The following is a 115,343-nucleotide window of genomic DNA, read 5'->3' as shown; positions in this document are numbered from 1 at the left end:
ATTTTTCAATTGAAACTAATTTGAGTATATGGTTCTTAATGACTGATTATGAGAAATAATGAAAACGACATGCGAAGCGTTTATATGTTACAATTCTATAGAAAAGCATGTTAAAATCCATGATTAATCATGATATATATGAAACAATCATGACAAATCCGAAATACACAGGGATCTAAAATGATATCCAATATAGAACGCTGCTACCAATGTGGTCAATGTACATCTGTCTGTCCGATGGGAGAACAGGAACAAACTTACAGGATCCGCAGGTTCCTCCAGATGGAAAAGCTGGGTCTTGAAAGTGAAGAGAGTATGATCACTCCATTCATATTTTACTGTACCACCTGTTATAAATGCCAGGATAACTGCCCGCAGGGTGTGAATCTTGTGGATGCAGTTCTGGCTATCAGAGAAAAGGCCGTTCATAAAGGAAAGATGCTTGAGGCCCATAAAAAAGTAGGTCAGATGCTCATAAACTACGGCCATGCTGTACCAACCAACGCAGATGCCATGGAAAAAAGAGCATTACTAGGTCTTGATGAAAGGCCACCTACAGTACAGGCTTCAATTGAAGGCCTAAGTGAGATCAAGACTCTGATGAGACTTACAGGTTTTGATAATCTCGTTGCAGAATCCAAAGTTGAGACAATCCCTGAAAATACAACAATGGTGCAACAGGCATGCTTCACCCAGCAGCAGGCAGCTGAGGAGAAAGCATGAGCAATCTGTCCCTTTTCCTTGGTTGTGTGGCACCTAACCGCTATCCTGGTATTGAGGCTGCTACAAAAAAGACCTTTTCAAAGCTTGGTATAGAGCTTGACGACCTTGAAGGCGCATCATGTTGTCCGGCTCCTGGAGTGTTCAGGTCTTTTGACAAAACAACCTGGCTGACACTTGCTTCCAGAAACATTGCTCTCTCCGAGGAAATGGACGACGATCTGCTCACAATATGTAACGGATGTTACAGCACACTGAAAGAAGCTGAAACTGAACTGAAAAAAGATTCCGGACTGAAAAAGGAAGTCAATGAAAAGCTCTTTGAAACCGGTCATGAGTTTAGGGGCAAGCACGATGTCCGCCATATAATAGAGTATCTCTATCAGGACATTGGTGTTGACGGTATCAGGGAAATGGTTTCCAATCCACTGGACCTCAGGGTTGCAGTTCACTACGGATGCCATCTTGTACAACCTTTGAAGGAAAACGATTCCGAACTTGTCACCGATCACATCACATTCTTCGATGAACTCGTGGAGGCCACAGGCGCCAGGAGTGTTGAGTACGAAGATAAGATGATGTGTTGCGGAGCCGGTGGGGGAGCAAGGGCTGCAGTTCAGGATGCAACTCTCAGGATAACTGAGAAAAAGCTCCAGAATATGACCGAAGCACAGGTGGACTGCATTGTCAATGCATGTCCGTTCTGCCATCTCCAGTTCGATACAGGACAGCAGGACATCAATAAGAATTCCTGCACAAATTATGAGATCCCGGTACTACACTACACACAGCTTCTGGGACTTGCAATGGGTTTTTCATCTGAAGAACTCGGAATTAACCTTAACAGCACAGACACTGCTGTGTTCATTCAAAGGATAAAGGAAGGCTTTGTCACGGCCTGAATTTATCCTCGATCTTCTTTACTATTACAAAACGACAAAACGGAAAAACGAAACTAAAAGCTGACAACACAAAAACGGAAAAACGTAATTTTTACTTTTATTTTTAAATGGCGATAGTCTACGCCATGAAAAAAGGGTGATGAATTTGGCTCAGAGTGAAATAAATAATGATACTAAAAACACAGATGAAATGGATGAACCAAGAATTGGTGTATTCATCTGTGAATGCGGAGTAAATATAGGAGGTGTCATTGACTGCCAGGCAGTGGCAGATTATGCAGGCACACTTCCTGATGTAATACGCTCTTCGGTTAACAAATACACCTGCAGCGACTCCGGCCAGTCCGAGATCAAGCAGGCAATTAAGGACAATAATCTCAACCGTGTGCTTGTTGCAGCATGTACACCTAAGACCCACGAACCGATATTCAGGGCCTGCGTGGAAGAAGCAGGACTTAATCCTTATCTTTTTGAGTTCGTAAATATCAGGGAACACTGCAGCTGGATACACATGCAGGAAAAGGAAGCTGCAACTGGGAAAGCATGCGAACTTGTACGCATGGGAGTTTCCAGAGCTTCAAAACTTGAACCATTGCAGTCCAATGAGGTTCCGGTAACAAACACAGCACTGGTCATCGGTGCCGGTGTTGCAGGTATGCAGTCTGCCCTTGACATCGCAGAAATGGGTTACAAGGTCTATCTTGTTGAAAAGAATCCATCAATCGGTGGAAAGATGGCACAGCTTGACAAGACCTTCCCGACCAACGACTGCAGTATCTGTATCCTTGGTCCGAAGATGGTAGAGGTTGCAAGAAACAAGAATATCGAGCTTATGACCTACTCCGAAGTAGAAGAAGTGGACGGTTATGTTGGAAACTTCAAGGTAAAGGTCAGACACAAAGCACGCTATGTTGACACTAATACATGTACAGGCTGTGGACTCTGTGTCCAGAAATGTCCTGTCGAAGTTCCGAATATAGAGTTCAACGAAGGAATCGGTACCCGCAAAGCGATCTATATCCCGTTCCCGCAGGCAGTTCCTCTCAGAGCTGTTATTGATAAGTCTGTTTGCATCGACTGTGGCGCCTGTTCCAGAGCATGCAGCAGTAATTCTATTATAATGGAACAGGAAGACACCTTCTCTGAACTTGATATTGGAGTCATAGTTGTCACAGCAGGTTTTGATGTTTATGACCCTGAGCCAACCCATGATTTCGGCTATGGACTTTATGATAATGTAATTACAGGCATGGAACTCGAACGCCTGATAAATGCCAGCGGACCTACAATGGGTAAGGTTGTCAGGCCAAGTGATGTAAAACCACCGAAGAAGGTAGGTTTTATCCAGTGTGTAGGAAGCAGGGACAAGAAACGTAACAGATATTGTTCCAGTTTCTGCTGTATGTATGCCCTCAAGGATGCCCAGCTTATCAGGGAGAAATACCCGGATTCTGAAGTTTATATCATGTACATGGACATGAGAACTCCGTTCAGGAACTACGAGGAATTCTACGACAGGGCAAGAGACATGGGAATCCGCTTCATCAGGGGTAAACCTGGAAAAGTCACAGAGAATGATGATGGTGGTGTGAAAGTCCGTGTTGAGGACACGCTTACCAACGATATCATCAACCTTGATCTTGATTTGCTGGTTCTCAGTGTCGGTGCTGTTTCAAGTGAAAGTACTGAACGCATCAGGCAGATCCTTAAAGTCAGCAGGGCAGCTGATGGTTTTCTGATGGAAGCACATCCAAAGCTCAAGCCTGTTGACACCACACTGGATGGCATTTTCATAGGCGGTGTCAGTCAGGGACCAAAGGACATCCCGTATTCAGTTTCACAGGGAAGTGCATGTGCAGCCCGTGCATCACGTTATCTGGCGCAGGGTAAGGCAATCACTGAAGGAATCACCGTTGAAGTGAATCATGACATCTGTGTTGCTTGTGGTATTTGTGTGCCAATGTGTCCTTTCCAGGCTCTTTCGATCGAGGAGGGAAAACTGAATATTATCAAGGCACTCTGCAAAGGCTGTGGAACATGTGCAGTAGCCTGTCCAACCGGTGCATTGCAGCAGAACCATTTCAGGAATGACCAGCTGCTGGCACAGGTAAAGAATGTATTCACTTTCGAGGAGTAATGAAAATGACAGAGAATAAACAATGGGAACCAAAGATAGTCGCATTCTGCTGTAACTGGTGTAGTTATGGTGGGGCTGACACTGCAGGAATGGGAAGATTTCAGCAGCCTGCCTCACTCCGTATTATTCGTGTCATGTGTTCTGGAAGAATTGACCCGTTACATGTGTTCAATGCATTCCTTGAAGGTGCTGATGCAGTTCTTGTAACAGGATGCCACCTTGGAGATTGTCACTACGTTAATGGAAATTACAAGACTCAGGTCAGGTACGATTTCATGGAAGACATGATAAAGGAACTCGGTCTTGAACCTGAAAGACTCCACCTGAGCTGGATAAGTGCCAGTGAAGGTGAAAAGTTTGCCAACTTTGTCAGGGAAGTAACTGAGCAGGTAAGAAAACTCGGGCCAAGCCCGCTCAAACCAGAAGGGGTGAACTAAAATGATAGAAGTCGGAGACAAAGTTATAGGTTATTCAACCGACCCTGGAGTTCGCAACAAGGGAGCTTCCGGTGGTCTTGTTACGGCAATTCTTGCAGCAGCTCTTGAAAAGGGACTTGTGGAAGAAGTTGTTGTTCTCAAACACATCAACGAGTACGAGGCAATACCAATAATCACCAGTGATGTTGAAGACGTACTTGCATCAGCAGGCAGTATGCACACTGTTCCTGTGAACCTTGCAAAGTATGCTGTTGGCAAGAACGTTGCCATGCCTGGAAAACCCTGTGATATCAGGGGTGTTATTGAGCAGGCAAAGCGTAACGAGGTCAATATTGACAACACATATCTTATTGGCCTGAACTGCGGAGGAACAATGTACCCTGTTCAGACCCAGGAGATGCTCATCAATATGTACGATATCGACCCCGAGGATGTCAAAGGTGAGAATATCGAGAAAGGAAATCTCATATTCAGGACAAAGTCCGGTGAGGAAAAGGGCATTTCCATTGATGAGCTTGAGGAAGCTGGATACGGTAGGCGTGTAAGCTGCCGTTACTGTGATGTCAAGATCCCTGTCAACGCTGATCTTGCATGTGGTAACTGGGGTGTTATCGGTGAGCTTTCTGGAAACGCAACCTTCTGTGAAGTAATGAACGAGAAAGGTGTCCGTCTTCTTGAGAATGCCATTGATGCAGGCTACATAGAGATAGAGCCCGCAAGTGAAAAGGCCATAGCTATCAGAGAAAAAGTGAACAATGTCATGCTTTCCATGGGTGAAAAGTGGTCAGAGAAGATATTCACTGAAATTCCTGACGGGGAACGTACCCAGTATTACATGGAACAATTTGCCGATTGTATTAACTGCGGTGCCTGTAAGGAAGTCTGTCCTGTATGTACCTGCGGTGAGGATTCAAAGTGTACAATGTATCATAATCTTGAGGATAATTACAGGATGAGCATGTTCCACATGGTTCGTCTGATGCATCTGTCTGATAGTTGTATTGGCTGTGGTCAGTGTACTGATGTCTGTCCAGTGGATATACCATTAACAACTATCTTCAGGCGTTTTGCAGACAAGTCGCAGAAAAAGTACAACTACAAGGCCGGAATGACACTTGAGAGGCCCCCATTCCTGGAGGTGATGCCAAGATGAAGGAAACAATATACCAGACTATCTGCCCAGGATGTGGTATAGGATGCGGACTTTACATCAGGAAAAATGCTGATGGTAAATTAAGTATTGATCACATGAAAAGCAGTCCTGTAAATCTGGGAAAACTTTGCAGATTTGGAATGAAGCTTCCACATTACTATGCTAAAGAGAACAATGCTGTAAATCTGGTAAATGGATCAAGTGCTGTGGCTGAAACTGCTATCAAGGCAGCAGTTGAGATATTAAAGGAAGCTGACAGCAGCAGTATTGCTCTGTTATCCGTTGGAAATACTACCAATGAAGAACAGATGGCATTTACAAAGCTGGCTGCTACATTAGAGACTATTGTTCAGACTGGTGTAAGTTCAGAGTGTCTGAATGTTCCTATGGCATCACTTGTTGAGATTGAAAATGCAAAAAGAATCGTGCTTTTCATTGACCCTTACGTCCAGTATCCTCTTATTGTCAGAAGACTACTTGCAGCTAAGAAAAATGGTGCAAGTATAGTGGCTGTTGGAACACAACCATTAAACCTGGCTGATGAAACTCTTGATTTGAAACCAGAGAACCATGATGAACTGAAACTCGACAGCGAGTCATTGATAATTGCAGATATCCATCCAAATTCAGATATAATGCTGGCAAAGAGCCTTCTTGCTCTTGCTCAGAAGACCTATGCAAAGATTCAGTTCATGAGACCTTTCATGAACAGTTTTGGAACTGGACTTTCAGGAGACCAGGAAAGTAAGAAGGTAGGTCTTGCAGAACTGCTTGAGGATATTGAGCTTGGAAATATCAGGACACTTGTAGTTTTGGATAGCGATCCAATCGAACTTATGCCTGATAATGAAGCTGCTGTTGAATCATTGAAGAAGCTCAATAACCTGATCGTTATCAGTTCAAGAAGCAGCCCAATTACTGAATTTGCGAACGTTGTGATTGCCAGTGAACCTGTTTACAGTAAAGCCGGTACTTTCCTTAATACTGAAGGAAAACTTCTGGAGAACAGCGGTGCAGGAAAAGCCGGTGTGGATGCACTTTCATTGCTTAATGCTGGTATCGGTGGAAAAGCTTTCACTTATGATGAGATGAACTATCTTGTGCTCAAAGCAATTGAAGCTCAGAAAGAAAAAAGGTCAGTTGTTACTGAATGTTCAGTTTCTGTAGATGGTGTTTCTTCACCTGAAATTCCAGAAGGCATGTACGAGTTAAAGTATCTCTATAATCCTTTCATGTGGTTTGACCAGCAGGATGACAATGATTTTGTTCTCCTTAACAGGAACACAGTCAGGAAACTCGGCCTGAAGAAAGGTGGATGTGTAAATCTGAAGAGTAACAGAGGCGAGCTTAAGATGAGATTCAGAGTGGAAGCACTTCCGAACGGTCTTGTGCTTACAGCAAAGAAACTTCCTGTAGCTAGAGGAACATCAACTATCGTATCAATGGAGGGATGCTAATGCCAGAACTTGACAGCGAACAGCAGAAACAGTTCATTGAGGAAATGATGACAAAGAACGAACTCAAGGGAGCTTCCAAGAAGAGGCTCATAAGGTTCCTTGCTGAAAAATACCAGTGGGATCAGCAGAGAGTTCAGTTCAAACTTAAAAGGGCAACACTTGCAGAAAGGTATGCTCAATCACATTAAAAAATGACTGAAAATAGATGAAAGCTGAGAAGTCGTTCAATTCTTGCTTTCTTTAATTTCAGTTAGTTTTTGACCAAATGATCCGTGAAAAGTTCAGTTCAACCTCTTTTTAATTTCATTACTGACCTTTTCAGGATCCTCCTTTTCGATCATCATTCGCAGTTTTACATTATCAAGCAATGGCTTTGCCTTTTCTATACGCTCTTTTGCAAGCTTTAGCAGTGAACCATCAACCTGTGGTAGTTCAACTTCAACGTGTTCCTTGTGTGCTTCAGGCTCAACATCAAGGGTTCTGGAAACATCAGGATGTTTTCTCTTTCCGGTAATCATGGAGTCTATTGCATCATTCCACTGTTCTGCCCACGGAGAATCAGTGACAGGTGTGTGATTCACCTTTGTTCTGGAAACTGTCATGACATCTTTGGGACATGCATTGACACATGCACCACAATAAGTACAGTAGTCAGACTTTGCTGCTATCTTTGCTCCTTCTTCCGGTACATACCATAAATGAGAAGGGCAGACATTAAAACACCCATGACAGCCCTGTGGGTCACACTTGTCAACGTTAACTTCAATCAGACTTAGCTCGCCTTCGAATTGCTTTTTAATATCCACAGCGTCATAAGGACAGACAACCTGACACCAGGTGCAGCGTGTACATTTATCGTCATCTACTGTAACGTTCCCTTCGATCTCAGGAGCTTCGCCTCGTTTCTCACCTTTGACCTTGATGGCATCTTCAGGACATAGATCCTGGCAGAGCACACAGTAATCACATTTTTCCTCGTCAACCAGGAGCATATCAAATGGTTGCGGGTCAGTTGGAGTTTTCTCCTTTTCAATAAGAAGGAATGCTTCACAGAGTTCAGCGCAGAGTCCGCAGAAATTACATTTCTCGGTATCGATCTCAATCTCGCCTTCTGCACCGTCCTTAAATGGTGCAATCTCTTCTTTCTTCGGGAAAGTGAATTCTACTTCAATGGCTTCCTCAGGACATGCAGCCTTGCAGAGTGCGCATGGAAGGCATTTCTCGTTCATCCTTACATATGAATCGAATGTAGGGAACTCTTCCTTCTCAGGAAGTTCACCTTCTTCTGTCATTTTGAAAGCATGAACCGGACAGAAATTGGCACACATGGAACAGAATGTGCATTTCTCAAGGTCCATCATCACAGGTGGTGCATCCAGGCCAGTGGATATTTCCTGTATAGGGCCAAGTTCCAGGGCTTTGGTCGGGCAGATATCTACACAAATTCCACAGCCAACACATCTTTTGTAATCAAAATCAAGGAACTTAATGGATTTGCTGCTTATCTGACGGTAGATGAAATGTGAGCCATCCATATCCATGTCTTTCTCAACACAGAGTGAATTCTCCCTGCACTCTTCGGTCATTGTTCAGCCTCCTTAAGTTCAGAACCTATAGGGCCGATCTTCTTCAGGTAATCAACAAAGCCTTCGATGGAATTTGCAAACCTTTCGCCTTCGGAAGCTGATATCCATTCAACACTGAGACGTCCAGGGTCTATTCCGACATCTGCAAGGACTTCTTTTAAAGCTTCCATCCTTTGTTTTGCATTATAATTTGCGAAAATATAGTGGCACTCTCCAAGACGACAGCCTGCGACTAGCACTCCGTCTGCACCATGTTCCAGTGCTTCGAGAACAAAAGAAGGGTCAACACGTCCTGCACACATGACGCGGATTACGCGGATGTTGGTCGGGTACTGTATCCTTGAAGTTCCTGCAAGGTCAGCACATGTGTAACTGCACCAGTTGCAGAGGAAAGCAACTATTAGTGGTGATTCTGATTTGACTTCTGTTGCAGCATGTATTTGGGCCATTATCTGTGCATCGGTGCTGTTACGCATCCATATGGCATCAGCAGGACACGATGCACTGCAAGCTCCGCATCCCATGCATGAGAGTTCGTCAACCACTGCTTTGCGGTCGATCATTGTGATCTTATTGAATTTACAGACATCGACACAAATTCCACATCCAATACATTTGTCAGGATTCACGTGGGCACTGAGTGGGTCCATTTCAAGCTCACCCTTTGAAAGCAACTGCATTGCTTTGGCTGCTGCTCCACTTCCCTGTGCAATGGAAACCTGTATCTCTTTAGGACCGGATGCGCATCCTGCTATGTATATTCCTTTTACGTGTGAATCCACCGGTCTCATTTTCGGGTGAGCGATGGAGAAGAAACGGTCTGTACGTCTTGTAAGATTCAATACCCTTGAAATCTTGTCAGCATCTTTGACGTTCTCCATTCCGGTTGCAAGGACAACAAGGTCTGTTGGTTCTTCGAACAGTTCGCTGCTTAATGTGTCCTCATATCTAAGTTTCAGTTTGCCATCAGAATCCTTAAGAATTTCTCCGACTTTTCCACGGACGAAATTTATTCCCATTTCCTGGCTGCGTATGTAGTATTCCTCGTACATCTCACCGGATGCACGGACATCAATGTAATGGATTGTAATATCAACATCAGGGTATCTTTCCTTGAGCAGCTGGGCATTTTTCATGCTCGACATGCAGCATACCCTTGAACAGTATGGATTTCCAACCTGTTCATCCCTTGAACCTACACACTGGATAAAGGATACTTTTTCAGGAACCGTGAGTGTTGAAGGTGAAAGTACCCTGCCTTTTGTGGGCCCGGCAGCGTTTAGCAGGCGTTCCAGTTCCATATTGGTAATTACATCAGGGTAGATTCCGTAACCATATTCCGGCTTCCTGCTTGCATCGAAATGACTGTAGCCGGTTGAAAGTATGATCGCTCCCACAGTGAATTCGAGTTTTTCCTCTTTCTGGTGGTAGTTAATAGCATCGGCAGGACATGCCAGTTTGCATAGTCCGCATCCTACGCAGTATTCATTGTCAATATAAACTACCTGAGGAACTGCCTGTGGAATTGGCATGTTGATTGCTTTTGTTTTTCCAAGACCTGAATCAAATCGGTTTGGAACTTCTACAGGACATACACGTCCGCATTCATCCACACAGCCTTTGCATTTATCTTCGTCAACATATCTTGGTTTTCTGGTTACCGTTACGTTAAAATTTCCAACAGGGCCGCTTACTTCGGTAACTTCTGCAAGTGTTATGAGATCAATGTTCGGGTGCTGGTTCACATCTGTCATCTTTGGTGCCAGTACACAGATAGAACAGTCATTGGTTGGAAAAACCTCATTGAGCAGTGCCATCTTTCCGCCGATGGTGGGTTCTTTCTCAACCATTATTACATGATGACCGGAATTTGCAAGTGTGAGTGCGGCTTCAATTCCAGCAACGCCTCCACCAATCACCATTACATCTTTTCTGACAGGAACTTTTTTTAGCTGTAACGGGTCAAGTAGTTTGAGCCTGGCAATACCCATTCGGATGAGGTCGAATGCCTTCTGGGTTGCCATCTGCGGATTATCCATGTGGACCCAGGAGCACTGCTCACGGATATTGACCATTTCCAGCATAAATGGATTGAGACCTGCTTTTTCAAGCACTCTCTTAAAAGTCTGCTCATGCAGGTGAGGGGAACAGGCTGCAACAAGTATGTGATTAAGATCAAGGTCGGTTATGTCCTGGACAATGGAGTCCTGTCCCGAATCGGAACACATGAACTGTATGTTCTTGACCACCGCAACATCATTTAGTTCACTGACCTTATCTCTGAGTGATTCTACGTTGATGGTGTGTGCGATATTCAGTCCGCAATGGCAGATATAAACTCCGATTCGCATATTGTTGGCTCCCTATAGAGTGAGATGATGGTCTGGATAAAGATATAGTTTTGCATGATTTTCACTATAGCAATAACATCAGCAATTGATTATTTTTGATAATTAGCTGAAAAATGTCTTGACCATATAAATCAGTTTGAACAATGGCCATAATGGTTATATTATAAACATTCCTGTTATTAACTGTTTTACCTTCCTGTGCATATGTGCGGGAAACAACTGGGAATTGGGGATTAATATTATCCTCTTCCCTCCTAGTTGTCTGTTTTTGCTTTCAACTTAAATTCTGAATGTGCAAGTTACCCGGATTTACATTTATTATAAGCGAATATTAACTGTAAGTTATTGTGAAATTACCGATAGGTTTGGTTATTCAAAATTTTTCAGTTTAAACGATGGCCATAATGGTTTTATTATAATTATGACTTCTTTGAATTGTTTGTACCCAACCAGCACAAACCTGCACGGAAATTGAGGGATGTGCGGAGGACATTTTTATGTCCTCTCACTCTCTCATTCCACCTAACAACTACTACTCCGCAATAAACTTCCTTCTTAAAGTTACTTTTTTTTAGTTTAAACCATGGCTAGAAAAGTTATATAGTACTATTTTTCATCTTTTTGAATAACTAGTGAAAGCTAGTAGGAGTACAAACATGAAAAGAATAGCAATAGCATTTCTAGTATTCTTGCTCTGCGTTTCCGTCGCAAGTGCAAGCTCATCCGAAACAGCAATAGATGCAGTATCATCCGGGTCTGATAGTGGTATTGGCATATTATCCGTAAGCTACACAATTACTCAGGGCCAGACAAATTGGCACTACAAACCAATTACTAGTAGTGTTCAAAGTTTCAATGTTGACTTGAATTGGGGTGATAAGACAGATTCATTGAAACTTTACATATACGATCCAAGTTACAATTTAATTGGTTATTATTATGACTCTGCAGATGGAAAAAGAGATGGACGCATCAATATAGATGTAGTTGATAATTCTGGAATTGAACAGGGAACTTGGACTTGTCGTGTATATGGTTATTCCGTTAGTGGGACAGAAGATTATTCTATTTAAAGTACATAGATTATGTATGTATAAATTATCATACATATTTCTTATTCTTTTTTTGGTTGTAGTTGTACCTTCTGCCGGGGAACCTTATGTTCAACCACATGGTTCAACATTTGATTCACAGAAAGATACAACTGGTTTCCAAGGGACATATCATTTCTGGGATCTTCCATTATATTTTAAAATCATAGCAGTCGGAGCTATCATCCTCGGCCTCGGTTGGAAACTCATCGCTCTTCTTACAGCGTGGGCTAAAAAAGACCCCAATAATGAGAATCGTCAGAAGATACTCCAGTTCATTGAGGATAATCCCGGTAGTACAGTAAATATAATAGAGAGTGATCTTGGCATCAAGCGTGGGACTGTACGGTATCATGTGAGCAATCTCAAGGATGCAGGCAAGATCCTTATGTTCAGGAACGGGAACTATGTGAGCCTGTTCAGGAATGAAAGTGCCCTGTGGAACAAGAACCACAGACGTATCGAACCACATTTGCCAGGTTCAACATGCAAGAAAGTATGCCGCATGATATATGAGCAACCTGGAATTACCAATATGGAGCTTTGCGAAAAACTCGGTCTTTCCAAGGGTGCAGTGAGTTCGCATATCAGGACACTTGAGGATATAGATTGCCTTGAAGTGGAAACAAGTGGTAAGTTTAAGAACTACTTTTTAAGGGAAGGTTATCATCCTGATGAGTTGCCGCTGTTTGAAAGGATACGGTGAAAAACTGGGTTCGCAGGTTGGATATTCTTATTATCTCGTATTTTGCATACGCCTGTTTTATACAAGATAAATTTATAAAGCTCAAGCTCCAACTTCATATGGGTATATGTATGGGAATGAAGAGTGACATCTGGGTCTGGAACGCAATTTTTACTAGTTACAATGTTTTGCCTCACTAGGTTTATGAGAGTATTTCGTATGCAGTATCCAATTGGAAACTGTCCTTCTTATATGCAAGTATCCACAATATACTGGTATCGAAAAGATACCTATATAGGAAGCATGGTGAATAAAATGTTCTGCTATCAATGTGAAGAAACTATGAATGGTACTGGCTGTACAAAGAACGGTGTATGTGGAAAAAAAGGAGAAGTTGCTGACCTTCAGGATAATCTGATTTATGTCCTGAAAAGTATAGCATTCTATAACTCTAAAGCAAGGGCAAACAGCCTCAATGATGCAAAGACCGATGAGTTCATTCTTGACGGATTGTTTGCAACTATAACTAATACTAATTTCAGTGAGGATGACATTAAAAGGCTTATCAACGAAGGCTTTGAGATCAAGGATGGTATCAAAAAGAGGCTACTTGATGAAAAAGTCATTACAGAAAAGTCAGTTTCATCTTTCCCACAGTGGATAAAGGAGAAACTTCTGGGTGCTGCTCCAAATGCTGGTGAGGATCTGCCTGTAATGGCAAAGGTCACTCCTGCTACACTTGCTAATATCAACACTGGAATTCTTGCCACAGAAAATGAGGATATTCGCTCCCTCAGGGAACTTCTGATGTATGGTCTCAAAGGAATGGCTGCTTATGCTCACCATGCAAATGTCCTTGGATACAAGGATGACAACATAATGGCATTTATTGAAAAAGCACTCCTTGCTACAATGGATGACCACCTGGGTGTTGATGAACTCGTTCCAATGGTACTTGAATGTGGTTCAGTTGGTGTTACAACGCTTGCCCTGCTTGACAAGGCAAACACCACAACCTATGGAAACCCAGAACCAACAGCAGTTAACATTGGTGTAGGTAGCAATCCTGGAATTCTTATAAGTGGCCACGATCTGCACGATCTGGAACAACTCCTTGAGCAGACAAAAGGTACAGGTGTTGATGTTTACACTCACGGTGAAATGCTTCCTGCAAACTCCTATCCAGCTTTCAAGAAATATGATAACTTCGTAGGAAATTACGGTGGTTCATGGTGGAGACAAAAGGAAGAGTTCGAAAAGTTCAACGGTCCTATATTTATGACAACCAACTGTATCGTGCCTCCTAAGGACACATATATCGACAGGATATATACCACCGGAATTGTTGGCTTTGACGGTGTCACTCATATTAACGCTGGTGAGGATGGAGGTAAGGATTTCTCTGCTATCATTGAACAGGCAAAGACATGCCAGCCACCGCAGCAGCTTGAAGAAGGTACTATCATGGGCGGCTTTGGTCACGTATCAGCACTTTCTGTTGCCGACAAGATAATTGAGGCTGTAAAAGGTGGACAGATCAAGAAGTTTGTTGTAATGGCAGGTTGTGACGGAAGACACAAGGAGAGAAGCTACTACACAGACTTTGCAGAAGCTCTGCCTGATGACACCGTGATCCTTACAGCAGGATGTGCAAAATACCGCTACAATAAACTTGATCTGGGGGATATCGGTGGAATTCCAAGGGTTATTGATGCAGGTCAGTGTAATGATTCATATTCACTTGTCGTTATTGCACAGGCTCTTGCCAAAGCATTTGGTGTTGAGGATATCAACGATCTGCCGGTAGCATACAATATTGCCTGGTATGAGCAGAAAGCATGCCTTGTTCTGCTTGCACTGCTGAGCCTTGGTGTTAAGAACATCATGCTTGGTCCGAAACTCCCGGCATTTGTCTCACCAAATGTCCTGAATGTGCTTGTTGAGAACTTCAACATCATGCCAAACACCACAGTAGATGAGGATCTCAAGACCCTCATTTAAATATTTCATAGCAGTTCTCAGGAACTTTTACATTAAAACCATATTAAAACCCTTATTTTTATTTATTTAAGGAAGTGTATATATGAAAATAACAAGCTACAATAATGCAGAGAAAAAAGATAATCCTCACGGAGTCACAGTTCACAAGCTCTATGATACCGAACACGCCCAGGTTATGCACATGCAGCTTAAACCAGGTGAAGCTCTTAAAAAGCATTCAACACCTGTAGATGTCTTCTTTTATGTTCTTGAAGGCGAGGGTATTGTTGAGATCGGTGATGAGCAACAGACTATCACAAAGGATATGCTGGTGGACAGCCCTGCAAAGATCCCTCACAGGCTCATGAATGAAAGCGACAGTCTGTTCCGTTTCCTTGTGGTAAAAGTACCACGCCAGACCGAACAGACAAAAATGATGTAAACCGGGAAATTTATGATTTTCCGGGATTCATTTCTTTTTTTGTTTTTATATAACTACTATTTTCAGTTCTTTGTTCTAACTTAATAAGTTAGGATTTGTTTCTTCTAACAGGTAAAACAGTCTATTATTAGATAGCCTGACAAGGTCCATGGAAGGTGGTTGCTTGGAGAACTTTATCAGGCTATAGGAGGCACAGTTAGATATATTCTCTTCCCCCACTGTGCAAAATAAAGTCTATCTTACATTATATTTATACTTTCATTTATAAAAAAGTAGTTTAATAATATAATTTAATTCAGACAACTAAAGGTTGCATTTAGTCGAAGGCGTTAAATAATGATATCCTGAATATACCAATCATACTATAATTCATTCTATCGGAGATTATCTATGACAGACCTTGCACCAATAATGGAAAAGACTCACGAATGGGCAGCAAAATACGCAAAGAAAAAAGGTTTTATTCTCAATCCTGACGAAGAAATGCTTATGATGGTCATTGAAGGTCTTTCCAAAAATAAACACGCACATGGGAAACAGTATTGTCCATGCAGGTTGAGAACAGGGGATGAAGAAGAAGACCGCAAGATCATTTGTCCATGTGTTTACCATGAGGATGAGATAGAGAACGATGGAAACTGTCACTGTTCATTGTTTTTCAAAGTCTGAATCTTCTACAAATAACAAAAATCAACTAAAACTAAACAAAAACGAATCAATTGTAATCAGCTTAGCATAGTCGATGGGTGATAATGATGGCAAATGTAATGGAAATATACCAGCTGCTTCCAAAAACGAATTGTAAGGAATGTGGAAAAAGTACATGCATGGCATTTGCGGTGGATCTGCTGGCACGCAAGGTCAGTGTAGATGATTGTCCTCCTCTTGCAAATGATGCTAAGTACAAGGCAGGTTACGATAAGCTTTCAGAGATGATTGCTCCTGTAAGTGGTGTAACCGATACAGGTCTTATCGTTCATGAGGACAAATGCATAGGATGCGGAAACTGTGTTGTTGCATGTCCTGTGAATGTAGCCAACGACCCGCTGGGAGCTGGCAGTGGAAAAGCACCGACATCTGATAAAGTAATCTTCAAGGTTGAAGATGGTATTGTTAAAGCCCGCAATGTCCAGGAGTGTCGTCGTTTTGGTGAGAACAGGATTCTCTGTGTTGCCTGCATAGATACATGTCCTACTAAGGCCATTGAGTTCGTATGAGCTCTTATTCTTCTTTTTAAATGTGGTGATGATTTGAGTGAATATTATGTTTGTACAGGCTGTGCGCTTCTCTGTGATGACATAGAAGTTGAAACAGAAAATGGCAAAATGAAAACTGTTCATGCTGCATGTCGTAAAGGCGTTGCACGCATGAAAGGTTGCAGTGACCCTCTGGAATGCACTGTGGATGGTGAAAAAGCCGATGTGGATTCTGCAATTGCAAAAGCCGCTGAGATTCTTGGGAAAGCAGAGAATCCTTTGATCTTCGGTCATGGAAACTCAAGTTCAGAAGCTCAGAAACTGTCCATCGGTCTTGCAAAAAAGATCGGTGCATATCTTGATGATACTTCATCTTTTTGCCAGGGCCCGATAATAGAGGCAATACTTCAGGAAAAACTCAAAACATGCACACTGGATGATATCAGACACAAAGCTGATGTAATCATATTCTGGGGTGCAGATCCTTCAAATTCGCATCCTCGTCACCTTTCGCGATATTCATATTTCCCAAGAGGTAAGGAACGCCAGAGGGGATGGGAAGAGGACAGGACCGCTATTTGTGTTGATGTCAGGAAATCCGAGACTGCAGTAATCTGTGGTGATAACCGTTTCTACCAGATACCGATGGGTGGTGATGCAGAGTTTATGGATGCACTTGTAAGTGCTCTATCCAGTAAGGTCCCAAAGACATCTTTCGGATTTGATGCAAAGAGAATACTTGAACTTGCTAATGTGCTGAAAAAGGCAAAGTTTGGTGTGATTTGTGTCGGACTTGGACTCATATATTCACTGGAAGATCTTGAACCTCTTTTCAGATTAATGGATAAACTCAACGAAGTTTCAAATTTCAATCTCATGCCAATGGTTGGTCAGTATAATATGAGAGGTTTTAACCAGAATCTTTACGAGGAGACAGGATTTATCAATCGTACAAAATTCAGTTCAGAAGCAGGTGAAGCAGAACATGGATCAGAGTTTTCCGTTGTTGAAACTCTCAGGAATAAAACCGTTGATGCTGCACTTATCTTAGGCTCAGATCCACTATCAAGTCTTCCATTGTCGGTTTCACGATATCTTGCAGAGATTCCGATGATTGCAATTGATCCATGCAGGAATCTCACATCTTCAAAGGCAAAAGTAACGATTCCTTGTGCTTTTGGAGGTGTACAGTCAGGTGGAACTGCAGTTCGTATGGATGGTGTTGAGGTCGAGCTTAAAAAGATACTTGATACTGAAAATCTCACGGATGCTGAGATTCTCAGGAAAATCACGGAGGCGATCTGATGGGATTCGGACAATTCCTTGCTGCACCAGAAATAAAACTGAAGGTCGTTACGTATAGAGATGTGTTCCAGAATACTGCACAGGAAACATCCCGTTTTGGAGAGGAATACGAGAAGTCTTCAGCTGTTATTAAACTGGATCCTAAGGACATTGCAAAACTTGCTATCAAAGATGGGGATACTGTTATTATTAAGAACAGCTCGGGAAGAGTTGTTGTCACAGCTCTGAAGTCTGATTATGAAGAGTCACACACAGGGATTGCTTACATGGTCAACAGTCCATGGTCAAATTCTCTTGTACCTGATGAAACCGGAGGCACCGGAGTTCCGAAGTTCAAGAATTTTGAAGTTACAGTTCAAGGTGCCAAGGGAGAAAAGGTTACCGGAATCAGTGAGATATTCTGATATCCTTTTTTAGTGCACAACTATCTATTTTCAAAGTGTTGCTGGCTTTATATTCTGTTCAATCACATCAGCCTGTCTATAAAGAGCCAGTATCATTTTTCCTTCTATTGATTTTCTTGTCACTTCTATGTGATAAGGATTCTCTTCGATATCAATGGTCCCGAAAAGGATATTTCTATGAATAGTGAGTGATACGGTGCTGTTCTCATATCCTGCAACTTTTCCTTTGTATGTATGGAACTCCGGTCCGCCAAGTATAAAGATTCCGGATTCGTTAATAATTTTGATCTTTCGTTGTTCTTCAGTGATACTCTGTTCTGCTAAATGCAGTTCAAGTTCATTATCTGGCAGTGATAACTTAATAATTCCTTCATTTGCGGTATCATTGAATTCATCCGGGTCAAGAGTTATGATCATTGTTTTAAATGGCCACACATCTGTGATTCCTGATGTGCTTTTTTCGATGTTGTCTATGTTTATCATTTCTATTTCGGGTTCATAGACATTCTCTGTCATTATGGCTATCATTGAGATTGCAATTGCTATGAAAATGAAAAAAACCAGAATCATTGAATATTTTTTATCCCGCATTTCTTTCCACTATCTATAATAAATGGTATCTATTACTTAAAAAAGTAGAAGGTGTTTTAGTGTAGAACTTAGTTGTTGTATGCATCATAGATCTGCCAGACCCATACAATAAATCAATCCTATGACATAGCCTATACTGAGAAATATAGCAAGGTTTTTAAATCATGTACACTATTAGCGAACATAGGCGACTATTACATGTTTATGACTAAATTTCGTACTTGCTCCTTTTTATTACGTAGGTGATATTGTAATTTATGTATTCTCATTTTATATCATCTAAAAATATATATTTGATTAGCGCCAAAACAGCAAAGGAATAAAGTAGGTAATTAGTGTGAACAATCTATTATTTTCTTTTTATTTTGTCCTTTTTTCCGGAGGTTATCCTCACAATGCATAAGATATGTACTGATATAGTAATTGAAACTCCTATCAATGAGGTCTGGGACCTCCTGACAGATTTTGATAATTTTGAAACATGGAATCCTTTTATCACAAAAATAAAAGGTAAACTTGAGATTGGTTCTAAACTTGATGTTCACCTCCACCCTCCCGGGACAAAAGGAGTTGACATAACTCCTGTTCTTACAAAAATAGAACCTGTAAATGAATTCAGATGGAAAGGAAACCTCTGGGTAAAAGGAATCTTTGACGGAGAACATGCTTTCAGGCTTGAAGAACTTGAAAACGGTCGTACAAGGCTAATTCAATGTGAAAGGTTCAAAGGTATACTTGCTCCTCTCATACTATATGTAGTAGGTGAGAAAACCCGTGCAGGGTTTGAGAAAATGAATGCAAGTCTTAAAAATGAATGTGAAAAAAGAAACAGACAGGGGCTCACACAGTGTGTGCCCTCGGCCTGATAACTCTGTTGTCAGAGTATTGTTCCATGCAGTGCGCTATCCAGCCTGAAACCCTTCCCATTGCAAAGATGGAAGTTGCCAGTTCAGCAGGAATGTCAAGGTATTTGTATACCACTGCGGAATAGAAATCCACATTTGGATAAATTGGTTTTCCTCTTATCTCTATGAATTCGTGGTAGAGGATATGTTCAAGTTCTTCTGCCATGTCAAACCATGAAGTATCGCCATTCTCTTCTGCAAGTCTTTTGGCAACATCCTTGTATATCCTTGCCCTTGGGTCAAGTGTTTTGTATACACGGTGGCCAAATCCCATGATCTTTTCCTTGCGTTCAAGTTTTCCAAGTGCATAATCTCTTGCATTGTCGATGCTACCTATTTCATCAAGCATATCCATTACACCTTTTCTGGCACCGCCATGGAGTGGTCCTTTCAGTGTGCAAAGACCGCATATGACGGCGGAATACATGTCAGATATTGTTGATGCAGCTATTCTTAATGAGAATGTAGAAGGGTTAAGTTCATGCTCTGCACTGAGTATGAGGTCCTTTTCCATTGCTTCAGCTTCAAGTTCTGTAGGAATCTTTCCACTTAGCATGTACAGGAAGTTTGCTCCATGGGATAAGTTGTTCATGGGTTCGATAGGTTTATCGCCAAAACTTGCCCTGTGCAGTGCTGCAACAATTGTCGGGAATTTAGCAACAAGTCTTATGGCTTTATTCCTGTTTGCTTCAGGAGTATGGTGATTGTTCTTTTCATCAAAATGTGCTGTACAGGATATAGCGGTTCGCAGGCCATCCAGTGCTTCTACGCCAAAATCAAAATCCTTAAGCACTTCGATAAGCTTTCCATTTATGTGACGATTCTCTACAAGCATCCGGGAATATTCAGATAATTCTGCTTCATCGGGCATCTTTCCAGTGATGAGCAGATAGGAAACAGCATCATAAGAGAGATCAGCCAGATCTTCTATATTGACACCCCTATACTTCAGGATTCCCTGGATACCATCAATATAGGAAATTTTGGTATCCAAAGCTACTACGCCTTCCAGGCCTTTTTTCATCTCTTTCATTTAAAAAATCCCCGATAGGTCTAATGTACGTTTTGATAGAATATGTTCAATGAGAAAATATGTACTAATACCTTTCAATTGTCCATATATTAAAGTTTGCTTGAATTCAATATGAATTATAATATTCATTTGTAAAATCAAACAAAAAAATCAAAACGAGGTTGGGGAGTGAATTTTCATTCACCCTTTACTCTGTCTCTGAGGAACTTATGCAGAATTCCTCCATTCATATAGTATTCGATCTCAATTTCGGAGTTAAGACGGACATCCACATTGAAGGTCTTTTCTCCACCATCATCGGACTTTGCTATAACAGTAAGTTCTCCGAATGGCTTGAGTGCTTCAATTCCGGTTATGTCATATGTCTCTTTTCCGGTAAGTCCGAGTGTTTCTGCAGATTCTCCACTCTTAAACTGAAGTGGCAATACACCCATACCTACAAGGTTGCTGCGGTGGATCCTCTCAAAGGATTCTGCAATAACAGCTTTAATTCCAAGAAGCTGTGTTCCCTTTGCTGCCCAGTCACGTGAACTTCCGGTACCGTATTCCTTTCCTGCTACAATTACCAGTGGGATCTTCTGGTCAATGTACTTCATTGCAGCGTCATAGATTGGCATTTCCTTGTCTTCAGGGAGGTAAACTGTCCATGAACCTTCCTTACCAGCAAGCTTATTCTTGAGGCGTACATTTCCAAATGTTCCCCTCATCATTACTTCGTGGTTTCCACGCCTTGAACCATATGAGTTGAAGTTCTTCTCATCAACGCCCTTTGCAATAAGGTACTCTCCTGCAGGATAGCTTGAAGGAATTGATCCTGCCGGTGATATGTGGTCGGTAGTGATACTGTCTCCAAGGAGTGCAAGTGCTTTTGCTCCTTTGATGTCGGCAAGGCCGTCCACATCAAGTGGGAAATCCTTGAAGAATGGTGGTTCCTGTATGTAAGTGGAATCCGCATCCCAGTCATAAAGCAGACCTTCAGGAGCATCAAGTTCCCTCCAGAGTTCAGTTCCATTGTAAACATTGGAGTATTGTGCTTTGAACATCTCAGGTGTAACAGCACCACGGATGCATTCATTAAGCTCTTCCTTACCTGGCCAGATGTCCTTCAGGTAAACTGGCTGTCCGTTAGGGTCACAGGCAATTGGCTCCTTTGTGAGGTCAATGTCAACTGTTCCTGCAAGTGCGTATGCTACAACAAGCATTGGGGATGCAAGATAGTTTGCTTTTACCTGTGAGTTGATCCTGCCTTCAAAGTTCCTGTTACCGCTGAGAACTGCTGCAACAGTGAGGTCTTTGTTCTCTATTTCGTTTGAAACAGCTTCTCTTAAGGGGCCGCTGTTGCCGATACATGTGAGACATCCGTACCCTACAAGGTGGAATCCCAGTGCATCGAGGTATGGCATAAGACCTGCTTCCTCAAGGTAGTCAGTAACTACGCGGGAACCTGGTGCAAGGCTTGTCTTGACAAATGGTTTGACCTTAAGTCCCTTTTCAACAGCTTTCTTGGCAAGCAGTCCTGCTCCGATCATGAGTGCAGGGCTGGATGTGTTAGTACATGATGTGATGGATGCAATGACAACTGAGCCGTGTGTTACAGCAACAACGTCATCTGCACATTTTATTTTTGTAATTCCGGTGTGGTGTGGATGTGTGATCTCTGAAACACTGTAACCACCTTCACTGAGCCAGCGTCCGTAGTCTGCATCAGTTTCGCATGCTATTTTTCCACTCTTTGCAGCGAATACTTCCTTCATAGTCTGGTGGAATGCTCTTGACATTTCAGGAATTGGTATGCGGTCCTGTGGTCGCTTTGGTCCTGCAAGGGATGGTTCTACTGTGCTGATGTCAAGTTCCAGTGTTGATGTGAATTCCGGCTCAGGTGCGTCATTTTCAAGGAAAAGGCCCTGCTTTTTACAGTAATTCCTGACAAGGTCGACCTGTTCTGCAGTTCTGCCTGTCATTGTCATGTATTCAAGTGTCACTTCATCTACAGGACAGAATCCCATCGTTGCACCATATTCAGGTGCCATGTTAGCAAGTACGGCCCTCTCGGTGAGTTCAAGAGCTTTGTATCCTGGTCCGTAGAATTCCACAAACTTTCCGACAACGCCATGTTTCCTGAGCATCTGTACTACTGTGAGTACAAGGTCAGTGGATGATACTCCTTCTCTTAATTCTCCTGTGAGTTTGAATCCGACTACTTCAGGAATTGGCATGTAATATGGCTGTCCGAGCATTACAGCTTCAGCCTCAATACCACCAACTCCCCATCCAAGCACACCAAGTCCATTGATCATGGTGGTGTGGGAGTCAGTTCCGACAAGGGTATCAGGGTAGGCAACAAGTTCGCCACATTTTTCTTTCATGTGAACGACAGATGCAAGGTACTCAAGGTTGACCTGGTGGATGATACCACTTGCAGGTGGAACAACCTTCAGGTTGTCAAAAGCGTTCTGTGCCCAGTGAAGCAGCTCGTATCTTTCAGTGTTGCGGTGGAACTCATATTTCTCATTGCAGTTACGTGCATATGATGTTCCATAATAGTCAACCTGAATGGAGTGATCGATAACAAGGTCTGCAGGGATGACAGGGTTAATAGCAGATGGGTCGCCTCCCAGTCTTTCCATGGCAGATCTGATAGCTGCGATGTCTACTACTGCAGGTACACCTGTGAAGTCCTGCATTATTACTCTTGAAGGAATGAATGGGATATCAACTGCAAGTACGCCGTCAGGACTCCAGCTTGCTAGATTCTTGACATCATCTTCTGTGATTACTTTTCCGTCAACATTTCTCAGAACAGCTTCAAGCAGTACTCTTATAGAGTAAGGTAACTTTGAAATATTGGCAATTCCTGCTTCCTCAAGCTTTTTTAAGCTATAGAATGTTACCTCTTTGTTATCTATATTAATAGTTTGTCTGGATCCAAAAGGATCTTTAAGATCAGCACATTTCATAATGTCACCTGTTCAAATGTAATTAAATTAAGCAATTATCTGCAAAGTTGAAACCGGTGTTTATACCGGGATGATATGGATGATATAGTAGTATATTTAGTGGGAGTCCTATTCATCATAGGTCGCTGCATCTGTAAACTTATGATACATGTTTTCAGGATTATCGAACTAGGGTATAAAAACCCGCATTGGAATAAATAACTTTGCCTGCTGCAAAAGTTATATTTAATTTTTTTCAAATAGCAGATGACCTGTAATTTGATTAGTAATTTAAAAAATGGAGGAGAAAAAGAAGGAGGTAGTGTTCTGTCAGAGACAGAACAAATGGTGTAATTAGGAATTACATTCCGACAACCAGGTTGCCGAAAAGGCATACATCATTTTTAGAACCCATGATCGCAGGTCTGAGTACGTTGATACCTGACTCTACAATGTGTGATGCTTCAAATATTTCTGCAAGTTGTGACTTGCCTTCCTCAAAAAGGTCTCCCACGGCTTTCATGCCTTCCACAAATCCGAGTTCTATCAGTTCTACCGGACTAACTCCTGCTTCCAGGGCTTCGTGGGCTATCTTTTCGACGGCAATTTCATCGAGATCCATTACAGCATGCTTTGCCTTGTCAAAGATCTCTTCCTTTGTTGGGTTCATATATCTCACCTGTTTCTTTGGTGTTTTTCGTTTTATTAGGTCATTTTTCTGATTCTTTATTTTTGTTCTTCAAACAATACCCAGGTCAAGTGCCAGTGATAATACAATTGCTATTACCGAGAAGGCAAATATTACCAGGTAATTCATTCTCTCCTTTGAAACGGAAAGACTCCACATTATATATTGCAATCCGCGGTAATCCTCTTCACTCAAAGGAGTTCTACTCTCTATCTTACTGAGCAACTCAAGGTTTCTCAAAACTCCAACCCTGCGTGTTGCAACGTGATACCTGTGTGCGAAGAATACAAGATATCCCAGTACTCCCAGGTAGAACAGAGCTTTTGACAATATCCCGTTGTAATAATCTGCAATTATTATCAATCTCAGGAATACAGCTGATAACAGTCCTAACCAGAAATAGAACTGTATCCTCTTGAGGCTGTAACCCTCTGGGATGTGTATTGTGCTCAAATTTGTAACAGTTTCAGTCATATTTACCTATCTACCTGTTTTATTTTCTTTTGTCTACAAAGCTCCTATTTTATCATGCCCGGTAAACAGATTCCCTTTACCGTCTTCATTCTATTTAAATATTTTGTTTTTTTAGTATAATCTATATTTCCGCATACTATAAATTGAATAATTTTTTAAAGTTCCAAATGTTTAGCTTATCAGCTTCTTATTTAAAACCAATAAAACAAGTATAGTTTATGAAATAAAAGAAAGAAAAGGATTAGACTTCAAGGCAGTCAACAGGCCTTTTGAAGAATGCTTTAATCATTCCATTGTCATCTATATCATCTGAGAAACGGATAAGCTCCCAGCCTTCTATGCCAATCTTGTTCAGGTCTTCCTTAGTGCTGTCCCACTCACCGTAGCGAACAGCCTTGATATCATATTCCCATGGTGCCATATTTTTAACCTCTTTTGAGTAATTTAGTTGATTATATAATTAGGTATTATCGCGTTGTATAAATACCTTATCAAAAAATATTCTTGCCTATAAATCAAGCTGGCTTGATATAATGCCTGGATCTAAATAAGGAAAGAGGTGTTAAAATTATTTTTTATCTGTAAAGTAGATTGTCGTTAAAAAAGATAAAAATGAAGTTAAAAGATAGACTTAAAGACCTGACATCTTCCTTAGTTTGTCAATGTCTTTCTGATCTCTGACGCCTTCAAAGAGTCGGTCTTTATCGATCCACATATCAGATGCACTCTGCAAGCCTGCAGATTTGTGTTGTGTAAATTCAATTTTAAAACCTGGTGTTGAAGGAGTTTCAGCACTAAATTGCTTGTAGAATGTATTCTCAACTAACAGCCTTGAGGAATTCTTTCCTTCCATCTCTTCTGCTAATTCTTTTTCATCTTTCTTGTTCTCAGTCATACTCTAATTAATTGATTTCATGAGTATTAAAGGATTCTGATGAGTAAAAATAATATGCAAATTTATATGCTATCATAATCTGTATTTTTTGTAGAGTTTCCCATATGTTAAATCAACGGTTAATGAACATTTTTGTTCACACAATATCTCAATTTTATAATAACATTGGCAATATCAGAAATGCAAGTTCTGCAATGGAAGCGGAGAATATGGGGATAACCAGGTTATCGTCTATCTTCACAAATGTGGTTTCAACATAGGTTGCAGTAAATGCCATAAGAAGTGAAATAAAAGGATTTTCAAGTAACAGAACAGCTATTGTGAAATCTACTACAAATTCAGCTACGCAACCCTCAAGACTTTTACCATTACTGATTCTTATCCTTCCAAATCTCTTTCCGATAAGTGCGGCACTCATGTCCCCAAATGTTGTCATAAGAATAGCTGCAAAGGCTATATTTTTGCTGAAAACAGAAACTACAATCAATGCACCTATCGTGAAATAGACATATGAACCGATAGCAGCTTTTTCTTTCTGGCGCAAAACAACATGCAAAACAGGGAGTTTGAATCCCCTGTCAAGTCTTAGGTGTTCGATGCTCAGTATCAGCACAAGATATGTTATTAAAAGTACCTGACACGCCTGCTTTCCCATAAATGCATAAACAAGCACTATGAGTATTGACGTAAAGTGAACTCCTTTTCTCATCACTTCATTTGCAAAAGAAATGCCGGTCATTGGCACTACTTTAGTTTATAGGTATATAATAGAGTTCATTAAGTTAAAAATGAATGCATATAATAACTGGACTGTTGATATTATTTTTGTACGGATATTTTAAATACAACTATAACTGTATTTATATATGTAGAGATACCGTTTCGTGGGGAAGCAGGTCTAAGTGTCTTATATTGGTTTGCCGGGTAGTTACAGGTATCATGATCTGTATGTTCAAAAATCAGACCATCTCATCATGAATCCTTTATTAAATATCCAGCTCAGCAGTTTGTATTTTATTTTGTGCATTGAGCCTGTTTTCGCACATAGATAGGGTGATATGTATGGCAAGATACAAAAGAACAACAGGGGTTAAGATTGCAGCAAAGGTCGAAGGTGTAAAAAATTCGCCTGTTCCACTGAAAGCTGTAGTGTTTACAGATGATGGGAATGAAGTAAAGATACTGGCAGAGAAGAAGCTCACAACAGATAAAGTGGATGTGTCGTTAAATCTGGATGCTTCAAAGATGCCCGAAAACTCAAAAATAGCTATTGTTCCTGATGAAATGAAACAGGGAACCCAGATACTAAGGCTTGCATCATCTGAGAACGCATCGGTTGCCAGTATTAGCAAAGAAACTGTTCTCTCTCGCAATGGGATTTTGAAAGAAGATGATATTGTTTTAAAACCAGTAGACCGTGTTCTTGGATTATTGCAGCTTAAACACAAGGTCTGTGGTCGTGTCTTCAAGACTGATCCTACCACAGGTGAGCAATGTCCTGTTCCAGGAGCAACGGTTCATGTATATGATGTTGACCTGAACTTTTTCTGGTGGTATCCTTATCCAGGTCATCCATGGGGATGGATATATCCTTTCTTCCCACACCGCAGGGAAGAGATAGCCACAGTAAAAACCGATGAATGTGGTTACTTCTGTGTGAATATCCCTTATTTTGATATTGATGCGGTTCTCAGGTGGAGATTGCGCTACCGCTGCCTGTGGGAAATTCTGAGACGGCCTTCAGTAATTGAAGCAATTGATCTTGGTGTCAAACCGGATATACGTTATTATCCTGAACTGGAAAAGCTTCCTGAAATGCGGGTCAAGCCCAGACCGGAGCCCTGGCCTCCAAATGAACCTGTGATAAAAGAAACAGAATACAGGAACCTGAAATCTACTAATGAGAATGCCATTGAGACAATTTATGCGGAAATAAAGAAAGAACTCAGTTCCCATATCAATCTCAGTAGCACAAAAAGTGATTTCTTCACCAAATCCAGATTTGAAGCAGTTCGTGAAAACCTGTTCAGGAAGAATTCACTTTTCGAACCTGTAAGCCAAGACAAATCCTCTGTCCTTGACAAACCTGCGTTCCCTGGATCAATCACTCCACCATCGCTTCCGGATGATGACCTTCTGATAGAAATGCTCGGCAAGAACAAAAAAGATGTTGCATCGACCATGGCTCAGATAAGGATTTCAAAGCCAATGGTAAGACTCCTTCGATGCTGGCCGGAAATTGTGCCGGAATGGAACCTTTTCCTGGATGTTCCAGACATAGTATTCAAGGTTGAGCAGGATATCGATGGAGATGGAGTTCTGGAGACAATCTATGATGAAGGCTATTTCGATGTGAACTGGAACCTCAGCGAATCCACAACCGATGTGCAGATAGAAGCATGGCCTAATGCCATTTGTGTTCCATGCGGTCAGTCATATCAGCCATGTACAAAGGCAGGAATTGTGGGTTTCAATGACATTGCCATCGATCCGATGTACTTTGATTCCGAAGGTTATGTGAAGGGAGTTAACAGACCGAAACAGTTCATAGCATTCCCATTGCCTCATATTGTCAGACCGGATGCTGAAACCCCACTCTGTAAGACTATTCGTATCGTAGGATGTCCTGAATATGGAACGGCATCATATTATAAGGTCTTCTACAAGTATGAAGGTGGCACAGAGACGCACTTTACCGAATCATGGTATGTTTACAACATAAGTGCAGGTGCTTCGCATCATGTGAAGCCTGATTCAAACGGATTCTATGAAGTGCTTACTCCGCCAAATGATTATTTCCCATATCATACGCTGATAAACTGGAGAACTCATCGTTATCCTGATGGGAAATATGAGATTCGTATGGAACTCTATGATGCAGCCCACAACCCAATAGCTGCTGCTCTGGATACTGTAAAGGTAGTTATAGATAACAGTAAACCTTCACCTGTGGATTTCCTTAAACTGGAATACAGGGAAGCTGGAGGCGCCTGGGAAGAAGCTCCTCTCCATTGTCCAATCATCAAGAGGACTGCAGGTAGCGATATTGAACTGAAGGTACAGTATAATGTAGCTGCAAGCCATCTGAGAGATATTGGAATCAGTTTCACAGGTTGTTCGGGTTCTGTTGGAAGTGATAGTTACTGGCATCAGGCTGTTGATGACAATAATAAAGTGCTGGACTGGACTGTGACTGTTCCATCTACAGTGGATGAAGGTGGATACCGCTTCTACCTTGAAGGACGTAGCAGGGCATTCAATGCTACAGGAGGACTTGCAAGCAACTGGGAGTTCGACACTCTCAGTATATGGCGCGGTAATTCCTTGCATGTTGTGATACTTGACAAGTAAGGAATAGTAAAATCAGAATCCATATTTCAAAAGCGAAGAATGCTATTTTCTACAAGATGGCATTCTGATTATCTTTTTTTGTAAAATCCTTTCCGCTATAATATAATCAAGAATGAGCTGGTATTCTACTGATGAAAAGATTTAAAATGTATCAGGACTTGAAGCCAATTTCATGGTTACTATATTTGCTGACATAAGATAGGTTATTGTACTACATTTTACATTGTAGTAGGTGATAACTGTGTCAGACAAAACCAAACCGAATGAAGAAAAAAGGCTGTATGATAGCGAGGAAGAAAGAGTCAGGGCATCGGCAGATGGACTTTTTAAAGATTTAATTGCAAGCACAACACCCGAATCCAATGTTAAACTGTACACTCGTTACATTAATTCTTACAAAATATCCGGTTCATCTCCTTATACTATCCGAAACCATGTCACTGCATTACGCACATTCGGTCAGTTCATAATCAAGCCAGTTAATGAGCTTAACTATGAGGACATAGAAGAGATACTCATTTCAATTGAAGGACTTGATTTATCAGCCACGTCTAAAAAGGTCTATAAGGTCCGACTTAAGACGCTTTTGAAGTTTGCAAATATGGATGAGCTTGCAAAAAGCATCAAGACAGGGAATAGACGGTCACAGACAAAGCTACCAGATGATCTTCTTACAAGGGATGAAATTTCAACTTTAATTGATAATGCTCTTAATCCTAGGGATAAAGCCCTTATCTCCTTGTTATATGAGTCAGGTGCTCGATTAAGTGAAATGTTAAGCCTAAAATTAAAACACGTTGAACCACACGAAAAGGGCATGTATATCCAATTTCCACAGGGGAAGACTGGAGCACGCAGGATATTGGTTGTCTTCTCTTCAATGTACCTAAATCAATGGCTAACGACCCACCCAGAGAGGAATAACCGTGAAGCATTCTTATGGTGTCAGCTTCGACCACCACACGCACAGTTAAGCGTTTCATCATTCCGTTCTGTCCTTAAAACAGCAGGGAGGAGGGCAGGAATCAAGAAACCTGTAAATCCTCATGCTTTTAGACATGCACAAGCCACAGAGCTAGCAAGAGACTTTACAGAACAACAAATGAAACAATATCTCGGATGGGTTCCAGATTCCAATATGGCAAGCGTATATGTTCATTTATCAGGTCGTGATATGGAAGCTGCCGTACTTGCAAAGAATGGAATTGAGATAGAGAAGAGAGATACACGTTTGAAGGCTGAAGAGTGCCCCAGATGTCACAAGATGATACCACCAGATGCTATGTTCTGTGGTTTCTGTGGTTTACCATTAACGACAGATACAGTAAGCACAAACGAACAAACCATAGATGCTATACTTGAAAAATTGAAACAACACCCCGAACTGTTATTAAGTGCCTTAAGTGCGACTAAACAAAGCAATGAGTAATTCTTTACTCATTTTTTTTAACAAACAGTCTATTAATTTCTTCCATCTGTTTTTTCTGTTTTTCGGTGTGTGGCCTAAGGGCCTTCTTCCAAATACCCTTTTTGTCGGGTACAATGTGTATTTCCAAGCCATCTGTAACTATCTCATTCCATATGTTTTGTACAGTTTCGGAATCATCAATTATGGTTCCATCATCGGTAAACACATCTGTTTTTTGTAATTCTCCGGTTTCAATCATGTTTATTATAACGGCATGTACTTTTGCAAGAACAAAATCATGATACATTGCCCCCATAAATTCTGTAAAACCATCACTGGCAGCAATGGTGCACAAACAAGAATCAAGATACTTTGTAGGTGATGTGGTAACAGCCACACCAATTGTAAGATCATTATCTGGGTCGGTTATGGAGAGAACGGGAATAATTGCCTTATTTGAAGGGACTATGTTAAAAGCTCTTAATAGGTCGTCAATCTCTGGATGTTTTTCATTTAAAGAATATGTCTTGTCAGAACTTTTATTTATTAACGGGGGTTCCATTTGCCACAGTTTTTTTAGTTCTCGTGTAATTATTATATCGCTGGGGTTGCCCATCGCCTTTTTGAAATCACTAAACCTCATTGGCCCATTGTCATTAAGCAGTTCAATTATTTGCATTCCAACGGTTCTTTTTGTAAAATGATCAATAATCCCCGACATACTAACAAACATGTTGGTAGGTATATTTATAGATGCTGATTGTAATATATGTTTGTATGCCCCTAACAAGAAAGACACGGCCTATTGGTGGTAGTCTGCTTGTTTCAATTCCAAGTCAGTTTGCAGCTTCTCTTGGAATTGTTGCAGGCACCCCACTGTGTATAGAACTTGAAAAAAACAAAATTGTCATGACCCCTGACACCCGGCAAGATGTTCCAGGGGCCAGCCAGACCGAATAAACAAGAGGGTCCAGCATGGAAAACATGACACCATCGAATATAGACCCATCGTTGTATGTGTGGGCTAAGGACTTTTGCAAGGATAGAAAAGAGTCTATTGATTATTTTTTGAATTTTGGGAGTCCGATAGAGAAAGCTCTTGTAAGTAAAGTTATAGAGCTTGCGGAGGTCCAGGCATGAAACCTTTTTTTGATTGTCCCCGGTTCAAAAAGTGCAGTGTGAACAATTGTCCTTTAGACCCAGAGTATCCAGACATTTGCACAGACCCAAGAGACATAGAGGGGAAATGTACTCTCGGGAAAGTGTACAGATTAAGGATTGCAGAACGATATCATGGAGTTTTTAAGCTGGGTGGTATGACACGCCGGGAGTTTGCAGCATTGAAAGCATGGGGGAGCAAGACCCCGGAAGAACAGGCAGAATACAAAGCGAGGTTGAAAAAAATCGGGTTTGCTAGTGGCTCAGAGAATGATAAACAAAAAAGAATAGTAACACCCGGGGGGTGTTCTGAATGATTGGAGAAAATGGAGAAAAAAGTGGGTGTCACAGGGAGGAAATAGAACACCCAGACTTTGACTATAATGTAGTCATTGATGAGTACCCAAACTACATAAATCCAACCTTTGAACAAGTGATAATGCCGGATAGATCACGGCGTTATAAATTATGTGGTAGTATGGGGCCTGCGGGGTACAAAATAACCGAAGATGGAGTACATAGGCGATACGCTTCAAAGACTCGGTTTGGTTGGTATCGTATTACCTCTGCACCTGCTATCCTCTCAGCGATTAGTGAAAAAATGGATTACGACATCCATGAAAATGTACAAATAACATATATAGACGGTCCAGGAAGCGTTTATACTGTGTGGGTTGATACTGCAAGGGCATTTAGTCCACGTATAGCTAGTTTTCTTAGAAAAAGGGGAGCTATATGTACCGATAATGATGGCAGACGGTTAGCTGATTACTTCCGGGAGTGTTACCTACTCAGAATGCAGGAAGCAAGGGGATACAATGAGTAGTATTATAGCAGAAGCTGCAACGACTTACAGCAATGCAGGGATTATTACACACCCCCTTACACCGCCAAACAGCACCGGGACATCTGCCGGAAAGCGTCCAGTGAAGAAGGATTGGTCAAAGTTAAAAGAACCTATGAGTGATGCCGAGGTAACACGCTACATATTGAACCAAAGTTACAACATAGGTGCTGTTTGTGGAAAATTGTCTGATTTAATGGTGATAGATGTTGATTGGTATGTAAAAGGAATGTGGGACGACATACTAAAAGACATTGATACATCCGACTGGGTGAAGCAATTTAGAACTCCTGGTCGTTGGCATTGGATGTTTAAATTCAATCCTGACTTTGAGCTTAAGCATTCAAAGCCATTGGGAATAGATCTACTTGGTGAAGCTGGTAACGTTGTACTATCACCTTCCGTTCATGTATCAGGTGAGGTTTACCATATTGATGGTGATTTGACCAAACGGCCCGATATCCCGCCTGCTGTGATAGGCAGAATTAAAGACCTTCTTTATACATTTGAACAATTGAAAACAACTTTAAATAAGTGCAGAAGGACGTTTAAAGAGTTTTTTAACGCTGTTTTTGTTAAAGAGGACTTAGGGAAGGACAAAGAAGGTAATAAAATTCCTAATCCCTGGTATCATGATTTGACAGTTTTTCACAATATGGATGGCAGGCAGCGCACTTTACATCTATTTGCAGAACTAAAAGTTAATGGTGCTACAGATGCAGAATTATTGTTAATGTGCAAGCTTGCTTTTGGTGATTCATACAGTGAAAGATACTCAATATATGAAATCAGTCAGATAAAAGCCATTCCTGCAAAGACAAGCACTATTAAGGCGGATTCGGTTTTATCTGAGTTTTATTCAGGTGAGGAAGAGCCAGCATATGAGGAATGGGGAGAAGAAAACATAAAAACATACTCACTTGAAGAAATAAAGGAAATGGGTGCAGAGATCAACGATTTAAGATTGATAATTAACGTTGATAATGACCATTTTTTAAATGAGTATGTTAAATGGCTTTCCGGTTTGTCTGATACGTATAAGGACTATATTTTTGTGTCTGGGCTGTGGTTGTTGTCTGCATGTACACAAGGTAAGGTTAGCCTGAAATTGCAGCAAGGAACGATAAACCCTAATTTATGGTTCTTTATCTTAGGCCTGTCTAGTGTGAGCAGAAAATCAACTGCATTAGATAAAACGAAATTAGTCTATGAGTCATGTACTCAAACGAAGCTTTACAACGATGATTATTCACTAGAGGGATACCTTGAATTGCTACAGGATACACCACATTGTAATTTCATAAGAGATGAAGTTGTTGGACTGCTTCAAAAGATGCATAAAAAGTACAATGATGGTATATTTGAATGCGAATGTGCATTGTATGACTGTGCCGATTATAGAAAGACCTTAGCAAAGGAAAAAGGTAACAAAAAACGTGAGGTTGTTATCGAAAATCCTTTTATCACGAAACTATACGGAACAACGCCAGATAATTTTGCAGCAAATATGACTTTAGAAGATGTGAACACGGGGTACGGCCCCAGATTCCTGTTTTGCCACCCAAAATATAAGCGACCTAGAAAACCGTTACAATTGGCAAATGAGGAAGATCGGACAGCATTTGCGAGTATTGTTACGAGAGTTATCACAATGTGGGACCATATGAAAGGGATTGATGAATTAGAATTTGATGTGATCCCTGAAGCATTCGAGTACTATAACAAGGTAACTGAAACTATGGAAGAAACCGTATTAGATTCAGGTGACAATACTCTAAGCATGGGCTGGGCTAGAAATCAGGTTCATATTCTCAAAATTGCTATGCTACTAGAACTCGGCAAAAATGAACCGTCACATTGCATACAGTTACAAACAATGCAAGAATCATGTAGGATAGTTATTGAGTATTTCCTCCCGATGTTTGTTGAAACTGTACACAGGCTTCAGGAAGATGTCAAAAATAACCAGATCGAGAAAGTGAGAAGCGTATTACTCAAGAATGCCGGAACACTAGGGAGAAGTGACCTTTTAAAATACTCAAGACTTAAAAAACGTGAGTTTGATGAAGTCGTTGAAACCATGCTGGAATCTGGAGAAATAAAGTCAGTTGTTCAGAATGGCAGCAAAAAACAATGGTTGGTTTTGAATGACGATAAACGGACTTTTTCACAAAATTCACCAATTTCACACATTTCACATATTCACACGGAGGATAAAAAAACGTGTGAAAAAAGTGAAAACGATATCAATTGCCATGAACACACAAATTATATCTATATGTGCGGGGAGGTTTTTGATTCTTCATGTGAAAGTGTGAAAAACGTGAAAAACGTGAAATCTGTGAAAATTGAAGATTCTGTCCTGTTAAAAATTGCTCGTTTCTGCAAGGATTGGCAAAGAGTCATGAATAAATCAATAACATGTTCCGATGTTGTGCCGATTTCAATGGAATACTGCCATAAGATGAAATATGACAACATAGAAGGTGTTACAAACACAGTTAAACGCATTGCAGGAATACCAACAGAAGAAAAAGAGGCCACAGCTAGATATTGATAGCTTCAAAATAGAGGACATTATCAGTTATCTGGAATCACACGGTTATGTGATCTTAGATAAAGATAAACTTCCTGCGGGTAACGACTGAGCATAAAGGGGAGAAAAATCAATTCTCCTTCTATGTGTTTTCTGAATATTGTAAACAGTTCACAAAAACAAACCAAAAAATACTTTCACCTCGCTTACACTTTTTTTATATAGTATAGTGGTTTAATTTCTTACATGAATAATCTGTAACTTAAAACGTGGGTGTTATAATCGATGGGCTACACACAAAATTTTATTTCAGAAATATTGTTAAACTCAGTATCAGATAATTATAAAGAAGCCATAAAAGAATGGATTTTTTATGGTGAACAAACAATTTTAGAAAAAGATGAGCCACCCGCTACCTGTATTTGTGGACATGTAATAAGGGATATCAGAATAGTCCATAACAAATCCAATGACAAAACATTACAAATTGGCAATTGCTGTATTAGCAAGTTTGGAATTGATAGAAAACATTTTAACAGCTCAAAAGAAGCTTATCTATCTATGGCTTTAAACATGGTCAAATCTCCAGGATATAGAGATTATCTAAAGTATGAAACTTTGCCTCGCATTGAAGCAGGAGAAATGTTTACTTCACGGGACCTTGAGGTATTAGAAAAAGTCACTGGTCAAAAAAGTAAATTTAAGCCATATGAATTATCTGCAAAAGCAAACCCGTGTTATGAAGAATATGACTGTTATATATGATGCCCATTCATACCGAATGTCCGGTTTATATAATCAAAACCAACAACATGAGCTTTAATAACATTCTCGAAAACCCGACACGACAGACACAACTTTTGTTACCTATAATACTATGGGGAATATTTCACAAAATAAGCAGTCGTGTGGTGCAGTTTAAATAATTTTAGTTTTTATGTCAATGTCCGATTAATTCTCTCAAGAAGGAGGACAAAAAATCATCATATTGACAAAGATTAAAAACAAAAGACACAAAATGTATTTACATGCATTAGTATTAAGTCTATTTTACACAACCAGATATTCAACACATCAGTTTTCCAAAACTACTACTAAAAGAACGATAAAATTCATCTACTAATTCTGGATTATCGGATACCCATATTAATGACAATGTTTTCCATAAATAATCATTATCTACGCCTAAATCACAGGAAATCTTGGTAACCCACTCATGATGATCTTGAATCGTCTTTGCAGAGCTAAAACTGTCTTTTACTTTGTCTTCTTCAATTTCTAATTTTTCTGCAATTCGATTGTAATTCTGTTCGGCACATTTGAGAATTAGTATTTCAGGTGGTTCTGATCCTGGTAAGCTTAACAAAGGTATTTCTGAATTATTAAATACCCACATTGATGACACTATTTTCCATAAATTATCCTTATCTACGCCTAAATCACAGGAAATCTTGGTAACCCATTCATGATGATCTTGAATCGTCTTTGCAGAGCTAAAACTGTCTTTTACTTTGTCTTCTTCAATTTCTAATTTTTCTGCAATTCGATTATAATTTTGTTCGGCATATCTTATAATTAGTAATTCAGGTGGTTCTGATCCTGGTACTTTAAACGAGGATATTATTTTGGTAAACGATATATCCCCATCCAGAACACCTATTGTTCTTGAAGATATTATGGTAAGTTTTGTAGTTAAGGTTATATACTTTACAATACTCGATTCCCCACCACAAATTTTAAAAGATAATTGCTTTAACATCTGAGCATTTTTTTTAGAAATAATTGCTTTTACTAAATCCAATGCTTTTTGATCTTCCACCAATACTTCCACAACTTCATTGTCCTCTCCTAGAATATCTTTTGCGACCCATTCAGTACAATTATTAATGCAGTTAACAATTGACTCTGAATTTGTTTTTACAAGAGTGCGGGATTTTTCATCAATATATTCTATAATAGTAGGAGAATGACTCGTTAGTAGAAACTGTATCTCCTTCCTTACTGCAATTTCATATAGTATTTCTATTAACTTTTTTTGGACACCTGGATGAAGATAATTTTCCATTTCTTCTATTAAAACAATGCTGTTACTCGGTAATTTTTCAAATGACCACAAAAGTTGATTTACAAAGAATTCTCCAGATCCCATTGTGTAAGAATCATATGTAGTACCATCATTAAGTTCTATATGATAATATTCAATTTCAGGATTTTCTTCATCAATAATTTTTTGAGCAGATACAATTTGTTTTCCAATTAATTCTCTCATAATTAAAAGATTAGCAGGGTAAATTGCTATTGAGTCATATTGCTCCAGAGTATCCAAATAAATATTCATATCGACTCCAGAACTATTTTTAAAAAAGTTGTGATTTTTGGCATTAAAACTTAAATCTATTAAATGGGGTAAATTAAAGCCCATATGTTCTATTTTTTTGTTTTTTACTACTATTTTTTCATCATTTTGATTTTCAAGAATAATTTGATAATCTTCAATATTTGATAATATTCCAAATTCATCGCGTTCATTTTGAAGATTATATAAAAGTTTTAATGCATTAATTAAAGTTGATTTTCCACTTCCATTTTTTCCTGTAATAACCGTAACAGGGGAATTAAAAATAATAGATGTTTTTTTCCAATTGAATATATTTTCAATGTATACTTCTTTTAATGGATACTTCTTTTTGTTCCATTTTTGGAGGGAGTGTCTTATATTGTCATTAAACTTTGATGTAATCATACTGAACTTCCAAAATCGCCATTATCTAAATATTGCTTGTAAAAAGCATTCAATATCTTATTTCTTCCTTTAAGAGAAGAAGGATCAATCCATCCTTCACTTAATAAATTTTCAAATTCTAGATAATATGGATGTGGCATATAGTTTGCTTCGAGAATATTTTTCTGTTCAAGTCTCCATTCTTCAAAAGCTTTTAAGAAATCAGCCATTTTCATTTCATCTATTGTATGACCTTTTTTCTGTTCTCTTAAAAACCAATAATAGCTCATGAGGGTGGATTTCGTTAATTTATATTTAAAACCATCTAAGATACTTTCAAGAGAATCTAAATTTTCGATAAGATTTGCTTTTACTTCACCGGGCACAACATCTTCAAAATACATCTTTTCTAAAGCTCTTGCATCTGGTTTTGAGTCAAGACTTCCATTCTTTTCTAGAAAATATATTTTATCCAATGCATCTTGATATGCCATTCTAAGATTCGAAAATCCTAACGTTTCTTTAGAAAAAAGAGCTGGGTGATTCTGAAGTATTTCCCTCAAGAAATCTTTGGTTGGTCCATATATACAATTTCTTTTCTCTGAAGTTGAAACAGTAACCCCTAAATTAAGTCTTAAGAATAATTCAGTCGCTTCATCCATTTTAATATCTGAAACTTCTAATATACGAATCCGAGTAAAATCAAACCTAAATTTCATCTCAGTTGGAAATTCGGAGTAGTATTTTTTGTCAATTATCATTAATTCTTCAGACCCTAGAACTAAATTAGAATCGAATTTGAATTCATCCTTCATGAAACTGTATATGGCAGAAAGGCGCTGCTTTCCATCCAATACTTCGAATTTGTTTTTGCCTTCTATTCTTACCAAATGGATGGGTGGGACATGCCATTGTCTCATAATAGAATCTATTAATTTTTGCTGTTTTTGTTTATTCCAAACAATTTCTCTTTGGAAATCAGGTTGTAAATCATAGATTCCTTCTTCAATTCGATCAAAAATCTGTTTTATGTCTTGGTCTGTAGGATCTATTTTCATTTGTCTCTCCAACAGGTACATTTGATATATACTAGATTTTAATTTTTTTTACAGTTAATTATCATATTATATTTATAAGTTTTTTCTATTTTCTTTTCTACAGCCACCGCTTAACCACCAACTTAACTATTATAGTGTTATGAATGGATATAAAGAAAAGCAAGTACGAAATTAAAAATGCATATTTTGGTAATTGATTACTAATAATTTGAATTATTATGCGGCAACTGCTTCATAAACATCCTATAATATGAAAACGGATATAGAGTACTCCAAATAAAGGGAGTATCTAAAATTGTTTGTAGGCATTGGTAGCCCTTATAATTCCTCCTGCGGTATGAGTGCTATATACTCTTCCCCTTTAGCACTAATCCTACGAAGTTTAATATCCTGTCCCTTTTTCCATCCTTCAAGCTCAACGATCTCTTTGGGTATGGTTAAAATATATTGACTGCCATTTTGCTGTAACTTTGGCATGATTATATCACCATGCTAAAATTAATATTTATTTTAATATTAACCTTAGTATTAACAACTATCAACCAGATGGTACAATGGCAACAGATGAAAATACTTTGATAGAGAAACCAGTACAATTTTATAGATTTGCTGACAGGATGGAGAACAGCAAAAAGTCCTTCATCAGGGAGATCTTGAAAGTCACACAGCAGCCGGAGATCATATCGTTCGCCGGAGGACTGCCAAACCCTGCATTATTCCCGGCAGAGGAACTTGCAGCAGCGGCTGCGAAGGTCATGTCAGAGGATGCTGCGAATGTCCTGCAATATAGTACTACAGAGGGCTATTTGCCTTTACGTGAATTCATTGCACAGAGATATCTTGAAAAAAGCGGACTTAAGATAGATCCTTCTGAGATCCTGATAACAAACGGTTCACAGCAGAGTCTGGATCTCATTGGCAAGGTTTTCCTTAACAAAGGGGACAGGGTTGTCATAGAGAGTCCTGGTTATCTCGGTGCTATACAGTCTTTCTCAATATTCGAACCGGAGTTCAGGGAAGTTCCACTTCTGGATGATGGAATAGATATTGATGCTCTTGATAAAACTCTGGAAGAAAGTGATGCAAAGCTTTTCTACACGGTTCCCACATTCCAGAATCCTTCAGGTGTTACCTACTCACAAGAAAAAAGGGAGGCAACTGCCAAAGTTCTTGATAAACACGGGGTTGTCTGTGTTGAGGACAATGCCTACGGTGAACTGAGGTTTGCAGGTGAGGATGTACCTACTATCAGGAATTATCTGGAAAACACAATTCTGATGGGATCCTTTTCAAAAATAATTGCTCCGGGACTGCGGCTTGGGTGGATATGCGCAAAGAATGATATAATGGAAAAACTCCTTGTTGTTAAGCAGGCGGCTGATCTTCATTCTAATTACCTGTCCCAGAGGATTATCTCCCAGTATCTTATGGACAATGACGTTGACGGGCATATCTCAAAGATCAAAACGGCATACGGTTCAAGGCGTGACCATATGGTTGACATGATGTCCAGATATTTCCCGGAAGGCATCAGCTATACAAAACCTGAAGGCGGTATGTTTGTCTGGGTAACATTGCCGGAAGGCGTTTCTTCTATGGACTTGTTTGACCTGGCAATAAAAGAGAATGTTGCCTTTGTTCCGGGTAGTCCGTTCTATACTATTGAAGGAGCAGGTTCTAACACGCTGAGATTGAACTATTCTAATTCTGATCCTGATGACATTGAAGAGGGAATCAAAAGACTTGCAGCTTGTATGGAGAAACTTAGCTGTTAAAAAACAGAGTAAAACAGTAATTCATTTCAGGATAAAAAGAAAAAAGCATCACTCTAATGTGATTGCTTCCACTGGACAGATGTCAACGCAGTCACCACAATCGACACATTCGTTTGGATCAACAACTGCAACATCATCGTTCATTGAAATAGCTTCTACCGGGCAGGAATTTACACACTGCTCGCATCCTGTACATGTATTCTTATCAACTATAGCTGGCATTTTATTTTCACTCCCTTAGTATCATTTGACGATACTTATAATACTACACTTTCAATCTGGAATAATGAAATAAATATCTATCGTGGTAAAGGAAATCATTTATTGTTTCAATGGCAATATATCACGGCTTTATTTTTTAACTACATTAATTCATAAAATAATAATGATTCAGATTTTAAACAAAAAGTAATTATATTTTTTAAATATAATTAATTAACATGCTACGACACAAAGAAAAAACCAAGACAAATCTCTATGGCATAAAAGGAATGCATAATGTTCACTCATGGCAGGGACTTGCTATTCATTTCAAGAACAGTTCCCGCGTGATGAAATGTGATGCATATGACACCTGCCAGTCAGATAAAAGGTCTCGAGCTTGTTTTTATTCTATCAAGAGATCAGATGCCATATATATGCTTCAATCGGAGTTCAATGTCAGTATCACTGTGTCTGAAAAATTACTGGATACTCTTTTAGACATGGGTGTCACTAAGGCATTAAGGTGTCGTAAGGTTGATTCCTCTGGGTTCTGTGATGAAGGCTGCCGTATGCTTGCGTTTGAGGAAGATATCTGAAAGCCAATCAAAACTTTATTAAGCCAACAGAGTAATCCTGCACCCATGTTTACTATTATTACTGGTGCTCAATTTGGCGATGAAGGTAAAGGCAAGATAGTTGACCTTATTTCCGGTGATTATGATCTGGTTGTTCGTTTCCAGGGCGGAAACAATGCTGGACATACCGTTAAAGTAGGTGAGGATGTATACAAACTCCACCTTATCCCCTCTGGTTTTCTTTTAGATTCAAGGGTATTGATTGGTCCAGGTACTGTTGTGAACCCCGAAGTACTGGCAGAAGAACTTGATATGCTTGCAGATGGTGGCATAAAATTAGATGCAACCAGGGTTGGTGTAGATGCCAAAGCCAGTATTATAATGCCATATCATGTTGAACTTGATGGTCTGAGGGAATCCCAAAGGACCGAGAAGATTGGTACTACAAAACGTGGTATTGGTTTTGCCTACATTGATAAGGTTGCCAGGGACGAGGTCCGCATGGGTGACCTTGTTGATAAGGAAAAATTCCTCAAGAGACTTGAAGATCTTGCTGCATCAAAGGAAGCAGCTATTAAAGAGCTTGGTGGCGATCCTTCTATAGTTATGGATCACGAACTTATTGATAAGTATGTAAAACTTGGTGAGCGCTTTGCTTCCTATGTAACTGATGTCTCTTATGAGGTTAACAAGGCACTTGATGAGGGTAAGAATGTACTTGCTGAAGGTGCACAGGGAACTCATCTTGATGTAATTCACGGAACCCAGAAATTCGTAACCTCTTCCTGTACAATTGCAGGTTCTGCATGTGCTAATATTGGTGTTGGTCCTACAAGGGTTGATGAGGTACTGGCCATTGTAAAAGCATATATTACCAGAGTTGGCGAAGGGCCATTACCAACAGAGCTTTTAGATGATATCGGTAAGCAGATTCAGGAAGTAGGTGGCGAGTATGGTACTACCACAGGAAGATCAAGAAGATGTGGATGGTTCGACCTTCCTTTACTTAAAAAAGCAATATATCTTAATGGTTACACATCCATTGCACTTACTAAACTTGATGTTTTATCCAATCTTGATCCTATAAGAGTTTGTGTTGCTTATGAACTGGACGGAAAGACAATTGACTATCCGCCAGAGGATACTTCCGAACTTGCAAGATGCAAACCTGTATATGAAGACCTTCCTGGCTGGGATAATGACCTTACAGGTGTGAAGGAGTTCAGTGATCTTCCAAAGGCAGCTCAGGACTATGTAATTTATCTTGAAGATAAGATGGGTGTAAATATAGATATTGTTTCTGTAGGTCCTGCAAGAGAGCAAACCTTCAGAAAGTAGTCCTGATAGGCAAAACTGCCGAAAAACGTATATACTACTCAATAGTTTAAACATCACAAATCCAGCTGAACTAATCACCTGATGCAATTGAGTCCTGCAGATGGTGGGTATCTTAACAGATATTATAATTCAGGAGAATAATTAATGACAACTGTATATGACGTTCCTGCAGCCGAGTTTATAGCAAAGGTAGCAGAAAAGTTGAAAGAGAATGATAAAGTAAATCCACCTGAGTGGGCAACATATGTAAAAACAGGTGTGCACAAGGAACTTCCACCAATCGACACTGAATGGTGGTACACAAGATGTGCAGCAGTACTTAGAACTGTATACACCCAGGGCCCAATCGGTGTTGAGAGAATGAGATCTGTCTACGGAGGAAAGAAGGACAGAGGCGTTGCTCCTGGCAAAAAGGCAAAGGGCAGCGGTGCAATTGCAAGAACTGCACTTCAGCAGCTTGAGGAAGCAGGTTTTGTACGCTCTCTCAAGAGTGGTCGTGTGGTATCCCCACAGGGACAGTCCATGCTTGACAATGTTGCATACGAGGTAAAACAGGGCCTTCTGGAAACAATTCCAGGTCTTGCTAAATACTGAATGCATCTTCCAGTTCGATAACTCCTATAAGGAAACACTGCTTACATCTTATAAGCAAAGGTGACTTTCATGACGGATGACCTTGAAGAGATAAGAAGAAAAAGACTTGCACAGATCCAGCAGCAACAGGCAGCTCAACAGCAGATGGGCGGTGCCGATATGCAGGCAGCAATGCAGCAGGAGCAGATGCAGGCTGAGATGGAAGCAAAGAAGCAGGCTCTGATGCGTCAGATCCTGACTCCGGAAGCACGTGAGAGGCTGACAAATCTGCGTATGTCCCGCAAGGAACTTGTAGAGCAGCTTGAAAATCAGTTGATCATGCTTGCACAGAGTGGCAGGCTTCAAACTATGATCGACGATGAGAAACTCAAACAGCTTCTGGTTCAGATGCAGCCCAAAAAGAGGGAAACCACTATTAAGCGTATGTGAGCGCCCTTCATGCAAGTATCGGTAATGTTCAGTGGTGGAAAAGACAGTTCTCTGTCTGCAATACTGCTGGAGCCTTTCTTTGAGGTTGAACTTGTAACATGCAGTTTTTCACTGCTTCCTGTTGGGGAAGTAGCTGCTGAAACTGCAGAGAGGCTTGGTTTTCCGCACAGGATCATCAATCCCGATGTTTCAATTCTTGAAAAGGCATACGATATGATAATGGAGGATGGCTTTCCTAAGAACGCTATCAATTTCATTCACAAAAGCTTCATTGAGCATCTAGCGGCCGATTCGAATGTCACATTCATTGCTGACGGGATTCGCCGTGATGACCGTGTTCCAATGCTTGAAATGTCACAGATAAGAAGCATTGAGGATCGGTTTGGTGTTCATTATATGTGTCCTTTGAAAGGATACGGGCGTGCTGCCGTGAACGAACTTGTAAATAAGCATCTGGTCATCGAGGAAGGTCTGAGTGAGGATGTACTAAAAGCTGATTATGAAACTGAGCTCAGGGAAATGATAGCTCGGAATCATGGTCCAGATAAGATTAAAGAGATATTCCCCACTCATGTACAATCACATGTTATCGAACGCAAAAGAGCGTGAAGGAATGAAACAGCGAACGGAACAACATGATTAAAGATTTATACAATAATTATGTTATAAGTTCAAAATTCAATCGATACTTTAATACAAATCATAGCATAGGTGAGACAAGTGAGCCACAATACTAAAGGACAGAAGACAAGGTTGGCAAAAGCACACAGGCAGAACCACAGGGTTCCTACCTGGGTCATCATTAAGACCGAACGTAAGGTCGTAAGCCATCCAAAGAGAAGACACTGGAGAAGAAGCAGTCTCGATGTGAAATAAGTAGGTGATGATAATGGCAGAAGATATAGTAAAAGAGCAGATCTATACGATTCCTCTCCGTGAAATTAAGTCAATTCCACGCTGGAAAAGGGCCAAGAAGACTATGGTAGTTATCAGGGAATACCTTACAAAGCACATGAAGGTAGAACCTGATATGGTCAAGTTAGACAAGACCATCAATGAGAAAGTATGGGAACGCGGCTGTGAGAAGCCACCACTTTCCATCCGTGTAAGAGCTGCAAAGTTCGAGGATGGCGAAGTTCAGGCGGAACTCGCATAAATGTTTCCGGGTATCATTCCAGTTTAACATAAAATGATACGAACTATAACTATACAGGAAAGCCCCATAATAGGGGCTTTTGCAACATGCACCGAAGATGTAGTGCTTGTACCTCTGGGTACTCCTGAGTCTGTCCGTGAAAAGATAGGCCGGTTCTTGCAGGCAAATGTAGTGGAAACCCTTATCAATGGAAGTACTATTGTGGGTTCACTTTGTCGGGGAAATTCCAACGCAGTGCTTGTTCCAATGGATTCCAATGTAAGAGGCAAAGACCAGATTGATGTTCCGGTAGTTGAATTTCCCAGTAAGCTGAATGCTGTGGGTAATGTTGTGCTTGCAAATGATTCTGCAGCACTTGTTCATCCGGAACTTAGTGATAAGTCGTTGGAAACTATTGAGAAAGCTCTCAAGGTAGAAGTTAAAAGAGGCACTATAGGTGGTGCTAAAACCGTAGGGATGGCCGGAGTTGCAACCAATAAAGGTTTGCTTGTAAATCCTCGGGCAACAAGTACTGAACTTGAAGTGCTTGAGGAATTATTTGGTCTTCCTGTGGATATTGGAACATCAAACTATGGAACTCAAATGGTAGGTTCCGGCTTGATAGCCAATTCCAAAGGTTATGTTGCAGGTTCGCAGACCACAGGTCATGAACTGGGAAGAATAGAAGATGCCCTGGGCTTATTAGAATAATGGTTTTTAGGTGATTTAAATGAAGACATTTCAGGTCAAAGGCACATTCAAGGCCGGAATAGCATGGGAAAAGTTCACAAAGGTCATTGAGAGCCAGAACGAGAAGAATGCAGAAGATAAAGTGTATTCTCTCTTTGGCAGTAAACATGGTCTTAAAAGGAACTTAATAAAGATCGAAAGTATAACTGAGGCATGATCCATGGCAGATATGAATGGACAGGATCCAAGGGTTCTTGCAAACCAGCACCGCGAGTTTCAGAAACGTGCGGAAATGGTGCAGCAACAGATGAGCATGGTCCAGATATCACTGGAAGATTGTAACAGAGCAATAAACGCAATTGATGAGCTCAACAATGTTTCAGCTGGTTCTGAAATAATGTTTCCGATAGGTTCCGGTTCATTTGTATATGCCAATATCAGTCACACTGACAAAGCAGTGGTTGATATCGGTGCAGGGTTAACTGTTGAAAGGCCTCTTCCTGAAGCAAAGGAGATTCTCCAGCGCCGCAGGGAAAAACTTACAACAGCTCTCGAAAATATGAATAAGACCCTTGCCCAGTTAGCCCAGCAGATGCAGGCTATTGAATCATTCCTTACAAGACTCCAGCAGTCTCAAGGAAACCCAGGTTCCCAGTGAACCTTTTTTCTATTTTTTTCTATTTTTAACAAACTTGCGAGTTGTATCACGTGTTCAATAAACTCAAGGCAAAACTCAGTGGATTCAAGGATAAGATTGGCAGCAAAATAGATGAAAAAGCTGTTGCAATCGAACCAGTAGAGGAAATTGTGGAGTCTTCAGAAGAATTGGGATCTCCTGTCGTAGTTTCCCCTTCTTCACAGGAAGAATTAAGAGAAAAACCCGAACTTTCCGCTGAAGAAACTAAACCAGTTCCAGAAGAGGAAGGCAAAACTGCTAAGAAATTTGGTTTTGCACAAAAAGCTAAAGCTCTTGTTTTTGAAAGGGAATTTATTCTGGATGAAGATGATCTTGAAGAACCTCTTTGGGATCTGGAAATGGCTCTTCTTGAGAGTGATATCGCACTTTCAGTTTCAGAAGCAATTGTAAGCTCAGTAAAGAGTCAGCTGGTTGGAACCAGAAGACGCATTGGTAGCAACACTGGCAACATTGTTGAAGATGCCCTTAAAAATGCGATCTATGATGTGATGAGTGCCAATGTATTTGACCTTGATGAATATGTGAAGAATGCTAAAAAGCCGGTACACATTGTTTTTATTGGTATAAACGGAACTGGAAAGACCACCTCCATTGCCAAGCTTTCCAAACGTTTTAAGGATCAGGGAATGTCAGTTGTAGTTGCTGCAGGTGACACATTCAGGGCCGGTGCAATTGACCAGCTTGCCATCCATGCCAACAAGATCGGAGTAAAGATAATCAAACATCAGGAGCAGGGCGACCCGGCTGCTGTTATTTATGATGCAATGCAGCATGCTAAGGCACATAATGTGGATGTTGTATTATCTGACACCGCTGGCAGGATGCATACCAATATTAACCTCATGGAGCAGCTTAAGAAAGTCTGCCGTGTAGCCCCACCAGACCTCATAATCTTTGTGGATGAGGCAGTTGCAGGTAACGATGCTGTGGAAAGGGCAGCACAATTTAATGATGCAGTTCCTATAAGCGGTTCAATCCTGACAAAAACAGATGCTGATTCCAAGGGTGGTGCAGCAATTTCCATTGCATACATCACAGGAAAACCAATTTTGTTCCTTGGAATGGGACAGGGATATGACGACCTTCGCAAATTCGATCCGCAGTGGTTCGTGGATCAGCTTTTTGCAGAGTGATCTGCATTCCTCAATTTGTTTTTTAAAAACTGTTTTATTAGAATTTGATTTAAAATCATAAAATTAAAAAGCTGGCAGATAATCATCTGCAGCTTATCTTTAATTCTGATGCAAGTTTCTCCACTCTTTCATTTACATTCTCACCTGAAGCGATTATGCTGACAAAAGCAGAACCTACAATAACCGCATCAGCACCTGCTTTGATAACTTCCGCAGCCTGCTGCCCGTTGGAGATTCCAAAACCAACTGCTTTTGGAACTTCTGTATCAATGCGTGCAAGGATGTTCTTTGTTGATTCTGCTACATCGACTCTTTCTCCGGTGACTCCAAGTCTTGAAACAATATAGACAAAACCGGATGTTTTTTCCAGATTCTTTTCCATTCTCTTTCCTGTAGTTACCGGTGTGATAAGGAATATCAGGTCAACACCATTATTCTTACATGCAACATGTAGTTCATCTGCTTCTTCTGCCGGAAGGTCAGGTACGATAATTCCGGTAATACCTGCTTCAGCACAATCTTTAGCAAATTTCTCATTCCCTCTCTTATATATTAGATTATAATATGTCATGCAGACCAGAGGAACATTTTCCTTGATGGATGCTGCCATCTCAAAATAAATGTCCGGGTTCATGCCAGCTTCAAGTGCCCTGGTTGATGCAGCCTGTATGGTAGGTCCGTCTGCAACCGGATCTGAGAATGGAAGTCCAAGTTCAACAATATCTGCCCCGCCTTTTACAAGTGCATGAACTATCTCTTTTGTAGCTTCGGCTGAAGGATCGCCTGCACAGACATAGGCAATAAGAGCCTTTTCATTCTTTTCTTTAAGTTCTGCAAATTTATCTGCGATTCTCACTGGCAAGCCTCCTTTGCCTTTTCTTCCTTTAATTTAAACACTGTTTCAAGGTCCTTATCTCCTCTTCCGGAAAGGTTAATAACAACAAGATCACCAAGTTTCTCAAGTTCCCCATTCTTTGCCATCTTCATAACATAAGCAACAGCATGTGATGATTCCAGTGCGGGAATAATTCCTTCAAGACGGCTGAGCTCATAGAATGCTTCCAGTGCCTCGTCATCACTGACAGTACACGGATTTATCCTGCCAATATCCGCGAGGTATGCAAGTTCAGGCCCGACTCCTGAATAATCAAGTCCTGCTGATATAGAACTGGATTCAAGTATCTGTCCGTACTTGTCCTGAAGTATGAGTGTGTGTGCACCCTGGAGGATGCCTTCCTCACCAACACAAAGTGATGCAGAATGCAGCGCTTCCTTTTCAGTGGTCTTTAATTCCTTTCCACCTGCTTCAACCGGGAAGAGTTTAACTTCCTTGTCTTCAATGAATGGATAGAAAATACCCATCGCATTACTTCCACCGCCAGCACAGGCAACAATGGAATCCGGGTACCTGCCCTCTTTCTCCATGATCTGCTCTTTGACTTCCTTTCCAATAACACTCTGGAAATCACGCACGATCATAGGATATGGGTGAGGTCCTACAACTGAACCGATAAGGTAGTGAGTATTCTCAACATTGGTAACCCAGTCCCTGAGGGCTTCATTGATTGCATCCTTTAGTGTCTTTGAACCGGATTCAACAGCATTTACTTTGGAACCCATAAGCTCCATTCTGTAAACATTCATGTGCTGGCGGATAACATCTTTTGCACCCATATAAACCTCAGATTCAAATCCCATATTTGCAGCTGCCATTGCAGTTGCGGTTCCATGCTGTCCTGCCCCTGTTTCAGCAATAAGACGTTTCTTGCCCATATACTTGGCCAGAAGTGCCTGTCCAAGAGTATTGTTCAATTTATGGGCACCACCATGAACAAGGTCCTCGCGTTTCAGGTAGATCTTAATTCCGTATTTCTTACTGAGATTTTTGGCAAAATAAAGAGGAGTTTCCCTGCCTGCAAACTCTTTCATATAGAAATCCAGTTCTTTCAGGAACTCAGGATCATCCTTGTAACGTTCATAGGCTTCTTCAAGCTCTGTAAGTGCCGGCATGAGCACTTCGGGAACGAACTGCCCTCCGAATTTACCATACATTGATTTTTTCATTATCATTCTCCGTATCTTTTATTAATCGTCAAGTGCATCGACAAGCTCTTTCGTCTTTGCGTATATCTCTCCGCTCTTTATGATGGATGTACCAACAAGTACTGCATCAGCCCCGGCTTTAACAACCATCTTTACATCATCAATGGTGTGCATTCCGCTTTCACTGATTATGGTGTGCTCTTGTCCATTTATCCTATCAAAATCTTTAACAAGCGGTATAAGTTGAAGCGTTGTAGCAAGATCTATCCCAAGATTGCTTAGATCCCTATTATTTATTCCAATTATCCTTGTTTTAGTTTCAAGCGCATTTTTAAGTTCATTCTCATTGTGGACTTCAACAAGAGGCTCAAATCCTTTTGATATGGCCATGTCCGTCATTTTTCCAAGCTTGTCGCCAAGAATACCTGCTATTAATAATATAAGGTCGCTTTCAATTTCATTGAATTGAATCTCATCGATAATGAAATCCTTGCGTAAAACAGGAAGTGATATTTTCTTTCTCACTGATATGAGATTGTCTGTTGACCCATGGAAAAATTCAGGCTCCGTTAAAACAGATATTGCTACTGCTCCGGCTTTTTCCATTTCTGATGCTATCATAGCTGCATCTTCAGGATTAATATCCCTAAGTTTTTTTCCAGGTGATGCAGGTTTAACTTCAGAGATAACTGCAACTTTTCCCTGGAGTTTCTTTTCCTTGATAGCAGCAACTATGTCCCTTTTATTGCTACTTCTTTTTTTAGCTGAAGATCGTTCTGTCTTTGTGTTAAGGTTCTGGACTCTTTTTTCAGTAGAGCTGACTATATCATTTATTACGGCATGCATCTAATAACCACTTATGTTCTGTAATGTACAAAAACGTACATGGATGTAAATGTATATAAGACTGCCGGTCTTCTACATATAATACCTAGTTTTCCTGCAGCCTTTCCTTTTGCTGTTTATTCAGGTGTAAGATTTTCTAAAAAAGAATTCCTAAATAATAATGGGATCTCATGCTATATCAGTCTCATCTTTCAGATAAAACTCAATATTATGATCAGTGTGCATACTCTGCTTACCGTTTGTCTGTTCCTGAATGCCCAGCTTTTCCTGAACCGTCATCGGAGGGAAATAAGCAAGATAAGCAAGTATTATCCCTATAAAAACAAATAATCTTGCAAACATTTGCATTACATCAACTATTGCTATCATGTCGGTAAGCATAAAATCAAATACAAAAGAAATAGCTACAAGTGGCAGAGCTGTTCTGTACCTTAATCTTTTTGGCATCCTCTGTAGCAGTATCAACAGTAACAATCCAAGTATCATGGAAGTGGGAATGACAAACAATCCCATGAGATACAAATTAATTGCAGCATCGCTATTGATCATAAAAATGGAACCCCATTCTGTAACTATAGGTCCAACTATTCCACTATCGTAAAGGAAAGTAAGATATGCTGCTCCTATAAGTGTGAAGAAGAGTGAAGTATATTCTCCGATCTTTTTGCTACCTGTTATTACATATATTATGAAAAAAACAAGCGGGACTGAAATGAATGCAAAAGGAATTGCTGTAACAAAATACATTATTGCATCAATTTCCTGATTACCTGAATAAGCTGCAAACATTCTGATTGTTGTTGGCAGGTACATAAGTCCGACCATGGTCCAGAATACGATCAGTGAAAAAAGAGCAGGCTTGCTATTTTCTTTGTAACTCTCCTTGTTTCTGGAAAGTACCCATGCAAAGGCAAGGGATGTCAATGTGATTGCAAAACATATTGTTCCATTTAACAGAAGTCCTTGGTTCATTCCTGTCTACTATTAATTAGTTATATTTTATTTATATATTTTCATTGTTCAAAAGTTGCGAGTTTGATGTTTGATATTTCCAACCAAATGGTATTTATATTATTCATTACTATATTAGTGACATATCCAAAAATAAATGGATATAAGAGGAGGATCGTACATGAAAGCAAACAACGCATTACATTTGAAAAATAATACCAGAGCTCAGGTGGGTATTGGTACTCTTATCATATTCATCGCTATGGTTCTAGTAGCAGCAGTTGCTGCTGCTGTATTGATTCAGACTTCCGGTACACTTCAGCAGAAAGCTCAGTCAACCGGTAAGCAGGCAACACAGGAAGTATCATCTAACCTCATGGTAAAAACCATTGAGGGAGTACGTGCTAAGAACACTTCAACCGACATGTCAGACACAATTGACCTTCTTAAGCTTAAGGTCGGTCTTAATGTAGGTAGTGCTTCTGTGGATGTAAATCAGGTAGTCGTTTCTATTAGTGATGGTACAACAGCTAACAACCTTGTCTATGCAGGCAATGAAAAGTCCTATGCATCAACCGGTGCTTCTGATGGTAACATGAGCGCTTTCTCAGATACTAATGCTACTGCAAATCTTGAAAAGCTTCTTAGTGCGACCAGTACGGTAGGTAATAATTCAGAATACTACTATACTGTAGAAAAGATCCGTGATGAAGATTCTTCATTCTCTCAAGCAAACCCCGTAATGAATACTGGTGACCTTATCACTTTGTATATTGCTACTACATCTTCTGCTTCACAGGGTACTACTTATCCTAATGTAGGCGACATTACTGGTTTAAGCACCCTTAAAAGTTCAGGACTTACCCTTGTTCCAAGGACAACTGTGAATATCGTTCTTACTCCTGAATCTGGTGCAGCAACAACAGCAGATTTCGTACTGCCATCATCATATGGTGTGACAGAGACCGTTCAGTTGTATCCATAAATAATGATGTGCGATTTGTTCGCACATATTATTTTCTAAAGAGGTTATTGTTATGAAAGCAAACAAAAGATTCTTTAATGTGGATACAAATGCTCAGGTGGGTATTGGTACCCTTATCATATTCATTGCAATGGTACTTGTTGCCGCAGTAGCAGCAGCAGTTCTTATCCAGACATCTGGCACATTACAACAGAAAGCACAGTCTACTGGAAAAGAAGCAACTCAGGAAGTGTCATCTAATTTGATGGTAAAGACAATTGAGGGTATTCGTGCAAAGAACACTTCAACTGATCTAACTGCCAACGTTTCCTTGTTGGAGGTTAAGGTCGGCTTAAATGTTGGTAGCTCTCCTGTTGACATGAACCAAGTAGTCATTTCAATTACGGACGGTACGACAACAAACAATCTTATTTACGCAAATAATGAGAAGACATATGATTCTGCAATGGAGGGTTTCGATACTGATGGTGATGCAAGTGATAATTTACAAGCGCTATTGATAAATTCGACTACTGATGTCGGCAATAATGGTGCATATTTCTTCACTGCAGAAAAGATTCGTGATGAAGATGGTTCATTTACGCAGGAGAAGCCGGTAATGAATACTGGTGATCTTATTACGGTGTATATTTCAACAGTAGCAGATGGTGATACCACTGGTTATACTACAGTTGGTGACTTGTCTAGTCTCACATTATTGGGCACTGGTCTTGAAATTGCTCCTAGGTCATCCATAAGTATTGTGTTTACGCCAGAAGCTGGTGCAGCTACATCTGCAGACTTTGTAACTCCTTCTTCATACGGAACACTTGAAACAGTTAGCTTGTATCCATAAGGTGAATATTTCACCTTATATTTCTTATTTTTAAATTAAAATGCTTTTTCAATATCAATGTATTTTGGAGTTCTTATTTTTCTAAATAAATAATGGCCTTGAAATGCCTATCAACGTTATGCACAACTGGTTTTAACTTATTTCTTTTGCTTTATTTAGTCGCACTTTTGCTAGTTATCTTTAAACTCTCTCAACTTAATAGTTTATTGCAAAGAACAGTAAGCTGTTTTATTCTTGTGAAGAATAAACAGTGATTAGCAAGATAGATTCAAGTGGTTAATTAGTTGTCGTTTAGCAAATGCTATTTTTAGAGGCCAGAAAAAATAGGTATTCCTGAATACCGTATCTTTTACAGAAAAATATTTGTCAGTAGTTTCAAGCTATCAGGTAACCTGTACATAATGCAAAACATTCAATGGTATTGTATCGGCAAAAAGATATTATTAATTAAAACCCCCCATCAAGATGAAGTTCAAAAACGATGTGGGTGTTCAAATTTGTTTTTTTGTGAAAATAGCATCTCTTCAGAGTCTGACACTTATTGATGTTATGGATCATGTCCATTAAGAAAAATGTATCCTTATTGTTTAATGCGGCTTTTTATGGCATCCTTTCTATAATCTCGCCCATTCTCTTATTCTTCTTATAGAATGCAGTGCTATCTTTAAGAAAATTGGATGCAGTTATTCCCTTGTCAGTGATAACGTATCCGCCACGTTTGACTTTTTCAACTAGGCCTTCAAGCTGGAATACAGTTTTCATTTTGCTTCCAATACTACCCTTGTCTGCAAACTGGTCTGTATATTTTCTAATCTCTGAGAATTCAGTGATCTTTCCCTCATTTCTTCCAAGCACTTTCAATATCAACCTGTATTGAATGTCTCCTGGTCCCTGATGGATTCCTAATGATTGGTAGAACTCTGCCACAGCGTTCTCAAGTTCTACATCAATATCATCAGACATCTACATCTTCCTCCTCATCAATGTCGGAGTCTTCGTCATCGTAAAGTTCGTACTGGTATTTCTTAATTCCCAGTTTTTCCTGCAATGTCATTGGCGGGAAATATGCTAAGAATGCCTGTACAGTTCCTATCAGTACAAATATTCTTGCAACAAGCTGCATTACATCCAACATCGTAATCATATCTGTCAACATAAAGTCAAACACAAATGATATTGCAACTAGCGGTAATGCTGTTCTGTATCTGAGGTGTTTTGGCATTTTCTGAAGGAAGATCAACAATAAAAATCCTATGATCATTGCGGTGGGTATCACAAAAAGCCCTATCATGTAGATATTAATTGCAATATCACTATTTATTGTGAATAAGGATGAGTAATCTGAAACGATGGGTCCGATTACACCACTTGTAAATAGTAGCATAAGGTATGATACTCCAAAGAGTACAAAAAGTAGTGAAATATATGCGCTTATTTTTTTATTCCCTACTATAACATATAATATAAAAAATACTAGTGGAACAGCTACAAAAGAAAATGGTACTGCTGCAAGGCTGTACATTACGAGATCTAGATTTTCCCTTCCCACGTAAGCAGCTATCATTCTGATAGTAGTGGGCAGATAAGTAAGTCCCACAAGTGACCATAATATCACGAGTGACCAGAGGGCAGGTTTGCTCTTATCAGTATGCTCTTCTTCACTGCGGGCGAGCACCCATGCAAAAGCAAATGATGATATTGTTATTGCAAAACAGATAGTGGCATTTAGTAATAAGCCTGCATTCATCGCATCCCTCTGATTATTATTTACACATTTTTAATATATAATGCTTCCTCATCACGAACTCTCATTGTTTAATGTTTGATATTTCCAACCAACCACTATATATATTATTAATTGATATATAAAAACATCCATATATTTGGATTATAGGAGGATCGTACATGAAAGCAAACAACGCATTACATTTGAAAAATAATACCAGAGCTCAGGTGGGTATTGGTACTCTTATCATATTCATCGCTATGGTTCTAGTAGCAGCAGTTGCTGCTGCTGTATTGATTCAGACTTCCGGTACACTTCAGCAGAAAGCTCAGTCAACCGGTAAGCAGGCAACACAGGAAGTATCATCTAACCTCATGGTAAAAACCATTGAGGGAGTACGTGCTAAGAACACTTCAACCGACATGTCAGACACAATTGACCTTCTTAAGCTTAAGGTCGGTCTTAATGTAGGTAGTGCTTCTGTGGATGTAAATCAGGTAGTCGTTTCTATTAGTGATGGTACAACAGCTAACAACCTTGTCTATGCAGGCAATGAAAAGTCCTATGCATCAACCGGTGCTTCTGATGGTAACATGAGCGCTTTCTCAGATACTAATGCTACTGCAAATCTTGAAAAGCTTCTTAGTGCGACCAGTACGGTAGGTAATAATTCAGAATACTATTATACTGTAGAAAAGATCCGTGATGAAGATTCCTCATTCTCTCAAGCAAACCCCGTAATGAATACTGGTGACCTTATCACTTTGTATATTGCTACTACATCTTCTGCTTCACAGGGTACTACTTATCCTAATGTAGGCGACATTACTGGTTTAAGCACCCTTAAAAGTTCAGGACTCACTCTTGTTCCAAGGACAACTGTGAATATTGTTCTGACTCCTGAATCTGGTGCAGCGACAACAGCAGATTTCGTACTGCCATCTTCATACGGTGTGACTGAGACTGTTCAGCTGTATCCGTAATTATATGGTTGATGTGTATCAACACATCAACTGATATTTTCAGAGGGGGGTCAATATAGTGCCTAATTCAAATCTCTTTTCGAGGAGCAATACTGCTCAGGTAGGTATTGGTACTCTAATTATTTTCATAGCCATGGTATTGATTGCTGCTGTAGCTGCATCTGTGCTCATTCAGACATCGGGCACACTTCAACAGCAAGCTCAATCTACCGGAAAACAGGCTACTCAGGAAGTGTCATCAAATCTTATCATTAAAAGTATAGAGGGAGTTCGTGCAAAAACAAGTTCAACAATGGCTTCTAATATATCACTTCTAAAAGTAAAAGTGGGTCTTAATGTTGGAAGTTCTCCTGTAGATCTTAATCAGTTAATAATCACAATAACTGATAGTACTAACACGAATGACCTTATTTATGGAAATAACGATAAAACCTATGGTAGTTTGATGGCAAATTTCTCTTCATCTAACAATGCAAGTGCAAACTTAGGTCATTTGTTGACAGGTACTCAGGCTACACCAGGTGCAAATGCTAGATACTTCTTTACTGTGCAGAAAATAAGGGATGAAGACATTTCATTTTCACAGGGCAACCCTATCATGAATACAGGTGATCTGGTGACAATCTATATATCAGTAGTAGCAGATGGTGATCTTTCATATACAACAATAGATGGGGTAACAACCAATAGTAATCAGAAAGATTCCAATCTGGATGTTGCACCACGGTCGGCTGTATCAATAGTTATGACTCCTGAGGCTGGAGCTACTACAAAGGCTGAATTTATAACACCTTCATCATATGGTACCAGAGAAACGATACAATTATATCCATAAGGTGAAATAATAATATTCACCTTTACTTTTTTGAGGGATTTCATGTCAAAAAAAAGTCTGTTAATATCTTTGATTATTATTTTATCATTTATTCCTTTATCCTCTGCAGATGCTATTTTTACAAATGGGTTGCAGTTTTATGATACTTCTATTGATTTCACGATTAATGAAGTGTATACCGGAACTGATGCTGAAGCCTTCAGATTGAGTCTTGATGCTGACAATAATAGTATCGTAAGTGAGGATGAAGTTGAAAATTTTGTAGATGAATTCAAAAGGAACTGTACAGGCCAATACTTAAGTTATGTTTTAATAGATGGTGGGAATGCCGTACTTTCTCTTGATTCCTTTAATATGAATGTTTCCGGTGCAAGAGGCAATGTAAGCACTTCTGAAATAAAGGTCACAGTTAATATTGTATATGGTGTGCCTGAATCACTGGAAAGTGGAAAACATAGCTTATGGGTTCTAGGACATCCTGCAATTGAAAAGATGAGTATTTCTCTGCCTTCTGAAATGATAATAACTGATATAGATGGCATTGATGAACTTCATACATCCTGTGATTCCGGACGGCAGTTGATCGAAGGGCGTAGCGGTATTCGTTCATTTATTGTTGATGATCGCCAGGCATTTGAGTATGCTGTAATGATTGAAACGGGCAAATCAAGATTTATTGCAGATTTCTCTCGTTTTCCTTCTTTATTCTAATTTTCATCTTTATTCATTTTTCTAACGCGCAATATATACAATTAGCACAAATAAAATTAAGTACTATGCCTATATTATAATAGCTTAATAATAATATTTGATCATCTCAGGTGCTTAAATGAAACACAAGTATTGTTCAGTTATTTTGGTATTTGTTATCCTGTTAAGTGTGTATAGTAGTGGTTGTGTCAGTAGTGACCCCGAAGAAGAAGTACCTGAAATAGTGACCACATTTTTGACTGCTATTAATGATGATGATTTTAATACTGCCTTTAATATGTACACAGGTAAGGATTTCCTTGCGGTTGCAAGTATTGAAATGATATTCAGCAATAAAGGAATTGAACCTGGTACGATCCAGAATATAAATATTGTTTCTCAGGAAATTAATGGATCGGCTGCTGTTGTTGATGTGGAATGTACAGTGTTAAGCCCTGATGGCCAAAACAGCACTATTCCTATATATTTTATTCTCCAGAATAGTCAGCTGGGATGGATCATTACAAGAGTGTCATTCACAGTTCCATTAACACTTGATAATGTAGACGAAGTAAATATCGAGATGGAGACTACAAAAATCGATGTTATTGCAAATAATGCTCCACTGATATTTATTGCTGCTGTGATTATGCTCGGCCTCGGTCTTTACATTGATAAGAAAGATAAAGCCAGGAAAAAGGAGAACAGCAGAATTATTGATGTTTCTGGTGCAACTCCGATACAGAAGGAATCCATTGCACAATATGTAAAATTTGTTCCTTCACAGCAGATCACCATAGGGAAAACAGCTACCATAGATGTGTGGGTTAAGAATTTTACACAGCAGCCATATCACGATTTTGCTATCAAAGGTAAGTTCGCAAATACCCTTGAGCCTGAAAAGATCAATCTGTTCTTTGATACAATAGCTCCTGGAGAAACTGTAAAGAGGACTTGGGTAGTGAAACCAAAGCTTTCGGGCTGGGCTTCCATTGAAGATCCAACAGTAGTATTCAATTATGGTGGAACGAAGTATATGGGTGTGCTTGATTCAGTGTGGTTGCAGGTTCAGTGATTTACAGCTATCTATATGTGGGTGATATGGTGTCTTCAGATGCAGAAAAAAACGGTGAATCAGATAAACATTTGTCTTCTGACGTTATGAAAAAGCTGAACGAGGCATTTCTCTCTCATTTTGATGGGAATAAGCCTGGTAAAAGTACAATTGACCTTTCAGAAAAAGATGCCATTCTTAATCTTATAAAATCTGGTGCTGTAGATGAAGATGCCAGCGATTCGGACAAGGTTACCGAGGGCAAAAAAATGATTGTCATCGGTGAAGGCTTTATTGAGGCAGGGGATGAGACTATAACTTATTCTGATGATCAGGATATGGAAATTGAGCCATCTGCAACATTTCCTTCTTTTGAAGTAAATGTTCCTGATGTCCTGTCAGGTGCTTTTGATGATGTATCTTATCAGTCTGTTGAAATTGAAACGGATGACGAGAAAAGTACTGTAAAGGATGAAGAAAAAGATTACTCAAAAGCTGTGTCTGATATTCTTCAAAAGACCCCAAAAGTTCCTAAAATTTCTTCTTATCAGCATTCTGAAGGCTCTGAAACTGTTAATGCACACTCACAAGTTTCACAAACCACCAGTAAGCAGTCTACTGAGGCAAAGTCTCTTCAACAGGTATCCATTCCAAAAAAGGAAATACCTCCGCAACCAGCAAAGACTATGCAAAAACCGATTGCACAGAATTATGTAGCCGATTCTGTGCCTGAAGCGCCATCGGTTGCACCGACTAAAGCACAAACTGGAACTGTTGCAGCTAAAGTTCCAACTCCTTCGATGGCCAGGGCTGATGTAAGTGCAGGAAAGCATGCTCCTGTTTCTTCTGTAAAAGCTGCATCAACGAAGCCCGCTAAAGTTACTCCTAAACCCGCAACTCCGAAAGTAGTTCCTCCGGTAACGACTGATGCTCCAAAGCCAACTGTTGCAGTAAAAAAGAAAATTTCAGATGAACCGGCTTCTCCTGTGAATATTGCATTCCTTTACAATGAGGATCATATGAAGCATGATGCTTCATTACTTTCGATTATTACTCATGAGAAACCGGAGCGTATAATCAAGGCCATGTGGTATCTGGAAAAGAACAAGGTTTTTACTGATGGTACATGCACATTGATCAGTGATTTCCAGACTGCTAAAGAAGAGGATCTGTACAGGGTTCATGGTAAAGAATATGTTTCTTTCGTAAAATCATATTCAGGTTCAGGTGGAGGATTTTTAGGTGACAGTACGTATATGACATCAGGTTCGTACGATATCGCAAAAACAGCAGTGGGGGCAGCTATGCAAGCTGGAGATCTGCTTGTTGATGGTAAGTTTACCCATGCTTTTGTCCTGACACGACCTCCGGGACATCATGCAAGTTCTGAGAAATACGGAGGTTTCTGTCTTTTTAATAATGCAGCAGTGCTTGCAAGACATCTTCAGCATAACAGGAAGGTTGGTAAGGTATTGATCCTTGACTGGGATGCTCATGCAGGTGACGGTACCATGGAAATATTCTATGAAGACCCTTCTGTGATGCTGATATCTCTTCACCGTGATCCTCATGGTTTCTATCCAAGAAAGGGTTTCAGCAATGAAACCGGTGAGAATGCAGGTAAAGGATACACAATGAATATAGAAATGCCTGCAGGATCAAGTAATGATGAGTATATGTATGCTTTTGATGAAGCAGTTATTCCTATGATAGAGCATTTCAATCCTGATTTTGTAGTACTTAGCTGTGGTTTTGATGCCCATTATCATGAAATGAATATCGGGCTGGCACTGGATTCAGATGCTTATCACCAGATGACCGCAAAATTGCATTCAGTGTTTAAGGGGCCTATTGTTTTCCTGCTTGAAGGTGGCTATCATGATTTTAATGGGCAGCTATGTCATAGTGTATTAAGTTCTCTCCACGGACGTCCCAATCCGGTTCAGGATAAACAGGAAATATCTAGCTTTAAGCAGAACCAACAAAAACAGATATTTGCAGAGACGCAGAAAAAGGTTGCTGAAACAAAAAGCAATCACCCTGTTCTATTATCAGAGGAGTCCTGATGACCCGGGTAGGTATCACTTTCAATAAAAATCATTATTTGCATGATTCATTATTGAATGGCTACCCCTGTCCTGAAAATCCTTTGAGGATCAAGAATATACTTGAATATCTTGAGAACAGCGGTCTTATTGATGATGATAAATTCCATTTCTATGATGCTTCTCCGGCATCTATGAGGGACATTTTGCGGGTGCATACGGGAGAGTATGTAGACCTCATAAAGGCCTGCACCAGAGATCCACGTCAAAGCCCTGGTAAGGATGTATATGTTTGTCCTTCTTCTTTTGATGTGGTCCTCCAGGCATTAGGATGTGTTCTGAAAGCCGGGGAGCTGGTGGCAACAGGTGAATGCAAACATTCTTACGCGATAATACGTCCTCCGGGTCATCATGCAGGCCCAGATTCATGTAATGGCTTTTGCCTGTTCAACAATTCAGGAATTCTGGCCCGTTATATGCAAGAAGTAAAAGGACTTGAAAGGATTGCAATTGTCAATATTGATGCACACGCTTCGGATGGTACATATTCTGCTTTTGAAGCGGATCAGCAGGTATTATGTATATCGATACACCAGAATCAGAAAACACTTTACCCGTTTAAGGGTTTCATCAGGGATATTGGTGTCAGGCCCGCACTCGGATACTGTATAAACATGGAAATGCCTACTGAATCAGGCAATCCCGAATATTCCTTATTTTATGATGAAGTCGCGGAAAAAGTGCTTGACAAGTTTGATCCACAGTTAGTTATTCTTGAATGTGGTTTCGATGCTTATCACAAAGAGCCACTGGCAAAATTGAATCTGACTATTGATGGGTACTATAGAATGATATTTAAACTTGCAAGTAAATGGAGCGTTGTAACCTTGCTTGAAGGCGGTTATCATGATGATCTTGGTCTTCTCGCATCTGTTGTCCTGCGAGCACTGGCAGGAATTGAGAATATTGGGGATGAGGTTGATCAGATTGATCTGCTTGCATCAAGGCATGTTAAAACCAGAAAAGAGTTTAATAATAATCTGTCTCTTCTGAAAACAAGGCTTGAGCCATATTGGGGTCCATGGGATCGTAGTTAAGGGGTAGTTGGTTAAATGTTCGAACTTGGAAAAAGTGAAGATGGTATTACGTTTTATAAACTTGAACATGCTTTTGAGCTGGACAAGTTGACAATAGGTGAATTCACTTATTTCAGGAAATATCTTGGCATGTCTGATTACCTGTCAAATTTCCAGAGCTGGCTTAAAAGGCCAACTGTAGTTCTTGTGGTTGCTGTAAAAGACAATACTGTGCTTGGCTGGTCCATGAATGAGAAATGGAGCTCTCCTGCAAGTGATGGAAGGCCAACGTTTGTCCTCCGTGGTATAGAAGTATCACCAAAGCTGGCCAGGACTGGTATGGGAAAAAAGATATTCTGCTTTATTTCAGGAATACTTGTAGGACATATTATTACAAAACCTGTGAACAAGATCGCAAAACTGTTCTTTGAGTCACTGGATTTTGCAGAATCAACATACAAGAGTCCTGTAGATCTGGGAAATTATCCTGGTTATCTGATACTTGAGGAAAGTAGAAAGAAGACAATAACATGTGAGGGGATCATTCCCAATGAAAGTGGTGTAAAAGCTTGCAGGCTCAAACTTTTCCCAAAGGAGGCGGTTTCTGGCTCCCTTATTAATATGAAAAAGGAACCTGAAGTCTCAGATTCAGATTCTTCTGCAGGCAGTCCTGAGCATATGACTACTCATATTTCTGCTGAACAACTTCCTGAGGACACCCCAAGTCCTGTGGACTTTGAAGGTAAGTTCCTTGGAGAGCAAAAAATGATGTCTCCGTGTAAATGTGGAAATTATCTGGTGAACAAATATATGGTCACAGGCAAAAGAAGCGGTACAGCTTTTATATGTGCAAATTGCAATGTTGAAAGGTATTTCCTTCCGATGAAGAAAAAGTAAATGGACATTTCTTTACTTGTATTTACTTTTTGGTTATTATTGTTATTATTAGTAGTATTTTTACATTCATTATCAAAATGGTATTTTGTCTCATAAGTGCAAAAGTTGCTAATTTCCTCCATTCAACAGAAGGGTATTAATACAGTCAATACAATAATATCCATAATTATAATACTAGATATATAATTTATTTGTATGGGGTCTTTTTATTATGGCTCAAGAGCAGGGTATCGCAAAAGTTGATCTTAGTTATATTTATAAAGCAGTGATGATGGGTAATTCTCTTTACTCTGACAATTGGGAGAAAGGTGTTCTCTATCTTACCAATCTAAACCTTTGGTTCTCAGAAGGTGGAGGATGGTTAACAATTCCCCTGAAAAGTGTTACCATGGTAGGCAGGGAAGTATCGGATCCAATTCGTGCAAAGGCTCAACGCACAATCGGGACTTCACACGTCCTTTTGCTAGATTATCTCCAGCCATCATCTGTTGTAGAAGGAGCCACAGCTACAGCTACTGCTTTACTTGCAGGTAATGAAGCAGTGATCAATACGCTCAAGGCTTATCTGCAACCAATGTGTGGCACACCTCCAAAGAAACAATCCCTTTCTGATGTTGATAAAAAGCTCCTTTACATGCTTTTCACCGGTGTGAATGATTTGCAGAAACTGACCTTCTTCATCGGTGTCGATAATGACACGCTTGCATCCAGTTTTAAGAATCTGAGGGAAGCAAACATGTGTGACACTTCAGGAAAGCTTACTGAACAGGGTCTAAAGCAGATCAAGGAGATGATGTGAAATGATTCTAATCATTACAGAGGGGGAATTATAAGTGGCAGATCCTGGTCTCCCTCCTTTTATGACTAATTCGGCCGGTGGACCGCCTCCGGCAATGGATGGTAGTTTTGGACAGTCCATGGGAGCTTTTGGAGCACTACTGAAACTCCAGCAGAACATCAGTGACAGGTTCCCAAAAGCTAAGGTTCCCTGGAATGAAACGAGGAAATTCCTTAAAGCAAGCACAATAGACCAGATAAGAGCAACATCGCTTTACAAGTTCCATATGAAATTCTTCAAGGATATTGGTCTTGGAAACATGCAACTGATCTCGTATGCACCAATGCACTATATATTTGCAGTTCCAAACAATCCCGTATGCAATTTTTATCCGGCACTGCAGAACCAGAAGGTTTGTGTAGCTACAACTGATGCTCTGCACAGGTTCTTCAGGGAAGACCTAGAACTTGAATGCTCTGTTGAGGAAACCGAGTGCATCAAGAATGGAGATCCATATTGTAAATTCAAGGTAGACCTCCAGCCTATATCCGCATATCAGGTCATGCTGGATGAGTATGATAAAAAAATATTATCCGGTATCAGGCCACCTGTTGATGATAATGAGCTCAGGGACAGGGTAAGGATACTTACGATTTACAAATTACTTGACAGCGGTCGTCTGTCTGAAATTGGTAACGCTTACATGCAGTTTGCCAACAGCATGCCGGTACAGGAGAAGGTGTTTGATCCTCCATGGAAGCTTCAGGAAGAACTTTCTTCCATAGCTGAATCACATAGTACTTTTGGCGGTGCTTTTGGTGCAATGGCCCAGAAGATACAGGTACCAGACAATTCTGCTCCGGCTGCAGCTGCACCAGCTGTGTCTGAGGAAACAGCAAAATTACAGGAAGAAGCTAAAAAGACGGATAGCTTTGCCGAGCTTCTTGCTAAAATGAAGAAGGATCAGCAGTGATTATCATGGCAGGTTACAGATCAGTTTCGTCCTATACTCATCTGGATGAATTCGTAGGTGAGAATGTGAGGGTGATAACAAATAGTTCACATTACAGAGGTGAATGTGAAAAGATAGACCGGGAAAATAACAATGTACTTCTGAGAAATGTTGTTAAGAAAAATGAAACCGGATGGGTAGAAGTTAGTGATTATATGCTGGTCATGGGTCACTCAATCGAGTCGGTCTATGTTGAAAAGAGCTTTCCTTTTGACAGCAATGAATCGCTCATTCTTTCAATTAAGCATGGGTCTGAGCTTTCAGATTCTCAACCAGCTATTGAAGGACTGGATAGAATTACAGAAAATATTGAGATTACAAATATTAGTGAATTATACAGCCTTGATGAAGTAGTACTTCCGGAGGAATTTAAATGAGCAGCGAAACACGAATACCAACCGGAATTGCAGGTCTTGACAGAGTAATTGAAGGTGGTGTACGCGATAAGTCCACCCTTCTGGTCGTAGGTTCCAGTGGTACCGGAAAATCAACCTTTGCAATGCAGTATCTGAATTATGGTCTTGAGCATGGAGAGAACGGTCTCTACATCAGTATGGAAGAACCACCTGAGCAGATCATGCGTGAAGCAAAGATGCTTGGATTTAACCTTGATAAGTATTATGAAAAAGAATTATTCTTCTTCCATTCAAAAGGAAAGGATTTCGTCAAACTCGTAGACGAGCAGCTTCCGGCCCTTGTGGAAGCAAATAAGAATTATGCTGTAAAGACGCGTGTGATAATCGATCCTTTGACTCCGCTTATTTGGGCGATACAGGATAAACAGGAGCAGCGTGAGATCATCACAAAACTGTTCTATACACTAAAGCAGCTTGGTCCTGTTCTTATCACTACAGAAGAACACGCAGCACCAGGTGAGACCATTGGAGAGGATGTGCTGATTCCTATCTACATGTCAGACGGTGCAGTACACCTGACATACAGGCCTATTGGTGGAGCATTTAACAGGGCACTTGAGATAGTCAAGATGCGTGCAACAAGACATGGTGAGGAAGTCTATCCATACATATTTGTTCGTGGTGTAGGTGTTGTTGTAAGAACTACTCCACTCATATCAGCTGAAGACATACACAAGTATGATGATGTCTTTGACAAAGCTATCAGGACAGCCGCTGACATTGGTGCCAGTGAGAGAATGCTTGAGCGCCTGGTATATGTCAAAGAGAATTGGTCATATCCGTTCTCTCCAAAGGAGACACTCCAGATATTCTTCGAATCTCAGGGTCTTAATGATGCAGTAACAAAAGAAGAGCTTGAAAAAAGAAAAAAAATAGAAGCAAGCTCTCCGCAGTCTCAGCTTGATATTGCTGAACTTTCAGGAGGTACACTTCAGGTTGATGATAACGTTGTCATGCCTGACTTCCAGGAAGAGGCATTTGATTCGGATGAAGAAAGTCTTATTGAAATAGACAGTCTGAGTGAGCTGGAAGAGCTTATCCGTTAAGGTAAGAGGTGGATTGACGTGTCAGTTAAAAAAACAAAGGATGACCTTGAGGATGTTTCCCTTCTGAAGTTCGCTCTGGTCGCACAGCTTAAAAGGACACACCAATCCAGTGATGTGGATGTACTTTTGTTTGCCGGTGCGGACGGAAGGATATATGCATCCTACATACCTGATAGTATTGGCCATAAAATTTTTGAGCTGACAAATCTGATCAGCAACAATCTGCTGCATGTAAGCCAGCAGCTTGCCATGGGACTTAAGCAATCTGTTATTGAATATGAGTTTGGTACGGTAATTTTCTCTTCCGTAGGACGCGGAGCACTTTTGATTTCCCTGTTTACCGGAAAAGCAGATCTTGCGGGGAACATGGATAAGATAGATGTCGCTAAGGCTGTAATTCAGCATGTTTTTGAGCAGCGTCCAATGTCCAAGGAACAACTGGCAACTTATCCGGAAGAAGTGGCTAATGAATTGCGTATATTGGCAAAGATAGTATTTGATGAGATGTACACCCAGTCTTCCGAGTATAAGAAGAATATGGAGATACTTGCTGATATCAAGGAAAAGATCACAAGTGTCATGGGCAGAGGTGAAGTTGAGCAGGTACTTGCTATGGCTTTCAATGAAATTGCATCATCACCCAAATGGATGACAGAAGATCTTTGGCCACTGCTTCTTGAAATGATAATCAATGATCAGATACGGCCTCTGCATGGTGACTATGTGGCAGATGTATGCGAAGCCGAATGGATACCGGATATTACTCACAAACTTGAGTCCTTCGTGTGAAAGGTGAGTTGCTATGGATAACGAAATATGCACACTGGAAAAATGTGAGACTGAAATGATAAATCATGAAAGTATGGATAATGAAGTTTCACAAACCGGATCACAAGATTATTCCATGGAGCCTGGCGAAGATGAACAGGATACTGATGTCACAGGGTACGTGGAAGATTCCAAAGCTGATGTTGAAGATGTTACAAATGAAAACTTGAAGCAGACAAGTAAAACAAATAATGAAATAGGCAATAGTGCAAATATTTTGGATAACAGTGCTTCAGGTCTTGAATCCGATTCCGAACTTGCGAACTCCGAACTAATTACAAGGCTTGAAGATGCTGAAACTCGTTATAATGAGCTTGAAACTCGTTTATTCCTATTTGAAGAAAAGTTCAATGACATGCAGAAAAAGATGTCAGAAAAACTTGAATCAAGCGGTGATAAGTTATCCACTTTAGAGAATGATCTTTATTCTAAAGTGCATGAATCTGATTATAAGCAACTAAGGCAGGACTTCGATCTATTTTCCAAGAGACTTAAACGTGTAGTTCAGGCAGAGGATTCTGTAAATGCAGAAACACTGGACCCTACTAAAGTCCCTCCTGATGTTCTGGAAATAACTTATGCAAAGACCCTGAATGATCTTTATGGTGCCATGATTTCCATTTATGGTGACCGTGAATCTGCTGATATGGTGGAAACTGCCAGGGATCAGGTTCGTGAATTCAGTGCAGGTGTTGACTTTTTCAGTTTCGAGAACGAAACATTTGTAGTCAGAGGGCTCTCTGATGCGATTGCTTCCAAAATAGTTTCTGTTAAGCAGATACATGGAACCTATGTGGAACTGTTCAAAATGCTATTCCAGTATGTTCCTAATTATAACTCCCAGGACTTCCGTTCCTTTGTAGAGACCGGAAGCCGGGAATATACAATTGAAAAAGTAGTTTCTCACGAAAAGCACCTTGAAAAGATAGTTTCAGATCTCACTGAGCACAAGGGTGAGCTGGATAATCTAACTGAAAATGTAACCTTTATCGCAGAACTTCAGAATAACCAGCTTGAAGAAAGTGCTTCCAATACTCAGCAGCTCGAAGATATTAAAGAACAGATGAAAAGCATTGCAAAGGCTGTAAATCTGCATACTAAAGCAATAACCAAGCTGAACCGTACACTTAAAGAGTTAAATTCTTCAGAACTTGTTACATCTGCTACAGGAAAGGAAAGTGAAATCTTTTCAGGTTCCTCAGTTTCTGAGCAGGAAAGTGAAGCTTCAAATGCAAGCAAAGAAGAAATAATGGCAATAGCCGGGGAAATAGAATCTTTTAAGGTTGTTGTAGGTGGAATGTTCAATTCCCTGCAGGAGCAGCTCCAGATTCATATTCCGGGATATGGGGAATCTTTTATCCATGATTATCCAGAGCAAATTGTACAGGAAAATGATACTTCTCTGCAAGATAATGTGAATGAAGGTGCTTTCTCTGAAGAATCTCCTGATATAAATGTCCAGGCAGGTCAATTAGAACAGGAAGAGTTCTTGCCAGAGCCAGTAGAAGTCATTTCTGAACCTGATCAGATGTTTGCAGACCAATCACCAATGCCGGCTGAAACAGCTGAAATTTCTCCAGAGCCGTTGAATCTTGAGGACTTTGCTCCTGATCAGAATGATCTGGTTCCAGAAGCAGAAAGTATACCTGTTGGTTTTGAATTTGCGGATGTCACTCCCGAGGAAGTTCCTCTTGACCTCGAGTCTTTGGATCTCAGTCCTGATGAAGTTCCAGTTGACTTTGAATCTTCTGAAGTCACTCCCGAAGAAGTTCCTCTTGATTTTGAGTCTTTGGATATGAATCCTGATGAAGTTCCAGTTGTTTTTGAATCTGAAGTTGTTCCCGAAGAAGTTCCTCTTGATCTTGAGTCTTTGGATCTTAGTCCTGATGAGGTTCCAGTTATTTTTGAATCTGAAGTTGTTCCCGAAGAAGTCCCTCTTGATCTTGAGTCTTTGGATCTTAGTCCTGATGAGGTTCCAGTTATTTTTGAATCTGAAGTTGTTCCCGAAGAAGTTCCTCTTGATCTTGAATCTTTGGATCTTAGTCCTGACGAGATTTTGGGAAATCAAATGGAATTAACCTTATCGGAAGCTGAAATAGTCATACAGGATGCTCCTGAACAGCCACAGCCCATACGATTAAAAGACATGCCTATAGAGGAAGTGATAGTCGGGCAGCTTTCGATTGCGGGGTCAGCAACCCTGAAACAGCTGGAGAAACAGATTCAGGCAAGTGGTTATCCTATAGACTTTGAAAAGATATCTCTTGTAATGGATTATTTAGAACAGGAACGGATGGTGGATACTGTCAAGAAAGGCAGATACACATTCTATTCGGTTGCAGGGGCCGTAAATGTTTGAGCTCAGATGATTAAGAATGTCAATTGATGGTATGAAAATACTACACGTAGCAGGAAACATCAGCTATGGTATACTTGAAGCAGGCTCATCGGTGGATCAGCTTGACATAGATATTGGAAATTCTTCTAATATTGGCTTTAATTATTTCCATAACAAGTTTGGTATGCCATATGATTTCCTGCTCAAAAGCTCTTTAAGTTCCGGTCATTCATTGTTTGTTGCAGTGAAAGCTAACAATAAGTTACTTGGTTTTGCGAGGTTTGAGCAAATATCCGAGGAAATTGAAAAAACCTATCGTGGAAAGACCAATGTAGTTCATCATTCAATTCATTTGCTAAGAAGTATTGAGATACATCCGGCACACAGGCATGTTGGGATAGGTCGCCTGCTTTTTTCAATTTCTGTAAACCACTTGAAGACCAATGTAATAACAATGCCGGATAATTCAGGTGCAGCAAGTTTTTTTAAAGATAAACTTGGTTTTACGTCTCTTAATCCAAAAAGTAGCGGTCTTTCTCCAAGATACAAAGGATACCTGATGCTTCCATACCCGCGTGCGAGAAGCATTCTGAAAACCATGGCGGGGGATTATCCCAGAATGGTAATGCCTGAGCTTATTGGCAGTTACGAAGCACTCAAGTTCAGGCGTAATATGGGAAAGAACATCACTTCAGAGGATATAAGTGATTTTATAACATTATTTGAAAGTTCAAAGGAGCTTCTGGATAGTAAACTGGAAGGCGAGATGAATTCTTTTATCAGGGGATTAGACTTAAAATAATCAGTAATTCAGGTGGTATTTTGGCAAATTTAGATGTCCAGCGTTTACGTAAGAATTTATTGAAATATTACGGAAAGTTTAACGTATTACCGGCTAATACATACGAATTCTCCTCAAATATGGATGGAAGTAATTGTGCGGCTATTATTGATGATATTGCCAGTTATCTTCTAAAACCATCCGAGAGGAATATAAAACTGGAGTTATCTCAGATTTTCAAGGACTCTGAGAATCCGGAAATACCTTACTTTGAAGTTGTTATGGATATCATGCAGTTCATGAATGAATTTGTTGGTGATCCTCATACTGTGGAGCTTATTTTTGCCAGGGTCAATAATGATGTGGCAAGGAAAAAACTCGAGGTTGAAGATAAGATATATTATACAAATGAGGAATGGACCTCCGAGATTGCAGAGTCTGCAATTCAAAAATTAAGGGATGTGGGTACCGAAAGGGACTATCAGTTAATGGTTGATCAGCTTTCAGATGTGCTTTCACATTTCACAAGTGAAGAAGGAATAAAAACCGTGCGTATGAGACTTAATAATATTATCAAGAATCATTGCCAGCGTGAACTGGATGATTTGTCCATTTATCTTTGAAACGATATTTCAGTGATTTAGCATTGTCTAGAAAATAATTCCATCATTTGTGATGCTGAATTTATGTTTCCCTGCGATGAAATCGCTTCCTCTTTCCTTGATTATCTCAAGGAACCGGTAGCTATTATCATCTCCATTTGCTTTATCAAGTACTATTACGGTGTCAAAGATGTATGACCACTGACTTGAATTGATATCTGTAGCAGGGATTTCACCTGTGGCCATCAGGAGGATGTTATTATCGTCAAACTCCTGGAGTAGGTTCTGTACAAAAGCACGAAGTTCAGATTTGTGGAATGGGCGTTCGTCAAAAGTACTTTCTATGTCTTCCAGTATATTCATTGTATCAATTACAACTCTGGAAGGTTTGTCCTTCAGGATATTCTCATTGATGTATTCAAAGATAGCAAAATCACCTTTAGCCACAACATCTGAATTTATCGAAAAAACTTTCAGTTTGTTGCCTATAAGTTTCTCATCATAAAATGAGAATGAAGATATTGCTCTTAATATCTTATCCTTTGATTCTGAAAGTAGTGAGACGTAAGCACATTTTTCTCCTTCTCTGGCAGCATTGAAAAGCGATTGCATACAGAGATTTGTTTTACCCGTTCCACAAGAACCCGCGATCAGAATGGATGATGGTTTGATTAATCCCCCGTAAAGAAGATCATCCAGCTTTGTGATATATGACGGGCTTCTCATTTCATCCACTTTCTTTTGTTTACGTATTGATATTTTATAAGTTTGTCGTAATTCTAAAAAGAATAATGCTTTATTCTCATTAAATATAGAATGTATTTAAGCAAGCTTATATATAATCAGCCCAATTAAATTGCATATTACAATCAAATAATTTTTCATTATGTTGATTATCATGTCCGACCTTCATAACAATAACGGGATTTTGGAATATCTTAATGATATAAACGAGCATTTGAAGTTACTGGAATTACGCATAGCAGATCTTGAAGCCCGTAATTCTCCAGCAATCAATGATAAAATGGCTGTTTTTCTGACAGTTCCTGATTCTATCCGTAAATCATTGTTCGCCGTTTCAAAGTTGACTTCATGCACAGCAGATGAAGTGAGCGAAATTACAGGAAGACATCGCTCAATAGAGAACAAATACCTTAATGAGCTTTACAGGGCCGGGTGGCTTGAAAGAGAGCGGAAAGGTAAAAAGATCTATTATTCTCTGAGCAAGAAAGTTGATAATAAGAACAATGAACATTGGTCTGTGGTGGAAGAGGTTGAGAACAAACTTGACCAATTACTTGGGTGAGTAAAATGCTTTTGAGTTTTCATTCATATAAAGGTGGTACGGGCAAAACAACATTTGTTGGAAATCTGGGGGTCATGCTCTCTCAAAAGGGAAACAAAATATGCATAATCGATACCGATGTAAATGGTCCGGGTCTGCATTCTTTGTTTGACATAAGATATGATATGACACTCATTGATTATCTGCAGGGTGTTTGCAGTTCAGAAGATATTGTTTACAAATACGGGAACACTGATGTTTATGTAGTTCCGTCCAAAGCATGTGAAGAAGACATATCTACCATGTTTAACACACCTGGTGAAGCCAGGGACAAATTACTTTCTCTGGTAAAAAAACTTGGGGAAAAATTGGATATCGATCATTTTCTCTTTGATTGCAGTCCGGGTATCAATAAGTCAAGTCTTTTGACCATGAACCTGGTTGATAAGGCAGTGATCGTTTCAACCATTGATATTCAGGATATCAGGGGAACCTATGTGCTGTCAAGTATGTCTGCCAAACTGGAAACCCATGCAGCTCTTCTGTTTAACAGGATACCTGCTGATAAAAGGGATGATCTCATGTCTATTGTCTCTGATTTCAGTAATAAGCTTGGCACAGAGCTTTTGGGACTTATTGCGTACGACGATTACGTTGCTAAATCATGGTCCAGGAAGATCGCAATGCAGGATGATCCTGAATGCGAATATTGCAATGAGTTAAAAAAGGTATCAGAAAAGCTTATAAATTAGATATGGTTGGATAGGAATTGTTTATAGGGATGTCCTGTATTCTTCAAGGCTCTCTCCAACTATTCTGTCAAGTTCTTTCTTTTCTTCAGGCGTAAGGCTGAATATCTCTTTTATTTTGTTTACATCATCCTGCATGGAAGGTTTAAGATAGAGATTGTCACCTTTGATTGTATATTTAACATCAGGGAATTCCTCTCTATTTTTTATTATCTTTCCTTCTGCAAGCAGGAATTCATTCTTGAAATAAGGTATGAGTTCAGCCTTTACCAGTGGATTACTGCATTTTTCACCGACCATGGCTATCATGGCACTACCATATTCCTCACTCTTGCGAAGAAGTATTGACAGGAAGCGAATATATGGACGTGAGTTCTGATCTTTTTCAAGGTAGCTTATGTCCGATACTATTATCAGGTGTTTTCCCTGAGATAGCATTTTTTCAATTTTGATAAGTGCAGTGGTAAAATTCCTGAAAATATAGAATGAGCTTGTATTACCTGAAAAGTTCCCGCTATCCATTTCGTTTTCGTTCCAGCAGATCCTGATCACAGGGATCTTATCTTCTTTTTCTATTTCCTGTGCGATCTTTGTTACAAGTTCTGCTGTCTGTAAATAATCCTTATAGCAAAAAACGGAGCTTTTTCCCCTGAGCACCGCAAGGAAATCTATAAGTGTTCTCTCATGCGTACTATTACTCATCTCTATCGCTACCATTGCCATTTTATTATTTACGATGTATAATTAAACTGTACCTGGAGAATTTATATCTTTCTAATTGATGCCGGACTTTATTTGATTTTTTGGTTTAATATTCATTCATCTCTTATTTGTGAAGAAAGTATCCTGTTTTTCCCGAAAAGATTAATACCTATTGCAGCAGATACAATCTGAGGTGTTTTCGTATGTCAAAGTTCCATAAAAGAGACTATGAACGTAAGGGTGAAAAGAAGTACGAAGAACTAGATGCAAAGCTTATACAGGAAAACCTCAAAGATCTAAGGTCCCCGGAAGGTGAAATAGTAGAGTGACAATAACGCTTGATATTGAACTGGTCAATTCGGACCTTTCAAATAAAAAACTGACTGTTCCGATTGATACTACTTATGAAAACGTTCTGGACATTCTTGGTATAAACCAGGAAACTGTCCTTCTTTTAAAAGATAAAAAAGCTGTCCCGATTGATGGAATTGCTGTGCCCGGTAATCTGACCATCATGTGTATTGCTTCACAAGGATGATTCCGACCGGACACGCTTAAAAACTTTACATTCTTTTAGTAATGTCCTTAAGTTTTGTGATAGCGTCCATCGTTGTCTTAGTGTCTTCTATGATCTTCTGCTCATAGTGTTTGATGATATCTTCAACCGGAGCGGAAAGTCTGTAGATCTTTGTAGGTCTGCCTTTTCCGACTGCTTTCTTGTTGTGGATATCGATCCAGCTTCTTTCACGCATGTGCCTCATGGCAACGCTTACTTCTGGCTGTCTCAGACCTGTGCTCATCTCGATCTCCTGAGAGGATGCTTCTTCCACATTTGAAAGGTAGGTAAGTGTGGTTGCTACATTCCTGGACATTCCCAGGCTTTTCAGTGCTTCAATGAACTTGTAGTCTGTGTCATCTAGTATTTTTACTTCAAAGTCTTTCATAATAACCCCTTATTACGTTATGCTCTAGTGAGCTCTACTTGCTAATATGACATTATTATATTTAAAGTTATATATGCGCAAATTTAAAGCAGATAATAATTAATAATCTTTTCTAAAAATGATTAATTTTTTCGACAATCTGAATATATTGTTCCTTAATGCATTTATAGAGTCGAACTCAGCAGCCGTTTTTCCATCAAAGATATCCTCCCGTATTTTTTTTCCAACAATATCGTCATTCCCTGATTCCAGACGTATCACAACAGAGCCAGGATAAATGTGTTTCATGTGTGAGAATCCATCAAGATCTCCATCAGTTATTCCTATTACAGGTATTCTTAGCCTGTACAGTATATCAGCAGCAAGATCTGTGGTATCATCACCTATGGTTACTGCAATATCTGCATCGCCTATAAGTTCAAACGTGCTCTCAGCTTCATGGTCGATGATTACAGCCTTAATCTTGCCTGGTGCAGTATTTGCATTATTATTGGCGTCTGGTATGTTTTTTTTCGTTTTTCCATAAGTTTCAGGAGCTTTTTCTTTCCTGCGAACAGAGAATTTACCACTTCTTAAAGGTCCGCTTTTAATCCAACATGTACGCAAGTCGATTGGAATTCTGTTCTTGTATCCATGAAGTTTTTCCAGGCCATGCTCTTTTATTCTGGCACCTTCAATTTCACGGATAAAACCGTTCTCACTTATGATACGGATATCTTCAGATTCTGCAAATCCTACTATAATTCCGTTGATCATTATCTTCTCTCCCACATGGACACCGTAAACATTCCTGATGATACGGTGTCCGTGGTCTTCAATACTTATCGGCTTAACAAGTTCAGGTACATCTTCAAGTTCCAGATCAAGCATTTCTGAGATTTTCTCAGCTTCATTCGTAGATTTGAAATTCCATGGAATTACCTTTCCATCGGATAAACCCGGACGTTCGATCTGTACAAGCGGTTTTATATTCCTGTCTTCAATCCTTGAAACAACAATATTTGCAAAAAGAAGTCCGTTTTCAGTAGTTTTGCCATGGTTCAACAGTATGATTAAATCCTTTGTAAGAAAGAATTCTTCTATACACTTGCTGGGCTTGAGACTTTTACTTATATCTATTAAGTTCTCAAGATGTGCGTCAAGGACTGCTGTTTTCCCGATCGTCCCTGCCATGACAACAGAAACGTTTCCAAGTTCTCTCATCCTGTCAATTACTTTTGCGGCCATCCCTGAATCCACAACATCGGGTCCATGCACTACAATGCCTATTTCCATGATAATCATTCAGTCTCTCAACTTAAATCTATTATTGCTACCATTATTGTTCCTGTCGATAGACTCTTATTCTGCTGTATTGTTTTTGTCTCATGGATAACGTTGTACTTACCTGGATCGGGCATTCATGTTTCAGGATAGATGTGGATGAAACCATTATTCTTGTTGATCCTTTTATTACGGAAAACCCCTCTGCCAGGGTTAGTGTAGATGAACTCTGCCCGGATATTATTGCAGTCACTCATGGTCATTGGGATCACCTTGGGGATACTGTGGAAATTGCTAAAAGAACGGGTTGTACAGTAGTTTGTATACATGAGTTGTCTCAGTATCTGAAGTCTAAGGACATTAAAACAGAGGGTATGAATATTGGCGGGACAATTAAGATAGGAAACTTAAGTTTTACAATGACTGACGCCAGACATTCTTCTTCCATTGATGAAGCAGGGAGGGAGGTAGATGGTGGCAGAGCTGCGGGTTTTGTTATAAAAGCAGGTGAAAGATCAATCTATCATGCAGGTGACACCGGATTATTTGGTGACATGGCACTCATATCCAGATTATATCACCCGGAAATTGCACTTCTTCCGATAGGGGGACGTTATACAATGGGTCCGGAAGATGCCGCACTGGCAGTGGAGATGTTGCGCCCCAGAATGGTTGTTCCAATGCATTACAACACATTTGAAGCTATTACCCAGGATTCACATTATTTTGTAAGTCTTGTAAAAACAGTGTCCGATGCAGACGTGCTTATTATGGAAATTGACTGCCCTATGATTTTATAAAGCTTTGGCTATAAAATATTTTATTCTTCATTTATATACTACGGATAGCTTTATATTTCATTATGTCGAAGGAGTCTTAGGCAAAAGTCGAGTTACATTTATTTATAACATATATCCCCTCTAGTTCTCGTCATACGGCTTTTGCCTCTATGATTGACTGTTCTGTATTCTTATTTGTCATTAAATCATGTGCTGCATGGATTTAATTGGTTCGGAAGTGCATGCGCTATCGAGTAGTGATAACTATGGAGTATGGATTTACTGATCTTGTTAATGTAGGAGAACTACGTGAATGGATAGTTTTTGCAAGGATTACAGTATATCTTACACCGTGCTTGATTCATTCAATAACAAATTCTTGTTCTTACCAGGAACCAAGTCAGTTCCATGTGACAGGGACAATGCATTCAGGCTTATGAATCTGTTTGAACTGAGCGGAAAAAGAAGTATGGGCAATTAATGCCCGAATTTTGAAGCGATCTATTTTTCTATTTCTTAAAGCAGGTGTCAAGGTGTTCCTGCGGTGTTGGTTTAGTCATAAGACTGACTACGATGGCAACTACAAAAGCAAGTGGTGTAGCTACAAGTATCGGATCTACAACTGTCCATGTTCCTGTAAGAATAGTGTCGACACCAAAGATCGCTTTGCTTATTCCAAGTGGTACTGCTTCTGATTTGTGAACGAACGCAAGCCAGAAAAGACTACTGAAAGTACCAACAAGCAGGCTTGCAATTGCACCTTCCTTTGTCATACGTTTCCAGAACAGCGCTCCTGTGTACATTGGCAGGAAAGCTGCTGCACAAAGTCCGAAGAAGATCGCGGTTGCACGGGCGATAATACTGATCGGAAGTATGTATGCCAGTACTACACTTGCAAGGATTGTGAATGCGATTGCTGCCTTTGTTATGTTGATTGTCTGTCCAAGTTCACCTTTCTTCAGGTATTCACGATAGAAATCGTGTCCGATCGATGTTCCCATTGTGTGGAACTGTGAACTGAGAGTTGACATTGCTGCTGCCAGCAGGGTCAGCATGAACAAGACTACAAAAGTACTTGGCATGGCACTGTTGATGAACTCCGGCATTATAAGGTCGGTGTTTCCACCTGCAACGACTACTGATATCTTGCCAACTGTCTGGTAGAAGTATGCATTTGAGAGTGCACCAACTGTGAAAGCTACTCCTGTCATCATGAGGATAAAAGGGCCGCCTACAAGTGCAGCTCTGTTGAGTGCTGTGTCGTTCTTTACTGTCATGAACCTTACTGCAAGCTGAGGTTGTGCAACCACACCAATTCCCACACCGAGTACAAGTGTTGAAACCAGTGTCCACCAAATTGGTGAACCGAATGCCGGCATGGAGGTCCATCCCAGATGTCCTCCTGCTGCAAGACTTTCAGGTACAAGATTGTTCATTGCAGTGAGTGCTGAATGGGCTGCAGTAACTCCACCAAGTTTTGCATATGTGAATACCAGCAGGAATACCATTCCAATGAACATGAGAGTTCCCTGAAGGGCATCTGTATACATAACAGCGATAAGTCCACCTGTGATTACATAAGCGGCTACGATAACTGTGAGAATAAGAACTGCAACGTCATAGTTTATACTGAGGGTTGATTCAAGGAATCTTGCTCCTCCGATAAGTACGATACCGGCGTAAAGCGGCATGAATATACCAATGAGTGCTCCTGAGAATCCCTGGATGAACCTTGACTGGAAACGTCTTCCGATAAGTTCAGGAAATGTAACAGCATTGAGGTTAAGTCCCATACGGCGGGTTTTTGAACCGAATACTACGAATGCGATAAAAATTCCTACAAAAATGTTCATGAATGCAAGCCATAAGAGTCCCATACCAAGAGCACCGGCGGCTCCACCAAAACCGACTATAGCCGAAGTACTGATAAATGTAGCACCATAGGAGAGTGCAAGAATATAAGGATGAATTTTCCTTCCTGCCACCATGTAGTCTTCAGTTTCTTTTGTTTTCTTGTATCCGAGCCATCCCAGATAAAAGATCACCATAAGATATACAAGTATGATTATTCCGAGAACCGGTGTGTCGAGTGCCATTAATCCACCTCACCATCATCGGAATCGTCGTTCCATTTAAGTGCTCCATATATAATGCAGCCGATGGCACTTACAAAGCATAGTATGTAAGCCAGCCATATTTGTGGGTCATCTATTCCAAGCATTTTTCTCCTTCCGTGTATTTGCTATAAATAATAATGATATTTGTTAACATGTCAACTGTTAACATACCACTATATTTAAAGGTTAGGAAAAGATTGCGTGCCTGCGGCTGATAAAAAATGTTTGAATAGAAATATTCGTTTCTCAATAATATCTAAAAATTAAAAATCTATCTATTCAATATTTGTACATGATATTAAGTCTTCCATATTTCCAAAGATAATATGTCAATTATTTAAAATTTAAACATGATGTTTGTTAATTTTGATGTTTATTATTACTGTCTAACAGTCTCAACATTTATATATAACCAGCGTATTATAAATCGCTACTGTATAATTATTGATTAAGTTCATACTTCTTATTTGAGGGTTGGATGTCAGATTAGAATGTGGTTCAATATGACAAGAAAAATTTTATTTATTCTTTTAGCAGCTTTAGTCTGCATAATGCTTTTTAGCATTGGTACAGTTTCCGCAACAAATCTCTATGTTAATGATACAGGTGGTTATCCAACGATTAGCAATGCTGTTAGTGCAGCCAATGACGGTGATACTATTATCGTATCTGATGGTCTTTATGTTGAATGGGTATATGTCTCTACATCTAACCTAACAATTTGTTCCGAAAATGGATCGGATACTACATCATGGACAGGTATAGCATCTGACGCACTTTCAATCGATGGTGTCAGCAATGTCACAATTGACGGTTTTAAATTCTATGGTGGAGCGAGTGCAGTTATAGAAATAACAAATTCAAATAATTGTACTATCAGTAACAATCTTATAACTACATCTTCTACCGGTATTTTAGTCTCATTTAGTCAGTCTAATACTATATTAAACAATGTTATTACTGACAATAACTATGGTATCCAGTTAGTAGGTCTTTCTAATGACAACACTCTAATAGGAAATACTATTTATGAAAATACTTATGGTATTTATGATAGTGGTACTTATATCACTAACCTAATAAGTAACACCGTTTTGAACAATACTGAATATGATGTTTTCTTTAGTGTCCCTAGTGCTAATAAAATAATAACTGACATGATATTGACAAATAATTCCAGTCGAATATCAACAATCATCCCTGCATCAATAGATACATCAACATATTTCAAAGGACTTGAAACATCTACAGCCTTCCCTGAAATGACAAACATCAATGGTTATATTTCCATTAACAGAACTTCTGATGTTGATTTAGATGCTTCATTCTCTTATGATGAATCTGATTTAGATAGCGTTGCTGAATCAGACATCTCTCTCTATTGGCTCAATGATACCACATGGACAGCTGTAGAAGGAGCTACGCTTGACACAACCAATAATAAAGTCTCCGCAACCCTTACTGGTTTCTCAGAAAATGTGTATGTTACATTCGGTCTTTTTGCAGACACAATAATCATTCCATCTGCTCCAGAAGGTTTCACAAACACCACCGGCGATGACTGGATCAATCATACCTGGACTGCTGACACAAGCGGTAAAACAGATTCCTATAACATTAGTATTGGTGAAAGCTGGATAAATGGAAGTACATACAATTTCTTCAACCATTCTGGCCTTTCAGCACACGCATGGTCAAACATAACTGTCTATGCCTACAATGCCACAGATTCCACTCTCTCAGATGGAACTATTGACAATGTTCAGATGCCAAATAATGTTGTTACAATTCTTGACATAACAGACATTACGGTAACTGAAGGAGAGACTATTACCTTTGACATTAATTCATCAGACGCAGACGGCGATACTCCTACATTTGCCTGCAACAATACTTCCCTGTTCGATAGTTTCAATACTGAAACAGGAGAAGGTTCATGGATCACAGATTTGACTGATGCAGGAATTTACTCTGTTGAATTCAATGTGACTGATGGTTACGGTTCAATTTCGTCTCAAATAATTACAATCACTGTAAATGATTTCACCCTATCTGCTCCTACTCTTAGCAATTCAACAGGCAATTTCTATGTAGACTGGACTTGGGATGCAGTAGAAAATGCAGACTCCTATAATGTAAGTCTGAATGGAATTTGGACTAATGGTACTACTGTTCTTGAAATGAATAATACTCCTATGGATGCACATGCTACCTCTACAATTCAAGTCCTTGCATACAATGAAACATACGGAGCATTGTCTGATGCAGTCAGTGATTCAATAACTCTTGCTAACAACCTAATCTCAATATCCGGTTTGGACAATATTGAAGTCAATGAATCTGAACTAATTTCTGTTAATGCAGGATACTCTGATCTGGATGAAGATACACCAACCTTCAGCTGTAACAGAACTGACCTATTCACAGATTTCAACACAAGCACAGGAGAAGGAACTTGGCAGACCAATTATACAAGTTCTGGAACTTACTCTATTGAGTTTACTGTAAGTGATGGCGTTGAATCTACTGCTACTCAGGTAATTACAATCACAGTGACAAATGCACCAACTACCTTTTATGTTGGAAGCAGCGGCTATGATTACACAACTATCCAGGATGCAATAAATGATGCAGCCGAAGGTGACACAATCATTGTAACTGACGGTATTTATGCCGAGTGTATTATCATTAACAAAGGTATTGTACTTCGTTCTGAAAATGGTGCAGAAAACACTACTTTACTGGAAGGTGAGCCTGCTCCTATAATTAATATATATGCAGATAATGTAACTATTGATGGTTTCAATGTCACAGGATCAGGTACTTATGAAGGTATTTCTCTCTCCTCCTCAAATGACAGCATAATAATAAACAATACCTGTACTGTAAATAGTTTCGGTATTTACCTCGATCACTCCAATAATATTACAGTGACGGATAACATTCTCAATAATAACATCAATGCTGGTATTCTAACTTCATACTCTAGTTATAATACTCTGACAAACAATGAGATAAATAACAATGGAAACGATGGTATTTACCTACATACTTCATCTTACAATACCCTAACAGATAACTTTGTAAATTATAATGAAGGAACTGGTATTTACTTAGATAATTCATGTAACAATAATACCATAGAACACAACAGAGTTCATGACAATTATGATATAGGTATTCTAGTGAGTGACTCCGACAACAATATTCTAACTGACAATAATATCTACAACAACTATGATGGTATTACACTTAGTTATTCAAATACCAACACTCTAACAGATAATATTTTAGATAATAATGACGAATTTGGTATTTACCTTATATATTCAAATACCAACACTTTGGCAAATAATATTGCAGTTAACAATGATGTATATGGAATTGCAATTTCTACTTCCATTAATAATATTCTAACTGACAATATTGTAACAAGTAATATACTTGGTGATTTCTGGACAGCATCTCTCAACAATACAGTTGAAAATCTCGAAATTACTTTAAATGGTATTCTGATATCTTACACTTCAGATGATACAGCAACCAATTTCATAGGAAATTATTTAATCTCTACTTTATCAGAAAAAATAAATGTTGGTAATTATTTCACTATCGAAAGAAGCACTCCTTTAGAGATTTTCCTTTCCTACGATGATTCAGACATGAGCAGTACTGGAGAATCTTCTATTAATCTGTATAAGTATAACAATAGTGACAGTACATGGTCTGTAGTGAATGATACAACACTTAATATCTCTGTCAATCAGCTAAATGTAACAATTAGTGAAGGAACCTACGGATTGTTCAAAGATCCTGAACCAACAACTTCCAGTAGTTCAAGTTCATCCGGTTCAAGTGGTGGTTCTGTAGCTACAAGAGTAAGATCACAGGGAACAATAGCCACACTTTCAACAAACGGTGCTGGGGAACTAACAGGTGACACTGTTGTCAAATCAAAAGATACTATAACAACTGTGACTTTGTACAAGGGAACAGTTGGAACAGACACATCTGGAAATCCTGTTAATACGATAATAGTAACTACTCCTGCGTCCATGCCTGCCGATACTCCTGATGAAGTACTTGAATCAGGTCTTTACTATGATTTCGGACCTTCGGGAACCACATTTAACAAGGAAGTCCTGATAACTATAGACTTCGATCCGGAAGATTTTGAAGGCAAAACTCCGTTAATCTATACCTACAATTCAGAAGACGGCTGGACTGCTCTTGAAACAACTATTGACTGGGAGAATGGCAGAGCAACTGCATATACCACCCACTTCTCACTCTACGCTCTGTTTGGAGATGACGCAGAAGAGATAGTTGAAGAAATACTACAGGATCCTGCATCAGCATCAGTAACTGAAGAAGAAACAGAATCAGTTGAAGATGAAACATCGGATACTCCAGGATTTACTGCTCTTGCAGGAATTGTGTTTGTTCTACTTTCTTTCTTTGCAAGAAGAAAATAAAGTATAAAGAGAGCAATAAGCTCTCTTTTCTCTTTTTTATTTATCTTTTCTGTTTTAAAATTAAAATCGATACAAAGTACTGAAATTAAATTTTTTAGAGTTATTTAGTTAAATATGTAATCTTAAATCATACCTGCATTAGATTTAATGATATCAAAAGTGTGGAGTTTAGGAGGATATTTCGAAAAAGATGCGTTCTGGTTATAGAGTCTGTTTCTGAAGAAGAACAAAACAAATTCAATGAACAAAATAATGGGCATCCTTTTCAACAAATTCTCTAATAAGAAAAACGTTTTCAATTATCATTATTAAAAAGAGAATAAAACGATCAACCAACAAAACAATTGACTGATCATTTCCCAAAATCAAATTAGTTTTGCTATTTCTTGAAACAGTTTTTAACATGCTCTGATGCCATTGGTTCTGTCATGAGGCTCACGATAATTGCCACCAAAAATGACAGTGGTGTAGCAACAAGGATAGGGTCTACAAGGGTCCATGTTCCCGTAAGGAGTGTTGCCTGTCCAAAAAGTGCCTGGCAGATTCCAAGGGCTGTTGCTTCTTTAGCATGCACAAATGTAAGCCAGAAAAGGCTGCTGAAAGTACCTATAAGAAGGCTTGCAGTTGCTCCTTGTCTGTTCATACGTTTCCAGAAGATAGCTCCTGAATACATCGGAAGGAATGCTGCTGCGCAGAGTCCGAAGAATATTGCTGTTGCTCTTGCGATAATTCCCGGTGGAAGGATATATGCAAGGACGACACTGATAAAAATTGTAACAGCGATACCGACTCTGGTTACAGTGATCGTTTTTCCTATCTTTCCATTCATAATTCCCTGACGATAGAAGTCATGGCCGAAAGCTGTTCCCATTGCATGGAACTGTGAACTCAGGGTTGACATGGCTGCTGCCAGTAGGGTAAGCAGGAAGAAAACAACAATATAATCGGGCATTGCACTGTTGATGTATTCAGGCATGATTTTGTCGATATTTCCACCTGCAACCTCTAGAGATATCATTCCCTGGGTGTTGTAGAAATACACATTTGACAGTGCACCCACAATATATGCCACACCTGCCATCATGAAGATGAAAGGACCGCCTGAAAGTACAGCTCTTTTCAGGGAGCGTGTGTTCTTTACTGTCATGAATCTCACAGCAAGCTGGGGCTGTGCAAGTACACCGACACCGACACCAAGAATGATGGTTGAAACAAGTGTCCACCATGTCGGTGAACCAAATGCCGGCATAGTGGTCCATCCGGTGTGACCGACGGCTGCAAGATTATCCGGCACAAGGTATGCCATATTTGTGAGTGCCTGGTGAGCTTCAGTAACTCCGCCAAGTTTAGAGTAGGTGATTACAAGCAAAATTGCCATTCCTACGAACATAAGTACACCCTGTAGGGCGTCAGTGTACATAACAGCAATGAGTCCGCCTGTAATTACGTAGGCTGCAACTATTATGGCAAGAATGAGAATCGCGATATTATAATCGATATTCAGAGCAGTTTCCATGAAACGTGCACCACCTATCAGTACACTTCCTGCATAAAGTGGCATGAATATAGTGATGAGTGCACCTGAAAATCCCTGAATGAACCTTGACTGGAATCTTCTTCCTATAAGCTCCGGGAAAGTAACTGCTTTGAGGTTTACGCCCATACGTCTGGTCCTTGACCCGAATATCACAAAGGCGATAAAGATTCCCACGAAGATATTCATGAAAACCAGCCACAGTATTCCAAGACCGAATGCTCCGGCATAACCTCCGAATCCTATAATGGCTGAAGTACTGATAAATGCAGCACCATAGGAGAATGCAAGCACAAAAGGATTCACTTTCCTTCCTGCAAGCATGTAGTCATCATTGTCTTTTGTCTGTTTGTAACCGACCCAGCCAAGGTAGAAAACCACCATCATGTAGGCTAGTACGGCCAGTCCAAGAACAGGAGTGCTAACTGCCATCAGTTATCATCCTCTTCATCGTCGTTCCAATGTAAAATACCATAGATGATACATCCGATAGCACTTACAAAACATAAAATATATGCAATCCATATTTGTGGGTCTGTTATTCCCAACATAATTAGCAACTCCATTAGTGATAATGCCAACTGTTAACATGAAACGTACTTTAACTTTTCGACATAATTGAGACATTTAAATTTTATCAATTAGATTAAAGTCTGGCACAAATTTTAAATAAAAACGAATCACACTAGATTTAGTGTTAAAAACAAGTACTGTTTGTAACACTAGACTAAAACGGTGCAATGACAAAAACATGTCAGGCACTTCCTCTAAAAAGAGGACATTGCACATCTTTTTTCTGCGGGTGACAATCGCCCGCTCCTCCTTATGATTGATGGTAAAATAATTTGGATTGATGGATATCTTTCCTAAAAAGAGCTTATTAACAAGTCCATCTCTGCACAATAATCTCTCTGAAATAAACCCTGTATAAGTTGTTTCAAGTTCATTTCAGTAGCAGTAGACATGATGTCTTTAATAAGAATGGACCCTATTTAAATACTATGCACTCTCACCAGTAATTAGTTGAAGCAGGAACTTTATGGCACAACCAATGAAGTACCATCCCTTCCCCAAAAATCAATTCAGATAAATCCTACTTCAATCATTGTTGACCACTTTTTCCAAGCACTATCCACGTCCTTTTTTGTGGTCAACAATATTTATTTGATTAAAATTGCAAATGCAATTTGATTAAAATCAACAGTTGACTTTTGCCTTTATAAAAACGGCTCTGCTTATCTGCTGTGTCTCAACTAAAAAACCTGCCTTCTCAAAGTGGTTTACCCAGTCCTGAATACCTCTTTCAGTTCCATGGTGGTGCTCCAGTGGTTCAACTGCCAGTACGATACCGTTCTTTGAAACAACTCTCTTTACTTCAGAGAGGGCTTTTGGAATATCATCAAGGTGGTGCAGCATAAAGAAGCATGTAACAGTCTCATAGCTTTCATCATCAAAAGGAAGCTCATAAACACTTTCAGCCTCGAACTCCGCATTTTTAATATCATATGCGATAGCGTTCAGGCGGCATTGTTCCATTGTCTTATCAAGAAGGTCTATTCCCATGACCTGTGACTTCGGATTCATCCTTGCCATCTGTAATGTAAGGCTTCCGACACCACATCCAACATCAAGTATAGTTTTACCGTTGGCCTGTGGCATTGCAACTTCCATTGTCTGCTTCTTCAGTATCTCCATTTCTGCTGGTGGGAAATCAGCATCCGGATTATCAAATGATGTGTAAGGAACAATTCCATAAACAGAAGCATGATCCATAGCAAAAAGACCTTTGAAATAGATCTGTTTTCCATTGACCTTTATAAGCTCGACAACGGATACACCTGCCGTCTTACAGAATCTCTTGTTCCATTCATCTCTCTTTTCCGGGAATTTCATGCCTAGAGGGTCATGGACAACTATGTAGTGAGTATAGTCTTCATAAACCATAGTTTCTGCATCTGTTTCATCAAGCTCAACAATACTGACACTCTCTTTCCAGAGAGCAAGTAACTGCATTGTTTTTTCATCTGCAAAATTAGATACTTTTCCAATGGCTTTCAGTGACATAGTGCACAATTGTATTTTTTGCATATACCTTTAATGGTTTACTGATTAGAATGGCAATTTTTTGCAGCACTGTATTTCAAAAACATTTGAAACCATAATCTATAAATAGCATTTCAACATATTTTGAAACAATGACCTCTTACATCATAGATCTCGCTTATATTGGTATTGCATCGGTCAAGGAGTATCTGGCACTGCACGTACTTCTTTGTCTGATCCCTGCCTTTTTCCTGGCAGGTGCGATAGCTTCACTCTTCTCGAAAGAGTCTGTCCTGAAATTCTTCGGGGCCGACGCACCAAAATATGTTTCCTATTCGGTTGCCGCCATTTCCGGTTGTCTTCTTGCCGTGTGTAGTTGCACGGTCCTGCCACTTTTTGCAGGTATATATAAGAGAGGCGCCGGAATTGGGCCGGCCACCACGTTCCTGTTCTCAGCTCCTGCCATCAATGTACTGGCAATTGTCTATACTGCAAAGATACTCGGATACGACCTTGGTGTTGCAAGAGCTGTCATTGCAATTCTGCTTTCAGTTTTCATCGGTCTTGTAATGTCTTTCCTATACGAAAGAAAGGATGTCGAGAAAAAAGGCATCAAGACATTCGGTGACGAAAAGCATGCTCATACAGTCTGGCTTTTCCTTTTGCTGCTTGCAATCCTTGTAACACCGGAAATCCTGCCAACATGGAATCCAATGCTCTTTGTGGAAATCCCATTGATACTTATTACAGTATATGTATCTCTGAAATGGTTTGACAGGGATGAACTCGAAAGCTGGATGGGAGAAACCTGGTTCCTTGTAAAGCAGATAACTCCGCTCCTGCTTATCGGTGTGTTCTTTGCGGGTATCATTGTAGAGCTTCTCCCGGCAGAATATGTTGTGAAATACGTAGGTGGCAGCACCGTAAGTTCCTACATAATTGCCTCAGTTGCTGCAGCTCTTATGTATTTCTCCACACTGACAGAAGTTCCTATCATAAGTGCACTTACTATTCTTGGAATGGGAAAAGGTCCTGCTCTGTCAATGCTGCTTGCAGGCCCGGCACTGAGTCTTCCGAATATGATAGTAATAAACAGGATTATGGGTTTCCAGAAAGGAATGACCTATATATCTCTGGTAGTTGTAGTAGCGGCAATAGCAGGATACGTGTTTGGAATGTATATTTTTTAACACATAATTCCCAATTACTATAACTAAAAGATTGGTGCTAAGATGAAAATGTTACTTATATCAGACATTCACGGAAATAAGGAAGCTCTTGATGCCGTAATGTCTGTTCCTCATGATCTGGTAGTTTGCCTTGGTGACCTTGCAGATTACGGTCCCTCTCCATCCGAGTGTATTGATTTTATCATGGAGAATAATATCGAAACCGTTCTTGGAAATCACGATGCTGCCGTAGGTTCACGTATAGAATGTGGCTGCGGATACAAGTACAAGCATCTTTCAGTTGCAACCCGTGATTACACATGGGAAGTGACATCTGAAAGGCAGATGGATTTTTTACGTCATCTCCCATTCAGCATCCAGAAGGAGATTAATGGCTTAAAACTTTATTTCACACATGGAAGCCCAAGGTCAAATTATGAGTACATGAGACCGGAAACTCCCGATGACGAAATTAAAGAAATGATCTGTGGAATTGATACCGACGTTCTTTTTATTGGTCATTCACATCAGCCGTTTGTCAGAAAGTTCAGGGATATGTTGATAGTAAATCCTGGTTCAGTAGGGCAGCCAAGGGATGGAGACTCTAAAGTCAGTTGTGCAGTGTTTGACACTGCATCAGGTGAAGCTGAAATTATCCGACTTGATTATGATATTGAAAAAACATGCCGCAATATTAAAGAATCTATGCCTCACCCTGAGGAACTGATAACTATATTAAAGAGAGGGTACTGACATTCTCTTTACAGTTATCATTACATAACAGGAAGTATTCAGATGGTATTTGTTGCAGTTTATGAGAAAAAATGTACAGGCTGCGGATCATGTGTTGATGCGTGCCAGAACGGTATCCTTGAGCTAAAGGATGGAATATGTTTCCCGGCAGGGATGAAGTCATGTAAATATTGCATGACTTGTGTTCATGCCTGTGATTTTGACGCTATAAAAGTGTTCCCTTGAGTTGATTTGAGTTAAAGAGATGAATAATATGAAAATAGAAATATTGGGTACAGGTTGCGCTAAATGCGACAAGACAAAGAGGTTCGTTGAAGAAGCAGTTGCCAAGGCAGGTGTTGATGCTGAGATAGTAAAGGTCGAGAACATGGATGACATAATTGCATACGGCGTTCTCATAACTCCTGCTGTTGTTGTTGATGGCGATGTGAAGATAGTTGGCAGAGTACCAAAGGTAGACGAGGTTATTGAATGGATAACACAGTAATACCTATGTCTGAGAAGGCAAAATGCTCATGTGGTGCTTCCATTATAGGAATCTTCCCATGCGCAGGTGCATCCAATGTTGGTCAGTTAAGCAATGCTATTGCAGTTGAATTACACAAGGAGGGTGTCGGTAACATGATGTGCACCGTAGGTGTCGGTGGCAAGGTTTCCGGTCTGGTTAAATCTGCAGAAGGTTGCGAATCTATTATTGTTATCGATGGGTGTCCTCTCAATTGTGCAAAGGCAACCATGGATGAAGCAGGCATTCCAATAGGAAAACACATACTGCTCACTGAAATGGATATCAAAAAGAACAAGGAACTTGACCTTGACCCTGCACAGGTAGAGGAAGTCCTGTCAAAGGTGAAGGAGATGCTTTAAAGCATCCCTTTATCAGATCTCTACTATTTCCACTCCAAGTTCAGGGTCAAGGAGTGCAACTGTCCTTTTTCCGGTGAGTACTCCGGCTGTTTCGCCCGGATTTATAAGCAGTGTTTCGTTAATTTTTGTCACACCTGCGTGATGCGTATGCCCTCTGACAACTATGTCAAAGTCTCCTGATTCTGCCATGGCATCAACCGGTGGTTCGTATATTCCATGGATAAGTGCAATTCTTTTCCCGTCTATTTCCAGATCGCCAAAGTCACCACAGCACTCAGCACCGATTTCATCGAATTTCTGTTTTAAGAGTAACCTGTCACCGTCATTGTTCCCGAAAACAAAAAACAGCTGGGCATCCAGTTTGCTGAAAGCAGATGCCGTAAAAGGTGAAATTATGTCACCGGCATGAAGAACAGTTTTTACTTTCTTCTTATTGAATAATTCCACAGCAGCCCTTATAGCATCCATGTTGTCATGTGAGTCTGACATTATCCCTATCATTCTCTAACCTCTCTATCTTATAGATGGTGCGGAGAGGATTTATTCTTTTTCAGGAGTGTTTTGAGATTACAATTTTTCTCTATGTCTAAGAAGAACTACAAATGATATTGAAACAAAACTTAATAAAATACTATTTTGCGATAGTTTTGCAGAACTTGCTTTCTCTTTAATGTAAGTAGATGTGGAATCTGAAACTTCTTCTACATCAACCTCTTCAATTTGCCCGTCAGGGTCGTTGTCATCGTAAGATGAAGCTGCATTGACCTGTTCGTTTTCTGTTACATTTTTGCTTGTTACATTTGCTGTAATTGCAAAAGGAGAAAACCCAGGAGTTTTTGCTTCAAAAAAATAAAAATCATTATCCTCCCCGTTAATTTTGGTATCAAGCACCTGCCAGTTTTCATCATGGTAGCGGTTTAAGCGGATGTCCGTAGTTTTAACACCATTGACCTGAATCCAGCTTTTAGGCACCGCAAAGGATATTTTCATATCTTCCATATTGTTTTCAGTTGCGTATCCTGCGTTTCCGATCCAGATATTCATATTTCTGTAAATAAGTCCATCAGGTTTTTGAGGGACCATTGTAGAAACATCTTTCAGGACTTCAATTGTACTGCTGATAAAGCCAGCACTTTTTAGTGAAGTATAACTGATGGCTTTTACCGGATTATTGTTTTCATCAAAAGTGTAAGTAACAGCAGTGTTTCCTATGATGTATAATTTGTTGACTTCCTTGAGTTCGATGTTTTCAGTGTTCTCTCCAGTGTCTCCACCGCCACCGCCTCCTCCGCCAGATGAACTTGCTGATGCTTCTTCTGTGGAACCTGTTATTGAATTTCCTGTAATAGTGACCTGTGCATTTTCAATGCTAGTGGGAATCGCATTCCCGTTTGCATCACTTAATATTACATTTGAGAGAATGATGGTGCTTTCTCCTGACTGGTTACCTGCTGTTAACGTAATATGTGCGAAGGTTCCGGAAGATTCTACCACAGTCTGTCCCAAAGTGACTGCAAATAGTCCGCTGGCAATTCCCTGCTGGTTATCAACGGTACCCGGGATGAAAATAGACATCGCATTATTCCTGTCAAAGAAGTCTCCTTCCTCAACATTATTTACTGTTACCATACTACTGTCAAAAATCAGGTCAAGCTGCGCACCTGCAACTGCGGTGGAAGGTGTTATAATGATTTCTATCTCAAAATTCTCACCAGCCTGTACTTCCTGTGTTGTCTGCTCTATACTTACAACTGAGGATGCAGATACAGGAAAAGTAAGGATGCTTAGAAGTATTGTTGAAACGATTATGAAAAAAAATAGTGGCTTTTTAGAGTCATATCTGCAAGCTTGTTGTACCCTCATCATTCTCACACCTTAAACTATGAGAAATACATTAGTTAATATATATATTTATATTTTATTATTTTAATTACATACTTAGCAGTAAGACTGACAATCTACAGGTTTCGATGTTTTCATTAAGGCATTAGTTTATCAGTTTCCTTTTTTAATATTGCATTTGCAGAAAAGAATAAAATGTAATAGAAATGATGGAAAACCCCGTTTATATCCATCATTTCATTTTTTGCTTACATTACTGCCCTGACGTTCACCTTTGTCTTGAACTCATCAAGGGTTGTGTAGGAATCCAGATAGTCCTGAATGTCTGATGTCTGCACAGTAACCTCATACAGCTCTTCAGTTCCATCATACATCTCGATGATAACCTCATCAGTATCAGGCGCTGTCTCAGCTGCAACTCCCATGATATAGAACCAGATAAAGAGTGCATCTGTGTCTGATTTTACTGGTGGCTGGTCATATTTGACAAGTACGTGCTCTTCAGTGACTTCAACTACAGAATAATCAATTCCCTGGAAAGCAAGGGATTCATAAATTGACATGCTTGCGGCCCTGTCAACATCATAACTGTCTGATACCATTGAATCCCATTCAGCACTAGACGAACTGTCATCGTCCCCGCCTGAGAACAGGAGGAACAACAATACTATTCCTATAATTGCAATTGTTCTTTTCTTCATAGGTCGTATTCCTCCCCGTTATTGTAGGTTATTCCGGGATTGCTACGCTTGACAATCTGACAGTTATCCCATTTCCATGGTTTCCAGCTGCTGCCAGAGTCTTTCAGGGCAATATCGCCAATAGGATTCTCCCATTCATCTGTTGGTATGTAATAAGTTCCGGTCTTTGTTGTGACCTTCACCCATTGGTCCGGACTTATCTCATGCTCTTCTCCGTTCTCATCGGTATAAGGCAAAGAATAAGATGGTCCATCATCTGTCTGTGTTACTTTTCCGTAAGAACTCAGGAATGCATTAGGTGTGGAAGTTCCGATCGGACCATTTGTTATAACTCCCTGTCTTGCACCGCTGTTTATAGCATCATCAAGTTCAGGAATAACCATTACTATCTTTTCAACAGCTTCTAATTCTGTTTTGATCAGGTCACCAACCACAGGTATTTTATCTGCTACCTCCTGGCCGCTTTTTGCAAGGGCATACAGAGCTTTTGCAGATGTGCCTGAAGCTCCTTTCATTTCACTTAGCTTCTTTGTGTCCTTGTAGGCACCATAGTACTTGTCTATCTCTTCTTTGAAACTGTTGATCTTGTCTATTTTCTCAAAGTTCTTTGCTATTTTTGAGTCTCCATAACTATCCAAAAAGAAAGATGCTGCTTCGTGTCCGGTCTTCAACTTCTCCATGCTTTCCTTTCTGGTATTGTCCAGTGCATCAAGGTATAGGTTCTCGCTGAGTTTTTCAGCAACCTTTTCCTTGCCTTCATACTCCGGTCCGCTTCCAACACTTACAGAGCTTCCGGCATCAAAGTTAAAATCATTTCCAAAAACATCTTTGATAATAGCTCTATTAGTCTCGATATCTTGCTCTTCGTCTGTATCTATTTCATCAAGTTTGTCTATGTCTTCGGAGCTTTCAGACCTAAGCATGTCGATGATTATAGCCTGTTCCTGTATTGATTCTACGAATTCCTCAGGAAGAATATAATTCATCTGGATGTTCTGAAGATCTTCGATGTCCTGTTTTCCAATGTAATCGACATCCATTTCCTTTTCATATTCGAGAAGTCCTTTTTCTAACAGTTCATCATATAATGAAAACAGTTCATCTATCTCAGCAAGCTTGTCTTCGAGATTATCATCATCTGTAGAATCTTCATCAGATTCGACCCCATTATCTGTAACCGTCGGAATATCATCAGGGATAGTGTCCTGCAGGGAATCGCTTTCTATAGCTCCAATTGAAGTTCCTATGGAAGCATCCTGTGTGACTGTATCTCCTGCTACTCCGTCACCAATAGCACCACTTTCAAAGGATCGCTCTACAAGCGTATTATAGATGACCTCTGCTACTGGCTGTATCTCCGAGAGTGGAACATTATAGCCATCAACAGTGACATAAACTCTGGTTCCATAGGGTGTCGGGGCATCAAACGTAATATCACTACTTATTATCATGTCTGGATTTTCAGACATCATCATTCGTTCATTGATATTCCAGTAATCTGGATTTTTCATTTCAGGTCCCAGGACCAGTTCTGAATAGGCGACTACACCTGCATGTTCATCATCACCAACATACCAGTATCCGTCATCATTGAAACCGGGCCTGATATCTTTTATAGCTTCAACGACTTCACCATAGATTTCTGATTCAATGTATATTGTATTCACAGATACTGAAATTGCTCCACTTGCTGCTGATTCCTCTATAAGTCTGAGTAAAATAGAATCGGCTACCGGCTCAATTTCAGACAAAGGAATGTCATAACCCGTAATGTCTACATAAACCTGATCTCCTCCGGGAGTTGGAGCTGTGAATGAAGCATAACTGATAGTGAAACCAAACTGATCTGTCGTTTCCCCTGTCATCATGATCATCGGATCATCCGTGTCCCAGTAATCCAGAGTCTTCATTTCAGCTGTCAGACGACCATTTTCCCAGAATCCCACTACTCCGGAATGCTCCTCATCTCCGACATACCATACAAGATCTTCAGTTAAACCGGGTTTTACCTCTACCCCGGCTTCGTAGATTATCGTTCTTACTTCTTCATAGTTGTATTCTGCTGTAACTATGGGTGTAGTTATCAAAACAACAATTAATATAGTCTTTAATAATATATCCAACCACATATACTACGTGGTGCTTTTTTATTGCATAAAAATGTTTTTGATATGCAGCGCCTATGTATTGTGCATGCTTGCACATCAATAGTGTAGCGTCTGGAATAAAAAGGATTTGTATCACTAATTACTGTTAAGGTACATTTCCCGTGTCAGTAAAAAATATTTGAAATCCATGTTTTTTACGTGAATAGTGCCATGCTGTTCCATGCCGATTCTTTTTGCAAGGTTCATGGATGCAATATTATCAGGAGGACAATAAATGCAGATCCTGTCAATATCAAAAACAAGTATCATGTATTCAATCAATTTTTCCATGGCTTCGGTAGCATATCCATTGTTCCTGAAATCCGGTTTAAGTGCATAATATATCTGTGTGTTCTTTGAGAATTCTACTGCAGCAAATCCACAGGAACCGATCACCTTTCCGTTTTCCTTCAGGCAGATCGCCATTGCAGCTACTGGTTCCTCGCTATAATATGACTTTAGGAGCATTTGGAGAAAAGCTTCTGTTTCTTCCTGACTCGTATTCGATGGCATGTCGGTTAAACCGATAACATCCTTATTATTCAGGAATTGATGTAACTCTTCCAGATCATCTTCCGTGTATCTTCGAATGACGAGACGACCGGTTTCCAGCCTCTGGGGAATTCTCATGCTTTGCTATTTTCCTGACTGATACTAAAAAGTTTTGATTTTCCTGCAGGGTCAGAGTAAGCCTGCTATTTTAAGGAAATTGCTGAAAAATGTGTAACCATTGTTCCTGTATTCCTCAGCAAGCTCATCAAAATCCTCTAAAAGCATGGTCTTGTCAAGTTCCATAAGTTCAGGGTCGTTATCCAGCCAGACTTCAAACATTTCAGGTGTAAGCTCAAAATGACCCTGAATCCCATAAGCATTGCTACCTACTTTGATTATCTGGTTTTTGCAGTATTTTCCAGTAGCCAGCAGTTCAATATTATCACTCAGATCCACAGTTTCACCGTGCAGATGGAATATCTTTACGAGATTTCCAAGATCTTTGAACAGAGGATCATTTATCCATTTATCTTCAATATTAACTGAATAATATTCTCCATCCTTATCTCTGAATCCTATTTCCCTTACGTCGTTTTTGCGAACAACAGCACCCTGGGATTTAGCAAGTGTCTGCATTCCAAGACATATCCCAAGATAAGGAATTTCAAGTTCGATTGCCTTTTTTATCATTGCAAGTTCTTGTTCCATCTTTCGGGTTTTGTCATTGGCACTGTCAGGTCCGCCACAGACGATAACTGCAGAGTAATTGTCAGGCTCCAGAACTTTGTCTCCTGCATCAAGGTCTGCAATATGGAAATCAATGTCGTTTTCCTTCAGTATTTTTTCCAGTATCCCGGGTCCTTCCCTGGTGATGTTCTTAACAATAAGCAGACTCATGGATAATTAGTATGCAATTTTCGAATAAATGACTTATGAATGAACCCAAATAGTGGAATCGCAAAATTGTAATAAAAGAGAGCGCCCTGAACAGGATTTCCATATTTGTTTTTTGAAGATGCTGATAACAGCCCTTTCTTGTTTTTAATTGTAGGGAATCCTGTTCTACGGGTCTGCTTGCCGGAAAATTCCAGCACCACCAACCACTAATTTTTATCAACCAACCAACCAACCTATCGTACCACACGATAAGCTTCAAGCCTGCACGGCTCTTTAAGTCTGATTTTTTTGTGTTATAACCAAACTTATTATGTGTTTACCTGGAAATCATAATATAAAAACATATCTCTTGGAAGGGATATGCTAATCCTTATTATGATGAGGCATGGCCTCTACAATTTATTCATTACTGTATATGTCTGGTACAGTGAGCTCAAGGGCATTTGAATAAAAATGATAGGCTTCATTATTAAAACAGATAAGCCTGATATCTTCAAGTGACCCACCGGTTTCCATGTGTTCAAGAATAGTCCTCACTGCCAGTACTGATGCTCTGCTAACCGGGAAACCATAGGCTCCGATACTAATTCCCGGGAATGCGATACTTTTGATATCATATTCTTCTGCAAGCAGAAGCGAATTCCTGTAAGCATTAACAAGAAGTTCATCCTCCCGGTTATGTCCTCCGTTCCATATAGGGCCGACAGTGTGTATAACCCATTTAGCAGGTAGAAGGTATCCTTCAGTGATCTTTGCCTCGCCAGTAGGGCACCCGCCAAGGGTCCGGCATTCCTTTAGGAGTTCTGGACCTGCTGCATGGTGGATGGCACCGTCAACGCCTCCTCCTCCAAGCAGAGAATTGTTGGCTGCATTCACTATTGCATCAACTTCCTGCTCTACGATATCGCCTAAGATAACACTGATAGTATCATGATAGCTCATGTTAGTTCCTCATTTCATCTTATATTTGTGTATTTTCTATAGAATGAGATTCTCAAGATGGTTCTTATCATTGTTGTGTGATATATTTTATACAGAGCAGGCAGTTTATTGTATGAACGATGAGAATTATTTCAGTATAAATTGCAGAATAACCGAATGGGAAAATAGCAGAAAGGCAGGTAAGACACATGGACGAGATCACAGAACGAATACTTTCACATTTCAGGGAAGTCAGTAGTATTCCCAGATGCTCCAAGAATGAGGAAAAAATAGCCATGTGGCTTAAACAGTGGGCATTACATCATGGTTTTAGTGTAAAGTTCGATAGTGTGAATAATATTGTTATCGGAGTTGCGGGTTCAAAAGGATGTGAGTACCTGCCTTCAATTGTTGTCCAGGGACACATGGACATGGTTTGTGAGAAGACACAGGACATCGATCACGATTTCAGTAAGGATTACATAGTTCCTGTAGTGGATGGTGAGTGGCTCAGAGCACAGGGTACAACTCTGGGAGCTGATAACGGTATAGCAATTGCCATTGCGCTTGCACTGGCAGAAGACAAAGGCTTAAAACACCCTCCACTTGAACTTCTCTTTACGGTGGACGAGGAAACCGGGCTTACCGGAGCCAATGCCCTTACACATGATTTTATCTCCGGGGAAATATTGCTTAATGTGGATTCCGAGGATGAGGGTGTATTCACAGTCGGGTGTGCAGGAGGACTTAATACTACAATCACCATGCCAGTTGATCTTTCACCTCTGCCTGAAAACATGATAACTTTCAACCTGGTGGTTAATGGTCTTGCGGGTGGTCATTCAGGTGTGGATATCCATGAAGGTCGTGCAAATGCCAATAAACTGATTGCAGGAGCATTAAACTCAATTGCTGACAGGATGGATATTAGAATTGTAGATATAAAAGGTGGTTCTGCTCATAATGCAATTCCCCGTTATGCTCAGGCTATAGTAGCTGTTTTGGCTAATAAGCAAGAAGAATTATCTAAACTCATATCTGATCTTGAAAGTGAAATGAAGTCAGATTATTCTGAGATCGAAACCGGGCTTGCTATTAGAATTGAAGGATGTTCTTCTCCTTCTTTTGATTTGCAAAAAGAAACAATGGAATCAATAGGTCCTGAAACTTCATCCCGGATCATCGGACTTTTGCAGGAGCTTCCACATGGAGTTGCTTCAATGTCAGCTGACATAGAAGGACTTGTTGAAACCTCAAGTAATCTCGCTACGATCAACATCAAAGACGGAAAACTTGTAGTTATCTCAAGCCAGCGTAGTTCCGTTGACTCAGGGCTTGCAGCTCTCACTTCATCAATAGAAAATATAGCAAAGAAATACGGTGCAGATTATGAACATAATTCAGGTTATCCACCGTGGCAGCCGGATATGTCTTCTCCTTTACTGAAACGCTGCATGGAAATTTATTCGTCTGTTTTTACTAAAAAAGCAAAGATAGAGGTAATACATGCAGGTCTGGAATGTGCTGTTATAGGTTCAAAGTTTGAGAACATTGATATGATATCCTTCGGACCTACTATAAAAAATCCGCATTCTCCTGATGAATGTCTTCACATTCCTTCCATCAGGAAGATATGGGATTTCATGGTAGTGTTACTGGAATCTTTTGCTGTAATGGATGAAAAGAAAAAACGTGGCAAGGCTAAAAAGAAGGGAAAAGGTCAGAGTTCAAGGTCATAATTATAATCCATCAGTTACAATATTGTTGACATGGAAGAGTTTCCAAGACCGGTACTTCTGGTAAGCAGGTGCCTTGAATTTGACAAGGTTCGATTTAATGGACAGAAGGTAAGTTCTCCTATTGTCCGGAACCTAATGCAATTTGCAGATATGAAAATAGTCTGTCCCGAGGTTGAAATTGGTCTTGGTGTTCCCAGAGCTCCTCTTAGGATTATCAGAATGAATGATAAATACAGACTTGTGCAGCCAGGCACAGGTCTGGATCTTACAGAAAAGATGAATGCTTTTGCTGAAAGCTTTCTTGATGAATTGGGAGAGGTTGACGGTTTTATTTTCAAAGGACTTTCCCCGAGTATGGGTCTTGGAAATGTGAAGGTCTATGCCAGGATGCAAATGTCCCCTGTTGTTGACAGGTCTGCAGGATTTTTTGCCGGACATGTTATAAATCGATATCGTGGTTATCCCATGGAAGAAAGTGAAAGGCTGCTTAATGCAAGCATAAGGCATCATTTCCTGACAAGTATCTATGCTTTTGCAGATTTCAGAAATATAAAATCCAATGCATCCGTAGATTCACTGCTGGATTTTCACAGAAAGAACAGTTTTCTATTTATGTCCTGCAATCCGGAGCTTTTTGAAAAAATGTCCGGATTGCTTACAGGTTCCGGGAAAGCAGATCAGGTATTTGAAGAGTATGGGTCTCTTCTGAAGGAAATACTGAGAAGACCGGGTTCTGAATATCTGAAAATTGAAACCGCAAAGAAGATGTTCTTAATTTCTGATGGTAAAGACATCAATGAAAGTTCTTTCTTTGAGGAAATGCTAAGACGCTATGCAGACAACAGAATTAGCTGGGATGCTGTTATTGAAATTCTCAGAATGATTTCCTTCAGGGCTTTTGGCAAGAATTCTTATAAGGACAGGTTCCTGTATCCTTATCCAGAGGAAATTAAAGCACCTTCGGATGAGAACAGGGAGAAAGATTACTGGGATAATGAATGGAACAAATGGTGAAATGATGCAGAAATTCGAGCTTGAAGTAAGTTATTGTATCGACTGTAAGAAATGTTGGGATGTTTGTCCTGTTAATAAGGTTACAGAAGGCAACATCTACACACCGCAGGGTAAGATCGAGTCTCTGGCAAAGGTAGTTGCAGGTGAAGAACTTACGCAGGAAGAGTACGACAACATCTATCTTTCATCACGCTGCGGTGCATGTGATGATGTGTGTCCGGTGAATATTCCCATAACCGATATTATTCAGTACGAGAGACAACTTCTGGCAGAACAGGGTAGAGAGCCTGCAAAGACCACAGCTATCTCAAATAACATCATCAAGCACAACAGTCCCGGAGCCAAGGATCCCTCAAAGAGATTTGACTGGGTTACTGATGACCTTGACCTTGCCGAAAGTTCCGAGATCGCTTACATGGCAGGCTGTTGGGTATCATATAGTCAGCAAGAGGTTGCCAGAGCCACTATCCGCCTGCTCAATCATGCAGGAATAAGACCCATGATGCTGAAAGAGGAGAAATGCTGCGGACTTTTCCTTATTGATAGTGGCCATTTTGAGCAGGCTGCTGAGCATGCAAAGAAGTTTGTGGATTACATTGAGTCACTGGGAGTGAAGAAGGTTATAGCTTCATGTCCTGGATGCTATCTTGTTCTCAGTCATGATTATCCGAAACTTTACCGTGAACTGAACTTTGAGGTTGAACATTCCCTGAATATCTTTAAGGATATGATCGATAAAGGCATCCTGAAACCGCAGAAACTTGACCTTACTGTTGCTGTGAGGGACGCATGTCCGCTGAGAGAAACAAAGGATGTCCCGCGAAGTATCCTTACAAGCATGGGTGTGGAAATCAAGGAACTCTTTGACGGCAAACAGGTATGCTGTGGAGGACCTGCCGGTCTGAAACCAAACTTCCCGGATATTGCAAATGACATTGCTATGCTGACAGTGCAGAGTTACAAGGATAAGGCTGACATGCTTGCTTCATACTGTCCTTTCTGTGTGCATCACATGTCAGGTGCCTGCGAGTCAAAGAACGAGGAAATGAAAATAAAGGATGTTTCGGTGCTGCTTGCAGAAAGTGTGCTGGGTGAGGATTTTATTAGAAAAAAAGCCTGATACTTCTGGATTCACTGCTCTTGCAGGAATTGTGTTTGTCTCACTTGCGGTTTTTGTAAGCAGAAAACAGAAATAAGAACAAGGAAACACAAGAAAGGGCAATCTTGCCCTTTTAATTACTTTTTCAAAATCAAATTACAATGTCAGATGTGGTATCCGACACAGAAGCGGTAGACAACTCTTATTTCATCCAGCTCTTTTGAATCAAACTGAATCTCGTTATCGTTTGCTGAATACTTCAGATCATTAAAGTCTTTAAAGACAACTTCACAGTTTATATTCTCAGGAAGCTGGGTTTTGAAATGATCGCATTTTTCTGTAATCTCTGTGACAAGTCTTTTCGTATCCTCTAAGCTGAAGCCTTCGGCATCAACTGAAGAATAAACAACTTCCGTGGTTAGTTTTTCCCTGTCTATGAGATTCATCCAGAAACCATTCATTACAGTGTCATCAAGCATATAGTCCTTAATCTCGAAACTTTTGCTTATTACATTCTTCAAATCAGAACACCTGATATTTTCATAGATTTAAAGACTTAAAACTGTTTTTGTGATGAACTTTCAAGCTAGCTACAATAATGTATAAAAAAAGACGTTGCGGAGCAATTCTCCGCATAGTTTCAAATCATTAAGTTAATTAATTGTCTGTTGCAGGTGCAGGACTTGCAAGACTGCCACCAAGATAAGCCACGATTCCGCATATCAGTCCGATGAAAACCGGATGGATAAGCGGGTTACCAAAGAGCTGCCACAGGACAATTGAACCGAAACTTGCAACGAGGCTTGCAATGAATCCTGTTGATGTACCACGTTTCCAGTATAGTCCGAAGAAAAGGGGTACGAAGACACAGCATGCGATAACTCCCATACTTACGGAAACCAGAGGCACGATGAGTTGTGGTACATCTATTGCGAAGAAAGCAGAGACAATGATGATCACAACTCCGACTATTCTTGTTATCTTGAGTATCTTATCGTCTGTTGTTTCAGGTTTGAAGTATTTCAGTATATCTGAGGTAAGGGATGTTGTTGTGACAAGTACAATTGCACTCATTGTAGACATTGCGGCTGAGATAGCTGCAAGCAGCACAATGCTGTCAAATCCTGTAGGAAGCAGTGAAGTTGCAAGGAATGGCACAAGTCCGTCAGGGTTTGCGATATAAGGTGCAAGTTGTTCCTGACTGAAAGCTCCGTATGCCAGAATTCCCAGTGAGAAGATACAAAGAGCGTATATTGTGATGGAAATTGGTCCATATATTCCTGCAAAGCGCACGACTCTCTTATCCTTCGCTGAGAACAGCATGATAAGCAGGTCAGGAAGTGCCAGCAGCCCGAGACTTATTGCAAAGGCAGTTCCAAATGTCTTTTGCCACGGAACCATAGCACCACCCATATTCAGTATGTCTGCCGGGATACTGCTCCAGATATCAGCACCGCCACCGCTTGATATAAGTCCGCCGTAAAGGAATACGGCACCAACGAGCATGATAAGTCCCTGGAGGAAACTGATCCAGAGAATGGCTGGCAGTCCACCTATCACGTAGTAAAGAGCAACAATTATCACAGCTATTATAAGACCCTGGACATAGGTTACTCCGAGAAGTCCCTGGAAAAGATTTGCGCATCCTTTAAAGATCGCAACCAAGTAAACGGTATACATCAAGAGCATTATTGCTGCAAGGAGTACCTTTCCTTTTTGTGAATTGTAGCGGCGTTCCAGAAGTTGTGGTACTGTTTTTGCATCGTATTTCTGTGAAGCTGCCCATATTCTAGGTGCAACCAGAAAAGCTATACATGCAAATGCGACGTGGAAGAACACTGCCCATATTACCCATGGTAGTCCTGCAACAAGTCCGTACCCGCCGCCACCGAGGAATGAGGCCGCACTGAAATATGCTGCCATATATGCAATACCGATAACCGCGGGATGTGTGATGTTACGGTCAGATATCACAAATCCTGAAAAAGTTCCCTGCTTGAGTTTAATTGATAACAGCAGAATACCTATTACATACAAAACAAGAAGTATTTGGTTAATCATGGTCCCGCCTCAACACGAAAAAGAAAGTTATTCCAAGCATAACGATAACAGAAACTATCAAATAAAGATAAGGCAATGGCATTAGTTTTTCCTCCTTTCAGCCACATAATGGGGTTTGAAGTAAACCTCAGTTAAAATATTGTGTATCAACACCAAGTATTATTCTCCTCCTTCAATGAACTAAAATGTGCTTTAGTGCACTAAAAAATATCAATATTTTAAAAAGGTTTTGATTATTTCATGATCAGAGGGTTTGGATATGGAATAATGAACTCGGCATATATCTGATTTCCATTCCTTATAGAATAAATAGCATAGACAGCGTTTCAGTATTCACTGCCAGATCAAGTCTTAAATAAAAGAAGTAGTGCTAGGGAAGCGGGAATAAGCTGTTGGAACAGGTACATGTTGTATACCATATTCCTGGCTTTTCCCGCTATGGACAAGTTGTTAATCAGTTCAGTCATATTTTCTATGACTGGTCTTACATAACTGCTATTTCGTAGTTATCTGCACTCATGTTGATTGTCTTCTGTTCCATTCCAGGGGTATTACCCATTGGTTTATTCCCGGTGCCAGGTATATTTTTCAGGCAATAGAGACTTTGCCTTGCATCCTTGAAATAGAACTTTTCCTGCAGGAAATCCTCATCCTTCAATCTGGCAAGCGCGTATCTGATGGTTCTGGGAGGCAGGTAACTTTGTTCGGCTATCTCCTTTTGTGTAAGGAGTCCGCCATACTCGAGGACTTTAAAGACAAGCTTTGCAGAAGGTGGAAGCCCTTCTATGGTTTTTTTAATATCACTGTCTTTTCTTTCCTTGTTATTCGTGTTTATCTTTACTTTTTCTCGGTAAGTATCAACAAAAGCGATCCCTCATTTAAATTGCTCCTTATTATTTTTTGAGTTCTGTCGTTTTTCAGACAGCAATTTCACGATTGTGAATTAACAATTGTGAATTGTATGTATGTTATAAATATCTATTGGTAATACCCGCTTTGTCCGATAAATAGAGTACTTTTCGGACAGCTACATGATTTTTAGGACAAAAAGGATATTTTTCGATAAAATGGCACCACTTGGATACTTAATTAAAACAAAATTCATATATATTTGTATTACTATTGATTGATATTAATAAATATCTTTATAAATATCGACCATTTACTAAAGAACTCGTATGTGCAGCTTATTTGTGTGAGTGATTTATTTGTCAAATGAAGAACTAAAGCGAGGTTATACCTGCTGTCAAGGTGATATGAACATATTAACAAAACAGGAAATTGAAAATCTTAATCTGGATGAGTTAGTACAACGAATGGATCAGATTCTTGCATTATATTGCCCATGTGAGATTTCAAAACAAGTACATATAAATTGGGTATCTTCCGTTATGGGCACGACGATGGCTAAACAACTAGATGGAAATATGCAGCGAAAACTTGCCTATAAGGTATTTGGCATGCTTTTGCAAATAAAATACACTTATCAATCTGTACAACCACGCGAACGATTATCAATCGATGATAAATGGATACATGAACAGTTATTATTTGCGGAAAGTAGACAATGGTTGATAATATCCAGTAGAATGGTATTTGAATATTTCATGAGTATAATTTACATGCTTGGGACTGGAAAAGAACTATCTGGTAAAAGTCGAATTGGGACTATTGCAAAATGGTTGAAACAACCAGATAACGAATTTGATTACTTTGCAATCACGGTTGCACGAGGCAAAAAATATTCGAGATACAAAAGAGATCCTGAGATCCATGCAACTACAACAATTGCAAAAGAAGTATTAACTCTTTCAGTAGAACCAATAGATTGGTCACAACTCAATTTTCTCCATATTATAATAAACCAATTGCAATTTGTAGTATCGATTGCAAATGGTGAAACACGTCTTGGTTATATGAGCATATTTCCTGATGAATTCAACAATGATGAGTGGTATGAATTGTTAAAAACTGGCGACAATGAAAGTATTGCATCAAAAATAGATGAAATGATGAAAATTGCTGAATCTTGAATAATGGTGAATTAAATATGGAAGATATTCTCGAAGATATTAGAATCCAAATAGGTTTATTAATCACAGGATTTGGTATTGGTGCTAGTGTTCTTGGAGTTGAATTGTATGTCTTTGTCGGAAATATGATAATGAACGCACTTAATAATGCTCTCCCTGTGTCCGAAGCATCACAATCAGTTATGTCATCTTATGGATCTGCAATATTTATATTGACAATTGCAGGATTTCTCCAAGGTGTATTGTTGGGGTTATTAGACCGTGCAATTTTTTCAGTTGGATATGTTCTGGGGATTCTTTTTATGGTGTATTATTTAGGTAATGCATTGTGGGGTATAGCACCTTCAATAGTCACTGGAATGATATTTTCATTGATCGCTGTCTTAGCTGGGCTTTTCCTAAAGTTGTTTCTACTAAGTCGACAAAATGATAATTACCGAGATTATAATTGGTAATGTAATCCCATCTATATCAAATCTCGATACATCTTCTCCTTTTACAAATAATTTAATTGAATATGAGTTGATTAACAACAAATTATTTTTTGGACAAAAATCATATTTTTCGGACAAAGTGGGTAATATCAATATCGTAATGTTCAACATCTATTCTAATTGCCTGTCAGTTAAAGGTCAATTTTGCCCTTATATCAGTCATTATATGATGCAAAAGGCAATCATTCCTATACAAAACCAAAAAAAGGTAAACAATATGGAACATAGCTCAATTGAACTCGATCTGAAAGGGGAGGTCTGCCCTCTTACTTTCGTAAAAACAAAACTCTATATGGAAGGACTGAAAAGCGGTGAACAGCTGACAGTGATATTCAGCTCTGAATCAGCGGCATCAAGCGTTCCAAAAAGCGTAAAGGATGAGGGACATACGATACTTGGGATCGATCAGGAAGACAAAGATACATGGAAAGTGCACATAAAAAAGGCCTGAATTTTCCTTATTTTTGTTTTATTTTTAGAAAAATCATTAAAACCGTTTTGATCAATTCTTTTTTCACTAATCTTTCTCATTCTTTCAGGAAATGACCTTCATAGCAATGTATGCTATAAGGCCTGCTATAAGTGGTGAAGTGATCCACATGAGGAATATACGTTTAACTGTCTTGTTCTTCACTGTGTTGAATCCTTCATTAGCACATCCTATGCCAATAATGGCTGCAGGTACTATCTGTCCCAGTGAGACCGGTATGCCTGCATGTGATGCACCATGAACTATAATAGCTGCTATGACCTCGATGAAGATCGCACGGATGATACAGAGCTCGGTGATATCATCACCCACCGTCTGGAGTATCCTTCCACCTATAATAAGAGCGCCTACTCCAAGTGTCAGGCCACCTATGATAGTTCCTGTGGTCTGGTCGAAGAACCCTGCTCCTACAAGCGGACCAACAGCACTTGCAGCATTATTGGCACCAGCGGAGTATGCCACGTAACATCCTGAAGCCGTAAGAAGCTTTCCAATGATGCTACGTATCTTTTCTTCGGACTCGTGGTCCATGAGCCAGAGCACAAGTTTCGGGTGGATGAACTTGCCACAAATAAAAGCAAGTGCAAAAGCGAGTACAGGTGTGACCACCCACCAGCCGATTATGTGCGAGAGCAGATCTGTATCAAGTACACCGAAGAATATTCCTATCCCTACGATCGATCCGACAGCTGACTGACTAGCTGAGACCGGTACCCTCAGGATGTTACCTATGAAAAGACTAAGGGCAGCAGCGGATATTGCGATGACAGCGGCCATAAGTGTTATTGTATTACCCGGGATTATACCTTCCCCAAGTGTCCTGACAACATCACCACCGCTGATCACTGCTCCTAAAAGGGAGAATATGGCTATCAGGATCACAGCCTGGCTTTTGGTACGGGCCTTTGCACCATACGCTGCTCCCATGGAAGCGGCTGCATTATTTCCTCCAACGTTAATTCCCATAAATATTGCAGATACAATTGCAGCCAGCGCTATGATCATTTTACTATTCTCTCCTTTTTCAGATTTCAGACGTTTTCATTATTTCCAATGTAGTAATCCGATAAGTGAAAGCAAGCCTGTTATATAGCACTGGAGAATGGGGCCAAAATTACCACAAAATTGGGCAGGAAGATGCAACATTTGCCTTTTTATATACCTATATATCTGAAACTGAGAAACTGTATTTGATAATACATGGGTGAAAAGACAATCAACTATGACAGGCTGAAACAGGGCGGTTTCCTTCACCAGAAGCAGCATGATGAAGACCTCTTCTCCATCAGGCTTCGGATCGTGGGCGGCCAGCTAAGCGCTGAGCAGCTTCGTGCACTTGCCGATGCTTCAGAAAAGTATGGAAAAGGCGAAGTACACATAACCGCACGTCAGGGACTTGAGATATCCTATATCCCATTTGAGGATGCAGATGCTCTCCTTGACGAACTTGAGGAAAGGGGTGTCCGTCAGGGTACCTGCGGTCCAAGGGTCCGAGGTATAGTTGCATGTCAGGGTAATCGTATCTGCCCAAGAGGACTTATCGATTCAGAGGACATTGCAAAGAAGATAGATGACAAATATTTTGCCATGGAGCTTCCGGGCAAGTTCAAGTTCGGTGTAACCGGCTGTCCTTCTTCATGTATGAAAGCACAGGAAAATGATTTCGGTGTAATGGGAGGACTTGAGCCTGAATGGGTAGAGGATAAATGTACCTATTGTAAGCTCTGTCAGACCGCATGTCCTGCCGATGCTATCCGTGTTGAGGGTAAGACCCTGGATTATGACAGGGAAAAATGTATCCTGTGTGGCCAGTGCCGTCTGATATGTCCGAAGGATGCATGGGCAGTATCAAAAGAAGGATATACAATCTATGTCGGCGGCAAGGTCGGCAGATATCCGAGATTTGGTGTCAAACTTACAGAACTTGTAGATGAAGATACACTCTTCAGGGTAATCGAAAGGTCTATCGAGTTCTTTAAAAAGGAAGCAACCCCCGGGGAGCGTTTCGGAGATACCATACAGCGTATTGGTTTTGAAAAGTTCAGGACCTTTGTGCTTGAATGAACTGCTTCCTGTATAAGCGTTAAAGGAATATTTGGACCCCACTATTATATGGTTTCGTTCACATATTTACATCTTATATAATCACCAGGAAATCAAATCATGACTGAAAAACATGCGGATCTAAAAAAAGAGATAGGCCAATTAGCTGAAAGCTATAAGGCCAGTTCTCCACAGGAGATCCTTGAGTACGCCATCAACAGATTTGGAACCGGTATAACAATTGCATTTAGCGGTGCCGAGGACGTTGTACTCATTGATATGGCAACAAAGATAGTTCCGGAGGTAAGTGTATTCTCCCTGGATACAGGTCGTCTTCACCCTGAAACCTACCGGTTTTTCGATGTTGTGCGAAATCATTACAATATTCCGCTAGAGATCTTCTTCGCAAACAGGGAGAAGACCGAGGAATTAGTACTGAAAAAAGGTATGTTCTCCTTCTACACAGACGGACATGGTGAGTGTTGTGCTGTCAGGAAGGTCGATCCTCTCAGGCGTTCACTGAGCACAAGGTCTGCATGGATAACAGGACAGCGAAAGGACCAGAGCCCAAATACTCGTGCTGAAATTCCTGTTGTAGAAGTGGACCCGGTATTCGGGGACGGACAGCTTATAAAATTCAATCCTCTTGCAAACTGGACATCAAAACAGGTATGGGATTATATCCGGGAAAACAATGTCCCTTATAATGAGCTTCATGAAAAAGGATACGTCAGTATCGGCTGCGAACCGTGTACCAGACCGGTCCTGCCGGGACAGCATGAACGCGAAGGTCGCTGGTGGTGGGAAGAGGCCACAAAGAAAGAATGCGGTCTGCATTTAGGAAACATAAAACCCCAGGTCTGATAATAAGACCTGGAATATCATATATTAAGGATCAATAAAAAATGTCATTGAAATTATCTATTATCACTAACGGAGGGTCGGGATGACTACTGCGGAAGAATCATACAGGCTTTCGAACCTCAAAACACTTGAAGCTGAAAGCATAAACATTATCAGGGAAGTTGCTGCTGAATTTGATAACCCTGTGATGCTATATTCGGTAGGCAAGGATTCATCGGTAATGACCCATCTTGCTATTAAGGCCTTCTATCCGAAAAAAGTACCTTTCCCGCTGTTGCATATCGATACCGGGTACAAGTTCCCTGAAATGTACGATTTCAGGGACCAGTATACAAAGAAACATAACCTTGACCTTAGGGTTCACAGGAACGAGGAGGCCCTTAAAAGAGGGGTTAATCCTCTCACAGTTGGTACTGTAAAATGCTGTGCTGACCTGAAAACAAAAGCGCTTCTTGATGCACTTAAGGAAGGTGGCTACGATGCAGCTTTTGGTGGTGCACGCAGAGATGAAGAAAAATCAAGGGCAAAGGAGCGTATCTACTCTTTCAGGGATAAACATGGACAGTGGAATCCAAAGAACCAGAAACCAGAACTCTGGAACCTCTTCAACTCTAAGATAGACCCTGGAGAATCCATAAGGGTTTTCCCGCTATCCAACTGGACAGAGCTTGATATCTGGACCTATATCTATCATGAGAATATCGATATCGTTCCTCTCTACTTTGCAAAGGAAAGACCTGTCATTGAGAAGAATGGCCAGTTGATACCTGTCTATACGGACGAGCACGAGGGAGAGATAAAAGATGTTATGTGCCGTTTCAGGACACTTGGGTGCCATTATTGTACAGGTGCTGTAAGGTCAGATGCGGACACTCTGCCGAAGATCATCGAGGAGATGATGGTTTCCCGTCATTCCGAGCGTATCACGAGGGTGATCGACCACGACCAGGATAGTTCCATGGAACAAAAGAAGAAGGAGGGATACTTTTGAGTTCCGACTCTCTCATCGAACAGAACCAGAATATCGACCTCTTACGCTTTGCCACTGCAGGTAGCGTGGATGACGGTAAGTCAACCCTCATAGGCCGATTGCTCTATGATTCAAAATCCATATTCGAGGACCAGTTGAGTGTGATAAAGACATTCTCGATGGCCCACAGGAACCAGGAGATAGATTATTCTCTTGTGACCGATGGTCTGAAGTCTGAAAGGGAACAGGGTATCACTATCGATGTAGCTTACAGGTTCTTCTCGACCCCAAAAAGGCGCTTCATCATTGCCGATACTCCCGGACATGAGCAATATACAAGGAACATGGCCACAGGTGCATCCAATGCATCCCTTGCACTGATCCTTATTGATGCCAGGAACGGGGTTGTCACGCAGACAAAGAGGCATTCGTTCATATCATCCCTTCTGGGTATCCGCAATTTCGTTGTGGCTGTCAATAAGATGGACCTTGTTGACTATTCGGAAGAGGTGTTCGAGAATATCGTAAGTGAGTTCAATTCATTTGCCGACAAGTTATCTGAAGAATCGATCTACTACATACCCATAAGCGCCCTTAAAGGTGACAATGTCATTGACAGGAGCGAGAACATGCCCTGGTATAAGGGTTCAACGCTTCTTGATTACCTTGAGAATGTAAATGTCTCTGGCGGGCGTAACCTGAATGACCTCAGGTTCCCTGTCCAGTATGTCAACTGGGGCGGAGGCGATGATTTCCGTGGTTATTGTGGTACTATAGCTTCAGGTGTTGTCCATAAGGGCGATAAGGTAAGAGTGCTCCCTTCAGGAAAGACGAGCACGGTCTCAAGGATCGTCACTTTTGACGGGGACCTTGATTATGCCTTTGCTCCCATGGCAGTGACTATCTGTCTTGAGGATGACATTGATATAAGCCGTGGCGATACGATAGCCAAAGTGGATGACCTTCCTGTGATCACCGGAAGCCTTGAGGCCAATGTGGTCTGGATGGACAGTGCCCCAATGGAGATAGGTAAGGATTATCTTATCAAGCATACCACAAGCACGGTGAAAGGAAGTTTCGAGGAAGTGATGCATGAGTTCGATCCTGATGACATTAGTATGAGGTCATCGGAGGTACTGAACCTGAATGGTATCGGAAAGGTAAAGCTTGAATTGAAAAGTCCTATATTTGCTGATATCTATTCCGAGAACAGGTCCACGGGTTCGTTCATAGTCATCGACCCGCATACCAACCAGACGGCTGCTGCCGGTATGATCACCAGATGCAAACAGGTCTCTCCTGATAAGGCATGCAAATCTGTAAAGGCCAGGGTCATCACATATCCTGCTGACAAAAAAGAGGAGGCAAAGGCCAGTTATGACCGTCTCTCGATGCACGGAACTCATTGCATCTATGTGGATGATGACCTTTTACAGGCAACTATCTGTAAAGGAGTGCCTGTCGACAGTGACCAGTATTCCGAAGCTATCAATGGTCTCTGTGAGATCGCTACAAGATCAGGTGTATCCGTGGTCGTGTGCTCGGACTATCTGAAAGATTGAATTGATCGAGTTGAATTGATATATAGTTAAAAACCTGCCTTCTGTTGATAATGGCAGGTTTTTAGTCTTTTTTAGAAAATTTGCTCTTAATTTTTTGGCTCTGTAAAAAACCTATTGAAATCACTATCTATAGTACAATTTATGCAAAAATACTCACGATTCTAAGCAACATATAGAAGTTTTATTGACTTGCCAAATCGTTTGAATTAAGAGGATTTCTACAAAACCTCTTCTTCATCATTTTTTTTAATGCTCACTATTTTATCATCCGTATGAGTCGGGATTATATCTCCTACCTCGTTTCCTTCTGCATCTCGTATAATCTTTCTGTCGTTTCCAAATGTCTCATCCCATAACCCGGTACTAATGTCTCCAACCTTGTTTCCTTCTGCATCTTTTATGATCTGCCTGTCTATTCCAAATGTCTTATCCCAAAACCCGGTACTAATATCTCCAACCTTGTTTCCTTCTGCATCTTTTATAGTCTGCCTGTCTATTCCAAATGTCTCATCCCAAAACCCGGTACTAACGTCTGCGACCTTGTTTCCTTCCATATTGTAAACTGTTTTTCTATCTTTGCCTGTGAACTTGTCCCAAAAACTGGTTTTAACTTCATAATATTCAGTATCTTTTCTTGGAAACAGAGGCAAACCCTTTTGGTGACGATACCACATTTCAAGTAATTCACCTATAAGGTACAGAGTTAATACCAAAATCACTACAAAAACAATTACAGATACAGTTGTAAGTACAACACCTGATATAGTTAACACAACAAGAAAAACTGAATCCAGTTTAAGGCCAGCCTTCAATCGACGATCCTGAATGTTATCAATGAGCTTAAAGACTTTGATAACACTATAAGAGACAATTTGGAGGAGTTTATCACGGGAAAAATAATTAATATCTCTGGTTTCGTATTCTGCTTTTTTTCCAAATAACCAATTTTCAATACGAAAAATGATTGACTCTGCAAACTCTATTTTTGTGAATCCTATTATTGGCCCCAATGAAAATGCCAATAGAATTGCTAGGACATAGGCAGGTACAATCTGAGTAATTGTTAACATTAAGTGCACAAAATAATAAATTGCTGCTGCACTTATTGAACTTAAGATCAATAATGAATCGATTTTCAACGCCTTTTTTAGTCGGACATCAGTTACATTATTGATTCGTTCAAATATTTTGAGTATAAAAGAAGAACTTAGCCCGACAAAATTCTGAAGTGAAAAAAAACTAATATCTTCTTTATCAGTTTCTAAATTTTTTGAATGGAACCATTCTTCCAGACCATTCATTTTTTTGTCTACAAATTCAAATTGCAAAAAACCAATTACAAGTCCAACGATTAATAAAAAAATGAGAAAAATAATTGTCATTGTTACCATTAGATTTCCACCCACCAAAACTGCTTTTGACACGAACTTCCTTGATAAAATTATGTAATAATAGAATATGAATTTAGATAAATCACTTTTAGTTTCAAGTTTTGTTCATCCAGACTTGCCAGAGTCTTTCATATTCTATGCAATACAAACAAATTATCTCAATTAAAGAGCCAGTTTTTTTAAATGGCTATTCATAAAAATGGAGTTGTTTAAACTATATATGCCTTATTAAATGCTACTACATATATAGACTAAAGATAACATATTTTAACCCCATTTTGACAGTTTTATTTTTGAGCAACTGAATCTCTCTTTTTAGTTTCGATTCTAATTAATCTATGTGTATCTTTTTTCCTCTAATTGATTGCTAGCATATTCTCTTTCTTCATGCTTATTTTTATAAATTTTTCCATTTTTTGCCATCAATTTGACAATACCACATAAGTCACTAGATTTTGTTTTTTCTGATTTTTGCCCATTTTTTGGACAAAGAATTTGACAGCATTGCCGAATCTTCTAAATAGCCTCTTAAATCGATTTCATTTTGTTTTCAAGCAAAAAATACCCAAAAATAGCTTAATAGAATTTGATGGATGAGCATTATTCTTATAAAAATAAGGGTTCAACGGGTAAAGTCGGGTGTAATTTGCTGGAAATTGCATCCATTTTAAGGTAAAAATGAACGGCTCTGTAGAAAAACTATTGAAATCACTATCTATAGCAAAAATTTGGCAAAAAGAATCACGACTTTGAGCAACATATTGAAAAATTATTTACTCCCATAATCGCTTGAATTATAGGATTTCTACCGAGCCAGTTTTTTATCCTTTTATATGAGAGGTTTACAATACTTTCCTGATCATATCATCTCATCTGATTATAAGGTCTCTAATAATTCTTCATTATACTGGTGTTATATTCAGAACTAAGTGTCTGTACATGTATTTTCTTGTTGTTTCGTCCTTCGGGGAGGAATACTTATATGTATGAAAACCAGTTACTGACTGGCGCGTTTACAATTGTGAAAGGTTTACAATACCTGGGTTCAGAATTGCTCTTTAAGGTCTGAGCAATTTGAAAATGGTTCATGTGCCAGAGAGGATATAGTCTATGAACAAGAATAACGATCATCCAAAAATAATGTGCACCCAGCACCCGGACACTGCATCAAAGTACGTCTCAACACAGGAAGAGCCTGAAGAAGCTCTGGAGGCTGCAACCATATTCGGCTGTGATGAATATATGCCGGATTATGAAGGTAAGGCGACACCTTATCATCAGAATGTCCAGATAGTATCAAAATTCATAGAAGAAACGGATCTTGTTCCGGGTCAAGACTTTTTTATCACTCCCAGGGCTCCGAGTGCAGTTCAGGAAAATCGATTCAGGCAACTAATGGTTATGATGTCCATTGCCGAGGCTAACCAGATGGCACTTGAATATTCGGATGTGCAGGCTATTGATGAATTCGTACATCCGATGACTGAATCTGTCAGGGAGATCATTGAAGCCCAACAGCACATGGTTGATGTAAGTGATCTTGCAAAAAAAGAGTTTGGTTCATCAATGGATGTTCCACGCATTGTTCCTCTAATAGAGGATGCTCCTGCACTGCTGCATGCAAAGGAACTGACAAAGGAAACTATACTTTCCTGGGATGAGCATTTTGGAACGGCTCCTGAAAAGTTCAGGGTCTTCCTGGGAAAGTCTGACTCAGCTTTATCTTTTGGTCATGTTGTAAGTGCGCTTTCATGTAAATATGCCATCAATTCAATTGCGGAATTGAACACTGAGATCGACACAAGGACGGGTGTTATCCTGGGAGCAGGATCCCTTCCTTTCAGAGGGCATCTTGATCTGAAGAATGCAGAAAATTTCTTCAATGAGTATAAGGGCATAGGGACCATTACTCTTCAGTCAGCTATCCGACATGACAACGATAAAGGGGATGCAAAAGCTCTGGTAAAACTTGCAAAAGAAAGACTTCCGGAGATACCCGACATATATTCAGTCGAAGAGAAAGAAGAAATGGTTAATATCATGGGGATATTCGGAGCAAGATATAATAGAATTCTCGGAGAACTGGCCCTGACAGTGAACAGGATCGCTGAACTACTTCCACAGCAACGGGACCGTTTGCTGAACAAGGGCAGGAATGGATATTCCAGGACTGCTCTGGATATCTCCGGCATAACATGTCTTTGTCGCAGTGACATTGCAAAAGAACTTAAAAGCAGCATGCCGGCCGAAGGCCTGAATCTGCCAAGGGCTATTAAATTCACGGGTGCTCTTTATTCCATAGGCCTGCCACCGGAGTTCATAGGCACTGGCCTTGCTCTTGAAGATACCAGAAGGGAACTTGGAGAAAAAGCTTTTGATAAGTTACTTACTAAATATTATTCATCTCTAAAGGGCGATCTTGATCTCGCATCACGATACCTGAATCTCAATGTTGCATCCCGCTTCCTTTCAGAAGCATGCTTGAAAGAGGTCAATAAAGATATTGAGATACTGGAAGATATTCTGGATATTGAGGCAAGTCCTGACCCTTCATATAATATTCTTCTGGAAATGATGCAGCCTGAGCTTCTCAAGACGGGGGATCATATGGATGAGGAAGTATCACAACTGTTTTGCTCATCTATTACAAAAATGGGTAAATTAAGGCAAGCTCTGGGATAAGTTCAAAAAGGATTCAGGACAGGATTATGAAATAGTGGGAAAGCTGAAGCTTTCCTTTTTAGGCTCTGTAGAAAGCATCATTTTGACAACAGTATAACCTTGACATACCTGTCAAGGTTATGCACTAATAGTTTGAATTTAACTTATTTTAGTTGATTCCGATACCTTTTTGCTCTTATTTCTTCACCATATTTCCTTTTCAGGACAGAGAACATCGTTTCAACCAGATTTCTGTGATACAATTCTTTGTCAAATTCCCATACCATTTTTCTGCGGTATAATCCTTTGATTCTCTTCCTCTTTCTTTACCTTAAAGGAATCATGGCTATCGCTCCTAGCATCATCATCTCTTTTAAGGTCAAAGAATACCTGAACCACCGCAAAAGTCCCTACCTGACCGTTTTCAGAACTATCTAAGGGTACATTACATGAAAAAGAATACTGATAAACTGATTTTTCATAGAATAAAAATAGATAGAGGATAAAAACCTCCAATCAATTATTTATTAGTCTTTTCTACGCTGAAAGAACAATGCCAGTCCAAGAATTGCAACTACTGGGAGAGCAATGGCTGGGAATTCTGGAATTCCACAGTTATTGATTATTACACGGGCGACGTAAATGTCACAGGCTCCACTGTTATCGGTAACCCTGAGACCTACATCATATGTGCCGACACTATTCCATGTATAGTAGGCATACATACCCGTAGCATCGTCATACTCCCCGTCGTTGTCGAGATCCCACTCATATGTTAAAGGATATCCATCTGGATCATAGGAACCAGTGGCATCGAGGGTTATGGTTGAACCTACGCAACCTTCATATGGTCCATTTGCATCTGCTACTGGCGGGTAGTTTATTGGAGCTATTGCTGCTGAAGTCCCCACGGCCAACAATAATAAAAACATTCCAAAACTGACTAGTATACTTTGTTTGATTTTCATTTTCGTACCCCCACACAAACACACTCATACAGTATGTTTATATAAAGTTTCGATTTCCCCGCATAAATAGCTTTGTTTTAGAACCAGTGAGATAAGGATTCTCTAAAGGTACATTGCACTACATGAAGAAGAATGCTGAAGCTGATAAAACGTTTACTATGAATGCACATGTTAGGGAAAGATTAGAATTATGGAATAGCCTGCTGATAAAGTGATTTTACATAGAATAAAATAGATAGAGGATAAAACCTCCAATCAATTAATTATTAAGCCTTTCTACGCTGGAAGAACAATGCCAGACCAATAACTGCAATTGCCGGTAAAGTGATAGTTGGAAACTCTGGGATCTCATTATCCTCAACACCATTATAGTGACTAGGGTCACTATCAGACACTTGAAATCCTGAAGGATCCGTAGCTTCAACTGTACCTAAGTTTGCATACTGACCAACTACAGCTGTACCATAGCCTGTACATTGCATGGTTTCACCA

The 115,343-nt window shown here is 39.9% G+C and carries 121 protein-coding genes and 1 pseudogene (1 of these 122 cut by a window edge); 76 read left to right on the top strand and 46 right to left on the bottom strand.

Annotated features, from left to right (window positions below):
• The first annotated feature begins 180 nt into the window (after window positions 1–180).
• The 7 genes from RE474_RS01420 to RE474_RS01390 all read left to right on the top strand — a co-directional run bounded on the left by RE474_RS01420 (window position 181) and on the right by RE474_RS01390 (window position 6,994).
• Window positions 181–723 carry a 4Fe-4S dicluster domain-containing protein gene (locus RE474_RS01420; RefSeq protein WP_309311211.1) on the top strand — a complete coding sequence of 181 codons (543 nt, stop codon included), beginning with the start codon at window positions 181–183 and terminating at the stop codon, window positions 721–723.
• Window positions 720–1,622, top strand: coding sequence for a CoB--CoM heterodisulfide reductase subunit B (gene hdrB, locus RE474_RS01415; RefSeq protein ID WP_309311210.1), 903 nt, complete (start codon window positions 720–722; stop codon window positions 1,620–1,622). The genes RE474_RS01420 and hdrB overlap by 4 nt, the downstream gene beginning before the upstream one ends.
• Window positions 1,623–1,767: 145 nt before the next feature.
• Window positions 1,768–3,759: a 4Fe-4S binding protein gene (locus RE474_RS01410; RefSeq protein ID WP_498371324.1), complete on the top strand. Its 1,992-nt coding sequence runs from the start codon at window positions 1,768–1,770 to the stop codon at window positions 3,757–3,759.
• 5 nt (window positions 3,760–3,764) lie between these two features.
• Complete coding sequence (locus RE474_RS01405; RefSeq protein ID WP_309311209.1) at window positions 3,765–4,196, top strand: hydrogenase iron-sulfur subunit; 432 nt, start codon at window positions 3,765–3,767, stop codon at window positions 4,194–4,196.
• A gap of 1 nt (window position 4,197) precedes the next feature.
• A complete protein-coding gene (locus RE474_RS01400; RefSeq protein WP_309311208.1) occupies window positions 4,198–5,349 on the top strand; it encodes a Coenzyme F420 hydrogenase/dehydrogenase, beta subunit C-terminal domain in 1,152 nt (383 codons plus the stop codon).
• On the top strand, window positions 5,346–6,806 hold the full coding sequence (locus RE474_RS01395) for a molybdopterin-dependent oxidoreductase (protein ID WP_309311207.1): 1,461 nt from the start codon (window positions 5,346–5,348) through the stop codon (window positions 6,804–6,806). Before RE474_RS01400 ends, RE474_RS01395 begins: the two co-directional genes overlap by 4 nt.
• A complete protein-coding gene (locus RE474_RS01390; protein WP_309311206.1) occupies window positions 6,806–6,994 on the top strand; it encodes a hypothetical protein in 189 nt (62 codons plus the stop codon). Before RE474_RS01395 ends, RE474_RS01390 begins: the two co-directional genes overlap by 1 nt.
• Before the next feature lie 93 nt (window positions 6,995–7,087).
• Here the strand turns inward: RE474_RS01390 and RE474_RS01385 are convergent, their stop codons facing one another.
• A complete protein-coding gene (locus RE474_RS01385; RefSeq protein WP_309311205.1) occupies window positions 7,088–8,392 on the bottom strand; it encodes a 4Fe-4S binding protein in 1,305 nt (434 codons plus the stop codon).
• Window positions 8,389–10,743 carry a CoB-CoM heterodisulfide reductase HdrA2 gene (gene hdrA2, locus RE474_RS01380; RefSeq protein ID WP_309311204.1) on the bottom strand — a complete coding sequence of 785 codons (2,355 nt, stop codon included), beginning with the start codon at window positions 10,741–10,743 and terminating at the stop codon, window positions 8,389–8,391. Before hdrA2 ends, RE474_RS01385 begins: the two co-directional genes overlap by 4 nt.
• Before the next feature lie 656 nt (window positions 10,744–11,399).
• Between hdrA2 and RE474_RS01375 the strand changes: the two genes are divergently transcribed.
• The 8 genes from RE474_RS01375 to RE474_RS01340 all read left to right on the top strand — a co-directional run bounded on the left by RE474_RS01375 (window position 11,400) and on the right by RE474_RS01340 (window position 17,846).
• The gene (locus RE474_RS01375) at window positions 11,400–11,816 is read left to right on the top strand and encodes a peptidase domain-containing protein (RefSeq protein ID WP_309311203.1); all 417 of its coding nucleotides are present in this window, start codon (window positions 11,400–11,402) and stop codon (window positions 11,814–11,816) included.
• A 52-nt stretch (window positions 11,817–11,868) separates the two neighbouring features.
• Window positions 11,869–12,540: a winged helix-turn-helix transcriptional regulator gene (locus RE474_RS01370; protein ID WP_309311202.1), complete on the top strand. Its 672-nt coding sequence runs from the start codon at window positions 11,869–11,871 to the stop codon at window positions 12,538–12,540.
• Window positions 12,541–12,834: 294 nt separating this feature from the next.
• Window positions 12,835–14,520 (top strand): hydroxylamine reductase, encoded by a 1,686-nt coding sequence (gene hcp / locus RE474_RS01365; RefSeq protein ID WP_309311201.1) that lies wholly within the window; start codon window positions 12,835–12,837, stop codon window positions 14,518–14,520.
• Between the two features lie 82 nt (window positions 14,521–14,602).
• Complete coding sequence (locus RE474_RS01360) at window positions 14,603–14,941, top strand: cupin domain-containing protein (RefSeq protein ID WP_309311200.1); 339 nt, start codon at window positions 14,603–14,605, stop codon at window positions 14,939–14,941.
• Window positions 14,942–15,331: 390 nt separating this feature from the next.
• A complete protein-coding gene (locus tag RE474_RS01355; protein WP_309311199.1) occupies window positions 15,332–15,610 on the top strand; it encodes a ferredoxin-thioredoxin reductase catalytic domain-containing protein in 279 nt (92 codons plus the stop codon).
• Window positions 15,611–15,696: 86 nt separating this feature from the next.
• On the top strand, window positions 15,697–16,158 hold the full coding sequence (locus RE474_RS01350; RefSeq protein ID WP_309312267.1) for a (Fe-S)-binding protein: 462 nt from the start codon (window positions 15,697–15,699) through the stop codon (window positions 16,156–16,158).
• 33 nt (window positions 16,159–16,191) lie between these two features.
• The gene (locus RE474_RS01345; protein ID WP_309311198.1) at window positions 16,192–17,442 is read left to right on the top strand and encodes a formylmethanofuran dehydrogenase subunit B; all 1,251 of its coding nucleotides are present in this window, start codon (window positions 16,192–16,194) and stop codon (window positions 17,440–17,442) included.
• Window positions 17,442–17,846, top strand: a complete 405-nt coding sequence (locus RE474_RS01340; protein WP_309311197.1) for a molybdopterin dinucleotide binding domain-containing protein — start codon at window positions 17,442–17,444, stop codon at window positions 17,844–17,846. Before RE474_RS01345 ends, RE474_RS01340 begins: the two co-directional genes overlap by 1 nt.
• A gap of 30 nt (window positions 17,847–17,876) precedes the next feature.
• Here RE474_RS01340 and RE474_RS01335 read toward each other — a convergent pair whose 3' ends face one another.
• A complete protein-coding gene (locus RE474_RS01335) occupies window positions 17,877–18,437 on the bottom strand; it encodes a hypothetical protein (RefSeq protein WP_309311196.1) in 561 nt (186 codons plus the stop codon).
• 395 nt (window positions 18,438–18,832) lie between these two features.
• On the opposite strand from RE474_RS01335, the gene RE474_RS01330 reads away from it, so the two are divergent.
• Window positions 18,833–19,303, top strand: coding sequence for an SRPBCC family protein (locus RE474_RS01330; RefSeq protein ID WP_309311195.1), 471 nt, complete (start codon window positions 18,833–18,835; stop codon window positions 19,301–19,303).
• On the opposite strand, the gene RE474_RS01325 is transcribed toward RE474_RS01330, so the two are convergent.
• From RE474_RS01325 to RE474_RS01295, 7 genes are all read right to left on the bottom strand, one after another.
• On the bottom strand, window positions 19,278–20,375 hold the full coding sequence (locus tag RE474_RS01325; protein ID WP_309311194.1) for a citrate/2-methylcitrate synthase: 1,098 nt from the start codon (window positions 20,373–20,375) through the stop codon (window positions 19,278–19,280). The genes RE474_RS01330 and RE474_RS01325 overlap by 26 nt on opposite strands.
• Before the next feature lie 176 nt (window positions 20,376–20,551).
• The gene (acnA, locus tag RE474_RS01320; RefSeq protein ID WP_309311193.1) at window positions 20,552–23,332 is read right to left on the bottom strand and encodes an aconitate hydratase AcnA; all 2,781 of its coding nucleotides are present in this window, start codon (window positions 23,330–23,332) and stop codon (window positions 20,552–20,554) included.
• 340 nt (window positions 23,333–23,672) lie between these two features.
• A complete protein-coding gene (locus RE474_RS01315; protein ID WP_309311192.1) occupies window positions 23,673–23,981 on the bottom strand; it encodes a cobalamin B12-binding domain-containing protein in 309 nt (102 codons plus the stop codon).
• 69 nt (window positions 23,982–24,050) lie between these two features.
• Entirely contained in the window at window positions 24,051–24,473 is a 423-nt protein-coding gene (locus RE474_RS01310) for a hypothetical protein (RefSeq protein ID WP_309311191.1), read from the bottom strand.
• Between the two features lie 241 nt (window positions 24,474–24,714).
• Complete coding sequence (gene sp36, locus RE474_RS01305; RefSeq protein WP_309311190.1) at window positions 24,715–24,894, bottom strand: Sp36 family protein; 180 nt, start codon at window positions 24,892–24,894, stop codon at window positions 24,715–24,717.
• 210 nt (window positions 24,895–25,104) lie between these two features.
• On the bottom strand, window positions 25,105–25,368 hold the full coding sequence (locus RE474_RS01300; RefSeq protein ID WP_309311189.1) for a hypothetical protein: 264 nt from the start codon (window positions 25,366–25,368) through the stop codon (window positions 25,105–25,107).
• Between the two features lie 154 nt (window positions 25,369–25,522).
• Window positions 25,523–26,107: a diacylglycerol/polyprenol kinase family protein gene (locus tag RE474_RS01295; protein ID WP_309311188.1), complete on the bottom strand. Its 585-nt coding sequence runs from the start codon at window positions 26,105–26,107 to the stop codon at window positions 25,523–25,525.
• A gap of 323 nt (window positions 26,108–26,430) precedes the next feature.
• Between RE474_RS01295 and RE474_RS01290 the strand changes: the two genes are divergently transcribed.
• On the top strand, window positions 26,431–28,719 hold the full coding sequence (locus RE474_RS01290; RefSeq protein WP_309311187.1) for a hypothetical protein: 2,289 nt from the start codon (window positions 26,431–26,433) through the stop codon (window positions 28,717–28,719).
• Window positions 28,720–28,960: 241 nt separating this feature from the next.
• On the top strand, window positions 28,961–30,148 hold the full coding sequence (locus RE474_RS01285; protein WP_309311186.1) for a site-specific integrase: 1,188 nt from the start codon (window positions 28,961–28,963) through the stop codon (window positions 30,146–30,148).
• Between the two features lie 4 nt (window positions 30,149–30,152).
• On the opposite strand, the gene RE474_RS01280 is transcribed toward RE474_RS01285, so the two are convergent.
• Window positions 30,153–30,848 carry a hypothetical protein gene (locus RE474_RS01280; protein WP_309311185.1) on the bottom strand — a complete coding sequence of 232 codons (696 nt, stop codon included), beginning with the start codon at window positions 30,846–30,848 and terminating at the stop codon, window positions 30,153–30,155.
• Between the two features lie 56 nt (window positions 30,849–30,904).
• Here RE474_RS01280 and RE474_RS01275 point away from each other — a divergent pair, with 56 nt between their 5' ends.
• From RE474_RS01275 to RE474_RS01250, 6 genes are all read left to right on the top strand, one after another.
• Window positions 30,905–31,087, top strand: coding sequence for an AbrB/MazE/SpoVT family DNA-binding domain-containing protein (locus tag RE474_RS01275; RefSeq protein WP_309311184.1), 183 nt, complete (start codon window positions 30,905–30,907; stop codon window positions 31,085–31,087).
• Window positions 31,088–31,102: 15 nt separating this feature from the next.
• On the top strand, window positions 31,103–31,267 hold the full coding sequence (locus tag RE474_RS01270; RefSeq protein ID WP_309311183.1) for a hypothetical protein: 165 nt from the start codon (window positions 31,103–31,105) through the stop codon (window positions 31,265–31,267).
• The gene (locus tag RE474_RS01265; RefSeq protein WP_309311182.1) at window positions 31,264–31,602 is read left to right on the top strand and encodes a hypothetical protein; all 339 of its coding nucleotides are present in this window, start codon (window positions 31,264–31,266) and stop codon (window positions 31,600–31,602) included. The genes RE474_RS01270 and RE474_RS01265 overlap by 4 nt, the downstream gene beginning before the upstream one ends.
• Window positions 31,599–32,111: a hypothetical protein gene (locus RE474_RS01260; RefSeq protein ID WP_309311181.1), complete on the top strand. Its 513-nt coding sequence runs from the start codon at window positions 31,599–31,601 to the stop codon at window positions 32,109–32,111. The genes RE474_RS01265 and RE474_RS01260 overlap by 4 nt, the downstream gene beginning before the upstream one ends.
• A complete protein-coding gene (locus tag RE474_RS01255; RefSeq protein WP_309311180.1) occupies window positions 32,104–34,686 on the top strand; it encodes a DUF3987 domain-containing protein in 2,583 nt (860 codons plus the stop codon). The genes RE474_RS01260 and RE474_RS01255 overlap by 8 nt, the downstream gene beginning before the upstream one ends.
• 264 nt (window positions 34,687–34,950) lie before the next feature.
• Entirely contained in the window at window positions 34,951–35,430 is a 480-nt protein-coding gene (locus RE474_RS01250; RefSeq protein ID WP_309311179.1) for a hypothetical protein, read from the top strand.
• A 301-nt stretch (window positions 35,431–35,731) separates the two neighbouring features.
• Here the strand turns inward: RE474_RS01250 and RE474_RS01245 are convergent, their stop codons facing one another.
• The 3 genes from RE474_RS01245 to RE474_RS01235 form a co-directional block, all read right to left on the bottom strand.
• The gene (locus tag RE474_RS01245) at window positions 35,732–37,408 is read right to left on the bottom strand and encodes an ATP-dependent nuclease (protein WP_309311178.1); all 1,677 of its coding nucleotides are present in this window, start codon (window positions 37,406–37,408) and stop codon (window positions 35,732–35,734) included.
• A complete protein-coding gene (locus tag RE474_RS01240; protein WP_309311177.1) occupies window positions 37,405–38,445 on the bottom strand; it encodes a DUF262 domain-containing protein in 1,041 nt (346 codons plus the stop codon). The genes RE474_RS01245 and RE474_RS01240 overlap by 4 nt, the downstream gene beginning before the upstream one ends.
• Before the next feature lie 318 nt (window positions 38,446–38,763).
• Window positions 38,764–38,922, bottom strand: a complete 159-nt coding sequence (locus RE474_RS01235) for an AbrB/MazE/SpoVT family DNA-binding domain-containing protein (RefSeq protein ID WP_309311176.1) — start codon at window positions 38,920–38,922, stop codon at window positions 38,764–38,766.
• Between the two features lie 77 nt (window positions 38,923–38,999).
• On the opposite strand from RE474_RS01235, the gene RE474_RS01230 reads away from it, so the two are divergent.
• On the top strand, window positions 39,000–40,220 hold the full coding sequence (locus RE474_RS01230; protein ID WP_309311175.1) for an aminotransferase-like domain-containing protein: 1,221 nt from the start codon (window positions 39,000–39,002) through the stop codon (window positions 40,218–40,220).
• 48 nt (window positions 40,221–40,268) lie between these two features.
• On the opposite strand, the gene RE474_RS01225 is transcribed toward RE474_RS01230, so the two are convergent.
• Entirely contained in the window at window positions 40,269–40,442 is a 174-nt protein-coding gene (locus tag RE474_RS01225; protein ID WP_309311174.1) for a ferredoxin family protein, read from the bottom strand.
• Window positions 40,443–40,660: 218 nt separating this feature from the next.
• Here RE474_RS01225 and RE474_RS01220 point away from each other — a divergent pair, with 218 nt between their 5' ends.
• The 11 genes from RE474_RS01220 to ftsY all read left to right on the top strand — a co-directional run bounded on the left by RE474_RS01220 (window position 40,661) and on the right by ftsY (window position 47,015).
• Window positions 40,661–41,020 (top strand): hypothetical protein, encoded by a 360-nt coding sequence (locus RE474_RS01220; RefSeq protein WP_309311173.1) that lies wholly within the window; start codon window positions 40,661–40,663, stop codon window positions 41,018–41,020.
• Between the two features lie 45 nt (window positions 41,021–41,065).
• The gene (locus RE474_RS01215; protein WP_309311172.1) at window positions 41,066–42,337 is read left to right on the top strand and encodes an adenylosuccinate synthase; all 1,272 of its coding nucleotides are present in this window, start codon (window positions 41,066–41,068) and stop codon (window positions 42,335–42,337) included.
• Window positions 42,338–42,481: 144 nt separating this feature from the next.
• A complete protein-coding gene (locus RE474_RS01210) occupies window positions 42,482–42,931 on the top strand; it encodes a 30S ribosomal protein S19e (RefSeq protein ID WP_309311171.1) in 450 nt (149 codons plus the stop codon).
• A gap of 69 nt (window positions 42,932–43,000) precedes the next feature.
• A complete protein-coding gene (locus RE474_RS01205) occupies window positions 43,001–43,360 on the top strand; it encodes a DNA-binding protein (RefSeq protein ID WP_309311170.1) in 360 nt (119 codons plus the stop codon).
• A gap of 9 nt (window positions 43,361–43,369) precedes the next feature.
• Window positions 43,370–43,969: a DUF7411 family protein gene (locus tag RE474_RS01200; RefSeq protein ID WP_309311169.1), complete on the top strand. Its 600-nt coding sequence runs from the start codon at window positions 43,370–43,372 to the stop codon at window positions 43,967–43,969.
• 111 nt (window positions 43,970–44,080) lie between these two features.
• Window positions 44,081–44,236 (top strand): 50S ribosomal protein L39e, encoded by a 156-nt coding sequence (locus tag RE474_RS01195; RefSeq protein WP_309311168.1) that lies wholly within the window; start codon window positions 44,081–44,083, stop codon window positions 44,234–44,236.
• A 13-nt stretch (window positions 44,237–44,249) separates the two neighbouring features.
• Window positions 44,250–44,516, top strand: coding sequence for a 50S ribosomal protein L31e (locus RE474_RS01190; RefSeq protein ID WP_309311167.1), 267 nt, complete (start codon window positions 44,250–44,252; stop codon window positions 44,514–44,516).
• A 33-nt stretch (window positions 44,517–44,549) separates the two neighbouring features.
• Window positions 44,550–45,206, top strand: a complete 657-nt coding sequence (locus RE474_RS01185; protein WP_309311166.1) for a translation initiation factor IF-6 — start codon at window positions 44,550–44,552, stop codon at window positions 45,204–45,206.
• Window positions 45,207–45,225: 19 nt separating this feature from the next.
• The gene (gene rpl18a, locus RE474_RS01180) at window positions 45,226–45,402 is read left to right on the top strand and encodes a 50S ribosomal protein L18Ae (RefSeq protein ID WP_154808889.1); all 177 of its coding nucleotides are present in this window, start codon (window positions 45,226–45,228) and stop codon (window positions 45,400–45,402) included.
• Between the two features lie 3 nt (window positions 45,403–45,405).
• Window positions 45,406–45,843 (top strand): prefoldin subunit alpha, encoded by a 438-nt coding sequence (gene pfdA / locus RE474_RS01175; RefSeq protein ID WP_309311165.1) that lies wholly within the window; start codon window positions 45,406–45,408, stop codon window positions 45,841–45,843.
• 50 nt (window positions 45,844–45,893) lie between these two features.
• The gene (ftsY, locus tag RE474_RS01170) at window positions 45,894–47,015 is read left to right on the top strand and encodes a signal recognition particle-docking protein FtsY (RefSeq protein ID WP_309311164.1); all 1,122 of its coding nucleotides are present in this window, start codon (window positions 45,894–45,896) and stop codon (window positions 47,013–47,015) included.
• 82 nt (window positions 47,016–47,097) lie between these two features.
• Here ftsY and trpA read toward each other — a convergent pair whose 3' ends face one another.
• The 4 genes from trpA to RE474_RS01150 all read right to left on the bottom strand — a co-directional run bounded on the left by trpA (window position 47,098) and on the right by RE474_RS01150 (window position 50,876).
• Window positions 47,098–47,871 carry a tryptophan synthase subunit alpha gene (gene trpA / locus RE474_RS01165; RefSeq protein ID WP_309311163.1) on the bottom strand — a complete coding sequence of 258 codons (774 nt, stop codon included), beginning with the start codon at window positions 47,869–47,871 and terminating at the stop codon, window positions 47,098–47,100.
• The gene (gene trpB / locus RE474_RS01160; RefSeq protein WP_309311162.1) at window positions 47,868–49,079 is read right to left on the bottom strand and encodes a tryptophan synthase subunit beta; all 1,212 of its coding nucleotides are present in this window, start codon (window positions 49,077–49,079) and stop codon (window positions 47,868–47,870) included. The genes trpA and trpB overlap by 4 nt, the downstream gene beginning before the upstream one ends.
• A 21-nt stretch (window positions 49,080–49,100) precedes the next feature.
• Window positions 49,101–49,904 carry an indole-3-glycerol phosphate synthase TrpC gene (locus RE474_RS01155; protein WP_309311161.1) on the bottom strand — a complete coding sequence of 268 codons (804 nt, stop codon included), beginning with the start codon at window positions 49,902–49,904 and terminating at the stop codon, window positions 49,101–49,103.
• A 168-nt stretch (window positions 49,905–50,072) separates the two neighbouring features.
• Entirely contained in the window at window positions 50,073–50,876 is an 804-nt protein-coding gene (locus tag RE474_RS01150) for a hypothetical protein (protein ID WP_309311160.1), read from the bottom strand.
• A gap of 160 nt (window positions 50,877–51,036) precedes the next feature.
• On the opposite strand from RE474_RS01150, the gene RE474_RS01145 reads away from it, so the two are divergent.
• A complete protein-coding gene (locus RE474_RS01145) occupies window positions 51,037–51,840 on the top strand; it encodes a flagellin (RefSeq protein ID WP_309311157.1) in 804 nt (267 codons plus the stop codon).
• A gap of 52 nt (window positions 51,841–51,892) precedes the next feature.
• The gene (locus RE474_RS01140; protein ID WP_309311159.1) at window positions 51,893–52,675 is read left to right on the top strand and encodes a flagellin; all 783 of its coding nucleotides are present in this window, start codon (window positions 51,893–51,895) and stop codon (window positions 52,673–52,675) included.
• A gap of 600 nt (window positions 52,676–53,275) precedes the next feature.
• Here RE474_RS01140 and RE474_RS01135 read toward each other — a convergent pair.
• Both RE474_RS01135 and RE474_RS01130 read right to left on the bottom strand, forming a co-directional pair.
• The gene (locus RE474_RS01135; protein WP_288070761.1) at window positions 53,276–53,638 is read right to left on the bottom strand and encodes a hypothetical protein; all 363 of its coding nucleotides are present in this window, start codon (window positions 53,636–53,638) and stop codon (window positions 53,276–53,278) included.
• Window positions 53,631–54,422 (bottom strand): hypothetical protein, encoded by a 792-nt coding sequence (locus RE474_RS01130; protein WP_309311158.1) that lies wholly within the window; start codon window positions 54,420–54,422, stop codon window positions 53,631–53,633. Before RE474_RS01130 ends, RE474_RS01135 begins: the two co-directional genes overlap by 8 nt.
• A 158-nt stretch (window positions 54,423–54,580) precedes the next feature.
• Between RE474_RS01130 and RE474_RS01125 the strand changes: the two genes are divergently transcribed.
• From RE474_RS01125 to RE474_RS01055, 15 genes are all read left to right on the top strand, one after another.
• Window positions 54,581–55,384 carry a flagellin gene (locus tag RE474_RS01125; RefSeq protein WP_309311157.1) on the top strand — a complete coding sequence of 268 codons (804 nt, stop codon included), beginning with the start codon at window positions 54,581–54,583 and terminating at the stop codon, window positions 55,382–55,384.
• Between the two features lie 55 nt (window positions 55,385–55,439).
• The gene (locus RE474_RS01120) at window positions 55,440–56,219 is read left to right on the top strand and encodes a flagellin (RefSeq protein ID WP_309312266.1); all 780 of its coding nucleotides are present in this window, start codon (window positions 55,440–55,442) and stop codon (window positions 56,217–56,219) included.
• A gap of 42 nt (window positions 56,220–56,261) precedes the next feature.
• On the top strand, window positions 56,262–56,930 hold the full coding sequence (locus tag RE474_RS01115; protein ID WP_309311156.1) for a hypothetical protein: 669 nt from the start codon (window positions 56,262–56,264) through the stop codon (window positions 56,928–56,930).
• A gap of 118 nt (window positions 56,931–57,048) precedes the next feature.
• On the top strand, window positions 57,049–57,984 hold the full coding sequence (locus tag RE474_RS01110; protein ID WP_309311155.1) for a hypothetical protein: 936 nt from the start codon (window positions 57,049–57,051) through the stop codon (window positions 57,982–57,984).
• A gap of 26 nt (window positions 57,985–58,010) precedes the next feature.
• A complete protein-coding gene (locus RE474_RS01105; RefSeq protein WP_309311154.1) occupies window positions 58,011–60,029 on the top strand; it encodes a hypothetical protein in 2,019 nt (672 codons plus the stop codon).
• Window positions 60,029–61,105, top strand: a complete 1,077-nt coding sequence (locus tag RE474_RS01100) for a histone deacetylase family protein (protein ID WP_309311153.1) — start codon at window positions 60,029–60,031, stop codon at window positions 61,103–61,105. The genes RE474_RS01105 and RE474_RS01100 overlap by 1 nt, the downstream gene beginning before the upstream one ends.
• 15 nt (window positions 61,106–61,120) lie before the next feature.
• On the top strand, window positions 61,121–61,981 hold the full coding sequence (locus RE474_RS01095) for a hypothetical protein (RefSeq protein ID WP_309311152.1): 861 nt from the start codon (window positions 61,121–61,123) through the stop codon (window positions 61,979–61,981).
• Between the two features lie 211 nt (window positions 61,982–62,192).
• Window positions 62,193–62,780, top strand: coding sequence for a hypothetical protein (locus tag RE474_RS01090; protein WP_309311151.1), 588 nt, complete (start codon window positions 62,193–62,195; stop codon window positions 62,778–62,780).
• 34 nt (window positions 62,781–62,814) lie between these two features.
• The gene (locus RE474_RS01085; RefSeq protein ID WP_309311150.1) at window positions 62,815–63,732 is read left to right on the top strand and encodes a V4R domain-containing protein; all 918 of its coding nucleotides are present in this window, start codon (window positions 62,815–62,817) and stop codon (window positions 63,730–63,732) included.
• Window positions 63,733–63,737: 5 nt separating this feature from the next.
• Window positions 63,738–64,148: a hypothetical protein gene (locus tag RE474_RS01080; RefSeq protein ID WP_309311149.1), complete on the top strand. Its 411-nt coding sequence runs from the start codon at window positions 63,738–63,740 to the stop codon at window positions 64,146–64,148.
• Complete coding sequence (locus tag RE474_RS01075; protein WP_309311148.1) at window positions 64,145–65,233, top strand: RAD55 family ATPase; 1,089 nt, start codon at window positions 64,145–64,147, stop codon at window positions 65,231–65,233. Before RE474_RS01080 ends, RE474_RS01075 begins: the two co-directional genes overlap by 4 nt.
• Before the next feature lie 18 nt (window positions 65,234–65,251).
• On the top strand, window positions 65,252–66,022 hold the full coding sequence (locus RE474_RS01070; protein ID WP_309311147.1) for a roadblock/LC7 domain-containing protein: 771 nt from the start codon (window positions 65,252–65,254) through the stop codon (window positions 66,020–66,022).
• A gap of 13 nt (window positions 66,023–66,035) precedes the next feature.
• Entirely contained in the window at window positions 66,036–68,420 is a 2,385-nt protein-coding gene (locus RE474_RS01065; RefSeq protein WP_309311146.1) for a hypothetical protein, read from the top strand.
• A 16-nt stretch (window positions 68,421–68,436) separates the two neighbouring features.
• A complete protein-coding gene (locus RE474_RS01060; protein WP_309311145.1) occupies window positions 68,437–69,201 on the top strand; it encodes a GNAT family N-acetyltransferase in 765 nt (254 codons plus the stop codon).
• 20 nt (window positions 69,202–69,221) lie between these two features.
• The gene (locus tag RE474_RS01055; RefSeq protein ID WP_309311144.1) at window positions 69,222–69,803 is read left to right on the top strand and encodes a hypothetical protein; all 582 of its coding nucleotides are present in this window, start codon (window positions 69,222–69,224) and stop codon (window positions 69,801–69,803) included.
• A 27-nt stretch (window positions 69,804–69,830) separates the two neighbouring features.
• Here the strand turns inward: RE474_RS01055 and RE474_RS01050 are convergent, their stop codons facing one another.
• Window positions 69,831–70,508 (bottom strand): RAD55 family ATPase, encoded by a 678-nt coding sequence (locus RE474_RS01050; protein WP_309312265.1) that lies wholly within the window; start codon window positions 70,506–70,508, stop codon window positions 69,831–69,833.
• Window positions 70,509–70,668: 160 nt separating this feature from the next.
• On the opposite strand from RE474_RS01050, the gene RE474_RS01045 reads away from it, so the two are divergent.
• Complete coding sequence (locus RE474_RS01045) at window positions 70,669–71,088, top strand: helix-turn-helix domain-containing protein (protein ID WP_309311143.1); 420 nt, start codon at window positions 70,669–70,671, stop codon at window positions 71,086–71,088.
• A 5-nt stretch (window positions 71,089–71,093) separates the two neighbouring features.
• Window positions 71,094–71,819, top strand: a complete 726-nt coding sequence (locus RE474_RS01040) for a MinD/ParA family ATP-binding protein (RefSeq protein WP_309311142.1) — start codon at window positions 71,094–71,096, stop codon at window positions 71,817–71,819.
• 21 nt (window positions 71,820–71,840) lie between these two features.
• On the opposite strand, the gene RE474_RS01035 is transcribed toward RE474_RS01040, so the two are convergent.
• A complete protein-coding gene (locus RE474_RS01035) occupies window positions 71,841–72,518 on the bottom strand; it encodes a hypothetical protein (RefSeq protein ID WP_309311141.1) in 678 nt (225 codons plus the stop codon).
• A gap of 203 nt (window positions 72,519–72,721) precedes the next feature.
• Here RE474_RS01035 and RE474_RS01030 point away from each other — a divergent pair, with 203 nt between their 5' ends.
• Both RE474_RS01030 and RE474_RS01025 read left to right on the top strand, forming a co-directional pair.
• Window positions 72,722–72,847, top strand: a complete 126-nt coding sequence (locus RE474_RS01030) for a hypothetical protein (RefSeq protein ID WP_268865988.1) — start codon at window positions 72,722–72,724, stop codon at window positions 72,845–72,847.
• Window positions 72,844–73,056, top strand: a complete 213-nt coding sequence (locus RE474_RS01025) for a hypothetical protein (protein WP_309311140.1) — start codon at window positions 72,844–72,846, stop codon at window positions 73,054–73,056. Before RE474_RS01030 ends, RE474_RS01025 begins: the two co-directional genes overlap by 4 nt.
• Before the next feature lie 25 nt (window positions 73,057–73,081).
• Here RE474_RS01025 and mreA read toward each other — a convergent pair whose 3' ends face one another.
• A complete protein-coding gene (gene mreA / locus RE474_RS01020) occupies window positions 73,082–73,462 on the bottom strand; it encodes an MreA family transcriptional regulator (protein WP_309311139.1) in 381 nt (126 codons plus the stop codon).
• 99 nt (window positions 73,463–73,561) lie between these two features.
• On the bottom strand, window positions 73,562–74,746 hold the full coding sequence (locus RE474_RS01015; protein WP_309311138.1) for a DUF2117 family protein: 1,185 nt from the start codon (window positions 74,744–74,746) through the stop codon (window positions 73,562–73,564).
• A gap of 83 nt (window positions 74,747–74,829) precedes the next feature.
• Here RE474_RS01015 and RE474_RS01010 point away from each other — a divergent pair, with 83 nt between their 5' ends.
• Window positions 74,830–75,525 (top strand): metal-dependent hydrolase, encoded by a 696-nt coding sequence (locus RE474_RS01010; RefSeq protein WP_309311137.1) that lies wholly within the window; start codon window positions 74,830–74,832, stop codon window positions 75,523–75,525.
• Window positions 75,526–75,817: 292 nt separating this feature from the next.
• Complete coding sequence (locus RE474_RS01005; protein WP_309311136.1) at window positions 75,818–75,985, top strand: hypothetical protein; 168 nt, start codon at window positions 75,818–75,820, stop codon at window positions 75,983–75,985.
• Between the two features lie 28 nt (window positions 75,986–76,013).
• Here the strand turns inward: RE474_RS01005 and RE474_RS01000 are convergent, their stop codons facing one another.
• Together RE474_RS01000 and RE474_RS00995 are read right to left on the bottom strand one after the other, a co-directional pair.
• The gene (locus tag RE474_RS01000) at window positions 76,014–77,600 is read right to left on the bottom strand and encodes a sodium:solute symporter family protein (RefSeq protein ID WP_309311135.1); all 1,587 of its coding nucleotides are present in this window, start codon (window positions 77,598–77,600) and stop codon (window positions 76,014–76,016) included.
• Window positions 77,600–77,725, bottom strand: a complete 126-nt coding sequence (locus tag RE474_RS00995; RefSeq protein ID WP_309311134.1) for a symporter small accessory protein — start codon at window positions 77,723–77,725, stop codon at window positions 77,600–77,602. Before RE474_RS00995 ends, RE474_RS01000 begins: the two co-directional genes overlap by 1 nt.
• A 399-nt stretch (window positions 77,726–78,124) precedes the next feature.
• On the opposite strand from RE474_RS00995, the gene RE474_RS00990 reads away from it, so the two are divergent.
• Window positions 78,125–82,096: a right-handed parallel beta-helix repeat-containing protein gene (locus RE474_RS00990; RefSeq protein WP_309311133.1), complete on the top strand. Its 3,972-nt coding sequence runs from the start codon at window positions 78,125–78,127 to the stop codon at window positions 82,094–82,096.
• Between the two features lie 379 nt (window positions 82,097–82,475).
• Here the strand turns inward: RE474_RS00990 and RE474_RS00985 are convergent, their stop codons facing one another.
• The 3 genes from RE474_RS00985 to RE474_RS00980 form a co-directional block, all read right to left on the bottom strand.
• Window positions 82,476–84,062, bottom strand: a complete 1,587-nt coding sequence (locus tag RE474_RS00985; protein ID WP_309311132.1) for a sodium:solute symporter family protein — start codon at window positions 84,060–84,062, stop codon at window positions 82,476–82,478.
• Window positions 84,062–84,181: a symporter small accessory protein gene (locus RE474_RS13825; protein WP_369076082.1), complete on the bottom strand. Its 120-nt coding sequence runs from the start codon at window positions 84,179–84,181 to the stop codon at window positions 84,062–84,064. Before RE474_RS13825 ends, RE474_RS00985 begins: the two co-directional genes overlap by 1 nt.
• Window positions 84,182–84,827: 646 nt before the next feature.
• Window positions 84,828–85,694: a class I SAM-dependent methyltransferase gene (locus tag RE474_RS00980; protein ID WP_309311131.1), complete on the bottom strand. Its 867-nt coding sequence runs from the start codon at window positions 85,692–85,694 to the stop codon at window positions 84,828–84,830.
• 131 nt (window positions 85,695–85,825) lie between these two features.
• Between RE474_RS00980 and RE474_RS00975 the strand changes: the two genes are divergently transcribed.
• From RE474_RS00975 to RE474_RS00955, 5 genes are read left to right on the top strand one after another with little or no spacing between them, the layout of a single operon-like run.
• Window positions 85,826–86,863, top strand: a complete 1,038-nt coding sequence (locus RE474_RS00975; protein WP_309311130.1) for a permease — start codon at window positions 85,826–85,828, stop codon at window positions 86,861–86,863.
• Between the two features lie 48 nt (window positions 86,864–86,911).
• Window positions 86,912–87,595, top strand: a complete 684-nt coding sequence (locus RE474_RS00970; protein ID WP_309311129.1) for a metallophosphoesterase family protein — start codon at window positions 86,912–86,914, stop codon at window positions 87,593–87,595.
• 42 nt (window positions 87,596–87,637) lie between these two features.
• The gene (locus RE474_RS00965) at window positions 87,638–87,820 is read left to right on the top strand and encodes a 4Fe-4S binding protein (RefSeq protein ID WP_309311128.1); all 183 of its coding nucleotides are present in this window, start codon (window positions 87,638–87,640) and stop codon (window positions 87,818–87,820) included.
• Between the two features lie 28 nt (window positions 87,821–87,848).
• The gene (locus RE474_RS00960) at window positions 87,849–88,082 is read left to right on the top strand and encodes a thioredoxin family protein (protein ID WP_309311127.1); all 234 of its coding nucleotides are present in this window, start codon (window positions 87,849–87,851) and stop codon (window positions 88,080–88,082) included.
• A complete protein-coding gene (locus RE474_RS00955) occupies window positions 88,067–88,462 on the top strand; it encodes a putative zinc-binding protein (RefSeq protein ID WP_309311126.1) in 396 nt (131 codons plus the stop codon). The genes RE474_RS00960 and RE474_RS00955 overlap by 16 nt, the downstream gene beginning before the upstream one ends.
• 12 nt (window positions 88,463–88,474) lie before the next feature.
• On the opposite strand, the gene RE474_RS00950 is transcribed toward RE474_RS00955, so the two are convergent.
• From RE474_RS00950 to RE474_RS00920, 7 genes are all read right to left on the bottom strand, one after another.
• A complete protein-coding gene (locus RE474_RS00950; RefSeq protein WP_309311125.1) occupies window positions 88,475–88,963 on the bottom strand; it encodes a metallophosphoesterase in 489 nt (162 codons plus the stop codon).
• A 66-nt stretch (window positions 88,964–89,029) separates the two neighbouring features.
• Complete coding sequence (locus RE474_RS00945) at window positions 89,030–90,328, bottom strand: PGF-pre-PGF domain-containing protein (protein ID WP_309311124.1); 1,299 nt, start codon at window positions 90,326–90,328, stop codon at window positions 89,030–89,032.
• 224 nt (window positions 90,329–90,552) lie between these two features.
• The gene (locus RE474_RS00940) at window positions 90,553–91,005 is read right to left on the bottom strand and encodes a hypothetical protein (RefSeq protein WP_309311123.1); all 453 of its coding nucleotides are present in this window, start codon (window positions 91,003–91,005) and stop codon (window positions 90,553–90,555) included.
• A complete protein-coding gene (locus tag RE474_RS00935) occupies window positions 91,002–93,128 on the bottom strand; it encodes a hypothetical protein (protein WP_309311122.1) in 2,127 nt (708 codons plus the stop codon). Before RE474_RS00935 ends, RE474_RS00940 begins: the two co-directional genes overlap by 4 nt.
• Window positions 93,129–93,248: 120 nt before the next feature.
• Window positions 93,249–93,782 (bottom strand): GNAT family N-acetyltransferase, encoded by a 534-nt coding sequence (locus RE474_RS00930; protein WP_309311121.1) that lies wholly within the window; start codon window positions 93,780–93,782, stop codon window positions 93,249–93,251.
• Window positions 93,783–93,833: 51 nt separating this feature from the next.
• Complete coding sequence (locus tag RE474_RS00925; protein ID WP_309311120.1) at window positions 93,834–94,541, bottom strand: type 1 glutamine amidotransferase; 708 nt, start codon at window positions 94,539–94,541, stop codon at window positions 93,834–93,836.
• Window positions 94,542–94,940: 399 nt separating this feature from the next.
• Window positions 94,941–95,483, bottom strand: a complete 543-nt coding sequence (locus RE474_RS00920) for an O-acetyl-ADP-ribose deacetylase (protein WP_309311119.1) — start codon at window positions 95,481–95,483, stop codon at window positions 94,941–94,943.
• Between the two features lie 188 nt (window positions 95,484–95,671).
• Here RE474_RS00920 and RE474_RS00915 point away from each other — a divergent pair, with 188 nt between their 5' ends.
• From RE474_RS00915 to RE474_RS00905, 3 genes are read left to right on the top strand one after another with little or no spacing between them, the layout of a single operon-like run.
• A complete protein-coding gene (locus tag RE474_RS00915; RefSeq protein WP_309311118.1) occupies window positions 95,672–97,201 on the top strand; it encodes an aminoacyl-histidine dipeptidase in 1,530 nt (509 codons plus the stop codon).
• 30 nt (window positions 97,202–97,231) lie between these two features.
• Window positions 97,232–98,215, top strand: a complete 984-nt coding sequence (locus RE474_RS00910; RefSeq protein WP_309311117.1) for a YbgA family protein — start codon at window positions 97,232–97,234, stop codon at window positions 98,213–98,215.
• A complete protein-coding gene (locus tag RE474_RS00905) occupies window positions 98,196–99,335 on the top strand; it encodes a (Fe-S)-binding protein (RefSeq protein WP_309311116.1) in 1,140 nt (379 codons plus the stop codon). Before RE474_RS00910 ends, RE474_RS00905 begins: the two co-directional genes overlap by 20 nt.
• Window positions 99,336–99,478: 143 nt before the next feature.
• Here the strand turns inward: RE474_RS00905 and RE474_RS00900 are convergent, their stop codons facing one another.
• The 3 genes from RE474_RS00900 to RE474_RS00890 all read right to left on the bottom strand — a co-directional run bounded on the left by RE474_RS00900 (window position 99,479) and on the right by RE474_RS00890 (window position 102,033).
• Window positions 99,479–99,835, bottom strand: coding sequence for a hypothetical protein (locus RE474_RS00900; RefSeq protein ID WP_309311115.1), 357 nt, complete (start codon window positions 99,833–99,835; stop codon window positions 99,479–99,481).
• Between the two features lie 136 nt (window positions 99,836–99,971).
• Complete coding sequence (locus RE474_RS00895) at window positions 99,972–101,375, bottom strand: sodium:solute symporter family protein (RefSeq protein WP_309311114.1); 1,404 nt, start codon at window positions 101,373–101,375, stop codon at window positions 99,972–99,974.
• 484 nt (window positions 101,376–101,859) lie between these two features.
• Complete coding sequence (locus tag RE474_RS00890; protein WP_309311113.1) at window positions 101,860–102,033, bottom strand: hypothetical protein; 174 nt, start codon at window positions 102,031–102,033, stop codon at window positions 101,860–101,862.
• 550 nt (window positions 102,034–102,583) lie between these two features.
• On the opposite strand from RE474_RS00890, the gene RE474_RS00885 reads away from it, so the two are divergent.
• The 3 genes from RE474_RS00885 (at window position 102,584) to RE474_RS00875 (ending at window position 104,353) form a co-directional block, all read left to right on the top strand.
• A complete protein-coding gene (locus RE474_RS00885) occupies window positions 102,584–103,408 on the top strand; it encodes a hypothetical protein (protein ID WP_309311112.1) in 825 nt (274 codons plus the stop codon).
• 17 nt (window positions 103,409–103,425) lie between these two features.
• Window positions 103,426–103,863, top strand: coding sequence for a hypothetical protein (locus RE474_RS00880; RefSeq protein ID WP_309311111.1), 438 nt, complete (start codon window positions 103,426–103,428; stop codon window positions 103,861–103,863).
• Between the two features lie 256 nt (window positions 103,864–104,119).
• Complete coding sequence (locus RE474_RS00875) at window positions 104,120–104,353, top strand: sulfurtransferase TusA family protein (protein ID WP_309311110.1); 234 nt, start codon at window positions 104,120–104,122, stop codon at window positions 104,351–104,353.
• An 84-nt stretch (window positions 104,354–104,437) separates the two neighbouring features.
• Here RE474_RS00875 and RE474_RS00870 read toward each other — a convergent pair whose 3' ends face one another.
• Window positions 104,438–105,397 carry an inorganic phosphate transporter gene (locus tag RE474_RS00870; RefSeq protein WP_309311109.1) on the bottom strand — a complete coding sequence of 320 codons (960 nt, stop codon included), beginning with the start codon at window positions 105,395–105,397 and terminating at the stop codon, window positions 104,438–104,440.
• A 195-nt stretch (window positions 105,398–105,592) separates the two neighbouring features.
• Between RE474_RS00870 and RE474_RS00865 the strand changes: the two genes are divergently transcribed.
• The 4 genes from RE474_RS00865 (at window position 105,593) to cysN (ending at window position 109,831) form a co-directional block, all read left to right on the top strand.
• Window positions 105,593–106,456, top strand: a complete 864-nt coding sequence (locus RE474_RS00865; protein WP_309311108.1) for a ferredoxin-like domain-containing protein — start codon at window positions 105,593–105,595, stop codon at window positions 106,454–106,456.
• Window positions 106,457–106,555: 99 nt separating this feature from the next.
• Complete coding sequence (locus tag RE474_RS00860) at window positions 106,556–107,299, top strand: phosphoadenylyl-sulfate reductase (RefSeq protein ID WP_309311107.1); 744 nt, start codon at window positions 106,556–106,558, stop codon at window positions 107,297–107,299.
• Between the two features lie 82 nt (window positions 107,300–107,381).
• Window positions 107,382–108,290 carry a sulfate adenylyltransferase subunit CysD gene (gene cysD / locus RE474_RS00855; protein ID WP_309311106.1) on the top strand — a complete coding sequence of 303 codons (909 nt, stop codon included), beginning with the start codon at window positions 107,382–107,384 and terminating at the stop codon, window positions 108,288–108,290.
• Window positions 108,287–109,831 (top strand): sulfate adenylyltransferase subunit CysN, encoded by a 1,545-nt coding sequence (gene cysN, locus RE474_RS00850; RefSeq protein WP_309311105.1) that lies wholly within the window; start codon window positions 108,287–108,289, stop codon window positions 109,829–109,831. Before cysD ends, cysN begins: the two co-directional genes overlap by 4 nt.
• Window positions 109,832–110,049: 218 nt before the next feature.
• Here cysN and RE474_RS00845 read toward each other — a convergent pair whose 3' ends face one another.
• Entirely contained in the window at window positions 110,050–111,222 is a 1,173-nt protein-coding gene (locus RE474_RS00845) for a hypothetical protein (RefSeq protein WP_309311104.1), read from the bottom strand.
• Window positions 111,223–112,332: 1,110 nt separating this feature from the next.
• Between RE474_RS00845 and ppcA the strand changes: the two genes are divergently transcribed.
• Window positions 112,333–113,904, top strand: a complete 1,572-nt coding sequence (gene ppcA, locus RE474_RS00840) for a phosphoenolpyruvate carboxylase (protein ID WP_309311103.1) — start codon at window positions 112,333–112,335, stop codon at window positions 113,902–113,904.
• 24 nt (window positions 113,905–113,928) lie between these two features.
• Here the strand turns inward: ppcA and RE474_RS00835 are convergent.
• From RE474_RS00835 to RE474_RS00820, 4 genes and pseudogenes are all read right to left on the bottom strand, one after another.
• Window positions 113,929–114,242: pseudogene (locus RE474_RS00835) on the bottom strand (hypothetical protein); the annotation flags it as partial.
• Window positions 114,154–114,399, bottom strand: coding sequence for a hypothetical protein (locus RE474_RS00830; RefSeq protein ID WP_309312274.1), 246 nt, complete (start codon window positions 114,397–114,399; stop codon window positions 114,154–114,156). The pseudogene RE474_RS00835 and the gene RE474_RS00830, both read right to left, overlap by 89 nt.
• A gap of 11 nt (window positions 114,400–114,410) precedes the next feature.
• Window positions 114,411–114,794, bottom strand: coding sequence for a PKD domain-containing protein (locus tag RE474_RS00825; RefSeq protein ID WP_309311102.1), 384 nt, complete (start codon window positions 114,792–114,794; stop codon window positions 114,411–114,413).
• A gap of 323 nt (window positions 114,795–115,117) precedes the next feature.
• Window positions 115,118–115,343, bottom strand: partial view of a CLIPPER-2 domain-containing protein gene (locus RE474_RS00820; protein WP_309311101.1) — the end only. Its footprint extends 272 nt past the window's final position; 226 of the gene's 498 nt are visible here — the last part of the coding sequence; its start codon lies beyond the right edge, outside the window; its stop codon occupies window positions 115,118–115,120.

Source organism: Methanolobus sediminis (assembly GCF_031312595.1).
GTDB classification, from domain to species: domain Archaea; phylum Halobacteriota; class Methanosarcinia; order Methanosarcinales; family Methanosarcinaceae; genus Methanolobus; species Methanolobus sediminis.
Note: the sequence above shows the minus strand (reverse complement) of the source record. Positions and strands in the feature narration are given on the sequence as shown.

What these genes read in the sequence shown, in the direction of transcription:
- hdrA2 (WP_309311204.1), bottom strand. Translation starts at nt 10,743, where the DNA reads ATGCGAATCGGAGTTTATATCTGCCATTGCGGACTGAATATCGCACAC.
- RE474_RS01090 (WP_309311151.1), top strand. Translation starts at nt 62,193, where the DNA reads ATGGCTCAAGAGCAGGGTATCGCAAAAGTTGATCTTAGTTATATTTAT.
- RE474_RS00965 (WP_309311128.1), top strand. Translation starts at nt 87,638, where the DNA reads ATGGTATTTGTTGCAGTTTATGAGAAAAAATGTACAGGCTGCGGATCA.
- RE474_RS01065 (WP_309311146.1), top strand. Translation starts at nt 66,036, where the DNA reads ATGGATAACGAAATATGCACACTGGAAAAATGTGAGACTGAAATGATA.
- RE474_RS01335 (WP_309311196.1), bottom strand. Translation starts at nt 18,437, where the DNA reads ATGCGGGATAAAAAATATTCAATGATTCTGGTTTTTTTCATTTTCATA.
- RE474_RS01375 (WP_309311203.1), top strand. Translation starts at nt 11,400, where the DNA reads ATGAAAAGAATAGCAATAGCATTTCTAGTATTCTTGCTCTGCGTTTCC.
- RE474_RS01015 (WP_309311138.1), bottom strand. Translation starts at nt 74,746, where the DNA reads ATGATTATCATGGAAATAGGCATTGTAGTGCATGGACCCGATGTTGTG.
- RE474_RS01000 (WP_309311135.1), bottom strand. Translation starts at nt 77,600, where the DNA reads ATGGCACTCGACACACCGGTTCTCGGAATAATCATACTTGTATATCTT.
- trpB (WP_309311162.1), bottom strand. Translation starts at nt 49,079, where the DNA reads ATGAAAAAATCAATGTATGGTAAATTCGGAGGGCAGTTCGTTCCCGAA.
- RE474_RS00930 (WP_309311121.1), bottom strand. Translation starts at nt 93,782, where the DNA reads ATGAGAATTCCCCAGAGGCTGGAAACCGGTCGTCTCGTCATTCGAAGA.
- RE474_RS01245 (WP_309311178.1), bottom strand. Translation starts at nt 37,408, where the DNA reads ATGATTACATCAAAGTTTAATGACAATATAAGACACTCCCTCCAAAAA.
- sp36 (WP_309311190.1), bottom strand. Translation starts at nt 24,894, where the DNA reads ATGGCACCATGGGAATATGATATCAAGGCTGTTCGCTACGGTGAGTGG.
- RE474_RS01045 (WP_309311143.1), top strand. Translation starts at nt 70,669, where the DNA reads ATGTTGATTATCATGTCCGACCTTCATAACAATAACGGGATTTTGGAA.
- RE474_RS01420 (WP_309311211.1), top strand. Translation starts at nt 181, where the DNA reads ATGATATCCAATATAGAACGCTGCTACCAATGTGGTCAATGTACATCT.
- RE474_RS01215 (WP_309311172.1), top strand. Translation starts at nt 41,066, where the DNA reads ATGTTTACTATTATTACTGGTGCTCAATTTGGCGATGAAGGTAAAGGC.
- RE474_RS00945 (WP_309311124.1), bottom strand. Translation starts at nt 90,328, where the DNA reads ATGATGAGGGTACAACAAGCTTGCAGATATGACTCTAAAAAGCCACTA.
- RE474_RS01050 (WP_309312265.1), bottom strand. Translation starts at nt 70,508, where the DNA reads ATGAGAAGCCCGTCATATATCACAAAGCTGGATGATCTTCTTTACGGG.
- RE474_RS01230 (WP_309311175.1), top strand. Translation starts at nt 39,000, where the DNA reads ATGGCAACAGATGAAAATACTTTGATAGAGAAACCAGTACAATTTTAT.
- RE474_RS00975 (WP_309311130.1), top strand. Translation starts at nt 85,826, where the DNA reads ATGACCTCTTACATCATAGATCTCGCTTATATTGGTATTGCATCGGTC.
- RE474_RS01235 (WP_309311176.1), bottom strand. Translation starts at nt 38,922, where the DNA reads ATGCCAAAGTTACAGCAAAATGGCAGTCAATATATTTTAACCATACCC.
- RE474_RS01005 (WP_309311136.1), top strand. Translation starts at nt 75,818, where the DNA reads ATGGATAGTTTTTGCAAGGATTACAGTATATCTTACACCGTGCTTGAT.
- RE474_RS00925 (WP_309311120.1), bottom strand. Translation starts at nt 94,541, where the DNA reads ATGAGTCTGCTTATTGTTAAGAACATCACCAGGGAAGGACCCGGGATA.
- RE474_RS01330 (WP_309311195.1), top strand. Translation starts at nt 18,833, where the DNA reads ATGCATAAGATATGTACTGATATAGTAATTGAAACTCCTATCAATGAG.
- RE474_RS00880 (WP_309311111.1), top strand. Translation starts at nt 103,426, where the DNA reads ATGGAAGATATTCTCGAAGATATTAGAATCCAAATAGGTTTATTAATC.
- RE474_RS00985 (WP_309311132.1), bottom strand. Translation starts at nt 84,062, where the DNA reads ATGGCAGTTAGCACTCCTGTTCTTGGACTGGCCGTACTAGCCTACATG.
- RE474_RS00970 (WP_309311129.1), top strand. Translation starts at nt 86,912, where the DNA reads ATGTTACTTATATCAGACATTCACGGAAATAAGGAAGCTCTTGATGCC.
- RE474_RS00895 (WP_309311114.1), bottom strand. Translation starts at nt 101,375, where the DNA reads ATGATTAACCAAATACTTCTTGTTTTGTATGTAATAGGTATTCTGCTG.
- RE474_RS01385 (WP_309311205.1), bottom strand. Translation starts at nt 8,392, where the DNA reads ATGACCGAAGAGTGCAGGGAGAATTCACTCTGTGTTGAGAAAGACATG.
- RE474_RS01220 (WP_309311173.1), top strand. Translation starts at nt 40,661, where the DNA reads ATGCTACGACACAAAGAAAAAACCAAGACAAATCTCTATGGCATAAAA.
- hcp (WP_309311201.1), top strand. Translation starts at nt 12,835, where the DNA reads ATGTTCTGCTATCAATGTGAAGAAACTATGAATGGTACTGGCTGTACA.
- RE474_RS01290 (WP_309311187.1), top strand. Translation starts at nt 26,431, where the DNA reads ATGGCAAGATACAAAAGAACAACAGGGGTTAAGATTGCAGCAAAGGTC.
- RE474_RS01280 (WP_309311185.1), bottom strand. Translation starts at nt 30,848, where the DNA reads ATGTCGGGGATTATTGATCATTTTACAAAAAGAACCGTTGGAATGCAA.
- RE474_RS01295 (WP_309311188.1), bottom strand. Translation starts at nt 26,107, where the DNA reads ATGACCGGCATTTCTTTTGCAAATGAAGTGATGAGAAAAGGAGTTCAC.
- RE474_RS01100 (WP_309311153.1), top strand. Translation starts at nt 60,029, where the DNA reads ATGACCCGGGTAGGTATCACTTTCAATAAAAATCATTATTTGCATGAT.
- RE474_RS01150 (WP_309311160.1), bottom strand. Translation starts at nt 50,876, where the DNA reads ATGAACCAAGGACTTCTGTTAAATGGAACAATATGTTTTGCAATCACA.
- hdrB (WP_309311210.1), top strand. Translation starts at nt 720, where the DNA reads ATGAGCAATCTGTCCCTTTTCCTTGGTTGTGTGGCACCTAACCGCTAT.
- RE474_RS01355 (WP_309311199.1), top strand. Translation starts at nt 15,332, where the DNA reads ATGACAGACCTTGCACCAATAATGGAAAAGACTCACGAATGGGCAGCA.
- RE474_RS01075 (WP_309311148.1), top strand. Translation starts at nt 64,145, where the DNA reads ATGAGCAGCGAAACACGAATACCAACCGGAATTGCAGGTCTTGACAGA.
- RE474_RS01275 (WP_309311184.1), top strand. Translation starts at nt 30,905, where the DNA reads ATGCCCCTAACAAGAAAGACACGGCCTATTGGTGGTAGTCTGCTTGTT.
- RE474_RS01255 (WP_309311180.1), top strand. Translation starts at nt 32,104, where the DNA reads ATGAGTAGTATTATAGCAGAAGCTGCAACGACTTACAGCAATGCAGGG.
- RE474_RS00995 (WP_309311134.1), bottom strand. Translation starts at nt 77,725, where the DNA reads ATGCTTGGAATAGATGACCCACAAATATGGCTGGCTTACATACTATGC.
- RE474_RS01250 (WP_309311179.1), top strand. Translation starts at nt 34,951, where the DNA reads ATGGGCTACACACAAAATTTTATTTCAGAAATATTGTTAAACTCAGTA.
- RE474_RS01395 (WP_309311207.1), top strand. Translation starts at nt 5,346, where the DNA reads ATGAAGGAAACAATATACCAGACTATCTGCCCAGGATGTGGTATAGGA.
- RE474_RS01035 (WP_309311141.1), bottom strand. Translation starts at nt 72,518, where the DNA reads ATGAGTAATAGTACGCATGAGAGAACACTTATAGATTTCCTTGCGGTG.
- RE474_RS00980 (WP_309311131.1), bottom strand. Translation starts at nt 85,694, where the DNA reads ATGTCACTGAAAGCCATTGGAAAAGTATCTAATTTTGCAGATGAAAAA.
- RE474_RS01110 (WP_309311155.1), top strand. Translation starts at nt 57,049, where the DNA reads ATGAAACACAAGTATTGTTCAGTTATTTTGGTATTTGTTATCCTGTTA.
- RE474_RS01405 (WP_309311209.1), top strand. Translation starts at nt 3,765, where the DNA reads ATGACAGAGAATAAACAATGGGAACCAAAGATAGTCGCATTCTGCTGT.
- RE474_RS01210 (WP_309311171.1), top strand. Translation starts at nt 42,482, where the DNA reads ATGACAACTGTATATGACGTTCCTGCAGCCGAGTTTATAGCAAAGGTA.
- RE474_RS13825 (WP_369076082.1), bottom strand. Translation starts at nt 84,181, where the DNA reads ATGTTGGGAATAACAGACCCACAAATATGGATTGCATATATTTTATGT.
- RE474_RS00865 (WP_309311108.1), top strand. Translation starts at nt 105,593, where the DNA reads ATGGGTGAAAAGACAATCAACTATGACAGGCTGAAACAGGGCGGTTTC.
- RE474_RS01140 (WP_309311159.1), top strand. Translation starts at nt 51,893, where the DNA reads ATGAAAGCAAACAAAAGATTCTTTAATGTGGATACAAATGCTCAGGTG.
- RE474_RS01115 (WP_309311156.1), top strand. Translation starts at nt 56,262, where the DNA reads ATGTCAAAAAAAAGTCTGTTAATATCTTTGATTATTATTTTATCATTT.
- RE474_RS01145 (WP_309311157.1), top strand. Translation starts at nt 51,037, where the DNA reads ATGAAAGCAAACAACGCATTACATTTGAAAAATAATACCAGAGCTCAG.
- RE474_RS01270 (WP_309311183.1), top strand. Translation starts at nt 31,103, where the DNA reads ATGGAAAACATGACACCATCGAATATAGACCCATCGTTGTATGTGTGG.
- RE474_RS01030 (WP_268865988.1), top strand. Translation starts at nt 72,722, where the DNA reads ATGTCAAAGTTCCATAAAAGAGACTATGAACGTAAGGGTGAAAAGAAG.
- RE474_RS01205 (WP_309311170.1), top strand. Translation starts at nt 43,001, where the DNA reads ATGACGGATGACCTTGAAGAGATAAGAAGAAAAAGACTTGCACAGATC.
- RE474_RS00990 (WP_309311133.1), top strand. Translation starts at nt 78,125, where the DNA reads ATGACAAGAAAAATTTTATTTATTCTTTTAGCAGCTTTAGTCTGCATA.
- pfdA (WP_309311165.1), top strand. Translation starts at nt 45,406, where the DNA reads ATGGCAGATATGAATGGACAGGATCCAAGGGTTCTTGCAAACCAGCAC.
- RE474_RS00860 (WP_309311107.1), top strand. Translation starts at nt 106,556, where the DNA reads ATGACTGAAAAACATGCGGATCTAAAAAAAGAGATAGGCCAATTAGCT.
- RE474_RS00915 (WP_309311118.1), top strand. Translation starts at nt 95,672, where the DNA reads ATGGACGAGATCACAGAACGAATACTTTCACATTTCAGGGAAGTCAGT.
- RE474_RS01010 (WP_309311137.1), top strand. Translation starts at nt 74,830, where the DNA reads ATGGATAACGTTGTACTTACCTGGATCGGGCATTCATGTTTCAGGATA.
- RE474_RS01350 (WP_309312267.1), top strand. Translation starts at nt 15,697, where the DNA reads ATGGCAAATGTAATGGAAATATACCAGCTGCTTCCAAAAACGAATTGT.
- RE474_RS01265 (WP_309311182.1), top strand. Translation starts at nt 31,264, where the DNA reads ATGAAACCTTTTTTTGATTGTCCCCGGTTCAAAAAGTGCAGTGTGAAC.
- RE474_RS00905 (WP_309311116.1), top strand. Translation starts at nt 98,196, where the DNA reads ATGAATGGAACAAATGGTGAAATGATGCAGAAATTCGAGCTTGAAGTA.
- acnA (WP_309311193.1), bottom strand. Translation starts at nt 23,332, where the DNA reads ATGAAATGTGCTGATCTTAAAGATCCTTTTGGATCCAGACAAACTATT.
- RE474_RS00875 (WP_309311110.1), top strand. Translation starts at nt 104,120, where the DNA reads ATGGAACATAGCTCAATTGAACTCGATCTGAAAGGGGAGGTCTGCCCT.
- ppcA (WP_309311103.1), top strand. Translation starts at nt 112,333, where the DNA reads ATGAACAAGAATAACGATCATCCAAAAATAATGTGCACCCAGCACCCG.
- RE474_RS01130 (WP_309311158.1), bottom strand. Translation starts at nt 54,422, where the DNA reads ATGAATGCAGGCTTATTACTAAATGCCACTATCTGTTTTGCAATAACA.
- rpl18a (WP_154808889.1), top strand. Translation starts at nt 45,226, where the DNA reads ATGAAGACATTTCAGGTCAAAGGCACATTCAAGGCCGGAATAGCATGG.
- RE474_RS01225 (WP_309311174.1), bottom strand. Translation starts at nt 40,442, where the DNA reads ATGCCAGCTATAGTTGATAAGAATACATGTACAGGATGCGAGCAGTGT.
- RE474_RS01125 (WP_309311157.1), top strand. Translation starts at nt 54,581, where the DNA reads ATGAAAGCAAACAACGCATTACATTTGAAAAATAATACCAGAGCTCAG.
- RE474_RS01325 (WP_309311194.1), bottom strand. Translation starts at nt 20,375, where the DNA reads ATGAAAGAGATGAAAAAAGGCCTGGAAGGCGTAGTAGCTTTGGATACC.
- RE474_RS01095 (WP_309311152.1), top strand. Translation starts at nt 61,121, where the DNA reads ATGTTCGAACTTGGAAAAAGTGAAGATGGTATTACGTTTTATAAACTT.
- RE474_RS01185 (WP_309311166.1), top strand. Translation starts at nt 44,550, where the DNA reads ATGATACGAACTATAACTATACAGGAAAGCCCCATAATAGGGGCTTTT.
- RE474_RS01080 (WP_309311149.1), top strand. Translation starts at nt 63,738, where the DNA reads ATGGCAGGTTACAGATCAGTTTCGTCCTATACTCATCTGGATGAATTC.
- mreA (WP_309311139.1), bottom strand. Translation starts at nt 73,462, where the DNA reads ATGAAAGACTTTGAAGTAAAAATACTAGATGACACAGACTACAAGTTC.
- RE474_RS01105 (WP_309311154.1), top strand. Translation starts at nt 58,011, where the DNA reads ATGGTGTCTTCAGATGCAGAAAAAAACGGTGAATCAGATAAACATTTG.
- RE474_RS01390 (WP_309311206.1), top strand. Translation starts at nt 6,806, where the DNA reads ATGCCAGAACTTGACAGCGAACAGCAGAAACAGTTCATTGAGGAAATG.
- RE474_RS01200 (WP_309311169.1), top strand. Translation starts at nt 43,370, where the DNA reads ATGCAAGTATCGGTAATGTTCAGTGGTGGAAAAGACAGTTCTCTGTCT.
- RE474_RS00870 (WP_309311109.1), bottom strand. Translation starts at nt 105,397, where the DNA reads ATGATCATAGCGCTGGCTGCAATTGTATCTGCAATATTTATGGGAATT.
- RE474_RS00940 (WP_309311123.1), bottom strand. Translation starts at nt 91,005, where the DNA reads ATGAAGAAAAGAACAATTGCAATTATAGGAATAGTATTGTTGTTCCTC.
- RE474_RS01315 (WP_309311192.1), bottom strand. Translation starts at nt 23,981, where the DNA reads ATGAACCCAACAAAGGAAGAGATCTTTGACAAGGCAAAGCATGCTGTA.
- RE474_RS01260 (WP_309311181.1), top strand. Translation starts at nt 31,599, where the DNA reads ATGATTGGAGAAAATGGAGAAAAAAGTGGGTGTCACAGGGAGGAAATA.
- RE474_RS00955 (WP_309311126.1), top strand. Translation starts at nt 88,067, where the DNA reads ATGGATAACACAGTAATACCTATGTCTGAGAAGGCAAAATGCTCATGT.
- RE474_RS01240 (WP_309311177.1), bottom strand. Translation starts at nt 38,445, where the DNA reads ATGAAAATAGATCCTACAGACCAAGACATAAAACAGATTTTTGATCGA.
- RE474_RS01400 (WP_309311208.1), top strand. Translation starts at nt 4,198, where the DNA reads ATGATAGAAGTCGGAGACAAAGTTATAGGTTATTCAACCGACCCTGGA.
- RE474_RS01060 (WP_309311145.1), top strand. Translation starts at nt 68,437, where the DNA reads ATGTCAATTGATGGTATGAAAATACTACACGTAGCAGGAAACATCAGC.
- RE474_RS01340 (WP_309311197.1), top strand. Translation starts at nt 17,442, where the DNA reads ATGGGATTCGGACAATTCCTTGCTGCACCAGAAATAAAACTGAAGGTC.
- RE474_RS00920 (WP_309311119.1), bottom strand. Translation starts at nt 95,483, where the DNA reads ATGAGCTATCATGATACTATCAGTGTTATCTTAGGCGATATCGTAGAG.
- RE474_RS01040 (WP_309311142.1), top strand. Translation starts at nt 71,094, where the DNA reads ATGCTTTTGAGTTTTCATTCATATAAAGGTGGTACGGGCAAAACAACA.
- RE474_RS00950 (WP_309311125.1), bottom strand. Translation starts at nt 88,963, where the DNA reads ATGATAGGGATAATGTCAGACTCACATGACAACATGGATGCTATAAGG.
- RE474_RS00960 (WP_309311127.1), top strand. Translation starts at nt 87,849, where the DNA reads ATGAAAATAGAAATATTGGGTACAGGTTGCGCTAAATGCGACAAGACA.
- RE474_RS01310 (WP_309311191.1), bottom strand. Translation starts at nt 24,473, where the DNA reads ATGACTGAAACTGTTACAAATTTGAGCACAATACACATCCCAGAGGGT.
- RE474_RS01135 (WP_288070761.1), bottom strand. Translation starts at nt 53,638, where the DNA reads ATGTCTGATGATATTGATGTAGAACTTGAGAACGCTGTGGCAGAGTTC.
- RE474_RS01360 (WP_309311200.1), top strand. Translation starts at nt 14,603, where the DNA reads ATGAAAATAACAAGCTACAATAATGCAGAGAAAAAAGATAATCCTCAC.
- RE474_RS00845 (WP_309311104.1), bottom strand. Translation starts at nt 111,222, where the DNA reads ATGGTAACAATGACAATTATTTTTCTCATTTTTTTATTAATCGTTGGA.
- RE474_RS01190 (WP_309311167.1), top strand. Translation starts at nt 44,250, where the DNA reads ATGGCAGAAGATATAGTAAAAGAGCAGATCTATACGATTCCTCTCCGT.
- RE474_RS01300 (WP_309311189.1), bottom strand. Translation starts at nt 25,368, where the DNA reads ATGACTGAGAACAAGAAAGATGAAAAAGAATTAGCAGAAGAGATGGAA.
- RE474_RS00910 (WP_309311117.1), top strand. Translation starts at nt 97,232, where the DNA reads ATGGAAGAGTTTCCAAGACCGGTACTTCTGGTAAGCAGGTGCCTTGAA.
- cysD (WP_309311106.1), top strand. Translation starts at nt 107,382, where the DNA reads ATGACTACTGCGGAAGAATCATACAGGCTTTCGAACCTCAAAACACTT.
- RE474_RS01155 (WP_309311161.1), bottom strand. Translation starts at nt 49,904, where the DNA reads ATGCATGCCGTAATAAATGATATAGTCAGCTCTACTGAAAAAAGAGTC.